This is a genomic window from Streptomyces soli (genome assembly GCF_003999195.1).
In the GTDB taxonomy this organism is placed as follows: Bacteria; Actinomycetota; Actinomycetes; order Streptomycetales; family Streptomycetaceae; genus Actinacidiphila; species Actinacidiphila soli.
In genome coordinates this window covers 1-113,464 of sequence record NZ_RJVR01000259.1, presented here as the reverse complement: position 1 = coordinate 113,464, position 113,464 = coordinate 1, and the positions used below count along the sequence as shown (strand labels likewise).

105 protein-coding genes, 3 pseudogenes and 1 riboswitch (1 of these 109 cut by a window edge) are annotated in these 113,464 nt (G+C 69.9%); of the genes and pseudogenes, 54 read left to right on the top strand and 54 right to left on the bottom strand.

The window, feature by feature from the left end; translation table 11 throughout:
• Positions 1 to 925: the 5' portion of a helix-turn-helix domain-containing protein gene (locus EFK10_RS27525; RefSeq protein WP_127358356.1), read on the bottom strand. The gene continues 77 nt to the left of window position 1, outside the view; only the first 925 of its 1,002 coding nucleotides appear in the window; the start codon lies at positions 923 to 925; its stop codon lies beyond the left edge, outside the window.
• Between the two features lie 162 nt (positions 926 to 1,087).
• On the opposite strand from EFK10_RS27525, the gene EFK10_RS27520 reads away from it, so the two are divergent.
• Positions 1,088 to 5,287, top strand: a complete 4,200-nt coding sequence (locus EFK10_RS27520) for a peptidase S8 (RefSeq protein ID WP_127358355.1) — start codon at positions 1,088 to 1,090, stop codon at positions 5,285 to 5,287.
• 103 nt (positions 5,288 to 5,390) lie between these two features.
• Positions 5,391 to 5,675 carry a hypothetical protein gene (locus tag EFK10_RS48865; protein ID WP_206305607.1) on the top strand — a complete coding sequence of 95 codons (285 nt, stop codon included), beginning with the start codon at positions 5,391 to 5,393 and terminating at the stop codon, positions 5,673 to 5,675.
• A gap of 55 nt (positions 5,676 to 5,730) precedes the next feature.
• On the opposite strand, the gene EFK10_RS27510 is transcribed toward EFK10_RS48865, so the two are convergent.
• The 7 genes from EFK10_RS27510 to EFK10_RS27480 all read right to left on the bottom strand — a co-directional run bounded on the left by EFK10_RS27510 (position 5,731) and on the right by EFK10_RS27480 (position 13,344).
• Complete coding sequence (locus EFK10_RS27510; protein ID WP_407647157.1) at positions 5,731 to 6,435, bottom strand: NPP1 family protein; 705 nt, start codon at positions 6,433 to 6,435, stop codon at positions 5,731 to 5,733.
• A 373-nt stretch (positions 6,436 to 6,808) separates the two neighbouring features.
• Positions 6,809 to 8,317, bottom strand: a complete 1,509-nt coding sequence (locus tag EFK10_RS27505) for a sensor histidine kinase (RefSeq protein ID WP_206305606.1) — start codon at positions 8,315 to 8,317, stop codon at positions 6,809 to 6,811.
• A gap of 5 nt (positions 8,318 to 8,322) precedes the next feature.
• Complete coding sequence (locus EFK10_RS27500; RefSeq protein ID WP_127358353.1) at positions 8,323 to 9,063, bottom strand: response regulator transcription factor; 741 nt, start codon at positions 9,061 to 9,063, stop codon at positions 8,323 to 8,325.
• 61 nt (positions 9,064 to 9,124) lie between these two features.
• Positions 9,125 to 9,817 (bottom strand): hypothetical protein, encoded by a 693-nt coding sequence (locus tag EFK10_RS27495; RefSeq protein WP_127358352.1) that lies wholly within the window; start codon positions 9,815 to 9,817, stop codon positions 9,125 to 9,127.
• A 58-nt stretch (positions 9,818 to 9,875) separates the two neighbouring features.
• On the bottom strand, positions 9,876 to 11,084 hold the full coding sequence (locus EFK10_RS27490; RefSeq protein ID WP_127358351.1) for an ABC transporter permease: 1,209 nt from the start codon (positions 11,082 to 11,084) through the stop codon (positions 9,876 to 9,878).
• Positions 11,081 to 12,085 (bottom strand): ABC transporter ATP-binding protein, encoded by a 1,005-nt coding sequence (locus EFK10_RS27485; protein WP_127358350.1) that lies wholly within the window; start codon positions 12,083 to 12,085, stop codon positions 11,081 to 11,083. Before EFK10_RS27485 ends, EFK10_RS27490 begins: the two co-directional genes overlap by 4 nt.
• Entirely contained in the window at positions 12,082 to 13,344 is a 1,263-nt protein-coding gene (locus tag EFK10_RS27480; RefSeq protein ID WP_164836164.1) for an efflux RND transporter periplasmic adaptor subunit, read from the bottom strand. Before EFK10_RS27480 ends, EFK10_RS27485 begins: the two co-directional genes overlap by 4 nt.
• A gap of 436 nt (positions 13,345 to 13,780) precedes the next feature.
• On the opposite strand from EFK10_RS27480, the gene EFK10_RS27475 reads away from it, so the two are divergent.
• Positions 13,781 to 14,155 carry a hypothetical protein gene (locus tag EFK10_RS27475; RefSeq protein ID WP_206305605.1) on the top strand — a complete coding sequence of 125 codons (375 nt, stop codon included), beginning with the start codon at positions 13,781 to 13,783 and terminating at the stop codon, positions 14,153 to 14,155.
• A gap of 416 nt (positions 14,156 to 14,571) precedes the next feature.
• On the opposite strand, the gene EFK10_RS27470 is transcribed toward EFK10_RS27475, so the two are convergent.
• The 6 genes from EFK10_RS27470 to EFK10_RS27445 all read right to left on the bottom strand — a co-directional run bounded on the left by EFK10_RS27470 (position 14,572) and on the right by EFK10_RS27445 (position 23,246).
• On the bottom strand, positions 14,572 to 15,486 hold the full coding sequence (locus tag EFK10_RS27470; protein ID WP_127358348.1) for a carbohydrate ABC transporter permease: 915 nt from the start codon (positions 15,484 to 15,486) through the stop codon (positions 14,572 to 14,574).
• Positions 15,483 to 16,418, bottom strand: coding sequence for a carbohydrate ABC transporter permease (locus EFK10_RS27465; RefSeq protein ID WP_127358347.1), 936 nt, complete (start codon positions 16,416 to 16,418; stop codon positions 15,483 to 15,485). Before EFK10_RS27465 ends, EFK10_RS27470 begins: the two co-directional genes overlap by 4 nt.
• The gene (locus EFK10_RS27460; RefSeq protein ID WP_127358346.1) at positions 16,415 to 17,806 is read right to left on the bottom strand and encodes an ABC transporter substrate-binding protein; all 1,392 of its coding nucleotides are present in this window, start codon (positions 17,804 to 17,806) and stop codon (positions 16,415 to 16,417) included. Before EFK10_RS27460 ends, EFK10_RS27465 begins: the two co-directional genes overlap by 4 nt.
• An 86-nt stretch (positions 17,807 to 17,892) precedes the next feature.
• Positions 17,893 to 18,993 (bottom strand): enolase C-terminal domain-like protein, encoded by a 1,101-nt coding sequence (locus EFK10_RS27455; RefSeq protein ID WP_127358345.1) that lies wholly within the window; start codon positions 18,991 to 18,993, stop codon positions 17,893 to 17,895.
• A gap of 64 nt (positions 18,994 to 19,057) precedes the next feature.
• Complete coding sequence (locus EFK10_RS27450) at positions 19,058 to 22,321, bottom strand: discoidin domain-containing protein (RefSeq protein ID WP_127358344.1); 3,264 nt, start codon at positions 22,319 to 22,321, stop codon at positions 19,058 to 19,060.
• A 148-nt stretch (positions 22,322 to 22,469) separates the two neighbouring features.
• A complete protein-coding gene (locus EFK10_RS27445; protein ID WP_240677491.1) occupies positions 22,470 to 23,246 on the bottom strand; it encodes a FadR/GntR family transcriptional regulator in 777 nt (258 codons plus the stop codon).
• A 357-nt stretch (positions 23,247 to 23,603) separates the two neighbouring features.
• On the opposite strand from EFK10_RS27445, the gene EFK10_RS27440 reads away from it, so the two are divergent.
• The 4 genes from EFK10_RS27440 (at position 23,604) to EFK10_RS27425 (ending at position 26,215) form a co-directional block, all read left to right on the top strand.
• Entirely contained in the window at positions 23,604 to 23,927 is a 324-nt protein-coding gene (locus EFK10_RS27440) for an L-rhamnose mutarotase (protein WP_127358342.1), read from the top strand.
• 63 nt (positions 23,928 to 23,990) lie between these two features.
• Positions 23,991 to 24,824, top strand: coding sequence for an amidohydrolase family protein (locus tag EFK10_RS27435; protein WP_127358341.1), 834 nt, complete (start codon positions 23,991 to 23,993; stop codon positions 24,822 to 24,824).
• Positions 24,821 to 25,795: an aldo/keto reductase gene (locus tag EFK10_RS27430; RefSeq protein ID WP_127358340.1), complete on the top strand. Its 975-nt coding sequence runs from the start codon at positions 24,821 to 24,823 to the stop codon at positions 25,793 to 25,795. The genes EFK10_RS27435 and EFK10_RS27430 overlap by 4 nt, the downstream gene beginning before the upstream one ends.
• Before the next feature lie 48 nt (positions 25,796 to 25,843).
• Positions 25,844 to 26,215 (top strand): cupin domain-containing protein, encoded by a 372-nt coding sequence (locus EFK10_RS27425; RefSeq protein ID WP_127358339.1) that lies wholly within the window; start codon positions 25,844 to 25,846, stop codon positions 26,213 to 26,215.
• Between the two features lie 9 nt (positions 26,216 to 26,224).
• Here EFK10_RS27425 and EFK10_RS27420 read toward each other — a convergent pair whose 3' ends face one another.
• Positions 26,225 to 26,503 (bottom strand): zinc-binding dehydrogenase, encoded by a 279-nt coding sequence (locus tag EFK10_RS27420; protein ID WP_127358338.1) that lies wholly within the window; start codon positions 26,501 to 26,503, stop codon positions 26,225 to 26,227.
• A complete protein-coding gene (locus tag EFK10_RS27415; protein WP_127358337.1) occupies positions 26,503 to 27,291 on the bottom strand; it encodes an NADP-dependent oxidoreductase in 789 nt (262 codons plus the stop codon). Before EFK10_RS27415 ends, EFK10_RS27420 begins: the two co-directional genes overlap by 1 nt.
• 75 nt (positions 27,292 to 27,366) lie before the next feature.
• Between EFK10_RS27415 and EFK10_RS27410 the strand changes: the two genes are divergently transcribed.
• The 7 genes from EFK10_RS27410 to EFK10_RS27380 all read left to right on the top strand — a co-directional run bounded on the left by EFK10_RS27410 (position 27,367) and on the right by EFK10_RS27380 (position 33,430).
• On the top strand, positions 27,367 to 28,080 hold the full coding sequence (locus EFK10_RS27410) for a TetR/AcrR family transcriptional regulator (protein ID WP_240677490.1): 714 nt from the start codon (positions 27,367 to 27,369) through the stop codon (positions 28,078 to 28,080).
• A 412-nt stretch (positions 28,081 to 28,492) separates the two neighbouring features.
• On the top strand, positions 28,493 to 28,615 hold the full coding sequence (ykgO, locus tag EFK10_RS27405; protein ID WP_127358371.1) for a type B 50S ribosomal protein L36: 123 nt from the start codon (positions 28,493 to 28,495) through the stop codon (positions 28,613 to 28,615).
• A 149-nt stretch (positions 28,616 to 28,764) separates the two neighbouring features.
• Positions 28,765 to 29,412, top strand: coding sequence for an HD domain-containing protein (locus tag EFK10_RS27400; protein WP_240677489.1), 648 nt, complete (start codon positions 28,765 to 28,767; stop codon positions 29,410 to 29,412).
• Positions 29,400 to 30,407, top strand: coding sequence for a GlxA family transcriptional regulator (locus EFK10_RS27395; protein WP_240677488.1), 1,008 nt, complete (start codon positions 29,400 to 29,402; stop codon positions 30,405 to 30,407). The genes EFK10_RS27400 and EFK10_RS27395 overlap by 13 nt, the downstream gene beginning before the upstream one ends.
• A 134-nt stretch (positions 30,408 to 30,541) precedes the next feature.
• Positions 30,542 to 31,639: a hydroxyneurosporene dehydrogenase gene (locus EFK10_RS27390; protein ID WP_127358335.1), complete on the top strand. Its 1,098-nt coding sequence runs from the start codon at positions 30,542 to 30,544 to the stop codon at positions 31,637 to 31,639.
• A 93-nt stretch (positions 31,640 to 31,732) separates the two neighbouring features.
• Positions 31,733 to 32,179, top strand: a complete 447-nt coding sequence (locus EFK10_RS27385; RefSeq protein WP_127358334.1) for a MarR family winged helix-turn-helix transcriptional regulator — start codon at positions 31,733 to 31,735, stop codon at positions 32,177 to 32,179.
• An 18-nt stretch (positions 32,180 to 32,197) separates the two neighbouring features.
• Positions 32,198 to 33,430 carry an epoxide hydrolase family protein gene (locus EFK10_RS27380; RefSeq protein ID WP_127358333.1) on the top strand — a complete coding sequence of 411 codons (1,233 nt, stop codon included), beginning with the start codon at positions 32,198 to 32,200 and terminating at the stop codon, positions 33,428 to 33,430.
• A gap of 398 nt (positions 33,431 to 33,828) precedes the next feature.
• Here the strand turns inward: EFK10_RS27380 and EFK10_RS27375 are convergent, their stop codons facing one another.
• The 4 genes from EFK10_RS27375 to EFK10_RS27360 form a co-directional block, all read right to left on the bottom strand.
• A complete protein-coding gene (locus EFK10_RS27375; RefSeq protein ID WP_127358332.1) occupies positions 33,829 to 34,539 on the bottom strand; it encodes a FadR/GntR family transcriptional regulator in 711 nt (236 codons plus the stop codon).
• 7 nt (positions 34,540 to 34,546) lie between these two features.
• Positions 34,547 to 35,590 (bottom strand): ABC transporter permease, encoded by a 1,044-nt coding sequence (locus EFK10_RS27370; protein ID WP_127358331.1) that lies wholly within the window; start codon positions 35,588 to 35,590, stop codon positions 34,547 to 34,549.
• 2 nt (positions 35,591 to 35,592) lie between these two features.
• The gene (locus tag EFK10_RS27365; RefSeq protein ID WP_127358330.1) at positions 35,593 to 37,206 is read right to left on the bottom strand and encodes a sugar ABC transporter ATP-binding protein; all 1,614 of its coding nucleotides are present in this window, start codon (positions 37,204 to 37,206) and stop codon (positions 35,593 to 35,595) included.
• Positions 37,207 to 37,294: 88 nt separating this feature from the next.
• Positions 37,295 to 38,341: a sugar ABC transporter substrate-binding protein gene (locus tag EFK10_RS27360; RefSeq protein WP_127358369.1), complete on the bottom strand. Its 1,047-nt coding sequence runs from the start codon at positions 38,339 to 38,341 to the stop codon at positions 37,295 to 37,297.
• Positions 38,342 to 39,104: 763 nt separating this feature from the next.
• Here EFK10_RS27360 and EFK10_RS27355 point away from each other — a divergent pair.
• Both EFK10_RS27355 and EFK10_RS27350 read left to right on the top strand, forming a co-directional pair.
• Complete coding sequence (locus EFK10_RS27355; RefSeq protein ID WP_127358329.1) at positions 39,105 to 40,427, top strand: enolase C-terminal domain-like protein; 1,323 nt, start codon at positions 39,105 to 39,107, stop codon at positions 40,425 to 40,427.
• A 14-nt stretch (positions 40,428 to 40,441) separates the two neighbouring features.
• Positions 40,442 to 41,203 carry an SDR family NAD(P)-dependent oxidoreductase gene (locus tag EFK10_RS27350; RefSeq protein WP_127358328.1) on the top strand — a complete coding sequence of 254 codons (762 nt, stop codon included), beginning with the start codon at positions 40,442 to 40,444 and terminating at the stop codon, positions 41,201 to 41,203.
• A gap of 240 nt (positions 41,204 to 41,443) precedes the next feature.
• Here the strand turns inward: EFK10_RS27350 and EFK10_RS27345 are convergent, their stop codons facing one another.
• Positions 41,444 to 42,160 (bottom strand): ferritin family protein, encoded by a 717-nt coding sequence (locus EFK10_RS27345; protein ID WP_127358327.1) that lies wholly within the window; start codon positions 42,158 to 42,160, stop codon positions 41,444 to 41,446.
• Between the two features lie 11 nt (positions 42,161 to 42,171).
• Between EFK10_RS27345 and EFK10_RS27340 the strand changes: the two genes are divergently transcribed.
• Positions 42,172 to 43,608: a multicopper oxidase family protein gene (locus EFK10_RS27340; RefSeq protein WP_127358368.1), complete on the top strand. Its 1,437-nt coding sequence runs from the start codon at positions 42,172 to 42,174 to the stop codon at positions 43,606 to 43,608.
• Between the two features lie 5 nt (positions 43,609 to 43,613).
• Here EFK10_RS27340 and EFK10_RS27335 read toward each other — a convergent pair whose 3' ends face one another.
• The 4 genes from EFK10_RS27335 to EFK10_RS27320 form a co-directional block, all read right to left on the bottom strand.
• Positions 43,614 to 44,213, bottom strand: coding sequence for a hypothetical protein (locus EFK10_RS27335; RefSeq protein ID WP_240677487.1), 600 nt, complete (start codon positions 44,211 to 44,213; stop codon positions 43,614 to 43,616).
• On the bottom strand, positions 44,210 to 45,922 hold the full coding sequence (locus EFK10_RS27330; RefSeq protein ID WP_127358325.1) for a PHP domain-containing protein: 1,713 nt from the start codon (positions 45,920 to 45,922) through the stop codon (positions 44,210 to 44,212). The genes EFK10_RS27335 and EFK10_RS27330 overlap by 4 nt, the downstream gene beginning before the upstream one ends.
• Positions 45,923 to 46,072: 150 nt before the next feature.
• Positions 46,073 to 46,873: a HAMP domain-containing sensor histidine kinase gene (locus EFK10_RS27325; RefSeq protein ID WP_164836163.1), complete on the bottom strand. Its 801-nt coding sequence runs from the start codon at positions 46,871 to 46,873 to the stop codon at positions 46,073 to 46,075.
• Between the two features lie 29 nt (positions 46,874 to 46,902).
• The gene (locus tag EFK10_RS27320; RefSeq protein WP_127358323.1) at positions 46,903 to 48,819 is read right to left on the bottom strand and encodes an MMPL family transporter; all 1,917 of its coding nucleotides are present in this window, start codon (positions 48,817 to 48,819) and stop codon (positions 46,903 to 46,905) included.
• 220 nt (positions 48,820 to 49,039) lie between these two features.
• Here EFK10_RS27320 and EFK10_RS27315 point away from each other — a divergent pair, with 220 nt between their 5' ends.
• The 6 genes from EFK10_RS27315 (at position 49,040) to EFK10_RS27290 (ending at position 54,417) form a co-directional block, all read left to right on the top strand.
• A complete protein-coding gene (locus tag EFK10_RS27315) occupies positions 49,040 to 50,491 on the top strand; it encodes an ABC transporter permease (protein ID WP_127358322.1) in 1,452 nt (483 codons plus the stop codon).
• Positions 50,484 to 51,575 carry an ABC transporter ATP-binding protein gene (locus EFK10_RS27310; RefSeq protein ID WP_127358321.1) on the top strand — a complete coding sequence of 364 codons (1,092 nt, stop codon included), beginning with the start codon at positions 50,484 to 50,486 and terminating at the stop codon, positions 51,573 to 51,575. Before EFK10_RS27315 ends, EFK10_RS27310 begins: the two co-directional genes overlap by 8 nt.
• Before the next feature lie 23 nt (positions 51,576 to 51,598).
• Entirely contained in the window at positions 51,599 to 52,315 is a 717-nt protein-coding gene (locus EFK10_RS27305) for a GntR family transcriptional regulator (RefSeq protein WP_206305603.1), read from the top strand.
• Between the two features lie 112 nt (positions 52,316 to 52,427).
• Positions 52,428 to 53,819 carry an acyclic terpene utilization AtuA family protein gene (locus EFK10_RS27300; protein ID WP_127358319.1) on the top strand — a complete coding sequence of 464 codons (1,392 nt, stop codon included), beginning with the start codon at positions 52,428 to 52,430 and terminating at the stop codon, positions 53,817 to 53,819.
• Positions 53,816 to 54,139: a DUF4387 domain-containing protein gene (locus EFK10_RS27295; RefSeq protein WP_127358318.1), complete on the top strand. Its 324-nt coding sequence runs from the start codon at positions 53,816 to 53,818 to the stop codon at positions 54,137 to 54,139. The genes EFK10_RS27300 and EFK10_RS27295 overlap by 4 nt, the downstream gene beginning before the upstream one ends.
• 17 nt (positions 54,140 to 54,156) lie before the next feature.
• Positions 54,157 to 54,417 carry a hypothetical protein gene (locus tag EFK10_RS27290; RefSeq protein WP_206305602.1) on the top strand — a complete coding sequence of 87 codons (261 nt, stop codon included), beginning with the start codon at positions 54,157 to 54,159 and terminating at the stop codon, positions 54,415 to 54,417.
• A gap of 278 nt (positions 54,418 to 54,695) precedes the next feature.
• Here EFK10_RS27290 and EFK10_RS27285 read toward each other — a convergent pair whose 3' ends face one another.
• From EFK10_RS27285 to EFK10_RS27275, 3 genes are all read right to left on the bottom strand, one after another.
• Positions 54,696 to 54,911: a hypothetical protein gene (locus EFK10_RS27285; protein WP_127358317.1), complete on the bottom strand. Its 216-nt coding sequence runs from the start codon at positions 54,909 to 54,911 to the stop codon at positions 54,696 to 54,698.
• A gap of 211 nt (positions 54,912 to 55,122) precedes the next feature.
• Positions 55,123 to 55,704 (bottom strand): sigma-70 family RNA polymerase sigma factor, encoded by a 582-nt coding sequence (locus tag EFK10_RS27280; RefSeq protein ID WP_127358316.1) that lies wholly within the window; start codon positions 55,702 to 55,704, stop codon positions 55,123 to 55,125.
• A 93-nt stretch (positions 55,705 to 55,797) separates the two neighbouring features.
• A complete protein-coding gene (locus tag EFK10_RS27275) occupies positions 55,798 to 56,406 on the bottom strand; it encodes a hypothetical protein (RefSeq protein WP_127358315.1) in 609 nt (202 codons plus the stop codon).
• A 234-nt stretch (positions 56,407 to 56,640) separates the two neighbouring features.
• On the opposite strand from EFK10_RS27275, the gene EFK10_RS27270 reads away from it, so the two are divergent.
• From EFK10_RS27270 to hypE, 17 genes are all read left to right on the top strand, one after another.
• Positions 56,641 to 57,381 carry a PepSY-associated TM helix domain-containing protein gene (locus tag EFK10_RS27270; protein ID WP_127358314.1) on the top strand — a complete coding sequence of 247 codons (741 nt, stop codon included), beginning with the start codon at positions 56,641 to 56,643 and terminating at the stop codon, positions 57,379 to 57,381.
• A 636-nt stretch (positions 57,382 to 58,017) separates the two neighbouring features.
• Positions 58,018 to 58,743 (top strand): YcnI family protein, encoded by a 726-nt coding sequence (locus tag EFK10_RS27260; RefSeq protein WP_127358313.1) that lies wholly within the window; start codon positions 58,018 to 58,020, stop codon positions 58,741 to 58,743.
• Between the two features lie 317 nt (positions 58,744 to 59,060).
• Positions 59,061 to 60,848: a hydrogenase maturation protein gene (locus tag EFK10_RS27255; protein ID WP_127358312.1), complete on the top strand. Its 1,788-nt coding sequence runs from the start codon at positions 59,061 to 59,063 to the stop codon at positions 60,846 to 60,848.
• A gap of 60 nt (positions 60,849 to 60,908) precedes the next feature.
• The gene (locus EFK10_RS27250; protein ID WP_127358311.1) at positions 60,909 to 61,997 is read left to right on the top strand and encodes an NADH-quinone oxidoreductase subunit B family protein; all 1,089 of its coding nucleotides are present in this window, start codon (positions 60,909 to 60,911) and stop codon (positions 61,995 to 61,997) included.
• 67 nt (positions 61,998 to 62,064) lie between these two features.
• Positions 62,065 to 63,849, top strand: coding sequence for a nickel-dependent hydrogenase large subunit (locus EFK10_RS27245; RefSeq protein WP_127358310.1), 1,785 nt, complete (start codon positions 62,065 to 62,067; stop codon positions 63,847 to 63,849).
• Positions 63,846 to 64,364, top strand: coding sequence for a hypothetical protein (locus EFK10_RS27240; protein WP_127358309.1), 519 nt, complete (start codon positions 63,846 to 63,848; stop codon positions 64,362 to 64,364). The genes EFK10_RS27245 and EFK10_RS27240 overlap by 4 nt, the downstream gene beginning before the upstream one ends.
• Positions 64,361 to 65,029: a DUF5947 family protein gene (locus EFK10_RS27235; RefSeq protein ID WP_127358308.1), complete on the top strand. Its 669-nt coding sequence runs from the start codon at positions 64,361 to 64,363 to the stop codon at positions 65,027 to 65,029. The genes EFK10_RS27240 and EFK10_RS27235 overlap by 4 nt, the downstream gene beginning before the upstream one ends.
• Complete coding sequence (locus tag EFK10_RS27230) at positions 65,026 to 65,730, top strand: DUF6084 family protein (RefSeq protein WP_240677486.1); 705 nt, start codon at positions 65,026 to 65,028, stop codon at positions 65,728 to 65,730. The genes EFK10_RS27235 and EFK10_RS27230 overlap by 4 nt, the downstream gene beginning before the upstream one ends.
• Positions 65,727 to 67,178 carry a hypothetical protein gene (locus EFK10_RS27225; RefSeq protein ID WP_127358307.1) on the top strand — a complete coding sequence of 484 codons (1,452 nt, stop codon included), beginning with the start codon at positions 65,727 to 65,729 and terminating at the stop codon, positions 67,176 to 67,178. Before EFK10_RS27230 ends, EFK10_RS27225 begins: the two co-directional genes overlap by 4 nt.
• The gene (locus EFK10_RS27220; protein WP_127358306.1) at positions 67,175 to 67,747 is read left to right on the top strand and encodes a hydrogenase maturation protease; all 573 of its coding nucleotides are present in this window, start codon (positions 67,175 to 67,177) and stop codon (positions 67,745 to 67,747) included. The genes EFK10_RS27225 and EFK10_RS27220 overlap by 4 nt, the downstream gene beginning before the upstream one ends.
• Before the next feature lie 17 nt (positions 67,748 to 67,764).
• A complete protein-coding gene (locus EFK10_RS53475) occupies positions 67,765 to 67,884 on the top strand; it encodes a DUF6893 family small protein (protein WP_407647155.1) in 120 nt (39 codons plus the stop codon).
• 398 nt (positions 67,885 to 68,282) lie between these two features.
• Complete coding sequence (hypA, locus tag EFK10_RS27215) at positions 68,283 to 68,675, top strand: hydrogenase maturation nickel metallochaperone HypA (protein ID WP_127358305.1); 393 nt, start codon at positions 68,283 to 68,285, stop codon at positions 68,673 to 68,675.
• A gap of 3 nt (positions 68,676 to 68,678) precedes the next feature.
• A complete protein-coding gene (gene hypB / locus EFK10_RS27210) occupies positions 68,679 to 69,428 on the top strand; it encodes a hydrogenase nickel incorporation protein HypB (RefSeq protein WP_127358304.1) in 750 nt (249 codons plus the stop codon).
• Entirely contained in the window at positions 69,425 to 71,764 is a 2,340-nt protein-coding gene (gene hypF / locus EFK10_RS27205; protein WP_127358303.1) for a carbamoyltransferase HypF, read from the top strand. Before hypB ends, hypF begins: the two co-directional genes overlap by 4 nt.
• Before the next feature lie 31 nt (positions 71,765 to 71,795).
• On the top strand, positions 71,796 to 72,116 hold the full coding sequence (locus EFK10_RS27200; RefSeq protein WP_127358302.1) for a HypC/HybG/HupF family hydrogenase formation chaperone: 321 nt from the start codon (positions 71,796 to 71,798) through the stop codon (positions 72,114 to 72,116).
• Positions 72,113 to 73,240, top strand: coding sequence for a hydrogenase formation protein HypD (gene hypD, locus EFK10_RS27195; protein WP_127358301.1), 1,128 nt, complete (start codon positions 72,113 to 72,115; stop codon positions 73,238 to 73,240). The genes EFK10_RS27200 and hypD overlap by 4 nt, the downstream gene beginning before the upstream one ends.
• Positions 73,233 to 74,306 (top strand): hydrogenase expression/formation protein HypE, encoded by a 1,074-nt coding sequence (gene hypE / locus EFK10_RS27190; RefSeq protein WP_127358300.1) that lies wholly within the window; start codon positions 73,233 to 73,235, stop codon positions 74,304 to 74,306. Before hypD ends, hypE begins: the two co-directional genes overlap by 8 nt.
• 104 nt (positions 74,307 to 74,410) lie before the next feature.
• Here the strand turns inward: hypE and EFK10_RS27185 are convergent, their stop codons facing one another.
• Positions 74,411 to 74,800, bottom strand: a complete 390-nt coding sequence (locus EFK10_RS27185; RefSeq protein WP_127358299.1) for a hypothetical protein — start codon at positions 74,798 to 74,800, stop codon at positions 74,411 to 74,413.
• Positions 74,801 to 74,925: 125 nt separating this feature from the next.
• Here EFK10_RS27185 and EFK10_RS27180 point away from each other — a divergent pair, with 125 nt between their 5' ends.
• Together EFK10_RS27180 and EFK10_RS27175 are read left to right on the top strand one after the other, a co-directional pair.
• Complete coding sequence (locus tag EFK10_RS27180; RefSeq protein ID WP_127358298.1) at positions 74,926 to 76,194, top strand: ATP-binding protein; 1,269 nt, start codon at positions 74,926 to 74,928, stop codon at positions 76,192 to 76,194.
• A gap of 34 nt (positions 76,195 to 76,228) precedes the next feature.
• Positions 76,229 to 76,900: a DinB family protein gene (locus tag EFK10_RS27175; RefSeq protein ID WP_127358297.1), complete on the top strand. Its 672-nt coding sequence runs from the start codon at positions 76,229 to 76,231 to the stop codon at positions 76,898 to 76,900.
• On the opposite strand, the gene EFK10_RS27170 is transcribed toward EFK10_RS27175, so the two are convergent.
• The 4 genes from EFK10_RS27170 to EFK10_RS27160 all read right to left on the bottom strand — a co-directional run bounded on the left by EFK10_RS27170 (position 76,880) and on the right by EFK10_RS27160 (position 78,858).
• Positions 76,880 to 77,611 carry a DedA family protein gene (locus EFK10_RS27170; protein ID WP_127358296.1) on the bottom strand — a complete coding sequence of 244 codons (732 nt, stop codon included), beginning with the start codon at positions 77,609 to 77,611 and terminating at the stop codon, positions 76,880 to 76,882. The genes EFK10_RS27175 and EFK10_RS27170 overlap by 21 nt on opposite strands.
• A 154-nt stretch (positions 77,612 to 77,765) precedes the next feature.
• A complete protein-coding gene (locus EFK10_RS27165) occupies positions 77,766 to 78,479 on the bottom strand; it encodes a TetR/AcrR family transcriptional regulator (protein ID WP_127358295.1) in 714 nt (237 codons plus the stop codon).
• A gap of 9 nt (positions 78,480 to 78,488) precedes the next feature.
• On the bottom strand, positions 78,489 to 78,638 hold the full coding sequence (locus EFK10_RS47805; protein WP_164836160.1) for a hypothetical protein: 150 nt from the start codon (positions 78,636 to 78,638) through the stop codon (positions 78,489 to 78,491).
• A 7-nt stretch (positions 78,639 to 78,645) separates the two neighbouring features.
• Positions 78,646 to 78,858 (bottom strand): ATP-binding protein, encoded by a 213-nt coding sequence (locus tag EFK10_RS27160; protein ID WP_127358294.1) that lies wholly within the window; start codon positions 78,856 to 78,858, stop codon positions 78,646 to 78,648.
• 44 nt (positions 78,859 to 78,902) lie between these two features.
• Here EFK10_RS27160 and EFK10_RS27155 point away from each other — a divergent pair, with 44 nt between their 5' ends.
• The 4 genes from EFK10_RS27155 to EFK10_RS27140 all read left to right on the top strand — a co-directional run bounded on the left by EFK10_RS27155 (position 78,903) and on the right by EFK10_RS27140 (position 82,396).
• Entirely contained in the window at positions 78,903 to 79,223 is a 321-nt protein-coding gene (locus tag EFK10_RS27155) for a hypothetical protein (RefSeq protein WP_127358293.1), read from the top strand.
• Between the two features lie 275 nt (positions 79,224 to 79,498).
• Complete coding sequence (locus EFK10_RS27150) at positions 79,499 to 80,860, top strand: bifunctional o-acetylhomoserine/o-acetylserine sulfhydrylase (RefSeq protein WP_127358292.1); 1,362 nt, start codon at positions 79,499 to 79,501, stop codon at positions 80,858 to 80,860.
• A complete protein-coding gene (metX, locus tag EFK10_RS27145) occupies positions 80,857 to 82,005 on the top strand; it encodes a homoserine O-acetyltransferase MetX (RefSeq protein WP_127358367.1) in 1,149 nt (382 codons plus the stop codon). The genes EFK10_RS27150 and metX overlap by 4 nt, the downstream gene beginning before the upstream one ends.
• A gap of 10 nt (positions 82,006 to 82,015) precedes the next feature.
• The gene (locus EFK10_RS27140) at positions 82,016 to 82,396 is read left to right on the top strand and encodes a hypothetical protein (RefSeq protein WP_127358291.1); all 381 of its coding nucleotides are present in this window, start codon (positions 82,016 to 82,018) and stop codon (positions 82,394 to 82,396) included.
• A 24-nt stretch (positions 82,397 to 82,420) separates the two neighbouring features.
• Here EFK10_RS27140 and EFK10_RS53470 read toward each other — a convergent pair.
• The 5 genes and pseudogenes from EFK10_RS53470 to EFK10_RS52280 form a co-directional block, all read right to left on the bottom strand.
• Positions 82,421 to 82,570, bottom strand: a pseudogene (locus EFK10_RS53470) (LLM class flavin-dependent oxidoreductase); the annotation flags it as partial.
• Between the two features lie 5 nt (positions 82,571 to 82,575).
• Positions 82,576 to 83,318, bottom strand: a pseudogene (locus EFK10_RS27130) (LLM class flavin-dependent oxidoreductase); the annotation flags it as partial.
• On the bottom strand, positions 83,315 to 84,697 hold the full coding sequence (locus EFK10_RS27125; protein ID WP_127358290.1) for an NtaA/DmoA family FMN-dependent monooxygenase: 1,383 nt from the start codon (positions 84,695 to 84,697) through the stop codon (positions 83,315 to 83,317). The gene EFK10_RS27125 and the pseudogene EFK10_RS27130, both read right to left, overlap by 4 nt.
• Positions 84,698 to 84,716: 19 nt before the next feature.
• Positions 84,717 to 85,979 carry an LLM class flavin-dependent oxidoreductase gene (locus EFK10_RS27120; protein WP_206305601.1) on the bottom strand — a complete coding sequence of 421 codons (1,263 nt, stop codon included), beginning with the start codon at positions 85,977 to 85,979 and terminating at the stop codon, positions 84,717 to 84,719.
• Between the two features lie 77 nt (positions 85,980 to 86,056).
• A complete protein-coding gene (locus EFK10_RS52280; RefSeq protein WP_265737561.1) occupies positions 86,057 to 86,182 on the bottom strand; it encodes a putative leader peptide in 126 nt (41 codons plus the stop codon).
• A 202-nt stretch (positions 86,183 to 86,384) separates the two neighbouring features.
• Positions 86,385 to 86,499: riboswitch (SAM riboswitch) on the top strand.
• Between the two features lie 237 nt (positions 86,500 to 86,736).
• On the opposite strand from EFK10_RS52280, the gene EFK10_RS27115 reads away from it, so the two are divergent.
• Together EFK10_RS27115 and EFK10_RS27110 are read left to right on the top strand one after the other, a co-directional pair.
• Positions 86,737 to 87,654 (top strand): glutathione S-transferase C-terminal domain-containing protein, encoded by a 918-nt coding sequence (locus EFK10_RS27115; RefSeq protein WP_127358288.1) that lies wholly within the window; start codon positions 86,737 to 86,739, stop codon positions 87,652 to 87,654.
• Positions 87,655 to 87,732: 78 nt separating this feature from the next.
• Positions 87,733 to 88,215 carry a GPP34 family phosphoprotein gene (locus tag EFK10_RS27110; protein WP_127358287.1) on the top strand — a complete coding sequence of 161 codons (483 nt, stop codon included), beginning with the start codon at positions 87,733 to 87,735 and terminating at the stop codon, positions 88,213 to 88,215.
• Here EFK10_RS27110 and EFK10_RS27105 read toward each other — a convergent pair.
• The 5 genes from EFK10_RS27105 to EFK10_RS27085 all read right to left on the bottom strand — a co-directional run bounded on the left by EFK10_RS27105 (position 88,204) and on the right by EFK10_RS27085 (position 92,830).
• On the bottom strand, positions 88,204 to 88,644 hold the full coding sequence (locus tag EFK10_RS27105) for a hypothetical protein (RefSeq protein ID WP_127358286.1): 441 nt from the start codon (positions 88,642 to 88,644) through the stop codon (positions 88,204 to 88,206). The genes EFK10_RS27110 and EFK10_RS27105 overlap by 12 nt on opposite strands.
• A 70-nt stretch (positions 88,645 to 88,714) precedes the next feature.
• Positions 88,715 to 90,955, bottom strand: coding sequence for an RICIN domain-containing protein (locus EFK10_RS27100; protein WP_240677485.1), 2,241 nt, complete (start codon positions 90,953 to 90,955; stop codon positions 88,715 to 88,717).
• A 445-nt stretch (positions 90,956 to 91,400) separates the two neighbouring features.
• Positions 91,401 to 91,997, bottom strand: a complete 597-nt coding sequence (locus EFK10_RS27095) for a substrate-binding domain-containing protein (RefSeq protein ID WP_240677494.1) — start codon at positions 91,995 to 91,997, stop codon at positions 91,401 to 91,403.
• A complete protein-coding gene (locus EFK10_RS27090) occupies positions 91,982 to 92,347 on the bottom strand; it encodes an LLM class flavin-dependent oxidoreductase (protein ID WP_127358285.1) in 366 nt (121 codons plus the stop codon). The genes EFK10_RS27095 and EFK10_RS27090 overlap by 16 nt, the downstream gene beginning before the upstream one ends.
• 27 nt (positions 92,348 to 92,374) lie before the next feature.
• A complete protein-coding gene (locus tag EFK10_RS27085) occupies positions 92,375 to 92,830 on the bottom strand; it encodes a MarR family winged helix-turn-helix transcriptional regulator (protein WP_127358284.1) in 456 nt (151 codons plus the stop codon).
• A 104-nt stretch (positions 92,831 to 92,934) separates the two neighbouring features.
• Here EFK10_RS27085 and EFK10_RS27080 point away from each other — a divergent pair, with 104 nt between their 5' ends.
• Positions 92,935 to 93,492: an NADPH-dependent FMN reductase gene (locus tag EFK10_RS27080; protein ID WP_127358283.1), complete on the top strand. Its 558-nt coding sequence runs from the start codon at positions 92,935 to 92,937 to the stop codon at positions 93,490 to 93,492.
• A 223-nt stretch (positions 93,493 to 93,715) separates the two neighbouring features.
• Here the strand turns inward: EFK10_RS27080 and EFK10_RS52275 are convergent, their stop codons facing one another.
• The 4 genes and pseudogenes from EFK10_RS52275 to oxc form a co-directional block, all read right to left on the bottom strand.
• Complete coding sequence (locus tag EFK10_RS52275) at positions 93,716 to 94,132, bottom strand: carbohydrate-binding domain-containing protein (protein WP_265737562.1); 417 nt, start codon at positions 94,130 to 94,132, stop codon at positions 93,716 to 93,718.
• Positions 94,118 to 94,825 (bottom strand): annotated as a pseudogene (locus tag EFK10_RS52270) (DUF5010 domain-containing protein); the annotation flags it as partial. The pseudogene EFK10_RS52270 and the gene EFK10_RS52275, both read right to left, overlap by 15 nt.
• Before the next feature lie 104 nt (positions 94,826 to 94,929).
• Positions 94,930 to 96,186, bottom strand: a complete 1,257-nt coding sequence (frc, locus tag EFK10_RS27070) for a formyl-CoA transferase (RefSeq protein WP_127358281.1) — start codon at positions 96,184 to 96,186, stop codon at positions 94,930 to 94,932.
• A 106-nt stretch (positions 96,187 to 96,292) separates the two neighbouring features.
• The gene (oxc, locus tag EFK10_RS27065) at positions 96,293 to 98,044 is read right to left on the bottom strand and encodes an oxalyl-CoA decarboxylase (RefSeq protein ID WP_127358280.1); all 1,752 of its coding nucleotides are present in this window, start codon (positions 98,042 to 98,044) and stop codon (positions 96,293 to 96,295) included.
• 271 nt (positions 98,045 to 98,315) lie between these two features.
• On the opposite strand from oxc, the gene EFK10_RS27060 reads away from it, so the two are divergent.
• Positions 98,316 to 99,905 (top strand): FadD7 family fatty acid--CoA ligase, encoded by a 1,590-nt coding sequence (locus tag EFK10_RS27060; RefSeq protein ID WP_127358279.1) that lies wholly within the window; start codon positions 98,316 to 98,318, stop codon positions 99,903 to 99,905.
• Between the two features lie 17 nt (positions 99,906 to 99,922).
• On the opposite strand, the gene EFK10_RS27055 is transcribed toward EFK10_RS27060, so the two are convergent.
• The 5 genes from EFK10_RS27055 to EFK10_RS27040 form a co-directional block, all read right to left on the bottom strand.
• Positions 99,923 to 100,855, bottom strand: a complete 933-nt coding sequence (locus EFK10_RS27055) for a LysR family transcriptional regulator (RefSeq protein WP_127358278.1) — start codon at positions 100,853 to 100,855, stop codon at positions 99,923 to 99,925.
• Positions 100,856 to 101,095: 240 nt separating this feature from the next.
• A complete protein-coding gene (locus tag EFK10_RS27050; protein ID WP_127358277.1) occupies positions 101,096 to 101,365 on the bottom strand; it encodes a hypothetical protein in 270 nt (89 codons plus the stop codon).
• A gap of 211 nt (positions 101,366 to 101,576) precedes the next feature.
• Positions 101,577 to 101,771 (bottom strand): phosphatase PAP2 family protein, encoded by a 195-nt coding sequence (locus tag EFK10_RS53465; protein WP_407647152.1) that lies wholly within the window; start codon positions 101,769 to 101,771, stop codon positions 101,577 to 101,579.
• A 43-nt stretch (positions 101,772 to 101,814) separates the two neighbouring features.
• Positions 101,815 to 102,108 (bottom strand): hypothetical protein, encoded by a 294-nt coding sequence (locus tag EFK10_RS53460; protein WP_407647151.1) that lies wholly within the window; start codon positions 102,106 to 102,108, stop codon positions 101,815 to 101,817.
• 182 nt (positions 102,109 to 102,290) lie between these two features.
• The gene (locus tag EFK10_RS27040) at positions 102,291 to 104,519 is read right to left on the bottom strand and encodes an MMPL family transporter (protein ID WP_127358276.1); all 2,229 of its coding nucleotides are present in this window, start codon (positions 104,517 to 104,519) and stop codon (positions 102,291 to 102,293) included.
• 95 nt (positions 104,520 to 104,614) lie between these two features.
• Here EFK10_RS27040 and EFK10_RS27035 point away from each other — a divergent pair, with 95 nt between their 5' ends.
• Both EFK10_RS27035 and pknB read left to right on the top strand, forming a co-directional pair.
• Entirely contained in the window at positions 104,615 to 105,208 is a 594-nt protein-coding gene (locus EFK10_RS27035; RefSeq protein WP_127358275.1) for a TetR/AcrR family transcriptional regulator, read from the top strand.
• A gap of 529 nt (positions 105,209 to 105,737) precedes the next feature.
• Positions 105,738 to 107,618 (top strand): Stk1 family PASTA domain-containing Ser/Thr kinase, encoded by a 1,881-nt coding sequence (gene pknB, locus EFK10_RS27030; RefSeq protein WP_240677493.1) that lies wholly within the window; start codon positions 105,738 to 105,740, stop codon positions 107,616 to 107,618.
• Between the two features lie 75 nt (positions 107,619 to 107,693).
• Here pknB and EFK10_RS27025 read toward each other — a convergent pair whose 3' ends face one another.
• Positions 107,694 to 108,329, bottom strand: a complete 636-nt coding sequence (locus tag EFK10_RS27025) for a TetR/AcrR family transcriptional regulator (protein ID WP_127358274.1) — start codon at positions 108,327 to 108,329, stop codon at positions 107,694 to 107,696.
• 268 nt (positions 108,330 to 108,597) lie between these two features.
• Between EFK10_RS27025 and EFK10_RS27020 the strand changes: the two genes are divergently transcribed.
• Positions 108,598 to 108,975 (top strand): LmeA family phospholipid-binding protein, encoded by a 378-nt coding sequence (locus EFK10_RS27020; RefSeq protein ID WP_127358273.1) that lies wholly within the window; start codon positions 108,598 to 108,600, stop codon positions 108,973 to 108,975.
• A 105-nt stretch (positions 108,976 to 109,080) separates the two neighbouring features.
• On the top strand, positions 109,081 to 109,671 hold the full coding sequence (locus tag EFK10_RS27015; RefSeq protein ID WP_164836161.1) for a TetR/AcrR family transcriptional regulator: 591 nt from the start codon (positions 109,081 to 109,083) through the stop codon (positions 109,669 to 109,671).
• Between the two features lie 182 nt (positions 109,672 to 109,853).
• Here the strand turns inward: EFK10_RS27015 and EFK10_RS27010 are convergent, their stop codons facing one another.
• Positions 109,854 to 113,156, bottom strand: a complete 3,303-nt coding sequence (locus EFK10_RS27010) for a GH92 family glycosyl hydrolase (protein WP_127358271.1) — start codon at positions 113,154 to 113,156, stop codon at positions 109,854 to 109,856.
• Positions 113,157 to 113,464: the final 308 nt, after the last annotated feature.

The window sequence follows — 113,464 nt, the reverse complement described above, 5'->3', positions numbered from 1 at the left end:
GGATTCGCCGCTGGGTGGTCCGCTCGCTCCAGCCCTGGGAGCGGGCGATGGCCGCGTCGGTGAGGCCGGAGGCGAGCAGCGCCAACAGGGAGCGGGTGTCCGGATCCGGCTGTCCGGAGCCGGGGCCGGGCCCCTGGGTCTGGTTGCCGGCCGGAGGCGCTCCGGCGTCCGGCAGGGCGACGCCGCGCTCCCATTCGGCCTCGAACAGGGACTCCAGGGCGACGAGCATGGGGGACTGGTGGATGAGGTAGGCCGCCGACTGGCCACCGGCGGCGAGGCTGAAGGGGATGATGGCCGCCCGGCTGTCGCTGATCACCAGTTTCAGGGGCAGTCCGGGGCGTACCCGGGCTCTTTCCCCCGCTCTGATGCTGGGCGCGATGTCGTTGTGCATCCTGCCCGGCCAGGCCACCGCTTCCCGGTCGTAGATCACCCGGTGGATCACGCCGTGCCGTTGCCGCTGGATCTGCTGGTCGAGGTTGCTTCCCGGGCGGTCGACGTACGGCGGCCGGTCGAACGCGCGCAGTTCGCGCCGGGCGTCGGCCGTCAACCGGCCCACCGCCGAGCTGATGTCCTCGCGGTCGGTGAGCAGTTCCACGGCCATCTCGGGGTGCGCGATCCGGGCCGCCTCCCGGTAGGTCTCCATCAACCGGTGCACCTGGGAACGCGCTTCGTCGAGGCGGTGCTGCTGCTCGTCGATCAGAGCGGTCACCGCGACGTCGGGGGCGGTGGCGGAGAAGCGGGGCGGCCGTCCGGCGGTCCGGGTCGCCAGGCCGTCCCTGACCAGTACCGACAGTAGCCGCCCGGCGCCGGCCGGGGACAGTCCGCAAGCCTCGGCCAACTCGGAGGCAGTGCACCGCGGATGGCCCACCAGGGCGGCGTAGACGTGCTGTATTTCCTCCGTGAGTCCCAGCACGTTAAGTTCCATGACCCCTCCGCCCTGCGGGTGGCGACTCTCCGCCACCCGGCGAACATCGGTCACCATGATTGCCTTGCGTCACTTCCGTCTCGGTTGACATCTTCCACCAGTAGGAAGGCGGCGCCTCGCCTGCCCCTGCTCGTGGCAGTGCGTACCGACAGGCAGCCTGCCGTGTCCGACCGGAAAGGCCTGCTCATGCTCCATGCGCATTCCCGATACAGACGCCACGGCGCCGCAGCCCTCGCGCTGGCGGCCCTTGCCGCTGCCGTGGTCTCCGGCACCGCGTCCGCGGCTCCGTCGGCCGCCCCCGCTTCCCCCGCCCCTGCCGGCTCCGGGCAACCGCCCACCGTCAAGACGCCGTTGGACGGCAGTGTGAAGGGCGCCGCCAAGCCGCCCGCCCAGCGCCAGGGGGTGGTGCCGGGCCAGGTGCTGGTCACCCTGGACCCGAACACGTCGGTCACCGGGCCCGCGCTTTCCGGAAAGGCCCAGCACCAACTGGCCGCCCGCGCCCCGCAGACCAGTGACAAGGCGCTGGACTCCAAGCTGCGCGCAGTGGGCGCCACCTCCCTGCACCCGCTGTTCCCCTCGCTGTCCACGGCCGCCACCGGCTCGCTGACCGAGGCGGCACGCGGCCAACTGGGCGCCGCCGCGCCCGACCTGTCACGTACCTACGTGGTCAAGGTGAAGCAGCAGGACTCCACGGCCGTCGCCGACACCCTCCAGGGCGCCTCCGGAGTCGCCTCCGCCGAGCCGGACCGCTACGTCAACACCATGAGCGCCGGAGCGCAGTCGCTGCCCGCCTCCGCCGTACGGTCCGCGGCCGCGCCCGCCGACGGGACGCCATCCGCCGGGACCAGCGCCGCCGACCTGCCCTCGAACTACGCCCTGTCCTCCTCCGCCCAGGCGTTCCTCAACGCCGGGGGAGTCGACGCGGTAGGCGCCTTCTCCACCCTTCAGAGCGGCTACGGCCAGCAGCCCGGCACCGGCGAGACCATCACCAACGTGTCCATCGGCGACCTCACCGACCAGTCGATGGCGGACGCCGGGGACGACTACGTCAAGGGCAACGGCCCGACCACGGTGCTGAAGGACGGCAAGCGTTACCTCGACCTGCCGTCGATGCCGCTGATCCCCACCTACGTGGCCGGCACCGACGGCACCCTCGACCCGTCCGGCTCCACCGAGAACCAGGACCCCTCGCTCGGCGAAGTGCTCCTCGACTTCGGTGTGATGTCCCCGCTCCCGCACGACCAGCAGCGCGACGGCGCCACCGGCAGCGGTTACACCGACCTGCTCGGCATAGCCCCGGGGGCCGACTACCGGCTGGTCGTCCCCCAGGAGCCGACGATCGAGCAGATTGCCGGCGCGCTGCTGGCCGCCGCCCACCAGTCGCCGCGCCCCGACGTCATCACCGCGAGCCTCGGCTTCGGCACCGACTCGGAAGGGTTCCCGGGCCGCTATCTGGAGGACGACCCCTTCGTCCGGTCCGTGATCGCCTCGATCGTCCAGAAGGACGGCATCGTGGTGTCGGTCTCCTCCAACGACGGCACCCGGCTCTACACCCCCGCCGCGGTCGGCCCCGACGGCGGCAGCACCCCCACCGACACGGCCGCGAACTCCGCCTCCGCCACCACCATCGACGACGACGCGCAGACCACCACCCCGTCCAAGGTGCCCGACAGTGGCGCCATCGCGGCGGGCGGCACCACCTTGGACGACACGCTCGCCGTACCGGCGAACGCCGGCAACTCGCAGGCCGGCACCGGCACCTTCGCGGAGACCCGGATCAGCGGCTTCGGCTCCTTCTCCTCCGGATTCGGCAGCCGGGTGGACCTGTCCGCCCCCAGCGACAACATCATCACCTTCGAGCACAAGGGAGGCGGCAGCGCGCAGGCCGTCACTCCGGTCTTCAACGGCGGCACGTCGGCGTCCGCGCCCGAGATAGCCGCGGCCGCCGCGGTCGTACTCCAGGCGGGCCGGCTCGCCGGGCACGACCTGAGCCCCAAGCAGGTCCGGGACCTGCTGGAGCAGACCGGCCGCGCGGTCCCGACGCCGCCGCAGATCGACCGGACGCTGCACGTCGGACCGCAGATCGACGTGACCGCCGCCACCGAGAAGGCGCTGGGCGGCAAGCTGAAGAGCGACGGCCCCTCGGTCGTACGGCTCTCCGTCGCCCACCGGGTCACCGTGGGCGGGCTCGGCGGCACCTTCCTGGAGACCACCGACCCCAACCGTATCGACCTCGGTGACATGGCCTCCGGCGGCAACGGCGAGGGCCTGGTCGGCCCGGTGACCTTCGCCGCCGACGTCACCGGACTGCCGCAGGGCGCGAAGCCCCGGTACACGCTCACCGTCGCCGCCGGGCACCCGGTCACCTTCTCCTCCGACACCCCGGCGATCCGGGTGACGCCCAGTCAACTGCTGTCCGCCGCAGGGCTTCCGGTGGCCTCCAGCACCGACCGCGACATCGACCTCACCTTCCAGGTGCTGATCGGCGGCACGGCACAGGCCACCGTGCACCGCACCCTGACCATCGGCCCGAGCGACGGCCGTTACGTCGAGTCCACCGCGCCGCTGGCCCCCGCCACCGCCGAGGCCGGGAAGTCGGTCACCGTCTCCTACGACCTCACCGGCGTCAGCACCGCCCGCGCCCCCGAGTTGGTCGTGTCCACCGTCGGCCACTGGAACCCGGTCCTCGGCCCGATCTTCTCCGCCGCCTGGCACCAGACCCTGACCGAGACCACCGGCACCGTCACCATCCCCGCGGACGCCTTCAAGGGCGGCGGAGGCCTCTACGGCATCGGCATCGCCCTGTCCGGCTTCGGCGGCAACCCCAGCCTCATCAAGTACGGCGAGTTCGCCCCGATTCGCATCGCCGGAGGCACCGCAGCCACCCGGCCGGACGCACCGACCATCGCCGGGTCCACCTCCGGGACCGCTTACGCGCACACCGCCGAGGTCACCCGCACCGCTCCCGACTTCCGTCTGCGCTACGACGTAGGGGATGTCCCCGGCGCGAAGTCCGCGATCGTCGAGTTCTCCGCCCCGGCCCCGACGCTCTTCGGCTCGCTGAACACCTTCAGCAACGCCAACGGCTCGGCGCTGGACAACGACGGAGTGGACACCCCCTCCACCGCGAGCAAGACCCTGTCCGCCACCTCCGGCACCGCCCGTCTCGACGCCCTGTCCCTGGGCCTGACCACCTCCGCGACCTACAGCGTGCGGGTGCTCGCCCTCGACAGCCACCAGCACGTCATCGGCCAGGCATCACCCGTCTCCAACCTGTCCGTCGACGACGGCCTCGCCCCCGACGGCAGTACGGTGCTGAGCTTCTCCGCGGCGGGCAAGGACTCCGTCGCCGCCCTGCGCACCACCGCCGGCGGCACCGAGGTACGGCACTACTCCACCGAGACCGGTGCCTACGGCGCCGTGCTGACCTCGGACTCCGGCAGTGGTTCGGACTACCAGGTGATCGGCGTCGTCCCGGACGCGCACCGGGTACTGCTCGGCCACGTGAGCCAGGCCGGCGGTGACGTCCAGTTGGAGACGTGGAACACCGCGACCGACACCCTGGTCGGCAGCTCGACACTGCGGGCCGCGGACTACTGGGTGGTCGCCGGACGGGTCGACGCCAAGCGCGACCGGGCCGCCGTACTGCTGCGCGCCAAGGTGGGCAACGCCGACTCGGTGCTCCCCGTCGATCTTGCCACCGGCACCACCGGCGACCCGATCCTCGCCGACAACAACGGCAAAACCCCGGCCGGGACCTACAGCCTGCTGGACATCGACCAGTCCACCGGCGAGGTGTTCCTGGGCAAGATCGCCACCTCGATCATCTGCCTCGGCGGTGTCGCCCCGGCCCAGGTGGACCTCGACACCAGGACCGTGACCACGGCCGGGTCGGTCTCCGCCTGCGAACACGGCCTCGCCTCGGACGGGGCGGGCACCCTCTACACCGTGTCCGCCACCGCGATCAGCACCAAGATCGCGCCGACCGCCGCTCTCACGCCGTACGACGAGGCCACCCAGACCACGGGTGACGGGTTCGCACTGCGCAAGGGCACGCCCGCATCGCTCGCCGTGGACGGCGTCCACCACGTCGCCCTGGTGTCGTTCGCGGCCCCGGAGGGCACCGTGTACTTCGGCTCCCAGCAGGGCGTCGTATCCGACAACAACGCGACCAGCCAGATAGAGCTCGTCGACCTCACCACAGGACAGGTCGTCCGCACCCTGAACGCCTTCATCGTCACAGGCCGGGGCGGCATCCTCCTGCACGGCGTGCAGGACCCGTCGATCCAGCTCGACCCGGCCACCCGCACGGCCTGGACGTACGGTCCTGGCGGCACGCAGATCCAGCAGTTCTCCTACTGATCTCCTGGGACGGGGAGCGGCCCGGGCCGCTCCCCGTCCCGCGTTTTGCCCAGGATTTGAATCGTGGAAGACGCTCGTCCCGCTGCTGACCGTCGTCGTCCTGATGTCGCTGACCTTCCGCACCTCGAACTTCACCGCCGGTGGGGGCTTCGCACCGTACGGAACACATGGAGTGTTCGCCGCGCTGCCGGCGGGTGTGGTCTTCGCGCTGCAGGGTTTCGAGCAGGCGATCACCCTGGGAAACTGGTGGGTCCTGCTGGTGGTCATCGCCTTCAGCCTCGCCGTGTACTACGTCGCCGTTCAGCTGGCACTCACCACCGACGAGGTGGAGGCGGCGGTCGGGGACGAGGAGAGCACCGAGTTCCCGGAGGCTTTCCCCGCGGCATGACGACGGCGGCCGACCCCGCTGCTTACGGGGTCGGCCGCCGACTTCGGCGCTTATGTCACGCGTTGGGGTTGAACGGGATTCCGGAAGGCATCGAGTTGGAGAGGGTGGAGTTGAAGGAGCCGTCCGTGATTTTGATCGTGGCATCGCCGAAATTGGCGCTCATGAGCTTGTCGCGATAACCGGCCGGGTAGCCCTCCCAGCCGACGAGGCGCGGGAAGAACCAGTTGCCGGTGGCGTTCTCCGCCGGTTCGTCGTTGGTGTTGGCGAAGCGGAAGTCGTGGGTCGAGGCGCCGTCCTTGTGGTAGACGATCTTCGGGTGGGTCCCGTCGAAGCGCACCCCCGAGGCGGCGGAAATCGCGTAGCTGGTGTGCTGCGACACCGACACGTACTGGACCTGGTTGTTGTTGATCCACACCACGACGTGCTCCCAGTCGTGGCGGTGCCCGATGGCCGCGGGCCCCAGCGTGGCCTGGTCCTTCTCGAAGTAGCTGGCGTACACGACCGCGCACCAGCCGTTGTTGCACTTCTCGCGCGAGTACGTGTTGGCGTTGCTGAGCTGGGCCATGTCGTGGCAGCGGCCGTTCACGTCCCCGCCCAGCGCCAGGCCGGGGTTGATGGTGCCGTCGGCGCCGATGGCAGCGGTGGTGTAGCAGCCGTCGCCGTCGTAGTCGTAGGCGGGGGAGAAGGTCTGCTCGAGCCCGTCGGCGTTCTGCGGCAGGAGCGTGAGGACGTCGGCGTTCGCACTGGTCGGGAGGGCCATGACCAGGACCACGGCACCGAGCGCACTCGCGAGCGCGGACCGGCGGAGCTTCCGCGAACGCTTCGGGCCGGACGCCGTTTCCCCGATGTTCTTCTTCGATGACAGCATGCTGCGCAAACCAACTCCTCAACAATAAACGTGGGGGGGCAAGGATCCGCGCCTGGATTCCTCGCGTCGAGATCCTTGGTCTTTTGCGATGGAATTCCATCCGTGTGATGCGGCATCAAATTAGCCTGGGGCAGCGGCGGATGCAAGGAAAATCTCACATTCAGGCATTCCCTCAAAACGGCATTCCGGATATTCCGTAAGATCTAGCAAAATGGAGAGCCGGGGGAATTGAACGTTGGCGCAAACTTACCTGAACGTACTGGCTTCATTCGGCCGATGGGATGCGTACGCGGAAGGTCGCGCCTTTTCCTGGGGTGCTGGTCACGTCGACGTGGCCGTTGTGTGCGGTCACAAGCGCGGTGACGATGGCGAGGCCGAGGCCGGCGCCGCCGCCCTCGCGGCGGGTGCGGGAGGCATCCACGCGGTAGAAGCGTTCGAAGACCCGGGTGGCCTGTTCGGGTTGGAGGCCCGGGCCCTGGTCGGCGACTTCGATGAGGCCGTGGCCGTTGTCGGAGCCGACGCCGATACGTATGGAGGTGCCGGGCGGGGTGTGGGCTACGGCGTTGCCGACCAGGTTGGCGACGACCTGGCGCAGGCGGGCCTCGTCGCCGAGGACGAGGGCGGGGGCCGACGGGCTGTCGCCGCCGGGTCCGGTGAGGGAGACCGGGCGGGTGGCGTCCAGGGCCGTGGTGTCGTGCAGGGCGTCGACGGCGAGAGTGCGCAGATCCATCGGGGCGAGCTGCAGGGGACGGCTTTCGTCGGCGCGGGCCAGGGTGAGCAGATCCTCGACCAGGCCGCCCATCCGTACCGCCTCGTTCTCGATGCGAGCCATCGTGCGCTTGACGTCGGCCTGGTTGGGCAGCCCACCCATCCGGTACAACTCCGCGAAGCCGCGGATGCCGGCGAGCGGAGTGCGCAGTTCGTGGCTGGCGTCGGCGATGAAGCGCCGCATGCGGGCCTCGGATTCGGCGCGGGCGGCAAAGGCGGACTCGATCCGTTCGAGCATGATGTTGAGCGCGGTGGACAGCCTTCCGGCTTCGGTACGTGTTGAGGCGTGCGGCATCCGGTGCGACAGCGGGCGCCCGGCGGCGATCTCGGTGGCGGTGGCCTCGATACGGTGCAGCGGCCGCAGTCCGGCCCGTACCGAGAACCACCCGGCCAGGCCCAGCAGCGCCGCCACGACCGCCCCGATCAGCTCGAACTCCGCGCTCAGGCTGGCGGTCGTGGAGGTCACGTCGTGGAGGGAGACCGCCACCACGACCCTGGCGGGGAGGTGCCGGGCGGTGGCCTCGGGGACGGCGAGGATCAGCACCCGCCACTCACTGTCGCCGTGGTCGCTGGGGACGTCAAAGGGGATGCCGGTGCGGGCGCGCACCTGGGCGGCATCCATGACCGGCCACTGCGGACGGGGGTCACTGGGGGAGACCGGGACGCTCAACTGCTGGGAGATCTTGCCGTCGGCGCCGACGAAGGAGACCACGTACTGGCTGGGCAGCCAGGGGCTGCCGATGCCCTTCTCCTGCGCGTCCGACGGAGACGGGCGACGACCGTCGGTCGCGATCCGGCGCGTCAACGGGCCGCCGAACCTTTTGAGCTGCTGGTCGACGCGCTGAACGAGATCGCCCCGGACCAGGCTGAGCACCACGGTGTCGCTCACGCCGAGGCCGACCGCGACCAGCACGACGGACATCAGGACGAGCCGGGAGCGCATGGACCGCAGGGAGAGTGTCGGCGGCCGCCAGGCACGCGTCCAACGGGCCAACCGGGAACGCATCGCCGTCATCCGTGCGGGCGGCGCAGCACGTACCCGACGCCGCGCACGGTGTGGATGAGTTTGGCGGCGCCGCGCTCACCGGAGTCGACCTTGCGGCGCAGATAGGAGATGTACGACTCGACGATACTGAGGTCGCCGCCGAAGTCGTACGCCCAGACATGGTCGACGATCTGCGGTTTGGACAGCACCCGGCCGGCGTTGACCATGAGGTATTCGAGCAGTTTGAACTCGGTGGGGGACAGCGGGACCTGGCGGCCGGAGCGCAGCACCTGATGGCCGACGGGATCGAGCTCGAGGTCGTCGACCATCAGGGTGCCGTTGTTGTCCGGACCGCCGGTGCGGCGCAGGACGGCCCGGATGCGGGCGATCAGCTCTTCAAGGCTGAAGGGTTTGGTGACGTAGTCGTCCCCTCCGGCGGTCAGGCCGCTGACCTTGTCGTCGATGCCGTCCTTGGCGGTAAGGAACAGGACGGGCAGATGCTCGCGGGTGCCGGCGCCTGTCCGACTGTAGGCGGCGAAGTCCTCACGCAGCCGCTTCACCACGGTGAAACCGTCCATGTCCGGCAGCATCACGTCCAAAACCACCAGGTCAGGGGGTTCTGCGGCGACCGCTGCCAGTGCCTCGGCACCGGTCGCCGCAGAGACCACCTCGAACCCGACGAAGCGCAGGGATGCCGCCAGCAGCTCCCTGATGTTGGGTTCGTCCTCGACAACCAGCAGGCTGGCCTCGGGCGCGTCTGTGTTCATCTGGCCTCTGGTGTGTTCGAAAGTGCTGATGAACGCTACCTCTCACCGCATATGTGCGGCATCAACCCCCGGAGCTGGCGCTTGGCTGCCCGCCTCTGCCGCCGAACCCTCCGGGGGTGCTGCCGCCCTCTGTCACCGTAGTCGCGGTGATGTCGCCGGAGGAGCTCTGGCTGCCGCGCACGGTGACGGTCTGGCCGGGCTTCAGGTCGGAGACCTTGCCGTTCTTGGCCACGCTGACCTGGGTGGACTTGCCGGTATTCACCTTGATGATGTTGCCCTGGGCGTCGGTGACGTAGATCGTGCTGCCGTCGACCACCTTGACGGTGCCGGCCGTCATTCCGCTTCCGGCGCCGGCGGCATTGCCGCCACCGGGCGCCTGTCCGCCTGCCCCGCCTGCCCCGGGGCCACCGGCGCCACCGAAGCGCGCGCCGCCCGCCGCGGCACCGCCGCCCGGCGCGGAGGAGCCGGACGACTGGCCCTTCTCCACCAGCACGCCGCCGGTGAAGGCCAGCACCGCGACGACCCCGCTGGTCAGCAGCAGAGTGGGCCACGGCAGCTTGCGACGGGGCGGGGCGTTCAGCTCGGCGCTGATGTCCCGCATGTCCGGAGGATCGGCGAGCACGTCCTCGGGCTGTTCCTCGGGCTGGTAAACGTTTTCGGATTGGTCACCAAAATCGGGCGCGTCCGGCAGCGCCGGGGTGGCGTCGGGTTCGCGGTCGGCAGCAGCCTTCACAAGATGGCGGTGTCGGGCCATGTCCGGGTACTCCTGTCCATACGGTGGATCGTCGTCGCGGGGCGCTGGTGGTGCCGGGTCACTCGTGTCGTAGCGCCTCGATAGGTCGCAGGCTCGCGGCCCGGTTCGCCGGGTAGCTGCCGAAGAACAGGCCGATGGCCACGGCGATTCCGAGAGCGCCGTAGACGGACGCGGGGATGATCACTGGTTTGATGCCGGCGATGCTGAACCGGGATCCGAGCAGCCCGATGGCGACCCCCAGGCCGCCACCGATCAGCGACAGCAGTGTGGACTCGGTCAGGAACTGCCCGAGGATGACGCCCTTGGGCGCGCCGATCGCCTTGCGGATACCGATCTCCCGGGTCCGCTCGGTCACGGTCACCAGCATGATGTTGGTGATGCCGATCCCGCCGACCAGCAGGGAGATGGCGGCCACCGCGCCGAGCAGGACGGTGAAGGTGGAGGTGGTGGCAGCCTGGGTGGTCAGCAGCGAGGTCTGGCTGCTGACCCGGAAGTCCAGCGCGTTCGCGTTGGTGATGCCGTGCTTCCCCATCAGGACGGTGGTGATCTCGCTCTGCGCCGGGGTGGTCGCGTCGGCTGACACGGCTTCCACGAGGATCTGGTTGAGGGAGCCGAAACCGCTGAACGCGTTCTGCACCGTGGGCAGAGGTGCGATCACCACGTCGTCCGGATCCTGGAATCCGCTGCCGCCCTTGGTGGCCAGTTCACCCACGATGGTGAACGGTGTGCCGCCGAGCACCATGGTCTTGCCGATCGGATCCGTGGTGCCGAACACGTCGGTGGCCGTGGTGGAGCCGATGACTGCGACCTTGCGGGAGTTGAGGACGTCGTCGTTACTGAAGTAGTCGCCCTTGACGACCTTGCTGTTCGACCCCTCGAAGTAGGCGGGGTAGGTGCCGACGACCTGGCTGACGGTGTGCGAGGTGCCGTTGTAGATCGCGGTCTGGGAAGTGGAGACCTCGGGGGAGACGGACTTGATGTCCGGTGCCTGCTTGGGGTCGGCCAGGGCTTTGGCATCGTCCAGGGTGAGCGGCTTGATCGTGATCGCGGTGCTTGAGGTGCCGTTGCTGCCGGAGGAGATCGTCAGCGCGTTGGTGCCCAGCTTCTCGATGGAGGCCTTCACCGCCTGCGAGGAGCCGTTGCCGACCGCCAGCAACAGAATGACCGCGGCCACGCCGATGAGGACACCGAGCATGGTCAGCGCGGAGCGCACCTTGTTGGCCGCCAGGCCCGCAATCGCGAACCGCAGGGTCTCGAAAGGATTCACCGCTGCTCACTCCCGAGCGTCGTATCCAGCAGGGCGGTCTGTGGCACGGCCGGCTGGGCGGCAGGCTGGGCGAACTGCTGAGTCGTGTACTGCTCAGTGATCTGCATCGCGTCCGCGTGCGCGTGGGCGAAGCCGTCCGGGTCCCGCAGGGCGGGCGGCAGGCCGTCCACCGGGGCCTGCCGTACGTCGTTGACGACCTTGCCGTCCACCAGCCGGATCACGCGCTTGGCGTGCCGGGCCACCTCGTCCTCGTGGGTGATCAGCACCACGGTGCGTCCCGTGGCGTTGAGCCGGTCGATGATGCCCAGCACCTCGTCGGTGCTGCGACTGTCGAGATTTCCGGTCGGCTCGTCGGCCAGCAGCATGGCCGGCGAGGTGACCAGGGCGCGGGCGACCGCTACACGTTGCTGCTGGCCGCCGGAGAGCTCGTTGGGCCGGTGATCGAGCCGGTCGGCGAGCCCCACCACGCTGAGCGCGGCCACCGCCCGGCGGCGGCGTTCCGCCGATTTCACCCCGGCGTAGGCCAGCGGCAGCTCGACCTGGGCGAGTGCGGTCGTACGCGGCACCAGGTTGAACGACTGGAAGATGAAACCGATCTTGCGGTTACGCACCAGTGACAACTGGCTCTCGTCCAGGCCGCCCACATCGATACCGTCCAGCAGATACCGGCCGGAGGTCGGCACGTCCAGACAGCCCACAATGTTCATCAGCGTGGACTTGCCGGACCCGGAACTGCCCATGATGGCGACCAGGTCGCCTTGCATCACGGTCAGGTCGACCCCGGCCCGGTCGCCGGTGACCGGGTCCACGGGGCCGGACAGTGCGTGCACAGCCCCTTCGCCCTCACCGTAACTCTTCACCAGCGACCGCACCTCGATGACCGGTGCCGGACCCCACGGGCCCGGCTCGGCCAGGCCCACCTCGACAGGTCCCTCTTCGAGAGGTCCCACCTCGGCCGGCCCGGTCTCCGTCGTACGCCGTCGGCGTAGCAGCGGGCTCATCCTCGGGCTCCGCCGCCGCCGCCGACGCCACCGGCACCGCCACGGCCGCCGGCACCGCCGCCGCCGGGGAAGCCGCCGCCGGGGAAGCCGTTGGTGCCCGTGGAAGCGACGCTCTTGATCTGCACCTGCTCGCCCTGGGTCAGGCCGCTGGTGATCTCGTCATTGGTGTCACCCTGAAGTCCCACGGTGACGTTGACGACCTGGGTGCTGCCGTCCTGCTTCACCACGGTGACGGTACGGTTGCTGCCCGTACCGCTGACAGCGGCGGCCGAGACGTACAACGCGTTGGACACCTCACCGGTGACCACTTGGATGCTGGCGCTCATCCCGGTCCGCAGGCCGCTGGTCGAACCGTCGACGGCAAGGGTGGCCGCGTACTGCACGGCGCTGCTGCTGCCCGACCCGCCCGACCCGCTGCTGCTGGTGCTGGTGGCCGGCAGCGAACTGACCGAGAGCACCTTGGCGTTGAGGGTCTTGTTCGATTGGGCGTTCAAGGTCACCGTGGCGGCCTGTCCCGCCTTCAGCTTCAGCGCGTCCGACTCGGAGAAGTCAGCCGTCACCTGCATCCCCTTGGGGTTGGTGATGACGATGAAGCCGCTCGGGGACGAGGAGGTGGACGTGGAGGAGGAAGTCGAGGACGACGAGCCGCTGGAGCCCGAGCCGCTCGTACCGGAGACGGTCTGGCCGACCGCGGCGGCCACCGACGCCACCGTGCCGCTGACCGGGGCCTTCAGCGTCGTACCGTCCACCGCTGCCTGTGCCGTGTCCACCCCGTCCTGGGCCTGCGCCACCTGGGCCTGCGCCTGGGCGACCGCGGACGCGTCGACCGACGCGCTGGGTGACGGATCGGTCTGGGTGGCGGCGGGCGTCTGGCCGGCTTCAGCCTTGGTCAGGCTGGCCTGGGCGGCGGTCAGGGACGCCTCCGCCTCGGTGAGGGTCTGGTCGGCCGTGGTCTTGTCGACCTTCGCCAGTACCTGACCCTTGGTGACCTTGTCACCAGGGCTGACCTCCACCTTCGTCAGGGTGCCGCCGGTGACGAAGTCGGCTGCGGCGTCATTGGGGGAGATCAGTGATCCCGAGCCGGAGACCGTTGCCAGGACGCTGCCCTTGGCGACCGTAACCGTACGTGAACCGGTGGGGGCCTTGGCGGTGCTGTCACTGTTGACGGCCGCGTAGGCACCCGTGGCGGCTGCCACGAGCACCACGCCGAGCACCGAGTTCATCAAGACGGCCTTGCGCCGTCGTGGAAGGACTCTCATGGCAGCGAGAGTGGCCGCCCGGCTTGTCCAACTCCTGGCAGCTTTCCTGGGGTTTCCTGGGGGCCGCCGCCCACCGTGGTCGGCCGTCACCCTGGATGAATGCCTCATAAGGGTGCGAAACGTTACATGTGATGCCGGCGTGATGGATCCGCGTTCCCAGCAAACTCCCGGGTTTCTTCCAGCCCTCTGCCAAGCGGCTGGGGTTGAGTATGGCGGTGGTGGTACGCCACCTGTCTACTACCCCCTGAGGAGACCGGTCATGTTCCGCAGTCGTCACCGTGCCGCATTTTCGGCCGCGATCATTGCCACAGGGGGGTTGACGCTCTTCGGCTGTTCGTCCTCTCCTTCCTCCAGTACGTCGACCAACGCCGCGCCGGCCGCCTCCGGTGGGTCGCAACAGGCGGACGCCTACCGACAGTGCCTCACGCAGAACGGGGTGAAACTCCCGAGCGGCCGCCCCAGTGGTCAGCCCGGTGGCCGCCCGAGCGGTCAGCCCGGTGGCGGTGGCGGTGGCTTCGGCGGGGGCCAGTCGGCCAATCCGGCGTTCCAGAAGGCGGCGCAGGCGTGTGCGAGCCTGCGTCCGCAGGGTGGCATGGGCGGCGGCGCGAACGCGTCGGCCATCGCCGCGTTCACCAGCTGCATGAAAGACCACGGAGTCGTGCTGCCCTCCGCGTCCCCCGGTTCCCAGGGTGGTGCGATGCGCGGGCTGAACACCGCCGACGCCAAAACCGCCAAGGCGTACACGACCTGCCGGGCTCTGCTCCCCCAGCGCTCCTCGGGCCAGCCCGCGCCGACCGCGAGCGCGTCGTGACAAATCTTCGGCGAATTCAATAAGAGAGGCCCGTTAGGGCCTGTCCGGCCGATCTCTGTGGGAGAAGGAGCCGGGTCTGGCGCCTGCGATCACAAGGCGCCGAGATGCCCTAGTAGCTCCGCTACTAGGGCATCTCGGCAACGCCACGAGCGCTGGTGCCTGGGGGCACTCTCCCCCAGACTCCGTCCGGGGGCACCCCCACCAGCCTTCGGCCGGTGGGGGTGCCCCCGGCGAAGCCAGGGGGAGGACCCCTACCCAGCCGCCAGGCTGGGGGAGGCACGTGACGCCGCGGATATCGACCGGACAAGGCCCTAGTAGTGCTTGGTCAGGTAGGCCTGACCAAGCACTACTAGGGCCTGTCGCAACAAGGAGGGGTTCGCCGGTAGCCGGCGAACCCCTCCTTGTTGCGTGGCCGCTCACTCCTTGGTCGCCCCGGCGAGCATGCCGGAGACGAGCGTGCGCTGCGAGAAGAGGAACAGCACCAGCACGGGAAGGATGGCGACGATGATCGCCAGCGCGAGTTCCGGGATGGTGATGTTGAGTCCCGCACCCGCCACGGGGTTGAACGACGGCGTGGAGGTGAGCAGCTGGTTCAGTCCCACCTGGACGGGGAACTGGTCGCTGTTGGGCAGCACCAGGTAGGGCAGGAAGAAGTTGTTCCAGTTGCCGACGAAGCTGAAGAACGCGACCAGTCCCACGACGGGCTTCGCCAGCGGCAGGGCGATACGGGTGAAGATCTGCCACTGCGAGGCGCCGTCGATGCGGGCGGCCTGGAGAATCTCCTTGGGCAGACTGGTGGCGAAGTAGATGTACACGAGGTACACGCCGAACGGGTAGAACGAGAACGGCAGGATGACCGACCACACCGTGCCGATCAGGTGGAACTGGTTGAGTTCCAGGAAGACCGGCAGGACCAGCGTGGCCGAGGGCATGATCATGGTGACCAGTGTGATCGCGAGCAGCGCCTTGCGTCCGCGGAACTTCGTCAGCGCCAGCCCGTAACCCGCCGGAACGCTGGTGAGCAGGGTGAGTATCAGGGAGCCGCCGGAGTAGACCGCGGAGTTGCGCAGCCATCCCAGCAGCGCGTCGTTCTGGAACGAGAAAAGGTGTTTCCAGGCTGCGGCGATCTGGCCGAAGGAGCCGAACGACAGCGGCGAGTCGTGGACCATCTGGTCGGCGGTCTTCGACGGCGCGAGCAGCAGCCAGACGACCGGCAGGATGAAGAAGACCAGCAGCACCGCGAGCAGTACGCAGATGATGAGGAGCGAGATGACCCGCGAGGGCGCGCCGCGCCGGGCCGTCGCGGATGAGGCGATTGCGGTGTTTGTCATTTCTCATCCAACGTGAACAGGTTCGAGCGGGTCACCAGCAGACCTGCGCAGATGAGGCCGAGGGCCAGCAGGAAGACCGAGATCGCGGCGGCGCCGTTGAAATCGCCCTGCTGGAAGGCGAAGACGTACGCCAACTGGTTGGGTGACCACGTCGGGCTGACTCGGCCCAGGCTTGCCGTCTGGAGCAGTTGCGGCTCGACGAACAGCTGGGTGCCGGCGGCGAAGGCGAGGATCGTCATATAGGCGATCCACTGCCTGATCATCGGGATCTGGATGTGCCAGGCGGTCTTCCAGGGCCCGGCCCCGTCCATCTTGGCCGCTTCGAGGACCTCGTCCGGGATGTTGTTCAGTGCCCCGTACATCACCACCATCCAGCCGCCGGCCCCGGTCCAGAAGGCGATCAGAACGAAGATCACCGGGAGGTTACCCGGCGCCAGCACCGCGGCGAAGCTGTGGAAGCCCAGTGAGTTCAGCAGCCAGGAGGCCGGGCTGACGTCCGGGTCGAGCATGAACAGCCACACCAGGACGCTGGCCACCCCGGCGAGCGCGCCGGGGATGTAGTAGAGGAAGCGGAAGAGCGCTGAGAGCCCCGGCCGCATACGGCTGCGCAGCACCACCGCCACCAGGACGGTGAGCACGACCAGGAGGACGAGCCACATCACCAGGTAGACCAGGATGTTGGTGAAAGCGGGGACGAACCGGTAGTCCTGGATGACCTTGACGAACTGGTTGAGGCCGGTGAACTGGCCCTGGTCGTTGGTCAGCGCCAGGTAGAACGAATAGCCCGTGGGGAAGACGCCGAAGGCGAGCAGCAGGATTGTGTATCCGGCGACGAAGAGATAGCCGGCCGCCCCGCCCCCCCCGCCCCGCCGCGGCGTAAGGCCGCGGCGGGAGGGGGAGACGGTTGTGTGCCGGGTGTCCAGCACTGTCATTTAGTGGTCACCGCGTATCCGTTGGCCTTGGCCTCGTCGGCGATGGCGCTCTGCCAGGCCGGCAGCGTCGCCGTCAGTGACTTGCCGGAGGTCAGTGCGGGCAGCACCACGCTGGACCAGGCGGTCGCGTCACTGAACTTGGTGTTCGACCAGCCGGTCCACACCTCGTTGGCGGCCTGCTGGAAGACGCCGCTGACATCGGTGGCGAAGTAGCTGCTGTTGGTCGGGTTGGCCAGCCACGCCTTGGCCGCCGGCACGTACGCCGGGTAGGTCGGCGCCTTCGACTGGTTGGCGGTCGACGTGGTCAGCCAGGTGGTCAGGTCGGTGGCCGCCTTGAGGTTGGCGCTGTGCGACGAGACCATCCAGACACCGCCGCCGACGTTGCCGGTGGCGGCGGTGCTCTCACCGGACCAGGTCAGCGGGGCGGCAGCGGTGATCTGCTTGGCAGGTGTCTTGAAGGCCGTGTTGAACAGGTACTGGCCGTACCAGGACGGGCCGTTGGCCATCAGGACCTTGCTGCCGCTGTTCTTGGCGAAGCCCTGGCTGAAGAATCCCTGGGTGCTGACGGCCTTGGCCGATATGAGGGAGTCGAGCAGCTTGGACATCCGCGTGCAGTTCGGGTCCTGCAGGTTGGTGCGGAGCGTGGTGGGATTGGTCAGCTGGAAGGCCGGGCACTGGCTGGACCAGAAGTACGACTCCTGCGAGTTGGTGTCGCCGACCGAGCCGACGAGGTAGCCGGGGTGCTCCTTGGCGACCTTCAAGCCGAGTGCCTGGTACTGCTCCCACGTGGTGGGGACCTGGTAGTGCCACTTTTCCATGAGGGACTTGTTGTACCAGAGCACCACCTGCGCGATGTCATTGCGCACGCAGTAGGTGTGGCCGTTGAACTGGCAGGGGGCGAGCGATCCCTTGGCGAAGTTGTCCAGGGTCGCCTGCGGGACCAGGTTCTGGTCCAGCGGGGCGGCGAACGGGATCGCGTTCGGCTTGGTCGGCTGCGACGCCCAGGTGACGTCGGTGGGCGAGCCGAAGACGACGTCCGGCCAGCCCTTGCCGGTGCGGTCGAAGAGCTGCACCTTCGTCTGGAGGTACGTCGATCCGTCGGCGCTGCCGTCGTAGGTGACGACGTTCAGCTTCGCGCCGGGGTTCGCCTTTTGGTACGCCTGCACCTGCGGCAGCCGGGTGGAGTCGGTCCAGACAGTGATCTGCGACGCGTTGTCCTGCTTGACCGGCTTGAAGGCGGTCCCGCCGCCCGAGCTGGTCGAGCTGGGGGACGAGGTGGCGCTGGCGCAGCCGGCGAGGGCGGTGACGGCGCAGAGGGAGAGGACCGCGGCGGCGTTCCGCGCCGTTCTGCGGCCGGTACCGCTCTTCAGGAATCCGGGAGACCTCATGGTTGGGCCTTTCTTTTTCTTACGTGCGGGTGTGGCGGGGTTAGGTGCCGATGGTGTTGCGGGAAGCGGCGGGCCGGCGGTTGCCGTCAGCCGTTGGCTCCCTCGACGAACCGCTGGAGTTCCTTGCCGTACTCGAAATTGAGGGGCAGGGCGATTCCCGGTTCGGTGGGGGCGTGCACGAGGCCCTGGTCGTCCACGTGCCGCTCGCGGCGGACCGTGGTCGCGGTCACCAGGGACTCGTAGTAGGTGGTGTTGGAGATCGCCATGCAGAGGTGGTGGTTGGGGATGTCGGAGCCGTGCACCTCGGCGCGGAGCCGGTAGGCGTCGGCGAGGTGGGCGGTACGCATGGCTCCGGTGATTCCACCGCGCAGGTTGGTGCTTACCCGTACGCCGAAGGTCGCGGCGCCCGCCTTGATGAAGTCGGCGGAGTTCATATGGGCGCCGTCCGAGGTCTCGGCGACCAGGAGGGGGATGGGCACGGATTCTGCGAGCTTCTGGTAGGCGCTGATGCTGAACTCGCGCATCGGCTCCTCGTACCAGAGGTAGTCCGCCTCGGCCAGCGCCCGGCCCAGGTAGATGGCGTCCGGCAGGTCGAAGCCCGCCGAGCCGTCGTACATCAGTGGCACGTCGGGGCCGACGTGCTTGCGCAGGGCGAGGCAGAGTGCTGCGTCCTTGCGGGCGTCGCCCCAGGCGTGGAGCTTGATGCCTTGGTAGCCGAGGGCGAGGCACTGGTCCGCGACGTCGAGGAACTCCTCGGTCGTCGCGAAGGTCGAGGTGGAGGCGTAGGCCGGTATGGCCCTGCGGAATCCGCCGAGGACCTGCCAGACGGGCTGACCATTCACCCGTCCGGCGAGGTCCCACAGGGCGGTGTCGATGAGACCGAACGTAGGGAGCGGGAGCTCCTGGATGCGGTCGAGTTCCCATATCCGGTGCCAGAGCCATTCGCGCTGGAACGGGTCCTGTCCGATCAGCTCTTCGCGGAAGACCCGTTCCACCAGGTCCTCGAGCATGGCCGCCGCTCCCGGCCGGGCGAACAGCGCCACGCCTTCGGCACCCTCGTCGGTGCCGATCCGCAGGACCGCGCCGTGGCCCGCCGGAGCGCTGCCGCCCAGCCCGTCCCGCCAGCTGAACGGAGGATCGGCTGCCGGAACATCGATCCGGTGGACTTCCACATGAGTGATCTTCATGCTGACTTTCTGTTTCTGTTGATCGGACAGGCCGTTCGGCCGTGCGGGTGTCCGGGCGTGCGGGTCAGAAGTCGCCGTACGCCTGGAGTTCGTAGATGCTGCCGCCGTTGTAGTTCGACCCGGTGATGGTGAGCCGCACGAAGCGGGCGGACACCGGCGAGGGGGCGATGGAGTAGCTCGCCGACGAGGTGGTGTCGGTGGCGGTGTGGTCGTCGAGGGTGGACCAGTTCACACCGTCGCTGGAGTACTCCAGGAGGTACTTGTAGCCGCTCGACTTCTCGAAGGTGGTGACCACGCTGGAGAGCGAGGAGACCTTGCCCAGGTCCACCTGGATCCAGGACGGGTCCGGCAGGCCGAGGCCCTGGGCCCAGCGGGTGGACAGATCGCCGTCCACCGCGAGACCGGGGGTGTTGGGGTCGGAGTAGGAGGAGACGGTGACCGGCTTGTTCAGTGCGAGGTCGTTGTCGGCGGGGACGGTGTAGGTCGCGGCCGGGCTCGGGTCGGACTTGTTGAGCGCCGCGTCCAGGGCCACGACCGTGAAGCTGTACGCGGTCTGCGCCTTCAGGCCGGTGACCCGCGTGGTGGTCTTGTCGGTGTTGGCGATCCGCGTGCCGTCCTGGTAGACGTCGTAGCTGGTGACGCCGACGTTGTCGGTGGCGGCCGGCCAGCTGACGTCGGCCACGCCGGGCAGCAGCGGGGTGACGGTCGGCTTGCCGGGGGCGGCGGGGGCCTGGGTGTCGGTGTTCGGGGCCGCGGGCGTGCCGTAGGCCTCGAGTTCGTAGATGCTGCCGCCGTTGTAGTTCGAGCCGGTGATGGTGAGCCGCAGGTAGCGGCCGGTGACCGGCTTGGCGGCCGAGGAGTAGTTGGTGGCTTCGGTGGTGGCCGAGCCGGTGTGGTCGTCCAGCGTCGTCCAGTAGTTCGCGTCCCGCGAGATCTCGAGCCGGTACTTGTAACCACCTGCCTTCTCGAAGGTGGTGATGGCTCCGGTCACGTCGTACTGCGCGCCGAGATCGACCTGGATCCAGGACGGGTCGGGCAGGCCGAGGCCCTGGGCCCAGCGGGTGGACAGATCGCCGTCGACCGCGAGCCCGGGGGTGTTGGGGTCGGAGTAGGAGGAGACGGTGACCGGCTTGTTCAGGGCGAGGTCGCCGCCGGACGGCATGGTCACCGAGACCGCCGGGCCGGGCGCGGACTCGTTGCCGGCCGCGTCGCGTGCGGTCACCGTGAAGCTGTACGTCGAGCCTGCCTTCAGGCCGGGGATACGTACCTTCGGGCCGGTGGAGGCGCTGACCAGCTTGCCGTCCTGGTAGACCGTGTATCCGGTGACGCCGGTGTCGTCGGTGGCCGCCGGCCAGCTGAGGTCGGCGACGGTCGGGAAGTTTGCGGCCGCGTCGGGCTTGCCGGGTGCGGTGGGCGCCGTCTTGTCGCTGCTCACCGGGTCGGGGTCGAGGTGCTGGTACTGCGGCTGGAGGCCGGCGTTGTCGACGATCGAGGCGGGCAGCTGGTTGCAGCCGTCCACGGTGGTGTTGTTGGTGATCGTGTCGCCGGTGCTGTTGAACTGTGTGGAGAACTTGGGCTGGGAGGTGAAGTTGTAGTCGACCGTGTTGTCCATGCCGTGGTTCATCAGGAGCCACTGGTAGGACACGTCGCAGAAGGCGTTGTCGGTGAGGTGCCAGTACCGGCTGCCCTCGTCCTGGTAGATGGCGCCATAGGCCCGGTCGGGGATGGTCTTGATGTAGTTGCCGGACACGACGCCGCCGGGGTTGGTGCTCAGCGTGTAGATGGCTCCGCCGTCGGCCTGGAGCTTCATGATGTCGCTGATCTCGTTGTCGCTGACCACGTTGTTCTGGCTGGTGGTCGGCGTGTCGTAGACCGGTACGCCCGAGTTGCCGGGGTAGTTGGTGTCGCCGCCCTTGTCGGTGAGACCCCAGCCCCAGCCGACGGAGATGCCGCTGTAGGGGAGGTCGTAGACCTTGTTGTGGGTGATGACGGTGTGGTCCGTGTAACCGGCCATGATGCCCAGTGAGCCGGTGTACTGGTCAGCCACGTTGGTGACAACGTTGTTGCTGACGGTGTTGTCCTTGGTGATCGACCGGGGATCGCTGGGGTGGTGGTCGATGACGTCGGTGCCGCCGACCTGGATGCCGGTCGCGGCTATCTCCTTGAAGACGTTGCCGGTGATCTGGGTGCCCTGGGTGCCGGTGTTGAGGTTCAGCCCGACCGCGCCGAGGTGGGTGAAGGTGTTGTCCAGGAAGGACACCGCGTGGCCGTAACTCACGTTGACCGCGCCGGGCGTCTTGACCCAGTTCAGCCGGGTGGAGTCGAAGTCCGGGTTGTTGGAGCCGACGATGCGGAAGCCCGCCTGGCCCTCGATCAGGCCGTCGGAGGAGCTGGGCGCGAGCCAGGTCGAGTAGGAGAAGGTGATGCCCTGGAACGAGACGTTGCTCACCGGGGCGGAGATGGTGCCGTTGAGGTCGACCAGGTCCTGAACGCGCGGCACGGTCACCGTGGCGGTCGCGAGGTCCTGGCCGGCCTTGGGCATGTAGTAGAGGTCGCCGGCGCTCTTGTCGAGGTACCACTCGCCGGGGGTGTCCAGCAGCTCGCGGGCGTTCTCCAGCCAGGTCGGGTTCTGGATCTCCTGGCCCTGGTGCAGGTTGGCGTTGTGGAAGCACGGCTGCTGCACCGTCATGGTGGTGCCGACGATGGACTGGACCGGGCAACGCATCAGCATCCAGCCCCAGCGGCTGACGACCTCCATGTCCGACTGGTTCTTGTAGTTGTCCAGGCTGGTGTCGGTGATCGTGTAGCCGGTCGAGGTCTTGGTGAACCCGGAGGGGTCCTTCGCACCGCGGGCGCGCGTCTCCAGCTCGCCGTTGACGTACAGCTGGCGGGTGTCGATGTTCCCGACGTGCGCCTTGTAGACGTTGTGCGCGGAATCGGCCAGGGTCCATCCGGTGACGGACGTGCCCCCGCTGAAGACCGGGTGGGCGCCGGGCGCGGCCTGGTAGACGATGCGGTGGCCGTTGGTGCCGGAGTCCGCGCTGGTCAGTGTGAGGGTGTCGGTGAGCGTGTACGTACCGCTCAGCAGCTCGACATGGATGTCCCGCTGCATGTTGCGGTTAATGGTGCGGACAAAGTCCCTGGCCTTCGTCAGCGTCTTGAACGGGTGCGAGGCGGTGCCTGCCCCGGTGTCCTTGCCCTGGGTGGGTGAGACGTAGACGTTCACGGCCGGCGGCGCCGAGGAGGCGGAATTTGCCGAGGCCACACCGATGGGTGCCATCGCCGTTGCGGCGAGGGCCAATACGGCTATGAGGGCGGATCTCCGCATACGGGGGCGGAGTAGGGAAGGAAATTTCGACACTGAAATCCCAATCGACTGCCGGTGAAGGCGGGTTGAGGCAGCCCGCAGCGGGCTGAGTACTCCGGAGGCGTCTGCTGGCGCGGACGGCCCCGGAGCAGGCAGGGGTGTCCGCCGGTTAGAAAGCGGACGTTTCCGACGCCGGCTGCTGCGACGCGGTCGCGGACTTCGACGCTCGCTCGGAGGTCGCTGCCTGCGCGTCGGGGCGCCGGGCCAGGTTGAACAACCGGTCTCGGATCTTGCGCTCGAACTGGTTCTGTGTGGTCCCGATGTGAGCGGTCATCAGTTCTGCGGCGGTATCCGCCTCGCCTGCGGCGATGGCGTCGACGATGCCGAGGTGCTGGTTGCCCGCGACCTCCAACGAGCCGGGCATGTCCCCATGGAAGAGCAGCACGTCCGACTGCAGCATTAACCGCCGGATGTTGGCGACGCTCGACCGTAGGAATACGTTGTGGGCGGCGACGCTGACGGAGTCGTGGAACAGCGCGTCCGCCCGGGCGAACGCCTCGACGTCGCCCGCCTTTCCGGCCGCAAGGGAGGTCTCGGCGCTCTCCCGCATCGCCCGGACCTCGATCGGGGTGGCGAGGGTCGCGGCACGCCGCGCCGTCTCGGACTCGATCAGGCGGCGGTAGTCCAGGAGCATCAGGAGGTGTTCCATGCTGGTGGGCTGGAAATGCGCGAGTTGGTCGTCGGCCAGCGCGCCGGGCGACGCGGAGACGAAGATGCCCGCGCCCTTGCGGACGCTGAGCCGGCCGATCGCCGCCAGGACCTTGACCGCTTCACGGGTGACGTTACGGGTCGCCCCGAGGATTTCCGCGAGTCCCTGCTCGGTCGGTAGCCGGTCGCCGGGGAGCAGGTTCTGCTCGGCGATGTAGTTCAGCAGCCGCTCCGCCACCAGTTCGTAACCCGGGCGGTATCTATCTGACGCGTCGTCCGATCCTCCGGATTCAGCGTTGGTTGTGCCTGACACCGGGCAACCTCCTCGCTGCTCAGATGAATCAGATCTATTTGCGCGGCCACTATGACACCGGCGCATCCGGTAGGGAAGAGTCCAGACGAAATTTGCCGGTCGAGCGCGTAATCCTGTGGAAACAAATGGACAAAATGGCCCATCTCATGGCCAGGCATTGCACAGGGATCCCCCGATACATATGGTCCATCCAGCCGGATTGAACAGATGCTTCTGAAGCGGGCGATCCAGGCGGCGCACGGCTCGCCCCAGGACTACGCCCAGGCGTGAAGGGTTGAGGGGATGAAGCGATTCGCGGCGGTGATCCGGCTGCGTCCGGAGAAGGAGGCCGAGTACCGCGCCCTGCACGCCGAGGCCTGGCCCGGGGTGCTCGCCGCGCTGAAGCGGGCCAACATCGGCAACTACTCGATCTATCTGCGTGACGGCCTGCTCTTCAGCTACCTGGAGTACACCGGCGACGACTACGCCGCCGACACCGCGTCGATCGCCGCCGACGCGATCACCCGGGAGTGGTGGGCGCGGACGGACCCCTGCCAGCAGCCGGTGGACAGCGCCGCCGAAGGCGAGTGGTGGGCGCCCGCCGAAGAGGTCTTCCACCTCGACTGAGGCCCCTGGCCCGGCCGCACCGCCTCTCCGATCCCTCCACCACCCCGACCGAAAGGCGGAGCCGTGCGCATCGACGCCCATCACCATGTCTGGGACCTCGCCGCGCGGGAGCAGCCGTGGACCACGGACATCCCGCTGCTGCGCAGGACCTTCACCGTCGACGAGTTGCGGCCTGCCCTGCGTACGCACCGCATCGACGCCACCGTCGTGGTCCAGACCCTGCCGGTCGAGCCGGAGACGCCGGAACTGCTCCGGCTGGCGGCGGCCGACCCCCAGGTGGCCGCCGTCGTCGGCTGGGTCGAGCTGACCGCCCCGGATGTCGGCGACCGGCTCGCCCGGCTGCGCGAACTGCCCGGCGGCGAAGCGCTCGTCGGCGTCCGCCACGGCGTGCAGGACGAGGCCGACCCGGACTGGCTGCTGCGCCCGGACGTCCGGCGGGGCATCGCGGCGGTCGGTGCGACGGGACTCGTATACGAACTGCTGCTCCGCCCCGACCAGTTGGCCTCCGCCGTGCGGACCGTCGCGGACCTGCCCGACGTACGGTTCGTCCTCGACCACGCGGGCAACCCCGAGATCCGGCCCGACGCGCTCGCGCCGTGGGCGGCCCGGCTGACCACGCTCGCCGCGTGCCCGAACGCCGCGGTGAAACTCTCCGGCCTGGTGACCAGGACCGAGCCGTGGCGCGCGGCGGCGCTGCAACCGTATGCCGACACCTTGCTGGAGACGCTGGGTCCCGACCGCCTGATGTTCGGGTCGGACTGGCCGGTCTGCCTGCTCGCGGCGGGCTACGACGAGGTGATCGGCGTCGCCGAGGAGCTCACCGCGGCGCTGAGCCCGCCGGAGCGGGCCGCGGTATTCGGCGCCACCGCGGCCGACTGGTACGGGATCACCGCATGATCGCCCGTCGGCTCGGCCGCACCTCGGTTCAGGTGAGCGCCCTCGGCTTCGGCGCGGCGCCGATCGGCAACCTCTACAGCCCGCTCGGCGACGACGAGGCCCGTGCCACGATCGACGCCGCCTGGGACGGCGGTGTGCGGTACTTCGACACCGCGCCGCACTACGGCCTCGGCCTGTCCGAGCGACGGCTGGGCGCGGCGCTCGCCGGCCGACCGCGCACGGAGTTCACTGTGTCGACCAAGGTGGGCCGGCTGCTGGAGCCCAATCCCGCGCCCACCGGATCGGACCTGGCCGCCGGGGGCTTCGCCGTCCCCGACACGCTGGTCCGGCGGCCGGACTACTCCGGTGACGGCGTCCGGCGCTGCCTGGAGGCCAGCCTGGCGCGGCTCGGCCTGGACCGTGTCGACATCGTCTACGTCCATGACCCGGACGACCACCTGGATGCCGCGATCGGCGAGGCGCTCCCGGCCCTGGCGGAACTGCGCGACCAAGGCGTCATCGGCGCGATCGGGGCGGGCATGAACTCCGTCGCACCGCTGCTGCGGATCGTGACCGAGACGGACGTGGACGCCGTCATGGTGGCCGGGCGCTGGACCCTGGTCGACCGCAGCGCCGGACCGCTGCTCGACGCCTGCGCCGAGCGGAGCGTGTCGGTGGTCGCCGCCGCGCCCTTCAACTCAGGCCTGCTGGCCCAGCCCTGGCCCCCCGACGACGCCTACTTCGACTACGGCCCGGCGCCCGCGCCGATCCTCCGGCGCGCCCGGGCCCTCGCCGAGGCCTGCGAGCAGCAGGGAGTCACCCTCCCGCACGCCGCGATGCGGTTCCCGCTGCGCCACCCGGCTGTGGCCTCAGTCGTCGCCGGCGTCCGTTCCCCCGCCCAGGCGGAATCCGCCGCGGCCTGGGCCACGACAGACCTGCCCGAGGACGCCTGGAGGGCGATCGAGGCGATCACCGAGGAGCTGGCGGGGTGACGGTCGGCCCTGCTGCAATAGGCCGCAGATCACGGAAGGAAGTGCGGAATGGAAGCCGACGCGCAGCCTGAGCTGAAGGACGAACACGAGTTCTTCGACGCGGACGAAGTGCCCTGGGTGGACGCCCAGGGATCGCCCGGGGTGTCGGAACGCCTCCTCAGCTCCGCTCCCTCCGGCGACGGGGCGGAACTCACCCGGCTGGCCCGCTGGGCGCCCGGGCTCGACACGTCGGCCGCCGGGGTGATCCGGCACGCGTACTACGAGGAAGTCTTCCTGCTCGAAGGCGAGTTGGAGGATCTCACGCTGGGCAGGACGTTCACCGTCGGCCACTACGCGTCCCGGCCGCCCGGCATGCCGCACGGCCCTTACCGTACGAGCACCGGGTGCGTGATGCTCGAGATTCGCTACCGGCCCCGGTGACAGCGCCGTTCATCCGATCTCGACAACGACCTTCCCCTTCGAACGCCCGCGCTCGACGTACTCATGAGCGCCGGCCATGTCGGACAGCGGATAGGTCTGGTCAATCACGGCCTTCACCTCTCCCTCTCCGGCCAGACCGGCGAGCAGTTCGAGTGCCGACCGGTCGGGCTTGAACAGGGTCCATCCGTAGTTCCGGCGGCGGAACTTCTGCTCCAGCCGGCGGCTCTGCAGGGTCAGGGCGGCCTCGGCGCCACCTCGCACCAGGCCCTTCTCGTCGACCAGGCTCATCAGGGGGTGCACAGAGTTGCGTAACCGGAGCCGGGACCGTCGCGCAGAATTGAGAGCATCTTCTTCTCCTCGCCCTGGTCGGCGAGGCAGACCGCGAAGTCGAAGTCGCTGAGGTGCTCGGCGAAGTCCTGCGTTCGGTAGTTGACGACCTCGTCGGCGCCCAGGTCGCGGCACAGTTCCACGCCGGCCGGTCCGGCGGTCGTGGCGACGTGTGCGCCCAACGCTTTGCACACCTGGATCGTCACAACGCCGGTGCCCCCGCTGCCGCCCTGCAGGAAGACACGCTTGCCCGCGGCGGTCGTGGCCTGCAGCCCCGCGTCCCGCAGCGCTGCCCAGGCGGACAGGAACGCGTACGGCAGTGCGGCGGCCTGGGCGTAGGAGAGGGCGGCGGGCTTGTGGACGACGTCATCCGCCTTGACCACGCAGTATTCGGCGTAAGTGCCCTCCTTCGAAGGCCGTTTGGCGCCGAAGACGGCATCCCCCGGCAGCAGTCGATCGCTGACTCCGGGGCCGACCGCGACGATGTCGCCGGACACGTCATTGCCCAGGAGCAGAGGCAGGTCCGCCATGCCGCGCAGCTCCATCAGCTTCTTGCCGTAACCACCGCGTCGGCGGCAGTCGATCGGGTTGACCGAGGTGGCCCGCTGCCGGACGAGGACCTCTCCCTCACCCGGGGAGGGAGTCGGCGCGTTGTGGACGACCTCGAAGACGTCCCGGGCTTCGCCGAACCGGTTGACCTGCGCGGCTCGCATGGACGTGGGAATCATGAGCGCGGTGCTGGAAGACATAACGGCTACGCTAGCACCGAAAAGACTGTTTTGGATACGACGACTCCGTATTAATGGCCCGAGGAGACAATCACCGTGACCCCAGAGCCGTCAGCCGTCCCCGGCAGCCCCGCGTGGTGGGCGAGTCAGGCGCCCGCTCCCGCCTACCGCCGAGGTCGGCCGCCGGTCGACGTCGGACGCATCGTCGACATGGCTCTGAAGCTCGTCGACGAGGTCGGCGTACAGGCGCTGACTCTCCGCATGCTGGCCGATGCCCTGGATTCGGGTACGGCGACCCTGTACCGGCACTTCGCCGGCAAGGACGAACTGCTCGCCCACGTTGCGGACCGCGTCCTCGGCGAGGTGCCGGTGCCCACCGAAGTCCCGGACGGGCTGTCCTGGCGGGAAGCCGTCGAACGGGGAGCGGACGCCTTCTACCGCACCGTGCGCCGGCATCCCAACGTGCTGCCCCTTCTCGTGGCCCAGGTGCCCGTCGGCCCGCACGGCCTGGTCAACCGGGAACGCACCCTGAGCCTTCTGCTCGGTTACGGATTCCCGGTCGAGCTGGCCGCGCGAGCCCTTACCGCGATCGGTCACTACGTCATCGGTTTCGCCATCCAGCAGCACGGGCCGGGCGCGCCCCGCCCTGAGGACGAGGTCCTGCTGCGGGATTACTACCGTTCGCTCGACCCGGCGACCTACCCGGCCACGACGGCTGCCGCCGACGACCTCACCGGTGTGCCGCTCGAAGAGGAGTTCCGGTTCGGGCTGGGTCTCGTACTCGACGGTCTGGAGAAGGCCAGACCTTGATCACCCGGTGGTGGTCAAACGCGAAGAAGGCTCCGGGATCCTGCGCCCGCAGATCGCCCATGCGAAAGCCTGGGGGTGCCTCGGCACCGGCGCGGGCGGCGCTGCCGGCGCCGGGCACGCCACCCGCGACCCGGCCTTCTTCGCGGCCCTGGCCGCCATCTCGGAGGGCCGCATCGCGTCTTCCCATGGCGGTGTGCTGATCCGCGACGCGGCGGGGAACCTGAGGCCGTCGCCGTCGCCGTCGCCGTCGCCGGAGTCGAGAGCGTCAGCCTGGTCGCCGACGCGGGCTGACCGCCGGTCGGTGCCGCCGGGGCGACGGGCCGCCGAGCCGTCGCCGAAGGGGAATCAAACAGATCACGGGTGGGTTGTCATGACCGTGGCGCTCGCGCGCCGCGGAGAGAAAGGCACCACCATGAAGGTCCGACAGTCACTGCGTTCTTTGAAGGCCAAGCCGGGAGCCCAGGTCGTGCGCCGTCGCGGCAGGGTGTTCGTCATCAACAAGAAGGACCCGCGGTTCAAGGCCCGCCAGGGCTGAAAACCGGCGCAGCCGGCCGTGTCCGTATGTGTGGGCAACCCGGCCTTTGAGCCGTGGCGAGGCGCTTCCCACAGGCAGAAGCTGGTCTCAGTGGCCGGAGAGCCCGGCCGCATTTCCGACCGGAAGCGTGGGTGAATGTGATGACCACCGTGACCACCTACTCAGACCAGGTAGCCGGCGTCAGCGCGCCCGACACGAAGCTCGCCCAGGAGGCGACCCAGCTGGTCCGGGACACGGCGAGCGAGCTCGTTTACCACCACTCCCGCCGTGTGTACTGGTTCGGCGCCCTGCAGGGCCGGAACCGCGGTCTGAGCTTCGACCCCGAGCTGCTCTATGTCGGCGCCATGTTCCACGACCTGGGGCTGGGCGAACGCTTCCGGTCCAGTGGCCGCCGATTCGAGGTCGACAGCGCGGACGAGGCGCGGCGCTTCCTGCAGGCCCACCAGGTCCCGGAGGACAGCATCCGCAGGGTGTGGACCGCCATCGCGCTGCACACCACGCCGGGTATACCCGAGCACATGGAGCCCGAGGTGGCGCTGGTGACCGCCGGGGTCGAGTACGACGTACTCGGCATCGGATACCACGACGTCTCGGACGCCGACCGCGCGGAGATCGTGGCTCTGCATCCTCGCCCGGACTTCAAGCACCGGATCCTCGGCGCCTTCACCGACGGGATCCGCCCGAAGCCGGAAACGACGTTCGGCAACGTCAAGGCGGACGTACTGCAGCACTACGTGCCGGGCTTCGTACGAGGGGACTTCGTCCGCACCATCCTCGACTCGCCGTGGCCGGAGTGACCTCCGGCACCGGCCCGGCGCACGTAGTAGCGGTCGTGGCCTTCGACGGAGCCCAGTTGCTCGATGTGACCGGGCCCGTCGAAGTGTTCACAACCGCCAATTCCCACGGCGCCCGCTATGACGTCCACCTCGTGTCGCCCACGGGCGAGGACATCCGCACCTCCTCCGGGGTACGCCTCGGGGTGGAGGGCGGATGGCAGGAACTGCCGCCGCGGCTGGGGACCTTGCTCGTACCGGGGAGGAAGGACTGGCGACGGGCGGTGGGCGACCGTGGCCTCGTGGCCGAGGTCGCGGAGCTCGCGCAGCGCTCGAAGCGGATCGCGTCGGTGTGCGCGGGAGCCTTCCTCCTGGCGGAGACCGGAGTCCTCAACGGCCGCCGGGCGGTGACCCACTGGCAGCTCGCGAGGGACATGGCCACCGCCTATCCCCAGGTCACGGTGGAAGCGGACCCCATCTTCGTGCGGGACGGCAAGGTCATCTCCTCCGCCGGTGTCACAGCGGGAATCGATCTCTCACTGGCCCTGGTCGAGGAGGACTACGGAGCGGACATCGCGCGCGGCGTCGCCCGGGAGCTCGTGGTCTTCATGGCCCGCCCCGGAGGACAGTCCCAGTTCAGCGCCCGCCTCAGTCCCCCTGAGGCCGCGCACCCAGCGGTCCGGCACATCATGGACGCGGTCGGAGCCGACCCCGGCACCTTGCAGAGCCTGGAGAATCTGGCGCACGAGGCCGGCGTCAGCGCGCGCCATCTCACCAGGCTGTTCCGTACGGAGACCGGCATGACCGTGTGGCAGTACCTCGAGTCCGTCCGGCTCGAAGCCGCACAGGCGCTCCTCGAAGCAGGCAGCGAAGCGGTCGACACCGTTGCGGAGAAGTCGGGATTCGGATCGGCGGAATCCATGCGCCGCGCCTTCCAGCACCGCATGGGGATCTCGCCCACCGCATACCGGGCCCGTTTCCGGACGACAGCTTCCGCGTCAGCGCTGGTGCACATCTGACGCCCCTGGGGCAGCTGGTCAGTCGGTCGTAATTGCCCGAAGGGGGCAAATGCCGCACACTGTCGAGGGGCTGAAAATAGGCATCTGGCTAATTGATGCCGCCCTCCGCCGCCCTCGAGAGGAGCGTGGCTCCCATGTCCCGCACCCGCGCAGCAACCCCTGTCCCCGCTCGCATGGGCAGCACCCCCGAGGCGTACGCACGGTTCGGCATCGAACCCCGCGTGATCAAGCCGTCGGAGGACGGCATGCGCACCGACGGCTGCAAGGGCACGTACGAGTGGTGGTACTTCGACGCGCACCTGGACGACGACGCGATGCTTGTCGTGGCCTTCATGACCAAGGAGTTCACCGACCTCAACAAGCCGCTGAGCCCGGTGATCCGCATCGACCTGACCCTGCCCGACGGCACCCAGCTCAACAAGCTCGTCGAGCTGCCCGCCGATTCCTTCTCCGCCTTCACCGAGACCTGCGATGTTCGTATCGGCGACAGCGTGTTCGCGGGCGACCTGCACGCATACACCATCCGCGCCCGTGTCGAGGAGGTCGAGGTCGAGGTCAGGCTGACCGGGCAGGTGCCCGCCTGGCGTCCCGAGACCGGCCACTGGCTCTTCGGCGAGGACGGCGAGAGCTACTTCGCGTGGCTGCCGGCCGTACCGCAGGGCGTGGTCGAGGCGACCTACAGTGTTGGCGGTGACAGTCACACGGTCACGGGCGTCGGTTACCACGACCACAACTGGGGTAACGCCTCGGTGCTCGACCTCATGCACCACGGGTACTGGGCGCGTGGCGCGGCCGGCCCCTACTCGGTGATCGCCTCGTACATCACCGCGCAGGAGCGCTACGGATACGCGGCTCTGCCGGTGTTCATGCTGGCCCGCGACGGGCAGCTGATCGCCGACGACGCCGGCAAGGTCACCTTCGAGGCGCTGGGCCGCTACACCGACGCCAAAACCGGCAAGCCGGTGGACAACATCACCCGCTACACGTACACCGACGGCGAAGAGCGGTACGTCATCACCTACACCCGCCACGCCGACCTCGCCGCCAACAGGTTCGTCGACGACCTCAAGGGCCCCAAGAAGGTCGCCGCCAAGCTCATCGGCTTTGACGGCGCCTACCTGCGGTTCGCCGGTGAGCTGCGCATCGAGCGCTACGAGGATGACGAGCTGGCGGAGAGCTACACCGACAACGCGCTGTGCGAGCTCATGTACTTCGGCAAGGCCCGCCCCTGACCGCGGAGGCACGTGGCGCACGCGACGAACGCGGCGCACGCGGCGCGGGGAATTGCATAAGCAGTTTAAATAAGTCCGTGATACATTCGGTCTATGGCAGGACACCGCGCCCTGGACTTCGACGCCGACGAACTCGCCTCGGCCATAGAGGAGTTCACCCGCAACAACATCCGGCTCCCGGCCAGGGACAAGTACAGCTTCACCACGCTGTCTGTCCTGCACACCCTGACCCGCAAAGGCCCCATGCGGCTGACCGCGCTGACCGCGACCGAGCAGATCACCCAGCCGGCTGTCACCCAGCTCGTCACGCGCCTGGAAGGCGAGGGGCTGGTGGAACGCCATCCCGCCCCCGAGGACCGCCGCGCCGTCCTGGTCCGGGTGACCGACGCCGGCGCGCGGATCATCAACGGCCGCCGCCAGGAACGAGTCCGCCGCTTCACCGAACTGGCCGACCAACTCACCCCCGAGGAACGGCACTCCATCGCCGCCGCCCTGCCCGCGCTCACGCGCATGGCCGCGCTCATGGACGGCCAGGTCTGACACCCGAAGGAATCCACCGTGGCTGACACACCGCGCTTCCCGCTGGACCCCACGCCCGTCCATGTGCCCGACGCCGTACTGGACGACCTCAGGACGCGACTGGAGCTCACCCGCTGGCCCGACGACGCCGGAAACAGCGACTGGTACTACGGCGTCGGCCGCTCCTACCTCCAGGAGCTGACCGACCACTGGCTCCACCACTACGACTGGCGCAAGGCCGAAGCCGCCATCAACGCCTACGAGCACTACCAGGTGCCGGTGAACGGCGTACCGGTCCACTTCATGCGCAAGCCCGGAGTCGGCCCCGACCCGATCCCGCTCATCCTCACCCACGGCTGGCCCTGGACCTTCTGGCACTGGTCCAAGGTGATCGACCCCCTCGCCGACCCCGCAGCCTTCGGCGGCGACCCCGCCGACGCCTTCGACGTCATCGTCCCCTCCCTGCCCGGCTTCGGCTTCTCCACCCCGCTGCCCGACCACCCGGACATGAACTTCTGGAAGGTCGCCGACCTCTGGCACACCCTGATGACCAGCACTCTCGGCCATCAGAAGTACGCCGCCGCCGGCTGCGACGTCGGCGCCCTGGTCACCGGTCAACTCGGCCACAAGTACGCGGACGAGATCCACGGCATCCACATCGGCTCCGGCCTGAAGCTCACCTTCTTCAACGGCGACCGTGCCTGGGACCTCAGCGGAGGGCAGCCCATCCCCGACGGGCTGCCCGACGACATCCGCGCCGGCATCATCGCCTTCGACCGCCGCTTCGCCGTCCACCTGGCCGCCCACGTTCTCGGCTCCAGCACGCTCGCCTATGGCCTGAGTGACTCTCCCGTCGGCCTGCTCGCCTGGATCCTGGAACGCTGGGTCAACTGGAGCGACAACCACGGCGACATCGAGACCGTGTTCACCAAGGACGACCTCCTCACCCACGCCACGATCTTCTGGGCCAACAACGCCATCGGCACCTCGATGCGCTACTACGCCAACGCCAACCGCTACCCCTGGACCCCCGCCCACCCCCGCACCCCTGCCGTCGAAGCCCCCACCGGCATCACCTTCGTCGGCTACGAGAACCCGCCCGGCGTCAACACCGCACAACAGCGCGTCGACAACTGGCTCGCGAGCGACCGCGCCGACTGGTACAACCACGTCAACCTCACCGCCCACGACGAAGGCGGCCACTTCATCCCCTGGGAAGTCCCCGACGCCTGGATCGACGACCTGCGCCGGACGTTCCGTAGCCGCCGCTGAGGCCCCCGGCGCAAGGAAGGTCCCCAGCCCGCTGCGCGGGCGCGCCTGGCTGATCGCCAGTGCCGACACCACCACCGCGCTGGGCACCGCACCCGCGTACAAGATCGAGCCCGGCGCCTACACCTGACCGCTCTGGCAGGACGCACCACGTGGTGCGCCCCGAGGACTGGCCGAAGATGTCCGGGACCCGGGCGTCGATGGCCGCAGCCCTGGAAAAACGTAGGGACATGAAAACTCCTGTGTGCTCGCTGTTCACGGGCGGCGGGTGCCCGGACATCAGAACGGCACCGCGAGGACCGGGACGGGCGCGCGAATGAATACACAGCGAAACGCGTCGGCTGCTCTTCACCAAGGACAAAGTACGAGGAGGCGTGCTTTACCGCTTACCCGCGGTTGTGTCACGCATCACGACGCTCGCCACTGCCGGCCGTTGCGTCGGCCGGATTGGCCTCCAGCCAGCGTTCGACGGCAGCCACGTGCACGGCGGCGGTGGAGGCGGCCAGATGAGGGTCGCGGGCTTCGAGGGCGCGCAGGATGTCCTCGTGTTCCTGGTGGACGCTGTCCAGGGACCGCCGGATGCGGTTGCCGCGCACGATGCGTACTCGCTGAGTACGGGTGGAGAGCACCCGGAGCAGCGTGGACAGCACGGGGTTGCCCACAGCTTCGATGATCCGCAGGTGGAACTCGATGTCCAGGGCGACGAATTCCTCCACGGTGGCGGCGCACCGGGAGCGGTCGAGTATGTCGCGCAGTGCCAGCAGGTCGTCCGGCACCAGCAGTGCGGCCGCCCATTCGGTCGCCGGGGGCTCCAGCAGTCGTCGTACCTGCAGCAGTTGCAGGGCAGTACGCCCCCGGGAGACGTCAGCGGCGAAGGCCAGGGTTTCCAGCAGGATCTCGGGCTCGAGGCTGGATACGTAGGTGCCGTCACCCTGACGGACGACGAGGATGCGCATGGCGGTGAGCGCCCGGACCGCCTCGCGCAGGGAGTTGCGCGACAGCCCCAGCTGGACGGCGAGATCCTCCTCCCTGGGGAGGCGGGAGCCGGGCGCCAGATCACCGGCCAGAATCATGGTCTTGATACTGGCTATCGCCTCATCGGTCACGGCCAAGGCGGTGTCACTCCTGCTTCTCGCCGGAGGCGAAGCGGGAGATGATCAGGGCGACGATGATGATGGCGCCGTTGAGGAACTGGTTCCACAGCGGGGGGACACCGGCCAGGGTCATGACGTTGCTCACCAGCTGCAGGGTCAGGACGCCGGTCAGGGCGCCGAAGAGGGTTCCCCGGCCGCCGTTGAGGCTGACCCCGCCGATGACGGTCGCGGCGAAGACCTGGAAGATCCAGCCGCTGCCCTGGTCCGCGGAGATGGAGCCGTAGTGGCCCGCGTACAGGACGCCGGCGAACGCGGCGAGCAGACCGCCGACGATGAGGACGACCCAGGTGATCCGGTCCGCCCGGATGCCCGCCGTGCGCGCCGCCTCGGGGTTGCCGCCGATCGCGTACAGCGCTCGGCCGTGCCGCAGCCAGGCCAGGGCGGAGCCGCCGATGCAGAAGAGCACGGCGCAGATCCAGATGGCGGCGGGGGCGCCCAGCCATGAGGTGTGGCCGAGATAGGTGAAGGAGGCGGGCAGCTCGACGATCGACTGGCCCTTGGAGATGGCAACCTGCAGACCGCGCAGCATGGTGAGTCCGCCGAGCGTGACGATGAACCCGTTGAGCTGGAGTTTGAGGATCAGGAAGCCGTTGAAAGCGCCGATCAGCGCCCCGATCACCAGGCATGCCGGGATGGCCATCCAGGCCGGGAACAGTCCGAGGCCGGTGAAGCGGCCGCCGCTGGTGGGCAGGACCAGCCAGACGGCGATAACGGGAGCCACGCCGATGGTGGACTCCAGGGAGAGGTCCATCCGGCCGACGATGAGGATCAGGGCCTCGGCGAGGACCAGCAGGCTCAGTTCGGTGGACTGCTGGGCCACGCCGAGGAGGTTGGTGGAGGTGAGGAAGGCCGGGGAGACGATGAAACCGATCAGGACGAGTACGGCGATGACCGGGATCAGGGACAGTTCACGGAAGCGGCCGAGCTCGACACGGAGGCGCGGGCCTGCCGCCGCGGTGGTGCCGGCCGCGGGCGCCGCGGTTTCGGTGACATCTGTGGGGGCGGGCATGACTACCTTCCGTGCGCTTCGGAGTCTGTGGTATCGGCGGTACTGAGGGTGCCGGCGGGGTCGGATTCGGCGGGCGTGCCGCCGATGCCCTCCATGGCCGCGACCAGCTGCTCGTCGCGCCAGCCCGGGGTGAACTGCGCCACGATCCGGCCGTGGAACATCGCCACGACGCGGTCGCACACCTTCAGGTCGTCCAGTTCGTCGGAGATGATCAGGGCGGCTCGGCCGTCGTCGGCGGCCCTGCGGATCCGGCCGAGCAGGAACTCTTTGGACTTCACGTCGACGCCGTTGGTCGGCCGCACGGTCACCAGCACCTGGGGGTCGGTCGCCAGGGCGCGGGCGATGACGACCTTTTGCTGGTTGCCGCCGGACAGCGCGGAGACCGGGGTGCCCGGGCTCGGGGTCTTGATGTCCAGGTCCTTGATCATGCGCTCGGCGAACACCCTGGTCCGGGACGGCAGTACGGTGCCGAACGGCCCGAGCTGGTCGGTCACGGTGAGGGTGGCGTTCTCCGCCACGCTGCGGTTGCCGACCAGGCCCTGGACGTGGCGGTCCTCGGGGACAAGGCCCACCCCGGCCGCCAGAGCCGCGGGCACGCTGCCGGTACGGACCTCCCGGCCGGCCACCGTGATCCGCCCGGCGTCGGGGCGGTGCAGCCCAGCGACGGTCTCGCCCAGCCGGACGTTGCCGCTGGCCGTGGCCCCGGCCAGGCCCACCACTTCGCCGGCGCGGACCGACAGCGACAGGTCCTGGTAGGCGCCGGAGAGCGTCAGACCGTCGATGGCCAGCAGCTCCCGCGCCGTGCCGTCGGCGGCCGGTGTCCCGGCCGGCGTGGCGGAGACCGTGGTGGCGCTCTCACCGGTCATGGCCTCCACCAGCGCTTCGTGGTCGAGGTCGGCCACGGGGGCGGTGAGGACATGGCGGGCGTCGCGGTAGACGGTGACGGTACCGCAGAGGTCGTAGACCTCCTGCAGGTGGTGGGAGATGAACAGGAAGGCGACGCCCTGCCGTTGCAGGTCGCGGAGCTTGCCGAAGAGGCGGACGATGCCGTTCGCGTCGAGCTTGGCGGTCGGCTCGTCGAGGATGATGAAGCGCGCGCCGAAAGAGAGGGCGCGCGCGATCTCGACGAACTGCCGCTGCTCCACGGTGAGATCCCGGGCGCGGGCGGTCGGATCGATGTCCACGCCGTACTCGCCGAGCAGCTCTCCGGCCCGCTGCCGCAGCTCCTTCCAGCGGATCGGCCGCAGGGCGCCGGTGCTCTGACGGCCCAGGAAGAGGTTCTCGGCGACGGTCAGTTCGGTAATGATTGTGGACCGCTGGTAGACACAGGCGACGCGCGACCGCCAGGCGTCGGTGTCCCCGAAGCCCGGCGCCGGCTCCCCGGAGAAGGTCAGGAGACCGGTGTCCGGCTGCTGGAGACCGGTGAGGACGGACACGAGCGTCGACTTGCCGGCGCCGTTGCGGCCGACGAGGGCATGCGCCTCACCGGGGTTGATGGTGATCCGGGCGTCGCGCAGCGCGACAGTGGCGCCGAAGCGTTTGCTGATGCCGGTCGCCTCGGCTACGGGAACCGGTCGCCCGGTGCCGGCCGGCGGGGCGGTCGCGGTGTCCGCCATGGTGGATACCGTCCTTTGGATCCTTTGGCTGCGGATGGAGGGGGCCGAGGGGGAGGGAGCGGTGACCGCCCCCTCCCCGCGGCGGCGGTCAGCCGATGTTGTTGCCCCACAGCGACTTGTCGTCCACGTTGTCCTTGGTCACCAGCGGTGCCGGGAGCTGGTCCTCCAGCCCGTTGGGGAGCTTGATGATGGTGGAGTCGTGGTCGGTCGCCCCCGGCTTGAACGTCTTGCCCGCGGCTGCGGCCTCGGCGTAGTACAGCGCGTACTTGGCGTAGAGGTCGGCCGGCTGGGAGATGGTCGCGTCGATCTCGCCCTTGCGGATCGCGTCGAACTCCTGCGGAATGCCGTCGTTGGACACGATGGTGATGTGACCCTTGGTGCCGGTCGGCTTGAGCAGGCCCTTCTGCTTGAGCAGCGCGAGGGTCGGCTGCAGGAAGACGCCGCCGGCCTGCATGTAGATGCCGTTCAGGTCGGGGTGCTGGGCGAGCAGGCTCTGCAGCTTCGCCGAGGCGACATCGCCCTTCCAGTCGGTCGGGAGCTCGAAGAACTGGATGTTCGGGTACTTCGTCTTCATGCACGAGGCGAACGCCTCGGACCGGTCGCGGCCGTTGACGGAGTCCAGTGCACCCTGGAATTCGGCGACCTTGCCCTTGCCGCCCAGCTGCTTGCCGAGGTACTCGCAGGCCTTGGTGCCGTAGGCCTTGTTGTCGGCGCGCACCACCATGTAGACGTTGCCCTTGTCCGGCCTGGTGTCGACGCTGACCACGGGGATCTTCTTGGATTCCAGCGTGTCCAGGGTCGAGGCGATGGCGCCGGTGTCCTGGGGGGCCATGACAATGGCCTTCGCCCCGGTGTTCTCGAAGACCTGGACGTTGGCGACCAGCTTGGTGACGTCGTTCTGCGAGTTGCTCAGCGGCAGGGTGTTCGTGCCGTCCGACTTGATGTCCTTGTTCAGGTACTGCGCGTACGAGTTCCAGAAGTCGGAGTCCGAGCGCGGCAGGTCGATGCCGATGGCGGGCTTGCTGCCGCCCGATCCCGATGCGGCGTTGCTGCCCCGGTTGCAGGCGGTGGCGAAGGCGACCAGCGCGAGCGCGGTGGCTGCGACGGCGGTGGAGCGGCGGCGGGCGATCTGCATGGCGGTGTTCTCTCCTGGTCCGGAAGCAACTGCGGCGGAGGCTTGATTCAGGCCCTGCCCGAGGACCGCGTCGGGTCCTGCGGCCGGGCAACCGTGAACGTCCTTGTTGTCGGTTGTGGGTCTCACGTCACGTAGGGCGAGGAGGAGACAACCGGCGAGGTTGCTCAGAGCGCATCGATAATTCATCCGAGGTCTGTTGGACGTCGAGGACGTTACGACCGCATTGCCTTGGTTGACAAGCCCTCTGTCCTCACTGGTCCGTACCGGGTGGGGCAGCGGAGGTGGCCCAGTGGGCCACCCTGCTCGCCGGGGCGTCCTCGCATGGCCGTTGAGCTGGGGGAACGGCCCTTTCCTGATTGCCGCTCCGGATGGCTGTCCCAGATCACAATTCCGCGACGCGGCGGGTTTCGGTGCTGTGCGCCGGGTGGGCGGTATGTCAATTCATTGAAGAAATGGGCCATTTGCCTTCCGGATGGCATGACTTGATGCCGCGCCGCCGCCGGACGACACCGTTCGGAGACCCCGGACATCGGGTGGCAACGGTGAGGGGAGCGGGTTCGGTGGCTCTGCGGAGCCCCGGCGGGGTCAGACCTCCGAGGAATGCATTGCCATCGGCGGTATCGCGCCTTAAGGTCTCGGTGGCGAAGACCTCCGATGTCTCTCGGGCGTCGTGAGGCTCGCCGTTCCGCACCCGTCCACGACAGGGGGACTGCCCCGTGCGCCAGACCTTCGTCCAAGCCTGAAAGGCCTCCCCTTGTCCGTCATGCCCGCAAACCCCGCCCGTATCACCGCGGTCGACACGTACGACATCCGATTCCCCACCTCACGGGAACTGGACGGCTCGGACGCGATGAACCCGGACCCCGACTACTCCGCCGCCTACCTGGTGCTGCGCACCGATGCCGGTGACGGGCTCGAAGGCCACGGCTTTGTCTTCACCATCGGACGTGGCAACGACGTGCAGGTCGCGGCGATCGAAGCGCTGCGGCCGCATCTCCTGGGCCGGGTGGTCGACAGTCTGTGCGCCGACCCCGGCTCGCTCAACCGCGACCTGATCGGGGACAGCCAGCTGCGCTGGCTGGGCCCGGAGAAGGGCGTGATGCACATGGCGATCGGGGCCGTCGTCAACGCGGTGTGGGATCTGGCCGCCAAGCGCGAGGGCAAGCCGCTGTGGCAGCTGTTGGCCCACGCCGAACCGGAGTGGCTGGTCTCCCAGGTCGACTTCCGCTACATCGCGGACGCGCTCACACCGGACCAGGCCCTCGAACTGCTCCGCCAGGGCAGGCAGGGCGCGGCCGAGCGAGAGGCCGTGCTGCTGGAAGGCGGCATTCCCGGCTACACCACCTCACCCGGCTGGCTCGGCTACTCCGACGAGAAGCTCACCCGGCTGGCGCAGCAGGCCGTCGCCGACGGCTTCACCCAGATCAAGCTCAAGGTCGGCGCCGACCTGGAGGACGACATCCGGCGGCTGCGCGCCGCCCGCGCCGCCGTTGGCCCCGGCATCCGGGTGGCGATCGACGCCAACCAGCGGTGGAACGTCGACGAAGCGGTCGAATGGACCCAGGCGCTCGCTGAGTTCGAGCCCTACTGGATCGAGGAACCGACCTCGCCCGACGACATCCTCGGGCACGCGGCCATCCGCAAGGCTGTCGCACCGGTGAAGGTCGCGACCGGCGAACATGTACAGAACCGCATCGTCTTCAAGCAGCTGCTGCAGGCCGGCGCGATCGACGTCCTGCAGATCGACGCGGCCCGCGTCGGCGGTGTCAACGAGAACCTCGCCATCCTGTTGCTCGCCGCCCACTTCGGGGTGCCCGTCTGCCCGCATGCGGGCGGCGTCGGGCTGTGCGAGCTGGTCCAGCATCTGTCGATGTTCGACTTCGTGGCCCTGTCCGGCACCACGCAGGACCGCGTCATCGAGTACGTCGATCATCTGCATGAGCACTTCGTCACGCCCGTGGTGATCTCCCGGGGCCACTACGCCGCACCCACGGCGCCCGGTTTCTCCGCGCAGATGCTCCCGGAGTCGATCGCCGAATACAGCTACCCCGACGGCACGTTCTGGGTCGCCGACCGCACAACATAGGAGGTACGCACGGCATGAGCAGCGACATGAAGGGCCTCGGCGCCCTGGTGACCGGTGGCGCGTCGGGCATCGGCCTGGCCACCGCCCAACTCCTCGCGGACCGCGGCGCCCGCGTCGCCGTCCTGGACCTGGCCCCCGACGGACTCCCCGCCGCCCTGGTGCCGTACAAGGCCGACGTCTGCGACGACGCGTCCGTACGGGCCGCCGTCGAGTCGGCGGCAGAGGAACTGGGCGGCATCGACATCCTGGTCAACAACGCCGGGATGGGAGCCATCGGCACGGTGGAGGACAACCCCGACGAGCTGTGGCACCGCGTCCTCGACGTCAATGTGCTGGGCATCGTACGGACCACCCGCGCGGCCCTGCCCCACCTGAGGCGGTCGGCGCACGCCGCGATCGTCAACACCTGCTCCATCGCCGCCACCGCCGGCCTGCCGCAGCGCGCCCTCTACAGCGCCACCAAGGGCGCCGTCCTGTCGCTGACTCTGGCCATGGCCGCCGACCACGTTCGCGAGGGCATCCGGGTCAACTGCGTCAACCCCGGCACCGCCGACACCCCGTGGGTGACCCGGCTGCTGGACGCCGCCGACGACCCCGAGGCCGAACGCGCCGCCCTCGACGCACGCCAGCCCATGGGCCGCCTGGTCACCGCCGACGAAGTGGCCGCCGCCATTGCCTACCTCGCGAGCCCCGCCGCCGCCTCGGTCACCGGCATCTCGCTCGCCGTCGACGGCGGCATGCAGGGACTCCGGCTCCGGCCACCGGCCGCCTCCTGAGCGCCGGGTTGGGCTTGGCCCTTTAGAGGCCGCGCGAATAGGTGGGGCGGCGTCGCGTGCCGATGGGCGGCGCCTGGCGGCGTTGTCGTCGGTCGACGACGTCCCCCAGCCTGGCGGCTGGGTGGGGGTCCTCCCCCAGCCTGGCGGCTGGGAGGTGCCCCCACCGGACGGAGTCTGGGGGAGAGTGCCCCCACCGCCTTGCCAGACCCGGCCCTCGACACGCTCCTTCCTCCACCCCACCTAATTGCGCGGCCTCTTATGCGCGGGTCCTCGGGCGGGTCCGGGCGGCGAAGCCCATGACCAGGGCGGTGTTCGACACGAGGCCGTCGCTGACCCCGAACACTCCGGCCCGCAGGGCGCCAGAGCGGTCGCCATGGTGCCAGCCCTCGCGGTGCGAGATCTGCTTACGCAGATCGGGCTTGCCGCCCGGAGCAGCTTGGCCAGGGTGCGGGCGTGCCGGCGCTCGTCCGCGGCCATACCCGGCGCGGCGTCGGGGGCGCGGTCGTAGACCCCGGCGTCGGCGCGCTCGGCGCGCTCGATCATCGGCAGGACCGTCTGCGTCGACAGCCGCCTCGCGGCTGCGCTCAGGAGTATGGTGCGCAGGCTGGGCCGCCGGGGCGGCGGTACCTCGGCCCCGGAGCGCAGCTTCGCCTCCCAGTGGGCCGCGTGCCTGTGCTCGATGCCGGCGAGCTCCTCGAAGATCTCGCGCCGCTCACCCGAGTCGGCCTCGGCGAGCCGCGCGTACAGTGCCTCGGCGTTTCGCTCGCTCGCGAGCAGGTCCCGCCGGTGGCGCCGCCGGTCGGCTTCGGATTCATGAGCAGCCGCGTTCATCTCGACGGATTTGACCCAGCGTGTCAGGGTGATCGCCTCGCGCGAACGGCCCACCCAGGTCGCGCACGGGGTCGCCCGGGTGCTTGCTGGTGTGAGGTGCGCCCGAGTCGAGTCCACGTTCCCCATGTGGAGGCATGATGCTGTCCCGATCAAAGCTGCTCTGCCTCACCACCGGGCTGATCCTTGCCATCGTCGCCCTGATGAGCGGCTGCACGAGCGGACGGTCGGCGTCGCAGTCGTCTTCCGCTCTGCAGGCACCGTCGGTTGCGAGAAGTTCCCTGCTGCAGGAGCCGGCGCAGATGGTGAGCCACAACGGGTTCCTGCATGTGGATCTGCTCGTGGAAAGGCGGAAGGTGGAGGTGGGCGGCCGCAAGCGGTGGGCCCTCACTTACAACGGCAGTTACATGCCACCCACGCTGCGGATCCGGCCGGGGGACAAGCTGGATCTGACGATGAAGAACACGCTGGATGAGGGCACCAATCTGCATGTCCACGGACTTCATGTGTCGCCGAGAGGCCACTCCGACAACGTCTTCATCCACATCCATCCCGGCAGAACGTGGCACTACTCCTACCGGTTCCCGGACAGCCTGCGGCCCGGCACCTATTGGTACCACTCACACGCGCACCCGATGTCCGCGCCGCAGGTCGCCGGGGGCATGTCGGGCGTCCTCATCGTCGACGGGCTGCGGCCCTACCTCCCGGCGAACTTGCGCCACATCACCGAGCACGTCATCGGGCTCAAGGACTTCCAGGTCCAGGGCGACGCGGTCAAGACCCAGCACCTGCACATCGGCGCGCCGACCAATCGCACGGTCAACGGCCAGCTGAACCCGAACATCCTCATCCGGCCGGGTGAGACCCAGCTGTGGCGGCTGGCCAACATCAGCGCCAACATCTACTACAAGGTCCACCTGCAAGGACAGCGGTTCCACGTGATTGCCCACGACGGCACCCCCGTTGACCGGATCTGGACGGCCGACTCCCTCCTCCTCGCGGCCGGCGCCCGCTTCGACGTGCTCGTACAAGGCGGTCCGGCCGGCCGTACCCAGCTGCAGACGCTCGCGTACAACACCGGGCCGGGCGGTAACAAATTCCCGAAGGCGACCCTGGCCACCCTGGTCTCCGAAGGTCCTGCCCAGCGCCCGGCCACGCTGCCCACCTCGACCTTCGCGCCGACAACGGACCTGAGCCACGCGAGGATCGCCGTGCGGCGCACCATCGTGTTCTCCGAGAACAAGAAGGGCACCAAGTTCTACATCAACGGCAAGCAGTTCGACCCGAACCGGGTCGACATCCGGGCCAAGCTGAACACGGTCGAGGAGTGGACCGTACGCAACGTCAGCGACGAGGAGCACTCGTTCCACGTGCACGTCAACAAGTTCCAGTTGATGAGCATCAACGGCCATCCTCACCATGGCCACGGCTTGCAGGACACCGCGAGCATTCCCGTCCATGGGCGCTTCGTGATCCGGACGCGCTTCAGCAACTACACCGGCAAGACCGTCCTGCACTGCCACATCCTCAACCACGAGGATGACGGCATGATGGCAGTGCTGGAGATCGTCAAGTGACGGTTCTAACCATGGTTGCTGCAGCACGAAGTGGGGTTGGGGACCTCGAAGGGGGCGAGAAGGCCGCCGGCTGCCGGGACCAGGGTCAGGGTCAGCTCGCCGCCGCGCCATTCGGGCCGTACGTGGTCGCGGGTCGCGATGCGGGCCGCGGCGTCCGGCCCGGGCGGGCTGCCGAGCACCGCGATGCGCGTGATGGCGCTGCGCGCGAGGACTTCCCCGACCGTGACCGTGCCGGTGAGGTGCTCCACACCGGGGTAGACCACGGCGCGGCCGGCGGTCCGGTCGGTGTGCTCGGTGGTGGCCAGGGCCGCGCCGTGGGCGAGGTGCGACGGGCCGTGTTGGAGGCTGCCGAGGGCCGCGCCGGTCGGCGGCTGGTCCGGGGCCGTGAGCAGGGCGGTGAGGCGTTCCCACGTCGGGTCGGCCGCCTCGGGGTCGGCGAGGGCGAGGGAGATGGCCGTGTGTGGGCGGCCGGTGCGGATCAGATTCGTACAGCCGACCGTGCCCGCCGGGAGGCCGAGCCTGTCCACCAGATGGTGGAGCAGGTGATCGGCCTCCCGGAGGCTCACGGACCCGGCATCGATGCCCAGGACCGTGTGTTGGGTCACGCCGGGAGCACCCATATCGGGTTGCTGTAGAACCACAGGTCCTTCCAGGGGTCGGCGTCGCCGACCACGTCGATGGCCGGGCCGGCCGGGTCCACGGAGGCGCCGTTGATGCCGACGGCGGAACGGTTGCCGTCGGTGCCGCGCAGCCGTACGTACACCGGCTTGTCCACGTGGCCAAGGGAGTAGGTCAGCCGCACCGAACCGGTGGACTTGCCGACCTCGAAGGACTTCACGACCTTGGTGCTCGGGGTGGCGAGGGTGTCCTTGTCGGAGACGGCGCCGGTGACGTCGCCCTGGACGACGTCCACGCGGGCCAGGGTCGGCACGAACTGGGCCCAGTTGGGGCCGTTGGCCAGGTCGATGTCGATGACCAGGTCGACCGCGCTGCCTCGGCGGACGTGGAGCACCCCGCCGAGGGTGACCGTGCTGCGGCCTGACGTGAGGCGGGCGTTGAGGCCGCTGATGAGGCCGCCGTGGTCGACCCAGACCCGGCCGGCCCGGATGCCGTCCATGACCGCCTTGTAGGCGAAGGAAGAGGCCCCGACGTGGGTGCGGCTGTACTGACCGGGCCAGAAGTCGGTGTCGGTGAGGTTGAGGCCGCCGCCGTAGACCGGGTCGGTGTGGCGGTTGTTGGTGTTGAAGTCGGAGTTCGGGCCGCGGACGGCGGTGTCGGCGTAGACGTTGTGGGAGTCGGAGTTGGCGGTGATCCACCAGGGCTTGCCCTCGGCGAGCAGGCTGTCCCACAGGCCGCCGACCGTGGCGGTCATCCAGTCGAAGCCGCCCCAGGTGCGGTAGCTCTCCAGCGGGTAGCCGGCGTAGGAGTTGGCGCTGGGGCTGTTGTCGTAGATGCCGCGGCCGGAGCCGGGGCCCTGCGGGGCGGGAATGCCGCCTGCCTGGTGGCCGGGGGCGCCCTCCATGCCGACCGCGATGGTGGGCTGGGCGTCGCGCCAGCCACGGATCTCGTGCGGGGAGTCGATACCCTTACGCGCCGGGTGGTTGGCCAGGAACAGTGCGTCCTCGACCTTACGGCGCCGGACGGCGTCGGCGAGGAAGTTCAGCCCGGAGATGGCCAGCGCCTCGTTGGCGGGCGTGCTGTCGCTGGCGTTCTGGAGCGCGCCGTCGAAGGAGTTCTCGAACTCCTTCAGGACCGCGACCTCGTTCTTGCCCGGGTGGACGAAGACGGTGCCGTGCTCGGCGGCCGGGATGTTCCACTCCAGACCCTGGAAGACCAGCGTGTCGGAGACCTTGTCGCGGGCCGCGACGATCTCCGGGTTCACCAGGTCCACACCGATCTTGGCGTGCTGCACGCTGGAGTGGTCGGTAATGACCATCCAGTCCAGGCCGTGTGCGTTGGCCTGCCGTACGTGGTCGATGACCCGGTACTTCGCGTCCGAGCTGTACTGGGTGTGGATGTGATGGTCGCCGGCCAGCCACAAGTAGCCGCCGGACCGCGCATTGCCGCGCTCCGCCTGGCTGTCCGCGGCCGCCTGGCCCGCCCCGGCCAGCACACTGCCGGCCGCCAGGCCGGCGCCCAGCAGACCCGTACGTCTCAGCATGGAACGCCGCGACAGCTGAGGTGGCGTCAGCTCCGCGTCCGGTACGGACAGGTCGAGCGCCGGGGGCAGGGATCCGGCGTCACCACCTTGCGTGTGGTCGTGGTGCCCATGCCCATGCCCGTGATCGTGACTGTGGTGATGGCCCTGGCTCACTGTCAACTCCTCGCCTAAAGCAGGTAAAGACTCCCTCTGGGGCAGGGCAGATCTTGTAAAGCCGGAATGAACAGCAGGCGCGGGAAACATGGAGACCGGCGGTACAGCCGATGTGAACTGAGGGCGCGATCAAGCCAATCACTCAGTAGGTCAATGCACGATGGGCAGCCTGACGACAAAGCGCGCTCCGGGCCCGCCGGGGGTGTCCGCGAGGGTAATCGAGCCGCCGTGGGCGGTGGTGATGTCGCGGGCGATGGAGAGGCCGAGGCCGGTGCCGGTGGCGTCGCCGTGGTGTCGTGTGCGGGCGCTCTGGAGGCGCACGAACCGGTCGAAGACCCGCTCATGGTCGGCAGTTGGGATGCCGGGGCCGTCGTCGGCGACCTCGATGAGTGCGGTGTGCGGGCCGTCCGTGGTCACCGTGACGCTGACCTTGGTGCGGGCGTGGCGGACGGCGTTGTCCAGGAGGTTGCGCACGAGCCGGTTGAGCTGGCCGGGATCACCGGCCATGTGGACTGCGGCGTCCAGTTGAACTTCGACCGGGACGTCGCTCGGCACGGCGGCGACGACCTCGCGAGCGAGGGCGGCGAGATCGAGGTGTTCACGACGGTTGAGGAGCGCGCTGTCGTCGTAGCGGGCCAGCAGGAGGAGCGCGTCGACGAGGTGCTGAAGCCGGGAGGTTTCGGTGACGGCCCGCTCGGCGAGTTCGGGCCAGGGGGCGCGGTCCGGATGGGCCAGGCCGACTTCGAGGGACGTACGGATACTGGTGAGCGGGGTGCGCAGTTCGTGAGAGGCGTCGGCGACGAAGCGGCGCTGGCGGGCGGCGGAGCTTTCCAGTCGACCGAGCATGCTGTTAAGGGTGCGGGCCAGGCGTCCGATCTCGTCCTGGCCGACGGGTTCGGGGATACGGCGGTGCAGATCGCTGCCGGTGATCTCAGCGGCCTCGGCCCTCATACGGTCGACCGGGCGCAGCGTGCGCCCGATCAGGAACCAGGAGATGGCGACGGCGTAGCCGCACTGGTGACCAGGCGCCCGGTGCGGCTGACCCCTTCGACGACCGCGGCGGGTGTGTCGCCGTCGCGGTCGTACGCCTCGCGGACCCGGGCCAGGATGAACACCTCGTAGTCCATCGAGACGCCGAACAGGAACCCGAACATCAGCATGGGCACGAACATGGTGATCGACCCGGTCGCCGGGATACCCCACAGCGCGTTGGAGCCGTAGCCGAGCTGCCAGACCAGCACCAGGATTCCGTACGCGGCGCCGACGGACAGCACGTTCAGCGCGACGGCCTTCGCGGGCAGCAGCAGCGACCGCATGCTGCGGGCCATCAGTACGAAGGTCACGAGGGCGACCACGGCCAGCAGCACCGGGAACCAGGTGGACAGGATGTGGGCGACATCGGTGGCCTGCACCTGGTCACCGCCGAGCAGGGCGTTGTGCGGGGCGGCGGCGCGCAGTCCCGACAAGGCCGCGCCGGGGTGGGAGGTGCCGATCTCGCCGTTGGGCAGCGCCATGATCACGGAGTTGTGCGCGTGCTGCCACGCGGGTGTGCCGGAGACCAGCACTCCGTGGACGTCGGGCACGGACCGAAGCGTGGCGGCGGTGGCGGCCGGATCGGTGCCGGCCGGCAGTTCGACCGGGATAGAGGTGAGCACGCCGGTGGGGAAACCGTCGTGCTGGAGCGCCGTCAGCCCGTGCGTGGCCGGGCCGCTCGCGGACAGCGCGGTGCTCGGCGGGGAGGCGATGTTGAGGGTGAGCCCGAAGCCGCCGAGGACCGCCAGGATCGCACCGCCGAGCGCCGCCGCCCTCTTGGGCCGGGCCACGATCGCGTGCGCGATGCGGGTCCACATGCGGTCCGCGCCATGCTTCTTGCGTCGCCGCAGCCCGATCCGGTCGAGTCGCGGACCGACGCTCGACAGCAGTACGGGAACGATGGTGAGCGCCACCAGCGCCGCGATGGACGGGATGAACAGACCGGACAGCCCCACACCCTGGACGAACGACACCGGGACCACGATCAGCGCGAACAGGCCGAGGGAGGCGATGCCGGCGCTGACAACCACCGAGTGCCCCGCCAGCCGGGTGGCGTGCGCCACCGCCTCGCGGTTGTCCGCGCCACGCTCGCGTTCCTCGCGCCAACGGTTGACCATCAGCAGGGCGTAGTCGATCGACAGACCGAGGCCGAGCAGGGCGACGATGAACTGGACGGCGGGATTGATGGCGATGTTCGTGGCGTAGGTCAGCCCCCAGATCGCCAGCTGCATCGTCAGCACGGACACGATCGCCGACAGCAGGGGCAGCAGGGCGAGCGCCGAGCCGAAGACCCACGCTAGGACGATGAGGGCCAGCCCAACGCCCACCAGGATCTCGGACATCACGCTTGCTCCGCCCGCGGAGGATCCGGAGCTGAGCTGCTCGAGGCCGGTCTGATGCACCTGGGTGCCGGGGACGGCCTTGGTGACCGCCAAGCCCATCGCGTCCATGATCTGCGGCGGGACCGACGTGCCCGGCTGCGGCGGGTAGACCAGCACCAGGGTGGAGCGGCTACCGGTGCCGACCAGGGCGTGGTCGCCGGTGTTGGCGTACGACAGGTCACGCACCCCGGGGACGGAGGCGACGACCTTGTCTGCGGCCGCCAGACCCGTCTTCACGCCGGGGGTGCTGACCGTGGTGCCGGAGGGCAGGTCGACCACCAGGACGCTCGGACTGGCGGCCGCACCACCGTATTCCTTCTGGAGGGCGGCGTTGGCGTGGTAGCTCGCGCTGCTGATGGTGGTGCCGCTCTTGAGCCGGCCCGATACATGCGGTGCCATGAGCACCCCGACAACGGTGACGGCGATCCAGGCCAGGGTCACCCACACACGGTGCCGCATCACGAATGCGGCGAAGCGTTCCACATCAGCCTCCTTGGGGCGGGCCGGTCCCGAGGCAGGACCGGCCGACGCTGACCGACCGTAGGAAGCGACACCTTTTGATTCGCTTAAGCGGCCGGCTCGCCCGTGCGCCGCGTTTCAGGGAGATTGGGAACGGATGACGGGCAGGTTATCGACGCCTTGACACCCCGGAAGCCTCGGTGCTCTGATCTGCCATAGCAAATAGCACACCCTCTGCCGTTCGATGGCGCGAGCCCGCTGTTTGCACCGATGCGACCTGCCGGGCAGGCGGTGGCTCGGCCCGGCGCTGCTCGCGCCACTGCTGATCCCGCCGCTCGGCCTGATCGTCGGCTGGGAGTCCCTGTACGGGCCGGTCGGCTATCTGACCCAGCTGTGGTCCACCAACCTGCACCTGCCCGCCTGGAACCTCGAATCGCTGCCCGGCATCTCCGTTCTGGGCGCCGTCGTCACCCTCCCCGTCGCCTATCTGACCTGCTCGGCCGTCCTGGAAGGCGGTGACGGCACCCTGGAGGACGCCGTACGGGCCAGCGGCGGCGGCAACCGGCAGGTGCTGAAGTCCGTCACCCTGCCCACCCTGCGGTCCGCCATGCTGGACAGCTCCCTGCTGATCTTCGCCCTGTGCATGGAGGTCCTGGGCCTGCCGCTGTTCCTCGGCCGCCCGGCCGGCATCGACTTCATCGCCAGCTACCTCTACGGCGTCTGGACCGGCAGCGCCACCCCCGACCCGCCCATCGTCTCGGCCGGCGCGATCCTGCTGCTCCTCCTCGTCTCCGGGATCCTGGTCGTACGGAGCCTGCTGATGCGCCACCAGGCCCGTTACGCCTCCTCCGCGCGGGCGACGCCGCCCGCCCGGCCGATCCGGCTGGGCCGCTGGAGGCTTCCGCTGGCGATCGGGGCGGGCGGATTCGTGGTCGTCACCAGCGTCATTCCGCTGCTCGGCCTCGGTCTGATGTCCTCGGTCACCGACCTCACCACCCTCGTACCGCCCTGGCAGCTGTGGAACGGGGCCAACTGGTCGCAGATCTGGCGCGACCCCACGCTGCACCGCGCGTTCACCAACAGCCTGCTCATCGCCGCCATCGGCAGCGTCGCCACCGTCGCCCTGGTCTCGCTCGCCACGGTCCTCGCGCACCGCTCCGGCTTCCGGCTGCGCCGCACCCTGCCCGCGCTGCTGGTCTATCCGAGAGCCACCCCGGGCATCGTCTTCGGCGTCGGCTTCTTCTGGCTGTTCCTGATCGTCAACTGGCCAGGCGCACTGCTCCGTAACAGCCTGTCGGGCGAACTGCTCGCGCTCTGCGTACGGAACCTGACCCTGGCGTACGTCGTCCTGGCCCCGGCGCTCGCCCGGCTCAACCCCGAACTCGACAAGGCGGCCACCGCGTCGGGCGCCGGCTGGTGGACCACCACCCGCACCGTCACCCTCCCGCTGCTGCGCCCGGCGCTGCGCAGCGCGATGGTGCTGATGTTCGTCACCCTCGTCAGCGACTACGACCCCGTGGTGTTCCTGGCCAAGCCCGATACGGAGCTGCTCGGCACCACCATGCTCCAGACCTGGGCCAAGGGCCTGCCGGGACCCGTCGCCGCCCTCGCACTCGTCCAGGTCCTGCTCGTGGCCGTCGCCCTCACGGTCGGCTTCGGCTGGACCCTGCTGAAGAAAGCCCGACGACATGCCTGAACTCTCCGTCCGCCATCTCACCCAGACCCTCGGCTCGACCCGGATCCTGGACGATGTCGACTTCACCGTCGCCGACGGCACCTTCACCACGCTGCTCGGGCCCAGCGGCTGCGGCAAGACCACATCGCTGATGGCCATCGCGGGCTTCCACACCCCCGACGGCGGCACGATCCACCACGGCGATCGCGTGCTCTTCGACGCCGCCGCCGGCCACGACCTGCCCGCGGAGCGCCGCGCGCTGGGGGTGGTGTTCCAGTCCTACGCGCTCTTCCCCCATATGACGGTGGGCCAGAACGTGGCCTACCCGCTCAGGCTGCGCCGCGCCGGCAAGCAGGAGATCCAGCACCGCGTCCGTACGGTCCTGGAACTCGTCGAACTCGCCGACCGCGCCGACGCCCACCCCCACCAGCTCTCCGGCGGCCAGCAGCAGCGCGTCGCCCTCGCCCGGGCACTGTCCCACGCGCCGACCGCGCTGCTGCTGGACGAGCCGTTCTCCAACCTCGACGCCAAGCTGCGCGAACGCGCCCGCGACTGGCTCACCGACCTACAACGCGACCTCGGCATCACCACCGTCTTCGTCACCCACGACCAGACCGAGGCCCTGGCCATGAGCGACCAGATCCTGGTCATGCACCAGGGGCGGATCGTCCGCGCGGGCACCCCGTCCGACGTCTACCACCATCCCGGCACGCGCTTCGTCGCCGAGTTCCTGGGCCGCTGCAACTTCCTCACCGGGACCGCGCGCAAGGCCGCGGGCGGCGGCTGGCAGCTCGACGTGCCCGGCCTGCCGGGTACGGTGCCCTTCCGCGCCGATGCTCCGCCCGGCGACGAGACGGTCACCCTTGCCGTACGGCCGGAAGCGCTGGTCATCGCGGGGCCCGAGGCCGGGAACGGGGCGGAGTCCGCGGGCGAGCCGGCGGGCCGGCCCGCCAAGATCACGCACGAGACCTTCCTCGGTGACCGCTACCTCTACTCCCTGGCCGTCGGCCAGGTGGCGCTGACGGCTCTCACCCCGCACCGGCTCGGCGAGGGAGACGTGCACGTCACTGTGACCGAGGACGCCGCCAGCGTGATCGTCGATTGACAATGTGCTGTAGCAGACATCAAATGGACGTCATGACGCTGCCCGCCCTGACCTCTCACTCCCTTGCTGACCAGGCGTACCGGGCCCTGCGCGCGGCGATCATCGGCGGCGACCTGCGCTGGGGCGCGAAGATCACCGAACGCGGGCTGGCCGCGAGCCTGGGCGTCAGCCCGACGCCGGTGCGTGAGGCCCTGCGCCGACTGGAGCAGGAGCAGTTGGTGGAACGTACGGGACCGCGCTCGCTGCGGGTGGCGACCGTCTCACCCAAGGCCCGTACCGAAAGCGGCATCATCGAGGCCGCACTCGAAGGCGTCGCCGCCCGCTTCGCCGCGGAGAAGGCCACCGAACGCCAACTTGCCGAGCTGGAGCGCCTGCTGGACACCGCCGACGAGGCGGCATTCCTCCTGCGTGCGGACCGTGACGCCGGCCGGACCCTGAACCCCGTCCAGGTCGAGCGCATCTTCGACGCCGTTCGCACCTTCCACGCCGGGGTCGAGGCGGCGGCCGACAACGCCCAGCTCGCCCGGGCCCTGGAGCAGGTGCGGGCGTTCAGCCGCAACGAGCGCCTGAGCATCGCCTCCGCGCAGCTCGCGGTGTCGTCGCCGGGCCAGCTCCGGCGGTACGGGCAGCACCGCGAGATCCTGGCCGCGGTGCGGGACGGCGACCCGGAGCGCGCGGAACAGCTGGCCCGCACCCATGCGGCCTCCGCTGCCGCGGACCTGGCGGGCTGGGACGCCTGAGGACGTCTGAGGACGCCTGAGCCGACGGCGGTCGCCGACAGTCGGCCGGACAGCAGACTGCCTTGTCGTCCCATTTGCTATAGCATATAGAAAGAAGAGGGAAGTAAAGCCGATGACAGCACCTACACCACCCCCGGAGATAAGGATCCTGGCGCCGACCGGCGCTCTCGGCGCGGGCTTCCGTGCAGAGTCACTGGAGCGCGGGGTGGCCCTGCGCCCGCACGTCATCGCCTGCGACGCCGGCTCGACGGACAGCGGCCCCGCGTACCTCGGCAGCGGGCAACCCAAGCTTTCACGCGAGGCTGTCGCCCGCGATCTGCGGCTGCTGCTGAAGGCCCGCGACCGGCTCGGCGTACCGTTGATCATCGGCTCCTGCGGCACCAGCGGTCGCGACGCCGGGGTAGACCTGGTGGCCGGCATCGCCCGCGAGATCGCGGTGCAGGAGGCCCTGTCCTTCAAGCTCGCCCTCATCTACGCCGACCAGGACCCCGGCCACCTCGCACAGCGGTATGCGGAAGGGCGCATCCGCCCGCTGGACGGCGCGCCGCCGCTCGACCTGCACACCCTGACGTCCGGTCATGTCGTCGCGATGATGGGCGTCGAGCCGATCCAACAGGCGCTGAGCGAGGGCGCCGAGGTGGTGTTGGCCGGCCGCGCCAGCGACACCGCCCTGTACGCCGCAGTCCCGCACGCCCTGGGCGCCGACCCGGGTCTGGTCTGGCACGCGGCCAAGACCGTCGAGTGCGGTGCGGCCTGCGCGGTCCCGCCCGCCGCCGACGGCCTGTTCGTCCATCTGCGCGACGACCACTTCGACGTGGAGCCCCTGGATCCCGAACTCCGCCTGACCCCGCACTCGGTGGCCGCGCACACCCTGTACGAGAACGCCGACCCGTTCCTGATCACCGAGCCCTCCGGCACCCTCGACACCACGGACGCCACCTACGCCGCGCTCGACGACCGCCGGGTCCGCGTCTCCGGCGCCGTCTACCGGCCGGGCACGGACTACACGAACAAGCTGGAGGGCTCACAGCTGATCGGCTACCAGACCATCGCCGTCGGAGGTATCCGCGACCGCGTGGTCATCGAGCAACTGCCCCAATTGCTGCCCAAGGCGCAGGACTACTTCCGGGCCAAGATCCGCGACGTGTTCGACGGCCGCGTCGACCCCGACGACGTAAAGGTCGACTACCGCCTCTACGGCCGCGACGCCGTCCTCGGACCACTCGACCCCGCGCGCGACGAGCCCGTGCACGAGTTGGGCGTCCTGATCACCGTCACCGCGCCCACCCAGGAGATCGCGCACGCGGTGGCGACCTTCGTCGCCCACGCCAGCTCCCACCTGCCCGTCCCCGAGTACGCGGGCCTGGCCAGCACGATCGCCTACCCCTTCTCGCCGCCCGAGACCGACCGCGGCCCGGCCTACCGCTTCACCCTCCACCACGTGCTGGTCCCCGACACCCCGCACGAACCCTTCCGTACCGTCCATGAGGAGGTCGCGCCGTGACCCGGCTGCTGGACCTGTGCTCCCTGATCCGTTCCAAGAACGCCGGACCGTTCTGGCTCACCTTCGACTTCGTCGCCAAGGACCAGGCCACATACGAGCGCCTCCGTGACTCCGGCGTACTCACCGCGCCGCTCTTCGCCAGGCTCTACGGCACCGACCCGGCGCACGTCCTGATCGTCCACCACGACCGCGCCCAGGCGGTCAAGGTCTCCTTCCCCCGCCCCGTCCGCCAGGGCGACCTCGAAGACCCGGACTCCTACGGCGGCCAGCAGCACGCCCCGCTCATCGACCTCGCCGTCCCCGCGCCCCGCGTCAGGTAGCCACCTGGGCTGACCCGTTGGCGTGCTCACCGTCCAGGGCCGACGACCTGGCCGAGCCCCTCGTCCTGGAGGACGGCCTCCTCTGCGCCGTCACCATGACCTGCACGGTCTGCGCGGAGGACTTCGAGCGTCCCGACATCGCGGGCTGCCCGTTCCACCAGGGTGCGATCTGCTCGCTGTGCTGCAGCCTGGAGAAGGACTGCCACGACTCGTGCAAGAGCGGCCACGGCGCGGGGCCGGTCGACCTGGTCATCCCCGCCATGCGATCGGCGGACTGATTCTTCGGCCGGCACCCACACGGCGGCCCGCACCGGATTCGTGCGGGCCGCCGGGTGGGTGAGCGCTGGGGCCTGTCCGGCGGATGATGGCCGGGGCCACGACGCTCCCCCAGCCTGGCGGCTGGGTGGGGGTCCTCCCCTAGCCTGGCGGTTGGGTGGGGGTCCCCCCGGCCGAAGGCTGGGGGAGTGCCCCCACCGGCCGAAGGCTGGGGGAGTGCCCCCACCGGCCGAAGGCTGGGGAGCCGCGGCCTGTCCGACCCTGATCCGCCGGCCAGGCCCTAGGCGGTGGCTACGCCGTCGAGCTTGCCGGCCTTGGCCTCCTCGACCAGGGAGGAGAACTGGTCGGCGCTCATCTGGACGCGCTGCCCGAAGTCGTCGGTGAGCACGACCCGGCGCTCGGCCGGGGCGCCGGGGTCGACGAACAGCTCGGGGCAGCCGCAGTTGCAGTTTCCGCAGAACGTGGCCACCGGCTCCAGGCCATTGATCTCGGACATGGTCATCGACCTCCCGCTCGGTTCCGGCGGTCGGAGGGATGACCGACCGCCCGGACTGCCCGGCAATTACCCGTACGGTCCGGGCGGGAAGCGCGCCCGCAGCCCGGCGCGGGGGCGCAAGGGTGGCCGGGTGTGCGCTCGTGCCCTCCCCGTGCTTCGGCCACCTGTGGTTCCCGGGCCGCCCCGGGAACCACAGGCCGGGCCGTCCCGACTAACTGAGGCGGGCGGCCGCCGCCAGCAGCGCCGTCAGGTCCTCGCGGGCCCGGGCCACGCGGGAACGTACGGTCCCGATCGGGCAGCCGACCACGTCGGCGGCCTCGGCGTAGGGCAGGTCCAGCAGCTGGGTGAGGACGAACGCCTCGCGACGCGCGGCGTCCAGGACGTTCAGCAGATCGAGCAGTGCCACGCCCTCCTCAAAGCCGGGCAAGCCGCGCAACTGGGTACGCTCCGCCGCCGCCTGCCAGTCGCAGTTGGCGGCGATGCGGGGCCTGGCGGCCGCCGAACGGTAGCGGTCCACGACCACCCGGCGGGCGATCGACAGCAGCCAGGTGCGGGCGCAGGAGCGGCCGGCGAAGCGCGGCAGGCCGGTGAGCGCCCGCAGAAAGGTCTCCTGGGTGAGGTCGTCGGCGCCGGGTACGTCAGCGCTGAGGTGGGCGACGAAGCGCCAGACATCGCGGTGGGTGGCGCGTACGAAGCGCTCGATCGCGTCACGGTCGCCCGTGCCGGCGGCGAGCGCCCATCGGGTGACCTGTTCGTCGTCGCGGGTGCGATCCCGTACAAGGGCAGGGGTCATCGACAGGGTCCTTCGGATACGTGGGTTGTGCGGCCCTGAGAGCGGGCACGCCGGGACTCCGCCCGTCATCCACGGATCAGCGGGACCGGGCGGTCAGCAGCAGAGCGGCGGGACCGGCGGACCCCTGCGGGACACGGCGTGCCGCAGCAGCACCCGGTGCGGCGGCAGCAGCGGGCCGGCGGCCACCCGGCGTCGTACGGCCGCCGGCCGCGTACCGGCGATTCCATGCGCCCGCCGGGCCCGCCGCAACGGCGCGAAGACGAAGGCCGCCAGCGCCCGGCCGACCCGGAAGACGGCCGCTTCGCCCCGCCACAACCACAGGCCGCAGACCAGCGCGGCCAGCGTGTGCGCGAGCGTCATGCCCACCGACCAGCCCGGTCCAGCGGCTTGATGCATGTGCGCCATGGCCGTACCTGACATACCGTCAGCGGCGGCGGGGGCGTGTTCAAACGCCTGCGCACCCGCGAACAGACCGTGCAGCGCCAGCTGGGCCACCACGGTCGACCCGGTCACCGCCAGCGCGCCACGTTCCCGGCGACTGGCCAGCCACCACGCACCGGCGGTCGTGGCGGCGAAGGCGTACGCCACCGCCCACCCCGGCACAGCCTCGGACATCAGGGCGTGCCCCAGGGCCGTCGTCGCCACACACACCGCCGCGAAGATCGCGGCGCGCGCAAGGCGGAAGGCAGGCCCGGTGGTCATGGCCGTCATCGTGCCACCAGCCCTCCGCACGGGCGAGAAGGGGGCCGATCCGCACCCGTCGGGCCGCGATCCCGCGATGGGACGCGATCAGACAGGGCCCAGCCGCGCCCCGGACGTACTGTGACCCGCATCACGGCGGACCGCCGGAACTTCCCCTCCCGCCGGCCCGACTCCTGGAATGCCACGGGCCCGCCCGTTGCGTACGTCCCCGGCCCAGCGTCAGGAGAAACGCCGATGGCCCTCGAACCACCCCCGGTCGCGCCGCAGATCACGGCCTCAGCGGCCTCCGCCCGGAGGTCCGGATGGGCCTCGTTGCGCCCGCTGGTGTTGCGGCTGCACTTCTACGCAGGCGTGCTGGTCGCCCCCTTCCTGCTGGTCGCTGCCACGACCGGGCTGCTGTACGCCGGGTCGTTCCAGGCCGAGAGGATCTTGTACGCCGACGAGTTGCGCGTCCCGGTCGGCGAGGCTGTGCTGCCGATATCGCAGCAGGTCGCCGCCGCCCGCAAGGTCCACCCCGAGGGGACGGTCAGCGCGGTCCGGCCCTCCCCGGAGGCGGGCGCGACGACCCGCGTGCTGCTGTCCGGTGTGCCGGGCGTGGACAAGGACCACACCCTGGCGGTCTTCGTGGACCCGTACACCGCTGCGGTGCGCGGGGCGCTTGAGCAGTACGGCAGCACCGGCGCCCTGCCGCTGCGCACGTGGATCGACGAGCTGCACGCCAATCTCCACCTCGGCGAGAACGGCCGCCTGTACTGGCAGCGCGGCCGCAGCTCCGCCTTCGGCCGCCCGATCCCGCGCGGCGCCTGGAGCCAGGTCCCACCCCACGTCCTCGTCCCGCTGGCCGCCGCGATCGCCGTCCTGGGCTGGTTCGTGCCCCTGCTCGGCCTCCCGCTCGCCGCCTTTCTGACCGTCGACATCGCCCTCGGGGAGATCGCCTACCGGCGCGGCAAGCGCACGTACCCTTCCGCGAGTTGACCATGAACGCAGCACGGGAGGGACCCGTATCCGATGCCATGAACGCCTCCCCGGCGGTACGAGCCCTGCGCGCGGCGGTCTTCGCAGCCCTGTGCGTACTGCTGGCCGCCGGCCACGGGCTGGCCGTGGGCGTGGTGCCGCCGCTGCGGGCATGCGGCACCGCCTTCCTCGCCGTGTTCCTGATCGCTTGCGTGCTCGGCGGCCGTGAGCGGTCGCTGCCCGTCATCACCGCGGCGATGCTCGCCACCCAAGCAGGGCTGCACCTGGCCTTCGACGCCGCCCCCTCCCGGCCCACGATGACGCCGATGGCGGGCATGCGCATGCCTCATGCCACCGCGCATGCGGCCGGCCACCACGCCCTGGTGGCACACCTCGCCGCCGCCCTCATCGCCTCCTGGTGGCTGCGGTGCGGCGAGGCCGCCCTGTGGTCCCTCCTGCGCAGGGTCGTCCGCTGCCGGGCGCCGAGGCACACGCTGCACGTCCCTCCGTACGCGGACCTTCCGTACGAGACGACCGCCGCACCGAGGCCCCTGCGGCAGCTGCTCCTGCGCCACGCCGTGTCCCGCCGTGGACCACCGACCGGAACCCCTACCCGTCCGTCTCCCAACGCTTCTTCACCAGTACGGAGTTCTGCCCATGTCCCCGAGACTCACCACAGCCCGCCGCGCCCTGCGTCGAACCGCCCTGGTCACGACCCTCGCCGCGACCGGGGTACTGGCCGCCGCGGGTGCGGCCTTCGCCCATGTGACCGTCCACCCCGGCAGCTACGAGAAGGGCGCCACGGACGGCACCCTCACCTTCCGGGTCCCCAACGAGGAGGACACCGCCGGCACCACCAAGGTCCAGGTCTTCCTGCCGACCGATCACCCGATCCTCTCGGTGCTCGTCACCCCCGAGGCGGGCTGGTCCGCCGACGTGACGACCACCAAGCTCAAGACCCCCATCAAGACCGACGACGGCACCATCACCGAAGCGGTCTCCGAGATCACCTGGACCAAGGGCACGATCCAGCCTGGCCAGTACCAGGACTTCAACGTCGCCTTCGGCCAACTCCCGGAAGACGTTGACCAGTTGACCTTCAAGACCCTGCAGACCTACTCCGACGGCAAGGTCGTCCGCTGGATCGAGGAATCCCAGCCCGGCCAGGCCGAGCCGGAAAACCCCGCCCCGGTCCTGGAACTCACCAAGGCCGCAGCACCGGCAGCCTCGTCGTCCGCCTCGAAGACCACCGCCGCGGCGACAACGACGGCGACCAGCGACGCCACCGCCCGCGGCCTGGGCATCGCCGGGCTCATCGTCGGTGTCCTGGGTCTGCTCGTGGCCGGGTTCGCCATCAGCCGCAGTCGGTCCGCCCGCCCGTAGCGGGCCCGCGGGCCGGAGGCCGGGGTCGGAGGAGGCTCTGTGCGTGGCGGGGGGAGGGTCCGCCACGCACAGAGCGGCACAGCGGGCGACGGCCTACCCGGTGATGAGGGTGAACTTCTCGTAGGAGCCAATGGCTGTCCGGTTGGCGACGCACGCCGAAGGAACGCGACGTGGTCCCACCGCCGACTGGGCGCCGAAGTGCTCGCTTTCGAGTGATGTGACGGCCCGGCACCGGCAGGGTCCGGTCCGGGTGGCCGACGATCGCAGGCGGCCGGACGGATCCCGGCTGTGAGCTGCCGGTCCGTGGGAAGGACGCCATGCAGATCCTGCTTGTCGCGAGCGCGTTCAACAGCCTGACGCAGCGGGTCCACGCCGAACTTCGCGACCGCGGCCACACCGTGTCCGTCGAGCTCGCCCCGCACGGGGAGTCCCTGCGGGCCGCGGTTCGCCGGTACGAGCCGGAGCTGATCGTCGCCCCCATGCTGAAGACGGCCGTCCCCCGGGAGGTGTGGACGGCCCACACCTGCCTCATCGTCCACCCCGGGCCGCTCGGCGACCGTGGGCCGTCCTCCCTCGACTGGGCGATCCACGAGAATGCGAGTGAGTGGGGCGTCACCGTCCTTCAGGCCGACGCGGAGATGGACGCCGGGAACGTGTGGGCGACCGTCGCCTGCCCGGTGCCACCGGTGGGCAAGAGCGATCTGTACCGGAACGAGGTCTCCGACGCCGCGATGGCGGCGGTGCTGCTGGCCGTCGACCGCTTCGCCTCCGGCACGTTCACCCCCCGGGCCCAGGACAGTGGCGCCGACGCGGCCGACGTACAGGTCCGGCCGTACGTCGACCAGCGGCTGCGGCGGATCCACTGGGACTCGGACTCCGCCGAGACGGTGCTGCGCAAGCTGCGCGCGGCCGACTCGCAGCCCGGCGTGCTGGACGAACTGCTGGGGGCCGACTGGTATCTGCACGGTGGCCACCCCGAGGACAGCCTGCGCGGCCGTCCCGGGGAGCTGGTGGCCACCCGCGCGGGCGCGGTCTGCCGGGCCACCACCGACGGGGCGGTGTGGATTCCGGAGCTGCGGCCCCGCCGCCGGACGGGCGGCCCCGCCACCTTCAAACTGCCCGCCACCACGGCGCTCGGCGACCGTCTGCCTGCTCTTCCCGAGAGCCCGGCGCCACCGCACTTGGACGGGCGTCTCCGTACCTGGAGCGACATCCGCTACCGGGAGGAGGGCCAGGCCGGCTTCCTCTCCTTCGCCTTCCCCGGCGGCGCGATGAGCACGGCCCAGTGTCGGCGCCTCCTGGACGCCTACCGGACGGCGTGCTCCCGGCCCACCTCGCTGCTGGTGCTGGGCGGCACCCGGGACTTCTTCTCCAACGGCATCCATCTCAACGTCATCGAGGAGGCCGCCGACCCCGGCGAGGAGTCCTGGGCCAACATCAATGCCATGGATGACCTGGTGGAGGCCGTCCTGACGACCACCGACCGCCTCGTGGTCTCCGCCCTGGGCGGTAACGCCGCCGCGGGCGGGGTGATGCTGGCCCTGGCGGCGGACGAGGTGTGGTGCAGGGCCGGCGCGGTGCTGAACCCGCACTACCGCCTGATGGGGCTGTTCGGCTCGGAGTACTGGACCTACACCCTCCCGCGCAGGGTGGGCACCGACACGGCCGACCGGCTCATGGACGACGCCCTGCCGGTGAGCGCGGTGACCGCACAGCGGCTGGGTCTCGTGGACCGGCTGGTCGCGTGCGGGCCGCAGGACTTCGCCGCCGAGGTCGCCGCGACGGCCGTACGGCTGGCCTCGATGCCCGCGACGCAGGCGCGGATCGCCGCCAAGAAGGCCGACCGGGAGCGCGACGAGACGGTCCGGCCCCTGGCCTCGTACCGGCAGGAGGAGCTGGTCCGGATGCACCGCGTCTTCTTCGACCCGGACGCGCCGTACCACGCCCTGCGCCGCGCGTTCGTCCGCAAGGAACCGTCGGCGGGCACCCCACCACACCTGGCCTCGGGGCTGCCGGGGAGGCACGGGGAGGTTGCGCGCCGTCCGGGCGACAGCGTCACCGGAATGGCGTCTCGTAAGGCCGCACCGGGACCGGATGGCTGTTAGCAAGAGAGCAGTACCCCGAAATGCAGGCTTCGTTGTTTACCTCCCAGAGGAGGCATCCACGTGGATGCAGCATCGCCGACCACGGTCGACACAGTGGGCGCGTCCAGCGCGGCCGACAAGGAAGAGTCACCGATCCACATCCTCTGGATCAACGCGGGTCTGAGCTGCGACGGCGACTCGGTGGCGCTGACCGCCGCGATGCAGCCCAGCATCGAGGAGATCGTCCTCGGCGTGCTGCCCGGACTGCCCAAGATCGCGGTCCACTGGCCGTTGATCGACTTCGAGTCCGGTCCGGTGGGCGGCGCGGACACCTTCATCGAGTGGTTCTTCAAGGGCGAGCGCGGCGAGATCGACCCCTTCGTCCTGGTGATCGAGGGGTCCGTCCCCAACGAGTCGATCAAGCGCGAAGGGTACTGGTGCGGCTTCGGCGACAACCCGCAGACCGGCCAGCCCATCACCACCAGTGAGTGGATCGACCGGCTGGCGCCCAAGGCCCTGGCCGTCGTCGCCATCGGCACGTGTGCCACCTACGGCGGCATCCACGCGATGGCCGGCAACCCGACCGGTGCCATGGGTGTGCCCGACTACCTGGGATGGGACTGGAAGTCCAAGGCCGGCATCCCGATCGTCTGTGTGCCCGGCTGCCCGATCCAGCCGGACAACTTCTCGGAGACCCTGACCTATCTGCTCTACCAGGCAGCCGGGGCCGCTCCGATGATCCCGCTGGACGACAAGCTGCGTCCGACCTGGCTGTTCGGCGCCACCGTGCACGAGGGCTGCGACCGAGCCGGCTACTACGAGCAGGGCCAGTTCGCGCTCTCGTACGACTCGCCCAAGTGCCTGGTGAAGCTCGGCTGCTGGGGCCCCGTCGTGAAGTGCAACGTGCCCAAGCGCGGCTGGATGAACGGCATCGGCGGCTGTCCCAACGTCGGCGGCATCTGCATCGCCTGCACCATGCCGGGCTTCCCCGACAAGTTCATGCCGTTCATGGACGAACCTCCCGGCGGCAAGGTCTCCAGCACCGCCAGCGGCGCGTACGGGGCCGTGATCCGCAAGCTGCGGTCGATCACCGCCAAGACCGTGGACAAGGAGCCCAAGTGGCGCCACACCGGGGACCGGCTGACCACCGGCTACCGGCCGCCCTGGTGACCTGCCCCGCACACACCCCAGCACCGCGACCATCCGACGTTCCGCCTGAGGAAGGGCACCACAGACAATGGCACCGAAGACGAAGGCGGCCGGCGACGGCAGCGGCCTGGTGGAGATGGCCTGGGATCCGATCACCCGGATCGTGGGCAGCCTCGGCATCCACACGAAGATCGACTTCAAGCAGAAGAGGGTCGCCGAGTGCTACAGCACCTCGTCGGTCTTCCGCGGCTACAGCGTCTTCATGCGCGGCAAGGACCCCCGCGACGCGCACTTCATCACCAGCCGCATCTGCGGCATCTGCGGTGACAACCACGCCACCTGCTCGGTGTACACGCAGAACATGGCCTACGGCGTGAAGCCGCCGCACCTCGCCGAGTGGATCATCAATCTCGGTGAGTCGGCGGAGTACATGTTCGACCACAACATCTTCCAGGAGAACCTGGTCGGGGTCGACTACTGCGAGAAGATGGTCCGCGAGACCAACCCGGGCGTCCTGGAGCTGGCCGAGCGCACCGAGGCGCCGCACGCCGGCGAGCACGGCTACCGCACGATCGCCGACATCATGCGGTCCCTCAACCCCATCGAGGGCGAGTTCTACCGCGAGGCCCTCCAGGTCAGCCGCTACACCCGCGAGATGTTCTGTCTCATGGAGGGCCGCCATGTGCACCCCTCCACCCTCTACCCGGGTGGTGTCGGCACCATCGCCTCCGTCCAGCTCTTCACGGACTACCTCAGCCGCCTCATGCGCTACGTGGAGTTCATGAAGCGGGTCGTGCCCCTGCACGACGACCTGTTCGACTTCTTCTACGAGGCCTTGCCCGGGTACGAGGAGGTCGGCCGCCGCAGGGTGATGCTCGGCTGCTGGGGAGCGCTCAACGACCCCGAGTACTGCGACTTCACCTACGCCAACATGACCGACTGGGGCCGGCGGATGTTCGTCACCCCCGGCATCATCGTTGACGGCAAGCTGGTCACCAACGACCTCACCGAGATCAACCTCGGCATCCGGATCCTGCTGGGCAGTTCCTACTACGAGGACTGGCAGGGCCAGGAGCAGTTCGTCACCCGTGACCCGCTCGGCAACCCGGTCGACCCCCGGCACCCGTGGAACCAGCACACCATCCCCGCCCCGCAGAAGCGCGACTTCAACGGCAACTACAGCTGGGTGATGTCCCCGCGCTGGTTCGACGGCAAGGACTACCTGGCGCTGGACACCGGCGGCGGCCCCATCGCCCGCCTGTGGTCCACGGCGCTGTCCGGTCTTGTCGACACCGGATACGTCAAGGCCACCGGTCACAGCGTCGTCATCAACCTGCCGCGCACCATGACCAAGCCCGAGACCAGGTTCGAGTGGAAGATCCCGAAGTGGAGCAACGCGCTGGAGCGCAACCGCGCCCGCACGTACTTCCAGGCCTACACCGCCGCCATCGCGCTGCACTTCGCGGAGAAGGGCCTGGAGGAGGTCCGCGCCGGACGCACCCAGACCTGGGAGAAGTTCGAGGTGCCGGACGAGAGCATCGGCGTCGGCTTCACCGAGGCCGTACGCGGCGTCCTCTCGCACCACATGGTGATCCGGGACGGCAAGATCGCCAACTACCACCCCTACCCGCCGACCCCGTGGAACGCCAGCACCCGGGACACCTTCGGCACCCCCGGCCCGTACGAGGACGCGGTGCAGAACACGCCGATCTTCGAGGAGAACCCGCCGGAGAACTTCAAGGGCATCGACATCATGCGGGCCGTGCGCAGTTTCGACCCCTGCCTGCCGTGCGGCGTCCACATGTACGTGGGCGAGGGCAAGACCGTACAGAAAATGCACATGCCCACCGGCCTGAGCGGTCTGGCCGGATGAGCGCGGTACACGCGGAGCAGGCCGGGCGGCGCGTCGAAGAGGTACTCGATCGACTCGCCGCCACCGGGGACCGCGAGGTCGCCGCGGCGGCCGAGGAACTGGTGCGCGTCCTGATGGACTTCTACGGCGGCGGCCTGGCCCGGATCGTCGAGCTGCTCGACGCCGGCCCGCTGGCCCAGCTCCTCGGCGACGAGCTGGTCTCCAGCCTGCTGGTCCTGCACGGGCTGCACCCCGAGGACCGCGACACCCGGATCGCGCGGGCTCTGGGGACCGTAAGCCAACACGCCGTTGAGGTCGCGGAGTTCGACGAGGTAACCGGCACCCTGCGGTTGCGGTCCGCCGCAGCCGGAGGGTGCGGCTGCGGCAGCACCGGCGGGGCTGTCCAGCAGGAGGTCCAGGACGCCCTGGCCTGCTTCGCGCCGGAGGTGACCGCGGTGGAGCTGGAAACGGTGGCGGCAGAGCGGGAGCCGGTGCTGCTCCAGATCGGCCGGCCGTCGCCGGTGGAGGCACCGTGAGCGCATCGCAGGCGTGGCCTCAGCGCCCCGCCCCGGCCCCCGGTCCCCGGGGCCTGCGCCGGTTCGCGGCGCCGCGTCCGCCCCGGCAGGAGCGGTGCGAACTGTGCGGTGTGCTGGTGGCCGAGGACAGCCACCGGCATCTCGTCGACACCGAGAAGCGCTCACTGGCCTGCGCGTGCACGCCGTGCGGCATGCTCTTCGAAGTGCCGGGCGCCGCGCACGGCCGCTTCCGGACCGTTCCCGACCGCTACCTGGCCGACCCCGACCACCGTCTCGACGACGGCGCGTGGGAGCTCCTGCAGATCCCGGTCGGCGTCGCCTTCTTCTTCCGCAACGCCGCGCTGGACCGCCTGGTCGCGCTCTACCCCAGCCCGGCCGGCGCAACGGAAAGCGAACTCGACGACTCGACCTGGCAGGCCGTGCTCGGCGACAGCCCCCTGGCCGCACTGCTCGAACCCGACGTGGAGGCCCTGCTGTTGCGCCGCTCGAACGGACGCGTCGAGTGCTATCTCGTCCCCATCGACATCTGCTACGAGCTGGTCGGCCGGATGCGACTGCTCTGGCAGGGATTCGACGGCGGGGCGGAGGCCCGGGCCGACCTGGACGCGTTCTTCGAACACGTCAGGCGACGCGCCCGGACGCCGGGGGAGGGGAACCGGCCGTGACGGAGTTCTCCTTCACCTGCACCGGCGTACGCGCCGACCCGTACGCCGCCGGACCCACCCTGGTCTTCCGGCTGCGCATCACCGCGTCCGGGCACTCCCCGGTCCACGCCCTCATGCTGCGCTGCCAGATCCGTATCGAGCCCGCCCGGCGCGCCTACGAACCCGCGGAGGCCGACGGGCTGGCGGACCTCTTCGGTGAGCGCTCGCGCTGGGGCAGCACGCTCCAGCCGGTGCAGTTCGCCCTGGTCCCGCTGATGGTCCCCAGCTTCACGGGGGAGACCGAGATCGACCTCGTCGTGCCCTGCACCTACGACATGGACGTCGCCGCGACCCGGTACGCCGACGCCCTGGTCGCTGGTGACGTGCCGCTGCTGATGCTCTTCTCCGGCACCGCGTTCACCGGCGCCGCCGGTTTCCGCGTCGAACCGGTGCCCTGGGACCGGGAGGCGACCTGCCGGATGCCGGTGGCGGTGTGGCAGGAGATGGTCGAGCAGCACTTCCCCGGTTGCGGCTGGCTCCGGCTGCCCCGCGAGACGATGGACGCGCTGCTCGCCTTCCGCTCGGGGCGGGCACTGCCGTCCTGGGAGGCGACCGTACAGGCGCTGCTGGACGCCGCTGACGTCCCGGATTCCCCGCCGCCGGCCCGCGCCGCCCTGTCGCGCGTCGCCGCGTCGCGCGTCAGCGAGAGGACGGCGCCGTGACGACCTCCGAGCTCGCCCCGGAGCTGGAAGCCCGCTTCGCCGTCGCCCGGCAGGTCGCCGACGCCGTCCTCTTCGAGGGCTACGTGCTGTACCCGTACCGGGCCTCGGCGGCCAAGAACCGGATGCGCTGGCAGTTCGGCGTGCTCGTACCGCCCGCCTGGGGCGCCGAGCACGACGAGCACGAGTTCCAGCACACCGAATGCCTGATGGAACCCAAGGCGGGCGCGACGGTGGCGGCCGAGCTGCGGTTCCTGCACGCCCAGCGCCGTACGGTGCAACAGGCGCGGGAGGACGGGACCTTCGAGACCGTTGACGAACTGCATCTGCCCGACCGCGTCATCGTGCCCTGGGACGAGGGCGCCGAGGAACGGGTCACCGTGCTCACCACCGTCACCGAGCTGGCCGGCGACGGAATCGCCGTCCCCTTTACCCGTGCGGCGCGCGAGGAGACCGAGCCGGTCCTCGACGCGGACGGCCGGCAGGTGGGCCGGCTCGTCCGGCGTCGCGAGGAGATCAACGGTGTCGTGCGGCTGTCGGCCGGTGAGATCAGCGGCCCTTACCGCACGATGCGGCTGACCGCCGTCGTGGAGAACACCAGCACCTGGGCGCCGGACAGCCCCGGCGCCGACCGCGACGCCGCCCTGGCCCACTCGCTGGTCGCCAGCCACCTCATGCTGGGGCTCGGCGCCGGCTCGTTCCTGTCGATGACCGACCCGCCCGAGTGGGCCAAGGGCGCGGTCGCGTCCTGCCGGAATCTGCACACCTGGCCGGTGCTGGCCGGCGAACCCGGCCGCGCGGACCTGGTGCTGTCCTCCCCGATCATCCTGGAGGACCACCCCGCCATCGCCCCGGAGAGCCCGGGGGCGCTGTACGACTCCACCGAGATCGACGAGATCCTCGCGCTGCGCACGGCGGCCCTCACCGACCAGGAGAAGCGCGAGGCCCGGGGCACCGACGATCGGGCGGCCGCCGTGATCGACCTGGCCGACTCGATGCCCCCCGAGGTCCTGGAGCGCCTGCACGGCGCCGTACGGGCCCTGCGGGAGGTCACCGAACCGGGTGTCACGGCGTCCCGTACCGGCCCTGAGGACATCACGGAGCTGTCGGACGGACCGGGCGTGGTCCGACCCGACACCCCGTGGTGGGACCCGGCGGCCGACGCCTCCGTCGACCCGCTCCGGGACCGGATCCTGGTGGACGGTCAGTCCGTGGGCGCGGGCAGCCGCGTGCTGCTGCGGCCCGGCCTGCGGCGCACCGACGCCCAGGACCTCTTCCTCCACGGCCGCAGCGCGCAGGTCGAGGCGGTCCTGCACGACGTGGACGGGGGAGTGCACCTCGCGGTGACCGTGGAGGGCGACCCGGGCGCCGACATCCTGCGCGAGCAGGGTCGCTTCCTGTACTTCCAGCCCGACGAGGTCGCCCCCCTGACTTCCCTGGAGGACGCGTGAGCCTTCCAACGGAGCCAACGGAGCCCACGGAGACCCCCCGGATCCTGGTCGCCGGGGTCGGCAACATCTTCCTCGGCGACGACGGATTCGGCGTGGAGACGGCACGGCGGCTGGCCACACAGTCGCTGCCCGACCACGTCGAGGTGGTGGACATCGGCGTCCGGGGCGTACACCTCGCCTACCAGCTCCTCGACGGATACGACAAGCTCATCCTGATCGACGCCACCGCACGCGGCGGCGAGCCCGGGACGCTGTATCTGATCGAGGCGGGTTCGTCCGGCGGCACCGGGGGCCCGGAGTCGCCGGGGGCCGTGCTCGACGGTCACCGCATGACCCCCGACGCGGTCCTGGCCCTGCTGGACACCCTGTGCGCCGGCACCGGCGCGAGCCCGCCCCGGCGCACGGTGGTGGTGGGCTGCGAGCCCGCCGACGTCGAGGAGGGCATCGGCCTGAGCACCCCCGTTTCCCGCGCGGTGCCCGACGCCGTACGGCTGGTCCTGCGCATCCTGCGGGACGAGGAGCAGCAAGCGCCCGCGCCGCGGGCCGTGGCCGGACCGGCCACGAACTAGGGAGAGGAACGCCCACCATGAAGAAGAGGAAAGTCATCACCGGCAGTGCGGCCGCTGCCGCACTCACCGCTCTCGGCGCCCTCGCCGCGGCGTCCGTGCCCGACATCAAGCGATACCTGCGCATGCGCAGGATGTAACGCCTCCGCGCTGCACCGAACGACGTACCCGGCCACGCCGTGTCGGCGCGCCAGACGTCCGGCCACCGGACCCCGCCGTGTAATGGAGCCCGGCGGACTAGGGGCCTGTCCGGCCGATCTCTGTGGCGTCGCGTGCCTCCCCCAGCCTGGCGGCTGGGTGGGGGTCCTCCCCCTGGCTTCGCCGGGGGCACCCCCACCGGCCGAAGGCTGGTGGGGGTGCCCCCGGACGGAGTCTGGGGGAGAGTGCCCCCAGGCACCGGCGCTCGCGGCGTTGCCGAAATGCCCTAGTAGCTCCGCTACGAGGGCAGTCCGGCGCCTTGCGATCACAGTCGCCAGACCCCGCTCCTTCTCCCACGGAGATCGGCCGGACAGGCCCTAACCGCACCGGACGGAGACCGATGCACGAGATGTCCATCGCCATGGCTGTCGTCGGCCAGGTGGAGGAGGCGGCACGGACGGCCGGCGCCACGGCGGTCAGCAGCGTCCGGCTCCAGGTGGGCGAACTGGCCGGGGTGGTCCCCGACGCGCTGTCCTTCTGCTTCGAACTGGCCTGCACCGGGACCGTCCTGGAAGGCGCCGAACTCGTCGCCGAACCCGTGCCGGCCCGCGCCCGCTGTGAGCCCTGCGCGGACGAGTGGGCGGTCGGCATGCCGCCGCAGCTGAGCTGCCCGGTGTGCGGTGAGCCGACCGCCGAACTGCTCTCGGGCCGCGAGCTGCAGATCGTCAGCGTGCGCTGGGAGGACGGCCGGCCGCACGAACGCACCCGCGAACCGATCTCCGAGGAGCGCTGAACCATGTGCCGAGTGGTCGATCTGCAGCAGGCGGTACTCGCCAAGAACGACGCGTCCGCGCAGAGCCTGCGCGCGGAGCTGGCAGCCCGTGGCACCACCGTCGTCAACCTGCTCTCCAGCCCCGGAAGCGGGAAGACCGCCCTGCTGGAGCGCGAACTGGTCCTGGCGCGGGAGCGGGGAGTGCCCGTCGCCGCGCTCACCGCCGACCTCGCCACCGAGAACGACGCCCTGCGTCTGGCCCGTTCCGGCGTTCCGGTCAAGCAGGTGCTCACCGACGGGCTGTGCCATCTGGAGGCGGGGATGCTGGGCGGGCACCTAGACGGGTGGCTGCCCGAGGGGACCCGGCTGCTGTTCGTGGAGAACGTCGGCAACCTCGTCTGCCCGGCCTCGTACGACCTCGGGGAGTCGTTGAGGGTGGTGCTCGCCTCGGTGACCGAGGGCGAGGACAAGCCGCTGAAGTACCCCACCGCCTTCGGACTTGCGCACCTGGTGGTGGTCACCAAGACCGATATCGCCGCCGCTGTCGACTTCGACGAGGCGGCCTTCCGCGCCAATGTCCAGCAGGTCAACCCCGGCGTGGAGGTCGTTCTGACCTCCGCCCGCGGTGGCGTGGGACTTGGCGCCCTGCTCGACCGGGCGCTGGCGGCCGGGGAAGGCGCCGCAGTCCACACACCGGTCATGGCCGCCCCACCTGCGCATACGCATACGGACCACACGCACACCCACGCCGCCGTGGCGCAGACCCGGCCGTGACCACCCCGCAGCCCGGCGCCGCCCTGGTCGAGACGACGCTGCGCCGACGCGTCACCGTCCGGGGCGTCGTGCAGGGCGTCGGCTTCCGGCCCTTCCTGTACACCCTCGCCACCGGTCTCGGCCTGGCCGGGCATGTCACCAACACCGGCGAGGGAGTGGTCGCGGAGGTCGAGGGCGCGCCGGCTGCCGTGGGCCTGTTCTGCGACGGGATCGTGGCGGGCGCGCCACCACTGGCGGTGGTGGAGTCCGTCGACCACCGGGAGCTCGCTCCCCAGGGCGGCGCCGGGTTCGCCATCGTCGCCTCGCACAGCAACGGGCCGGCCCGCACGCTGGTCTCCCCGGACGTGGCCACCTGCGCCGCCTGCCTGGGCGAACTGGCCGACCCCGCTGACCGGCGCCACCGCCACCCCTTCATCACCTGTACGCACTGCGGGCCCCGGTTCACCATCGTCACCGGCCTGCCGTACGACCGCGCCCACACGACGATGGCCGGCTTCCCCATGTGCGGCGCCTGCGCCCGCGAGTACACCGACCCGTCCGACCGCCGCTTCCACGCCCAGCCGGTCGCCTGCCACGACTGCGGACCGCGCCTGCGGCTGCTGCCCACGGCCGGACCGGACCCGGCCGACCCGGTCGCCGAGGCCCGCCGGATGCTGGCGGACGGCGCGATCCTCGCCATCAAGGGCCTCGGCGGCTACCACCTCGCCTGCGACGCCACCAACTCCCGGGCCGTGGAGCTGCTGCGCCGCCGCAAGGCCCGTGGCGACAAGCCGTTCGCCCTGATGGTCCGCGACATCGCCGAGGTCGAGCAACTGGCGCATGTCGGGCCCGAGGAACGGGAGTTGCTCACCGGTGCCGTACGGCCCATCGTGCTGCTGCGCCGCCGCGGCGGCGCCAACCGGTTGGACGCAGTCGCCCCGGGCAGCCCCGACCTGGGCGTGATGCTTCCGTACACCCCCGTGCACCACCTCCTGCTCGGCCTGCCGGGTGACCCCGCCGGACCGCGCCTGCTCGTCATGACCAGCGGAAACCTGGCCGGTGAGCCGATCGTCACCGACGACGCGGAGGCCTTGGACCGGCTGGCCCACCTGGCCGACGCCTGGCTCACGCATGACCGTCCGATCCATGTGCCGTGCGACGACTCCGTGGTGCGGGTCTGCGACGGCGAGCCGCTGCTCGTACGCCGGGCCCGTGGCTACGCCCCGCTGCCGATCACGCTGCCCTTGCCGGTGCGGCCGGCGCTCGCGGCCGGGGGCGACCTGAAGAACGCCTTCTGTCTCGCCGAGGGGCGCCGGGCCTGGCTGTCCGCCCACATCGGCGACATGGACGACCTCGCCACCCAACAGGCCTTCGAACGCGCCGAACAGCAACTGGAAACCATCACCGGAGTGCGCCCCGGGCTCCTGTCCGCCGACCAGCACCCCGGCTACCGCTCCGCCCAATGGGCCCTGCGTAACGCCGAAGGACGGCCGGTGGTCCGCGTACAGCACCATCACGCGCACATCGGCGCCGCGATGGCAGAACACGGCCTCGACGGCGGCCGCCAGGTCATCGGCGTCGCCTTCGACGGCACCGGATACGGCGACGACGGGGCGGTGTGGGGCGGAGAGTTCCTGCTGGCGGACTACGACGGCTACCGGCGGTTCGCCCACCTCGCATACGTACCGCTGGCGGGCGGGGACGCCGCCGTACGCCGTCCGTATCGGATGGCGCTGGCCCATCTGCGCGCGGCGGGCATCGACTGGTCGCCGGACCTGCCCTGCGTGGCGGCCTGCCCGCCCGACGAGAGCCGGCTGCTGGACCGTCAGCTGGAGCGGAATCTGAACTGCGTCCCGACGTCCAGCATGGGCCGGCTGTTCGACGCCGTGTCGTCCCTGGCGGGCGTGTGCCACCGGGCGGGTTACGAGGCGCAGGCCGCCGTCGAACTCGAAGCCGCGGCACTGGCCGCCGCCGGGGATGCCGGGCCGGGCTACGACTTCGCGCTGCGGTCCCCGGCAACAGGCGACCCGGGCGTGCTCACCGCCGACCCGGCACCCGTACTGGCGGCGGCCGTCGACGACCTGCGCGCGGGCACCCCGCCGGCCGTCATCGCGGCACGCTTCCACGCGGCGGTCGCCGGACTCGTCGGCAGGACCTGTGCCCTGGCCCGCGAGCGGCACGGCCTGGACACCGTCGCGCTGACCGGCGGGGTGTTCGCCAACACGCTGCTGTCCTCCGCCTGCGCGAGGGCGCTGCGGGAGAACGGCTTCACCGTCCTGCGCCATCACCGGGTGCCCCCGAACGACGGGGGACTGGCACTCGGCCAGGTCCTCGTGGCGGCGCGCGCCACCGACTGACAACGCACCACCCACAGCGAGGAGAACCCCCATGTGCCTGGCGGTACCCGGCAGAGTTCTGGAGATCGAGGAACGGGACGGCACCCGCATGGCCACCGTCGACTTCGGCGGCGTGGTCAAGGAGGTGTGCCTGGAGTACCTGCCGGACCTGCAGGTCGGCGAGTACGCCATCGTCCACGTGGGATTCGCCCTGCAACGACTGGACGAGGAGTCGGCCAAACAGACCCTGGAGCTGTTCTCCCAACTCGGGGTGCTCCAGGAGGAGTTCGGCGACCCGTGGGAACTGGCCGCCGAGGCGAGCGGATCGCCCTGGCCCGGCGGCAGCGACGCACCGCAGGAGGCACAGAAGTGAAGTACATCGACGAGTTCCAGGACCCCGAGCTGGCCCGCCGGCTGTTGGAGGAGATCCACGCCACCGTGACCAGGCCGTGGGCGCTGATGGAGGTCTGCGGGGGCCAGACACACACGATCATCCGGCACGGCATCGACCAACTCCTCCCGGATCAGGTGGAGTTGATCCACGGTCCCGGCTGCCCGGTGTGCGTCACCCCGCTGGAGGTCATCGACAAGGCGCTGCAGATCGCCTCCCGTCCCGACGTCATCTTCTGCTCGTTCGGCGACATGCTCCGCGTCCCGGGCACCGGCCGTGACCTCTTCCGGGTCCGCAGCGAGGGCGGCGACGTACGGGTCGTCTACTCACCGCTCGACGCCTTGCGCATCGCCCAGCAGAACCCGGACCGCGAGGTGGTGTTCTTCGGCATCGGCTTCGAGACCACCGCGCCGCCCAACGCCATGACGGTGTATCAGGCACGCAAGCTCGGCATCAAGAACTTCAGCCTGCTGGTCTCCCACGTACGGGTGCCTCCGGCGATCGAGGCGATCATGCAGTCGCCGGACTGCCGGGTGCAGGCGTTCCTCGCCGCCGGGCATGTGTGCAGCGTCATGGGCATCGGGGAGTACCCGGAGCTGGCCGAAAGGTACCGGGTCCCGATCGTGGTGACCGGATTCGAGCCGCTGGACATCCTCGAAGGCGTACGCCGGACCGTCCAGCAGCTGGAGCGCGGCGAGCACACCGTCGACAACGCCTATCCGCGTGCTGTGCAACCGGGGGGCAATCCGGAGGCCCTGGCCATGCTGGACGACGTCTTCGAGGTGACCGACCGGGCCTGGCGTGGCATCGGCGTCATTCCGCAGAGCGGCTGGCGGCTGTCCCCCCGGTACCGGGACTACGACGCCGAGCACCGCTTCTCGGTGACCGGCATCGACACCCGTGAGCCCGCCGAGTGCCGCAGCGGCGAGGTCCTGCAGGGCCTGCTGAAGCCCCATGAGTGCGAGGCCTTCGGCACCACCTGCACCCCGCGCAACCCGCTCGGGGCCACCATGGTCTCCAGCGAGGGCGCGTGCGCCGCCTACTACCTCTACCGGCGGCTGGACATCCCGAACGCAAGCCCGCTGGAGGCGAGCCCCGTTGTCTGAGACCACCACGACCGGCGCACCGGATCTCACGGCGTGGATCTGCCCGGCTCCGCTGCGCGACCACCCCCGCGTCGTGATGGGCCACGGCGGTGGCGGAGCGCTGTCCGCCGAGCTGGTCCAGCACGTCTTCGCGCCCGCCTTCGGTGGACCGGCGCTGTCGCAGCTCGGCGACTCCGCGCAGGTCTCGCTGGGCGGCGCGCGGCTCGCCTTCTCCACCGACTCCTTCGTGGTGCGGCCGCTGTTCTTCCCCGGCGGCAGCATCGGCGACCTCGCGGTCAACGGCACCGTCAACGACCTGGCCATGAGCGGCGCCCGGGCCGCGTACCTGTCCTGCGGCTTCATCCTGGAGGAGGGCGTCGAGGTCTCCGTCGTCGCGCAGGTGGCCGAGGCACTCGGCGCGGCAGCGCGCTCCGCGGGTGTCGAGGTCGTGACCGGGGACACCAAGGTCGTCGAGGCCGGTCACGGGGACGGCGTCTTCATCAACACCGCGGGGATCGGGCTCATCCCGGCGGATGTGGACCTGCGGCCGCAGCGGGTCGTCCCCGGGGACGTCGTCATCGTCAGCGGCGCGATCGGCGTCCACGGTGTGGCGATCATGAGCGTCCGCGAGGGGCTGGAGTTCGGCGTGGAGATCCAGAGTGACTGCGCCGCGCTGGGCGGGCTGGTGGAGGCCATGCTCGCGGTCACTCCTGACCTGCACGTACTGCGCGATCCCACCCGCGGTGGGCTGGCCGCCGCCCTCAACGAGATCGCGGCCGCCTCCGGCACCGGCGTGGTCATCCAGGAACGCATCGTCCCCGTCCCGCCGACCGTGAGCAACGCCTGCGCGATCCTGGGGCTCGACCCGATGTACGTCGCCAATGAGGGCAAGCTGGTCGCCTTCGTCCCGCGCGAGCACGCCGACGCGGTTCTGGACGCGATGCGCGCCCACCCCCTGGGGGCCGAGGCCGCGGTCATCGGTGAGGCGGTGGAGACGCACCCCGGCATGGTGGTCGCCCGCACCGGCCTGGGCGGCACGCGGGTGGTCGACATGCCGATCGGGGAGCAGCTGCCCCGGATCTGCTGACCGGGCGTTGCCGGGCGGCGCCGGCCTGCAGGGCGGCGGCTTTCAGTGCCGGGGCCCGGCAGGCCGGCGCGTACCCGTTTACCCGGTGACGCGCTTACCCGCGGCTATCCGGGGCGGCGCCTGCCCTTCGGCTGCTGCGGGTCCACGCCGGTGAACGCCTCGGCGTCCTTGGTGCCGCTGGGGCGCTGCGACCGGCCCCTGCGGCCCGTTTCGCGCATGCCCTCCTCCGGCTCCTTGGCGTACTCCTCGCCCCGGCGGCTGTCGCTCTTCGCGACCTCGCCGGGGACTTCTTTGTTCTCCTCCTTGGACATTTTCCTGCCCGAGCCCCTCCCAGGGGCGTGCTCGTCGGGGTGGAAGGAGCGACGGGCACCGGGGTTGTCCTGCTGCGCACCGGTCGCGTCGACGTCCGGCGCCCAGCCGTGCTGCTTGGTCCCCTTATGGCGGCTCGGGCCCTCGCCGTGCGAGGGCTGGGACGGCTTCGGCTTCTCGGCCATGAGCTGGTCCTTCCTTCGGATACTCGAAGCCTGCCACCGAGAAGCAAATCAGTCATATCGGGCATAACCGGCCGAGTGATGGACATGATGGGCGACGCGGGGGAAAGTCGACAGGAGGCTGCGACATGGCCGGCTGGCATGTACGGGACTACATCCCGGACGATCTCGAAGCGGTCGTTCGGCTCGACTCCGAGAGCGGCACCAGCGACCGGGCCCCCGTGTTCCGACTGTCCGACGTCGTCGCCGCCCTGCAGGCGCTCCAGCCCACCGTCGTCGCCGTGGCCGACGGCCACCTTGTGGGCGCGGCTGTGGGCCGTCTGGAGGGCGACCGGGCTTGGGTGCTGCGGATCAGCCTGCACCCGGCCTGGCGCAACCTGGGCATGGGCACCGCGCTGCTGGCGGCGCTGGAGCACCGCTTGCAGGGGGCCGGGGCCAGACTCCTGGCGGCGGTGCTTCCGGACGACGAGACCGGCACCACGGCGCTGCGCAACTCCGGGTTCCTTCCGCGCGAGGGGATGACCTATTTCGAGAAGCCGCAGTCGGTGACCGCGCAGGACGTGGTTCTGCTGTCCTCGCTGGGTGCGGTGATGCCGATGGCCGGGCTGTGGGGGCGGCTGGCGGGCATGGCCAAGGAGAAGCAACTGATCGAACGCCGGCTGGTCCTCCCGCTGGCCCACCCCGAGCTCGCGGCCCAGCATGGTGTCGAGCCGCCCCGGGCGGTCGTCCTGTTCGGGCCGCCCGGAACCGGCAAGAGCACCTTCGCCAAGGCCGTCGCCGGCAGGCTGGGATGGCCGTTCGTGGAGTTCTTCCCGTCCCGCCTCGCCCTGGAGGGCGGAATCGCATCCGGGCTGAGCCGGCGTTTCGACGAGGTCGCCCACCTCGACCACGTCCTCGTCTTCATCGACGAGGTCGAGGAGGTCGCCGCCGCCCGCAACGACGCCGACCTCGCCTCGGTCGGCGTCGTCAACGAACTGCTCACGTCCATCGTCAAGTTCCGGGACCGCGACAACCGGCTGCTGATCTGCGCCACCAACAATGTGGCGGCCCTCGATCCCGCGTTCCTGCGGCACGGCCGCTTCGACTACGTGCTGCCGGTCGGCCCGCCCGACGAGACGGCGCGGTGCGCACTGTGGTCCAGCTACCTCGCCTCGGCTGCGACCGACGCCGACATCCCGGCCCTCGCCGACGCCAGCGAGGGCTTCACCCCCGCCGACATCGCGCAGGCCGCCCGTACCGTCGCCCAGACCGTCTTCGAGCGCACCCTCGACAGCGGCGAACGGGCTCACCCCACCACCGCGGACTACCTGCGCACCATCAGCCGGACCCGCCCCACCGTGACCGGTGAAATGGCCGCGCAATTCGCCGACCACACCAGCCGATTCGGCCGCACCTGAACTGCCGCCTCGGAGGTATTGATACGGTCCCGCCATGGCTGGAGCACACGGAGCATCGCGGGATACCGTCACCGCGGCCGACGTCGAGTACGCCGTCCGCCTGGCGGTCACCGCCCTGCGCGGGGCGGAGGCGCCGGACTGGAGCGCCAAGGCCGGTTCGCTGGAGTGGGACTGCTGGGAGACGGTCGAGCACCTTGCCGACGACCTGTTCTCCTACGCCGCCCAACTGGGCCCGGAGAAGCCGCCGTTGGACACGCACGTCCCGTTCGCCTGGAGCCGCAAGAAGCCGGGCGGCCCGGCGAACGCCGTCTTCGCGGACCGCGACGCCGGCACGGACGGCCTGTTGCAGGTACTGGAAGCCAGCGGCGCCCTGCTGACGGCCATCGTGCGTACCAAGCCGCCGACGGTGAGGTCGCACCACGTCTTCGGCGCGGCCGACCCCGAAGGCTTCGCCGCCATGGGCATCGTCGAGACCCTGGTGCATACGCACGACATTGCCGAGGGCCTCGGTATCGACTGGGCTCCCGACGCCGACCTGTGCGACCGGGTGCTGGCCAGGCTCTTCCCCGACGCCCCCGCCGACACCGACCGCTGGTGCACCCTCCTGTGGGCCACCGGCCGCGCGGAACTCCCCGGCCGACCACGCCTCACCAAATGGCGCTGGCACGGCACGCCCCCCGGCGACCTACCGCGCGCCGGGCAGTGATTCGTCACGGTCGCCCGGTCGGGCGGGGGAGGGCACCGAGGAGGCCACCACGGAACTCCCGGGGATGCGGCCGCGGTTGCGGTTGCGGCGGAAGCGGTGACCGGTGAAGACCACAGCCGCTACCGCCGCCACGCCTACGACCGCGGTGATCGCCACGTTGTTCAGAAGGCCTCCGGCGGCGGCGCCGAGGAAGTACCCCACCAGGACGCTGCCCGTGCCCCAGATGAGGGCGGCGGCGACGGTGGAGGGGAGGAACCGCCGGTAGGGCATGCCGGCCGCGCCCGCCGCGAAGGGGAGGAAGGACCGTACGAAGCCGACGAAGCGGCCGGTGAAGACGGCGGTGCCGCCGTGGCGCAGCAGGAAGTCGTGTGCCCGTTGCCTGCCGGTGCGCAGCACGGAGAGGTCTCGCAGGCGTCGGGCCAGGCGCCACCGCGCCGTCCGCCGCCGCATCCGCTCGGCGGTCCGGCTGTGGACGGACCAGCGGCCGACCCAGTAGCCGACCGAGTCACCCACGATGCTGCCGGTGATGACCACCGTGCCCAGGCCGATCACGTCGAGGTGACCGGCGCCGGCTATGGCGGCGGCGATAAGGACCAGGGTTTCACCGGGGAGGACGAGGCCGATGAAGACGCTGGTCTCAGCCATGGTGAGGACGAACACCAGGACGTAGGCCCATACGCCGATAGACTCGACGAATCCGGCGGGTATCACCGGGCCCGCCCGGCCGGTCCGGGCGGCGCGTCATTGCCTGCGGCGGGAGCGTCTTCGCCGTCCATGCCGCCTCCTGTCGCAGCGGAGCCTCCCCGGCGGCGCCGTGGAACGTCCGGGCCCAGTATCGCGGGCCTATATGGATTGTACCCTCCATTTAGCCTTCGGGGCAGGCCAATTCGATCTGCGTGGACTGTGCCCGGTGGGCCATCATGATCCGGTTCATCTGCACGGGGGTCGGCGCCGCCGGCAAGGGCCCGGAGTGGTCGCCTCGAGCGTGGAAGGCCTGCAACTGATAGGCGACCAGCCGTCGCCAGGCGTGCGGCGCCACATCCCTGGTGACCCGCAGGATGCCCGCGTTGGCCATCAGGAGGAGGGGGACGTCCTCCGGGGTGAAATCCTCGCGGAGGACGCCCTCCTCCTGGGCTCGCTGTACGAGGGTGTGGAGGGCGGCCTTGGCCCGGTCCCGCAGGGCCAGGGCTTCCGTCGAGATCGGCAGGGGCATGGTGATCACGCTGGTGAAGCCGCGGTTCTCGGCCTGCATGGCGCACATCCGCTCGACGCAGCCGCTGAATCCGGCCCAGGTGTCGGGAGCCCGGAGCGCTTCCTCCACCGTGTTGGCGTAGTCCTCCATCTTGGCCTCGTAGGTGGCCGCGATCAGCTCCTCGCGGGTCGGGAACCGGCGGTAAAGCGTCGCGATTCCCACCCCCGCACGCTCGGCGATGTCCTCCAGCGGGGCGTCCAGACCCTGCTCCGCGAACACGTCGCCGGCCGCCGAGACCAGGCGGCTGCGGTTGCGCTCGGCGTCGGCCCGCAGGGTGCGGCAGGGGGTCGCTCCGGTGTGGCCGGACTCCTGGGTCTGAGGGCTCATACTCCGATATTACGCGTTCGGAGGCCGACTTCCGGTTTCTGGGCCGACCGTACCGACCGGCTCGTAGAGCTGAAGGGCCGCCTGGATCAGCGCGTGCGCCCGGCGGATGAGGAAGCCGGCGAGCGGCAGCTCGATGAACACCGCCAACGCGGCGGACATCCATATGTCAAAGGTGCCGAAGGCGAGTGACACGTCGAACCAGGTGTCGGAGGCCGACCTCCGGTCCGCGGGGGTCAGCCGTGGTCGCCGGCTGGGCGAGCAGCATCCGGAAGGTGGCGCCCTGTCCCGGAGCCGACAGCAGCTCCACCTGGCCGCAGTGCGCAGTGACCAGGGACCGGACGATGGCCAGCCCGAGGCCCGCGCCCCCTGAGCCCGGCACCCCTGACCTGACAGGCCGGCCACTGCGCGGCTAATCTCGAACGCATGTACGAGTTGCCGCCGGATCTGGAACGCCTCCGAGTGATCCGCACGTATCTTCACCTGCAGCTTGCCGCCGTCGACGCCAAGATCGAGCAAGCCGAGAGGCCCGTCGCCCGGCCAGGAGCAGACCGGCCCCCGCAGGCGTGGCGACTCCAGCACATCCCCAACCCCGACGGCGGCGCCGGCCGAGGCGTCGTGCATCGCGATCGTTGCCGCATCAAAGGCGGCGGCTGGATCGACCGGAAGGAACTGGAGCTGGCGCTCACCCTGCCCGAGGTCACCGCGTGCGGCGATTGCCACCCCGAACGCGGGCTCGAGCCGTGACCACCGTGCCGGTTGCCCTGGTGTGTGGCGCGCGGTTGTGGTTACCTGGCGGCATGACCGTGCTTGTGACCCGCCGCCACGTGGACTACGTGCGTGTCACCAGCACGGGTCGTCCCGCCGTGAGCTGACACCCCGCTACGGCCTCTGATCGTCTTGCGATCAGTTCGTTTTTTTCCTCAGCACCGCGCTGTCCGCTGCCCTTTCCGGGCCCCGGACCGCTGCCCCTGTGCCTCCTTGCCTTACCCCTGCACTCGCCACCCGTACAAGGGAGAACCATGAGCCAGCCCATCGACTCCGTCACCGCGGGACATACCCCCGACGAGGAACCGGCCGGGCCCGACACGTCGGCCTGGTCGTTCGAGACCAAGCAGATCCATGCCGGTGCCGCGCCGGACCCGACGACCGGAGCGCGGGCGGTGCCGATCTACCAGACGACGTCGTTCGTCTTCCGCGACACCCAGCACGCCGCCGACCTGTTCTCGCTCGCCGAGCCGGGGAACATCTACACCCGGATCCACAACCCCACCCAGGACGTCTTCGAGCAGCGCATTGCCGCGCTGGAGGGCGGGGTGGCGGCAGTGGCGCTGTCCTCGGGGCAGGCCGCGGAGACGCTGGCAATCCTGACGCTGGCGTCCGCCGGGGACCACATCGTCTCCAGCACCTCCCTGTACGGAGGTACGTACAACCTGTTCCGGCACACCCTGCCCAAGTTCGGCATCCAGGTGTCCTTCGTCGACGACCCGGACGACTTCGACGCCTGGCGGGCTGCGATCCAGCCCAACACCAAGGCGCTGTTCGCCGAGACGCTGGGCAATCCGCGCGGCAATGTGCTGGACGTGCGGGCGGTCGCCGACGTCGCGCACGACGCGGGCATCCCGTTGATCGTGGACAACACGGTGCCGACCCCGTACCTGCTGCGGCCGATCGAGCACGGCGCCGACATCGTGGTCCACTCGGCGACGAAGTTCATCGGCGGCCACGGCACCACCATCGGCGGCGTCGTGGTCGACGGCGGCACCTTCGACTTCGGCGCCAACGCCGAGCGCTTCCCCGACTTCAACGAGCCCGACCCCAGCTACCACGGCCTGCGCTACTGGCCGGTCCTCGGCCCGAGCGCGTTCGCCATCAAGCTGCGGGTGCAGTTGCTGCGCGACATCGGCCCGGCCATCGCGCCGCACTCCGCCTTCCTGCTGCTGCAGGGCGTGGAGACGCTGTCGCTGCGCATCGAGAGGCACTCCGCCAACGCCCAGGCACTGGCCGAATGGCTGGAGCAGCGCGACGAGGTCGCCGCTGTCCACTACCCGGGACTGCCGTCCAACCGGTGGTACGAGGCCGGGCAGCGCTACCTGCCGCGTGGCGCCGGCGCGGTGCTGGCCTTCGAACTGCGCGACGGCGTCGAGGCGGGCAAGCGCTTCGTGGACGCCGTCGAACTGTTCAGCCACCTCGCCAACATCGGCGACGTACGGAGCCTCATCATCCACCCGGCGTCCACCACCCACAGTCAGCTGGACGAGGAGCAGCTGGCGGCCACCGGCACCTCGCCGGGGCTGGTGCGGCTGTCGGTCGGCATCGAGAACCTCGCCGACCTCAAGGCGGACCTGGAGGCAGGCTTCCGCGCGGCCAAGGCCGCGTCCTGAACACCGTACCGGCCACTGCGGTCCCCCTCCCGCCGGCCTCCGGGGCCTGGCGGGAGGGGGACCCGCCCGGCCGCCGCCAGTGGCACGTACGGGAGAAGCCGCTGGCCCTGGAGGCGGGTGGCGAACTCCGGACAGTGCGGCTGGCGTACGAGACCTGGGGCCGCCTCGCGCCCGACGGCTCCAACGCCGTCCTTGTGCTGCACGCGCTCACCGGGGACAGCCATGTCGTCGGCCCGGCCGGTCCGGGCCATCCGACCGCCGGGTGGTGGGACGGGCTGATCGGACCGGGCCGGGCGCTCGACACCGACCGGTGGTTCGTCGTCGCGCCGAATGTGCTGGGCGGCTGCCAGGGCAGCACCGGCCCCTCCTCCCTCGGGCCGGACGGACGGCGCTGGGGCGGGAGCTTTCCGTATCTGACGCAGCGTGACCAGGTCGCGGCCGAGGCCGACTTGGCGGACGCCCTGGGGATCGACCGCTGGGCGCTGGTCATCGGCGGCTCGATGGGCGGCATGCGTGCCCTGGAGTGGGCCGTGTCCCACCCGGAACGTACGCAGGCGCTGCTGCTCCTCGCCTGCCCCGCCGCGGCGAGCGCCGAGCAGATCGCCTGGGCCACCATCCAGCTCCACGCCATCCGCTCCGACCCGCACTGGCGCGGCGGCGACTACCACGACGCCGCCCCGGGCCACGGACCGCACGCCGGGCTGGGCCTCGCCCGACGCCTGGCCCACGTCACCTACCGCAGCGAAGCCGAACTCCAGGCCCGGTTCGGCCGCACCCCGCAAGGCGCCGAGAACCCCTGGCACAACGGCCGCTACCAGGTGGAGTCCTACCTCGACCACCACGCCGCCAAGCTCGTACGCCGCTTCGACGCCGGCTCCTACACCGTACTGACCGAGGCCATGAACAGCCACGACATCGGCCGGGCCCGAGGCGGCACAGCCGCCGCCCTGCGCCGCGTGACCGCCCGTACCCTGGTGGCCGGAGTCGACTCCGACCGCCTCTACCCGCTCTCGCAACAGGCCGAGCTGGCGGCCGGCATCCCCGGCGCCGACCGGCTGCGGGTGATCGAATCCCCTTACGGCCACGACGGCTTCCTCATCGAAACCGACCAGGTCGCCGCACTCGTACGCGAACTCACGGGCTAGGAGGCCGCACGTGATCACCGGATGTCTCGTTGGCGACAGCTTGCGCGCTGGCTCGGTGTTCGAGCCGCGGCATCTGCGGATCCGCAGGATCACGCGGCTCAACCTATCAGCCGGTGCCGTATCCGGTCAGCCGCAGATCTGGACGGTCATCGACTTCGAGGCCGAGGACCACGACGGCCACGACGTCGACGGCCTCGCGGAAGAGCTCGCGGCCTGCCTGTCGGCGGAGGGCGGCTGGTACGCGGACTTCGCCACCGACGACGAGCGCGTGGTCGTCTTCGCCGGCAAGGTCTTCCGTTTCCCGCGCGGGGACGAGGCAGGCCGCGCCGAGGCTGTGGCTTACGGCCGGTCGGTCGGAGTGCCCGATCACCAACTCGACTGGCGGGACTGAGCTGAGCCGCAGCGCGACACCGGCTCAGCGGCGGTGCCACTCCTCGGCCAGGAGTTGGTAGGAGCGGACGCGGTCGGTGTGGCTGTGGGTGATGGTGGTGATGATCAACTCGTCGGCGCCGGTGGCTTCCTGGAGCTGTTCGAGCTGGTCGGCGACGCGCTTCGGTGAGCCGACGAGGCCATGGCCTCCTGCGAGGTGGAGGCGGCGTAGTAACCGGCGGTTCCCGCGCCGACGACGGCGGCGGCCGGGTCGTGGCCGTAGTGCTCCCACTGCTGTCGGTAGTAGCGGATGAGTTCGGCGTACGGCTCGATCGTGTTGGTGACGTTGGCCGAGAAGAGCGGATCGCCGTAGCGGGCGGCCAGGTCGACGGACTCGCGGCTCGTCGCGCTGCCGTGCCAGACCCGGATGGGCTGCTGGAGGGGCCTGGGCCAGACCTCGGCCGCGGTCAGCTCCGGGCGGAAGCGCGGGGAGGCGGTCACCTTGTCCTGCCGCCAGAGCCGGCGGAACAGCTCATAGCTCTCGGCGTTGCGGTCCCACTGGTCCTCCGGGGTGACGTGGAACAGCTCGCGCTGGGCGGTGCCGTTGCCCTTGCCGATGATCAGGTCCAGACGGCCGTCCGGCAGGTGGTCGAGGGTCGCGTAGTCCTCGTACGCACGCACCGGATCGAGCAGGCTGAGGGTGGTGACGGCGGTGAACAGCCGGATCCGGGAGGTGAGCGCGGCGATGTGACTGAGGACGACCGGCGGCGAGGAGGAGATGAACGGCCGCTCGTGGCGTTCGCCGACGCCGAAGCCGTCGAAGCCGAGCTCCTCGACAGCAGGGCGTTGTCGATCACCTCGCGGAAGCGGTCGTTGGTCGGCTTGAGTACGCCGGTCACCGGGTCCGGGGCGTGCACGATGAGGGTGATGGCCAGGAACTTCATGACGCCGCCCGCCGGGTGACCGGCTCCTCGCCGGCGTCGGGGTGGGCCAGTCCGAGGTGGTCGCGCAGCGTGGTGCCGGTGTAGTCCTCGCGGAACACGCCGCGCTCCTGGAGCAGCGGGACGACGGTGTCGGCGAAGGCGTCCAGGCCGGTGGGGGTGATGTGCGGGACCAGGATGAAACCGTCGGCGGCGTCCCCCTGGACGAAGGAGTCGATGGTCTCGGCGACGGTGGCGGGGGAGCCGACGAACGACTGCCGGCCGGTGGTCTCGATGACCAGCTCGCGGATCGACAGGCCTTCCGCCGCCGCGCGCTCGCGCCATTCCCGGGCGACGGCCACCGGGTCCCGGTGCATCCGGACGCTGGCCCGGCCCCGGGCGATGGTGTGCTCGCCGGGGTCCGGGTCGATGCCGGGGAGGGGCCCGTCCGGGTCGTAGCCGGACAGGTCGCGGTTCCAGACCTGCTCCAGGAAGTTGATCGCGGTCTGGCCGCTGACCTGCTGGCGTCGGATCTCGTGGGCCAGCTCCTGCGCCTCGGCGTCGGTGTCGCCGAGGACGAAGGTCGCGGCGGGCAGGATCAGCAGCTGGTCGTGGCTGCGGCCGTAACGGGCCAGCCGGCCCTTGACATCGGCGTAGAAGTCCCGTCCGGTGTCCAGGGTGCTGTGCCGGCTGAAGATGGCGTCCGCGCCGGCCGCGGCGAACTCGCGTCCTTCGTCGGAGTCGCCGGCCTGGAAGATCACCGGACGTCCCTGTGGGCTGCGGGGGACGTTGAACTGCCCGGCGATGTCGAAGTGCTGTCCCTGGTGGACGAAGGCGCCGGCTGCCGCGTCCTTGAGGAAGATGCCGGACGCCTGGTCGGCGACGATCTCGTCACCATGCCAGGAGTCGAACAGCTCGGTGGCGGTCGCCAGGAACTCCTTGGCCCGGGAGTAGCGCTCGTTCTGCGGGAGGAAGCCGCCCCGGCGGAAGTTTTCGCCGGTGAAGGCGTCCCATGAGGTGACGACGTTCCAGGCGGCGCGCCCGTCGGACAGGTGGTCGAGGCTGGCGAATTGCCGGGCCACCTCGTAGGGCTCGTTGAAGGTGGAGTTGATGGTGCCGGTCAGGCCGAGGCGCTCGGTCACGGCGGCGAGGGCGGACAGGACGGTGAAGGTGTCGGGCCATCCGACCACGTCCAGGTCGTATATTTTCCCGCCCTGTTCGCGCAGCCGCAGTCCTTCGGCGAGGAACAGGAAGTCGAACTTGGCGCGTTCGGCGGTTCGCGCGAAGTGCGCGAATGAGCTGAACTCGATGTGGCTGCCGGCCTTCGGGTCGCTCCATACGGTGGTGTTGTTGACGCCGGGGAAGTGGGCCGCGAGATGGATCTGCTTGAGAGGCTTGCTCATGGTCGTACGGTCCCTCCGGTCAGGCGGTCGCGGTCGCGGTCGCGGTGGCGGTGGCGTAGCGGTTGGCGGGGTGGTCGAGTCCGAGCAGCCCGCGCAGGGTGTCGGCCTCGTAGGTGTGCCGGAAGGCGTCGCGGCGCTGGAGTTCGGGCACCAGGCCGCGGGTGATCGCCTGGAGGTCCTGGCCGATGACGCCGGGGCGCAGCCGGAAGCCGGACAGCCCGGCCTGCCGCCACTCGACCAGCCGGTCGGCGAGTTGTGCGGGTGTGCCGGTGAAGATCTCCGCGTCGCTGGTGTAGACGTAACCGGCGAGGTCGTCCAGGCGGGCCTTGCGGGCCGCCGCCGCCGCTGGGTCGTCGTCGAGGAAGACCACCAGATCACCGAAGACGTGCAGGGGCTCGTCGGCCCGCCCCGCCTCGGCCTGGGCGGTGCGGATCTCGGTGACGATGTCCCGGGCCTGGTCGGCGTCGTGCGGGGTGACGTATCCGATGTCGGTCGAGCGGCCCACCAGCTCGTATGGAAGGGGACCGTGCGCCAGCGCGCTCACGATCGGCTGTCCCTGGGGCGGCCGGGGTGTGATCGAGGGGCCTTTGACGCTGAAGTTCCGGCCCTCGAAGTCGATGTAGTGCAGCTTGTCGCGGTCGACGAAGCGCCCGGTGGCCACGTCCCGGATCTCCGCGTCGTCCTCCCAGCTGTCCCACAGGCGGCGCACCACCTCGACGTAGTCGGCGGCCTCGCCGAAGAGCTCGGCGATCAGCTCCCGTACGACCGGGTCGCTGGGCCTCTCGACGCCCTTGATGTTGACCGCCGGGAACGTACGGCGGCCGAAGTGCGCGGCCTCGTGATTCCGCCCGGACACCTGCACCCGCAGGCCCGCACGACCGGTGCTGACGTAGTCCAGGGTGGCGATGGCCTTGGAGATGTGGAAGGGCTCGGTGTGGGTGGCGACGACGGTCGGCACCAGCCCGATGTGCCGGGTCAGCGGCGCGACGCGGGCGGCGATGAGCACCGCGTCCAGCCGGCCGCGCACCTGGTCGGTGCGCCCGTCCGGCTCTGTGACCTGCGAGGACTGGAGCGCGAGCGCGTCCTCGAAGGTCACGAAGTCGAGCAGGCCGCGTTCGGCCTCGGTGACGACGTCGGCCCAGTAACCGGCGGTGAGCAGATCCCGGGGCCGGGCCTCCGGCTCACGCCATGCGGCGGGGTGCCAGCCGGCGCCGTCAAGGGCGACGGCGAGATGAAGGGGCGAAGGGGATGAAGGCGAGAGGGATGAAGGGAATGCAGACACGGGGAAAGGTGCCTTCCTGATCGACCGTACGTGATCGCGGAGCCTCAGCCGGAGGGCTCAGCGGCGTGGGAAACAGGTCAGGAACAACAGAGCGCGCCGGCCACCCGCAGCAGGTCGATGTGAGGCCGGGAGTACAGACGGACACAGCCGCGCGGTGCCAGGTCGACGACGACGTACCGGGAGGACACGGGCTGCATCGCCATCACCTCCACCCTTCCGGCCTCGCGGCCCCCACGGCCGCGTCGTGCCAGAAACACCACCGCCACGCCACTTATTCCGCCCCCTGCGCAGCCTCGCGGACGGGCACGACCGACCTGTGAGACCGGCGCGATGCCTTCTTGACGGCCTTGCGGAGCGCAACCACACTGTTGTGGACGGTCACGATAGTCAGCGCCCACCGGCAGGGTTCCTGCCCGCGTGGGTCATCGGCCCCGGCCCGCTGACAGGCAACCCTTCCACCGCGACGGGGTGCCCCGGGTGACGACCCGGTCCCGCCGGCGCGGCGGGGCAAGAGCGGTCTCGTGTCTCGCGAGCCCCGATGACGGACCGGTGGACATGCTCCGTACTGGCAGTGAGAGGGAAGGCGCCCATCTGACCAGGCGCCTGCACATCGACTTGCTTCGGGTCTGCAGCGCCGCAGGCCCTGCCATCTGATCGGGCCTGGCCTGGTCCGAAAGCGCAGTCGACCTTTCCTCCCGCCTTCCGCCACCGGCGCCGAACAGGCCACCGGGGCGTCACCCCTGCCATGGAGAGAGCCATGACCGAGACAGTCACGCTCAGTTCAGGTTCGGCCACCCTTCCCGATCTCCAGCCCGGCCCGTCCCACCCCGAGGCCACGCCGTCCATCCGCGCACACCACTTTCGCAGCCGCATCGGCGTCGACCCCGCAGGCGGCTTCTACCCGGCCCCACACCGCTTTCAGGTGTATCTCACCCCGGGCTGTCCGAACTCGCTGCGTGTCTCGATCACCCTCGACCTACTGGGACTCAGGGACTGGGTCACCACCACCCACCTCGCCCACCCGGCCGACGCCCCCGATGCCCTCGCCTCACTGCGGGGGGCCTACGAGGCCACCCGGCACCACTACAACGGTCCGCTGACCGTGCCCGCGCTGTGCGACCGCTGGAGCGGACGCGTCGTCAGCAACCACGCCCGTGACATCCTCCGTGACCTCGCCGGCTACTTCGGCGACCAGTGCAAGCCCGACCGCCCCCACCTGCGGCCGGCGGCCCTTGCCGCCGACATCGACACCATGCGTGAACTCCTCGACGAGGACATCACCCAGGCCGCGCAGCGAGCGGGCGCGGCCCCGGCGTCGCAGCGCCACGGGGAGGCACTGGACACCCTGCTCGCGGCGCTGGACCTCCTCGACCGCCAACTGGCCTGCCGGCCCTACGCGCTGGGCGACGAAGTCAGCGCCGCTGACGTGGATCTCTGGGTGACCCTCGTGCACCTCGACGTCGTCCACCGGGTCCACCTGGACGCCGACGCCGTCCACGCCGTCTCCCGACACGACCGGCTCTGGGACTACGTACGACGCCTCCACCGCCACCCTGCCTTCCGCGACAACTTCCGGGCGGACCAAATGGTCCAGCTCCACCGCCGCACCTGCCGGGGCCCGGAATCCTCGGGCGCCGTGGTCACGCTGCCTGGGGTCCTCCGGACCGGCAGCTGAACCGCCCCCGCCCTCACGCAACCACGGGCGGTACGAAATGCGTCGACATGGACAGGACGGCGTCAGGAGGGGCCAGCGGTGGACGACAGAAACGGTCTGACGCTGCCCGAGGAGCTGCTGCTGCTCTGTGCGGTCCCGCAGACGGGCCTGCTGAAGCGCCCGCAGAACTTCAACCGGGTGCTCGCCGGGGCCGTCCTGACCGAGCTGCTGCTCGGCGGGGCGATCACCGTCGACGGAAGGCGGATCGCCGGGGTACGGCCGCTGACGACCCCGGGGGGTCCGGTCGCCGACCGGGTGGTGGCCGACCTCGCTCGTGCGGGCAAGCGGGGCCGGGCCCTCAGGCTGGAACGGTGGGTCCGCAAGGTCTCGCACCGCATCGACGGCCCCTACCTGGAGGCTCTTCAGGCGCGCGGGCTGCTGCTGGCCCGGCGCCGCCGTGCCCTGGGGATCTTCCCGTACACCGTCTGGCAGGTCGTACAGCCTGGCCGGGTCAAGGACGCGACCGCCCGGCTGGACCGACAACGACTGTCCGCGCTCTTCGGCGCGGACCTACAGGGGTGACGCGGCGCTTCGGCCGCGACGGTTGATGAAGGCGGTCAGCCGCTGGTAGGCCCGCAGCAGGTCGCGGCGGGCGAAGTCCTCACGTACGTCGATGAGAGCGCCGTGGGAGGCGGCCGCGTCGACCGTGAAACGGTCGTGCCAGCCACCTCCCGAGGCGATGATCACAGGTTCGTGCACACCGTCGAACTGGTCGGCTGTCAGGTCGACACGCAGTCCGTTCTTCTCGATCCAGGCGTGGGAGGAGCCGCCGTCCCAAGCGCTGACGTACGTCCACACGCCCTGGTCGTTGTCGTGCAGATACTGGCCGAGCAGGACGGAGGTGTCCCCGCAGGAACCGAAGGGGAACCGCTCAAGGGAGAGCAGGTCCACGTCCGGGCATTCGATGATCGCATGCCGCAATTCCAGTGCCAGTGCGCGGAGTTCAGACACCGGCACACTCTATGGGCGTACGGACCGCCGGGACAGAGATGTGTGCGGAGCCCACGGGGACACCCTCCTGCTACGGGTAGTTGGTGAGGTTGGCGACGTTGGTGCTGGAGTTGGAAGGTCCTCCGGTGCTGTTGATGATGTGGCTGATGGTGCCCACACCGCCCAGCGAGACGGTCACCATGTCATGGAACTTGACCCCGGAGACGTTGGGCACCTCGAAGGCGTGATCGGCGACCACGCTCGAGTTGGAGCTGAAGTAGCAGTAGCTGCCCAGACCCCACGCCTCATGGGTGGTGACGGAGGCGCCGACCTTGTACGCGGGGTAGCCCTTGGCGGAGCCGTTCATCCAGGAGGCCTGGTCCGGCGGGTCGTAGGGCATCTCGTTCTGGAAGAAGTACGTTCTGCCGCCGTTGCCGTTCCAGATCACCTGTGTCTTCTGGAAGTGCTCGACGAACAGGCCGTACGCGGTCACGTTGTTGCCGTTGACCACCACGCCGTTGTCCGCGGTGTTGGTGGTCCAGCCGACGGTGCCGCCGTTGCCGTGGTCGGCCCGCCAGACCCAGGTGTGGTCGATGATCGCGTTGTTGGTGTTGATCACCAGCGACTGGGTCGCCTTACCGACGGTCGCGCCGCCGATCCGGAAGAAGACGTCGGACAGCTGCGGCGGGTCGGCCGCGTGGCTGGCGGACGAGCCGGCCGGGCCGAGCTGCATCAGCGTCTGGGAGTTGGTGGTGCCCGCGTCGATCAGCAGGCCGGCCAGCTCGATGCCGTCGACGTCAGCGGTGCTGACGGCGGTGATCCCACCGTCCGGCACGAGGGTGGCCAGGCCCATGCCCAGCACCACCGTGTCGGCGCGCGTGATGTTCAGCGTCTGGTTGAGGTGGTAGACGCCGGGGGTGACCAGCAGGTTCTTACCCGCCGCGAGGGCCGCGTTCATGTCGGCCGCGGTGGCGCCGGGCTTCACGATGTAGAACTGGTCGATCGACAGGGACTTACCTGCCGGGGTCTTCCCGCTCCACGTGGTGCCGGAGGCATTGGTCTGCAACCCGGGCACGAACACCTGGTAGTTGCCCGCGCTGTCGACGTACAGGAAGGGCTTCTCGCGGATCGTCGGCGAGGTGGCGACGTTGGTGTACGTCGGGAAGGACTGGGCGGGCGCGCCCTGGTCGCCGACGAAGACCATGTTCCAGTTGGAGCCGGACCAGCTGCCCATCGTGGAGTTCCGGGTGAGGAACTGCTGCTGGGAGCCGGACTGTATCTGGCCGTCGACCTTGGTGTCGGCGATGAAGCCGCCGCTGGACCAACCGCCGTCGTCCAGCGCGAGGTTGCCGCGTACGTGCATGCGCCGGTACGGGGCGGCCTGGGAGACGGCCCAGCGGTCAAGGCCGTTGGTGGGGTTGACCGACATGTTCTCGGCGTCGCGCCAGAAGTTCTGGGTGGCGTTGCCCTGGAACCAGTCGGCCTCCGCGTGCACGGAACCGTTGATGGTCACGTCGTCCGGCGACAGGCCGAGGCCGGCGACCTGGGTGTAGAAGCCGACGTTGGCGTTGGCGCTGTAGGTGCCGGGCTTGAACAGCAGGGCCTGGCGGGCGGAACCGAACTGGTTGGTCTGCTGCTGGGAGAAGACCGAGTCGAGCTTCGACTGGATGCTGGACGCCGACATCGACGGGTCGAACACCGTCACGTTGGGACCGAAGTCCGGGGTGCCCGGCGGGTTCGTCGTGCCGCCACCGGCGCCGCCCAGGGTGAAGGACTGTGCGGCGGTGCCGTTGCAGGTGTACTGCCCCAGCTGCACGCTGTCCGCGGTGGAGGCGCTGGGGACGTCCAGACACTTCCCGCTGTTGCGGTTCACGAAGTGGTAGGCGCCGTCGGCCTCGACGACCGGCAGCCACTGCTGGTTGTTGCCGCCCCCGTACGTCCACAGCTGAATGGTCGCGGAGTCGGCGGTGGAGACACCGGTGACGTCCCAGGCCTTCGTGGCGTCGTTGTTGTTGTTCACGCGGTAGTAGCCGCCGCTGGTGGCTACCAGCTGCCAGTTCTGGGCGGTGCTGCCGTTGCAGGTGTACTGCTGGACGGCGGTGCCGTCGGCGGTGGCGGCCGAGCGGGCGTCGACGCACTTGCCGCTGCCCTTGTTGACCACGGTGGTGTAGCCGGTCGGCAGCGCGGCGGCTGCCGCGGTGGCCGTGGGCGCGTGGGCCAGGGTCAGGGTCAGGCCGCCGAGCAGACCGAGCGTGGTCAGCACGGGCACGGTTCGTCTGCGCGACCATGGTAGGCGGAACCGGCTGCTGCCGGCGGTGGGGGGACGGTGCATCTTCGGGCTCCTTTTAGGGGGGGTTGGGAGCGTTCTGCAGGGTCGGGTGCCGCATTGTCGGCGCGGCCGCCGCAGGGTGTGGGGGCGCATGCATGGCCGGTCAGCTCCTGAGGTGTGTCACTTCAGGAAGTGAACGGCGTCACGGCTTAATTCACGCCGTGATTTAACGTGTGAAATAAGGGCCGCGTCAAGACTGCGCGCACCTGTGAATTCGCCACGGCAGTAAGTGTTATGACGCCGCGAGACCGGCGCACGGTGCGTGACCTGGCCTGAGACACCAGTTCGGTGCTTCGGGGGCATCCGCACTCGGAGGGCCCGCTCGATCGGCGGGTCCCGGATCGTGGCCCCGGGCCGGGCTGGTGCGTTCGGGGCGCGTTCGGGATCCATCAGACCCCCGAGGCCGTGCGCTGTCTGGCGGATGGCCAGGCACGCGGCAAGCTGGTCATCACTGTGCGAGGTTGAGCCTGCTGAGGATGTGGGGTGGGGTGACGAGGGTCTCGTCGGCGATGGCCTCGACGAAGGCGGCGGTGATCGGGTCGGGGCGGACCCGTGTGTAGACCGAGAGCTCACGGCGTACTGGTGGGTCGGGGCGCAGCACGGCGCCCTCGAACCAGGGCGGGATGTTGTTGCCGGGGACGAGCGCGAGACCGAGGCCGGTGAGTGCGAGGTTGATGGCGGCGGGGCCCTGTTCGGTGCGTACCGACACGCGTGGTTCGAACCCGGCGGCTTCGCAGGCGTGGTCCAGGATCTCGGACAGACCGCTCTGCGGGGTGAAGTGGACCCACTCGTGTTCTGCGAGGTCGGCCATGCGTATTCGTGAGGACTCGGTGGGCAGGTCGGCGTCGCTCGAAGCCACGATCACGAACTCCTCGATGCCGATCTCGCGGGTGGGACCGTCCCAGTTGGGGGGCGTGGGTCCGACCGCGAGGTCGGCGTTGCCCGCCTCCATGGCCGCGATGAGGTCGTCGGTGTGGCGGAACTCGACGAGCTGGACGCGTAGTTCGGGGTAATTCCCGCGCCAGGCGCTCAGGGCGCGGGGCAGGATGCCGGTGCTGATGGAGAAGAGCGTGCCGACGTGCAGCTCCCCGGAGTGGCGTAGCGCTGGAAGACGCGGACGTGGTCGTCGGAGCTGATCACCGTCACCGCCGAACCGAGGCGGATGTGCGAGGTGCGCGCCGCGATGGCCGCGAGCACGACGTCGGCGGCCGAGAGAGGCAACGTGTCGGCGTGGTGCTCGCCGATGGCGAAGTGGTCCAGGCCGACCCGGTCGGCAAGGACGCCTTCCTCGACCAGGTGGCGAATGGTCTGGCCGTGCGAGAGCGGCCGGCCTTCGGCGTCGTTCGTGACGTCGCCGAACGTGTCCAGCCCGAGCGTGACGGTGTCTGTGGCCATGTCGTACTCCTTGAATCGCCCGGTGCCTCAGGTCGCGAAGCGCCGCAGTGCGTGGATGAGCTGGGTCAGGTCGGTGCCTTCGAGGTGGTCGAAGACGTGGCGACGGGCGCTGGCCAGGTGGGCGGGCCACGCCTTTTCCAGCCTGGCGAGGCCGGCGTCGGTGAGGACGGCGTTCCACCCACGGGCGTCCTCGTCGCACCTGACCCGTTCGACCAGTCCCTGCTTCTCCAGGCGGGTGACGACGCGGGTGATTCCGCTCAGCGAGAGGTTGCAGGTGGCGGCGAGCTCGCTCATGCGCATCAGCCGGTTCGGTGCCTCGGACAGATACATCAGGGTCGTGTACTCGGAGAGCGGCAGGTGCTCCTCGCGCATCATGTCGGCGTCGATCACGCGGGGGAGCACGATCATCACCCGGCCGAGCTCGCGCAGTAGCGCTTCCTCGTTCGCGTTCAGGGGTTGCAGCGGTTGTTCGGGGGTGGACATGCATCCGAGATTACTTGCTTGACGAATCAAGTGCTACGTGGATTACTTGACGGAGCAAGCATTCTTTAGCGGATCGATCAACAGAAAGTCATAGAGGGAAACCCATGACCAAGATCGGGATCATCCTCGGCAGCACCCGCCCCGGACGCAACGGGGAGGCCGTCGCCCGCTGGGTGTACGAGGTCGCCGCGCAGCGCACCGACGCGGAGTTCGAACTTGTCGACCTGCTCGACTACAAGCTGCCCCACCTCGACGAGGCGTACCCGCCGTCGATGGGCCAGTACACGCAACCGCACACCCTGCGCTGGGCCAACAAGATCGCCTCCTTCGACGGCTTCGTGATGGTGACGCCGGAGTACAACCACTCCACCTCCGGCGCGCTGAAGAACGCCATCGACTTCCTCTACGCCGAGTGGAACAACAAGGCCGTCGGCTTCGTCAGCTACGGCTCGGCCGGCGGCACCCGCGCCGTGGAGCACCTGCGCCTGATAGCCGGCGAACTCCAGCTGGCCGACGTGCGCGCCCAGGTCGCGCTGTCCCTGTTCACCGACTTCGAGAACTTCAGCGTCTTCAAGCCCAGCGAGTTCCAGCGCGAGGCGCTCACCACCACGCTCGACCAGGTCGTGGCCTGGAGCCAGGCACTGGCCCCGCTGCGCGCCTGACCGACCCCTGCCTGAGCTGCGCGTGCCACCGAGTCGTGCGGGACGGTCGGGTGGTGTACGTCCCGGCCGGGGCAGCGACGGCCGAGCGGACCGCCCCGAAGACGCGTGACGTCACGGGCCGGGCCGGTGAGCTCCAGCTGACCCTGACCGGTGGGTGACGTACCGAACACGGCGGCGGCAGCGCAGACGCGCTGCCGCCGCAAGAGGTGATCCGGCCGGCGGGCTAGGTCACGTTCTGGGCCTGCCACCAGTTGATGTTCTGGCCGCCGTTCACCTGCTGGAGCTGCACGGTGTGGTAGGTGCCCGAGTTGAACTGGAAGGTGCCCGCGTCGATGGTCTGCCAGGTCTGCCAGCCGCCGGTGTTCGGGACGGTGATGGTCGGGCCGGCCACTCCGTCAATGACGAAGCGCAGCTTGGCGCCCGAGTTGGGCGTGGCGACGCGGATTTTCAGGTCCTCGGTGCCTTGCATCGGGACCTCGTCCCACTGCTCCCACTCGCCGGAGGCGACGTTGCCGACGTTCCAGCCGCCGTTCGTGTCGGTGGTCGTCTGGACGTCGAGGTCGTCGTCCCGGTAGATCTTCCACTGGTTGCCGGTGGTCGTGTCATGGACGGCGTCCGCCGTTTCGGCCTGCACGGTCATGTCGGTCGGGAACGGAGTGGTCGAGTACCGGCGCAGGATGTTGATGTCCTGGCTCGGATAGTCGCGCGCCGTCGTGCTGTACGGGGCGTTCTCCGTACGCCACAAGGCCGCTCCCTCCTGCCAGTCGGTGAAGCCCTCCAGCAGGGTGATGTTGTCCCCGGCGTTGACGGTGGCTTCCAGGTCGCTCACCAGTGTCTTGCCGTGGTTGGGGTCGATGATCATGTTGCTGGTGCCCGAGACGAAGTGGAAACCGGGCACGGTGACGCCGTTGGTGGTGCCGTTGAGCGTCTGGTTGGTATACGCCGGACTCGGCACCCCGAACCAGCTGTCGGCCCCGTTCGCGACGCTGGAGACGGACGAGTCGTTCTTGACCCAGCTGTTGTCGACGACGAAGTAGGGGTTCTCCGAGAAGGTCGACTGCGCCTGCGAGCGGACGTAACCGAGCATCTTGGCGGAGTTGCCGTTGCCCTGGTTGGTGAAGGCGAAGGCGTTGTCGGACCAGAGGTAGACGAGGGGCTGCCCGTTCACCTTGTAGAGGAGGCTGTCCGGTACGGCCTGAAAGTAGGCTTTGAGGTCGTTGTCCCAGAGGTACTGGTAGCCGCCCTCGCCGGAGCCGTTGGTGTCTCCCATGTCGAACAGTGGTGTGTAGCCGCCGGACTTGTGCTTGATCTGGTTCTTCTTGTCCGTCATGGACGCCGGTGTGTCGTGCTATGAGCGACCGTCAGCCTGACGGACCATCACACATGCGGGTGCCCCGCGCGCAAGGTTCGCACGCGGGGCACCTGGGTCGGTGCAGGTCAGGCGACGATCTGGCCGTCGTGCAGCTTGGCGATGGCGTCCGCGTCGTAGCCGAGGCCGGCGAGGACCTCGTCGGTGTGCTCGCCGAGCAGCGGCGCACCGACGATCTCGGGCGTGAAGGCGGAGAACTTGATCGGGCTGCCCACCGTCAGGTAGGTGCCGCGCTCCTTCTGCTCGACCTCGACGATCGTGCCGCTCTTGCGCATGTCGGGGTCCTCGGCGAGCTCCTTCATGCTGAGCACGGGTGCGCAGGGCACCTCGAACGTGCGCAGGATGTCGACCGCCTCGTACTTGGTCTTGTCGGCCAGCCACTTCTCGATCTCGCCGAAGATGTCGAAGATGTGCGACTGACGGGCCAGAGCGGTGGTGTACTCCGGGTCTTCGGTCCACTCGGGCTTGCCGATGGCCTCGCAGGTGCGCGCCCAGTTCTGCTCCTGGATCGTGAAGTAGATGTAGGCGTTGGGGTCGGTCTCCCAGCCCTTGCACTTCAGGATCCAGCCCGGCTGGCCGCCGCCGCCGGCGTTGCCGCCACGGGGCACCGCGTCGCCGAACTCGCCGTTCGGGTACTGCGGGTACTCCTCCAGGTAGCCGATCTTCTCCAGGCGCTGCTGGTCACGGAGCTTGACCCGGGTCAGGTTGAGCACGGCGTCCTGCATGGACACCGACACCTTCTGGCCGAGTCCGGTCGTGTTGCGCTGGATGATCGCGGTCAGCAGGCCGATCAGCAGGTGCATACCGCTGTTGCTGTCGCCGAGGGCCGAACCGCTGATGGTGGGCGGGCCGTCCCAGAAACCGGTGGTGGACGCGGCGCCACCGGCGGCCTGCGCGACGTTCTCGTAGACCTTGAGGTCGGACCACGACGAGGCGTCGTTGAAGCCCTTGACCGAACCGAAGATCAGGCGCGGGTTGAGCTCGTGGATGTAGTCCCACCCGAGACCCATGCGGTCCATGGCGCCCGGCGCGAAGTTCTCGACCAGGATGTCCGCCTCGCGGATCATCTTCTCCATGACCTCCTTGCCCTCGGGAGCCTTGGTGTTGATGGCCAGGGAGCGCTTGTTGCTGTTCAGCATGGTGAAGTACAGGGCGTCGACGTCCGGGATGTCGCGCAGCTGCTTGCGGGTCACGTCGCCGCCGTTGATGCGCTCGACCTTGATGACGTCGGCGCCGAACCAGGCGAGCATCTGGGTACACGCGGGACCGGCCTGGACCCCGGTGAAGTCGATCACCTTGATTCCGGCGAGCGGCTTTTCACTCATGGTGGCTTCCTTTTCGTGAATGATCTCGTGCGGGGGTGGGAGTGCGGGGGTGGGAGTGCGGGGGTGTTCGGGGTGCTCTTCGGGGTGCTCTTCGGGGTGCAGGCGCTTACTTCTTCGCCGGCGTGATGTTGCCGCCGGTGATGCCCTTCGGGTTGAGGTGCGCGATGTGGCCGCTCTCGGTGCCGGCCGAGGGGTCGATCACACAGTCGATGAGGGCCGGGCCGCCCGAGGCCAGCGCTTCGGTGAGGGCGGCGGTGACCTCGGCGGGAGTGGTGGCGTGGTAGCCCTTGCCGCCGAACGCCTCGATCATCTTGTCGTGGCGGGCCTCGAGCATCAGGGTGGTCGGCGACGGGTCGTTCTCCAGGGGGTTGACATCGTCGCCCCTGTAGACACCGCCGTTGTTCATGATGACCGTGATGACGGGCAGCTTGTAGCGGCAGATCGTCTCCAGCTCCATGCCGCTGAACCCGAAGGCGCTGTCGCCCTCCACGGCCACGACCGGGCAGCCGGTCTCGACGGCGGCGGCGATCGCATAGCCCATGCCGATGCCCATGACGCCCCACGTACCGCTGTCCAGGCGGTGGCGCGGCACGTGCATGTCGATCACGTTGCGGGCGATGTCCAGCGCGTTGGCACCCTCGTTGACGATGTACGTCTCCGGGTGCTCGTGCACGACATCACGTACGGCCTTCAGGGCACCCATGAACTGCATCGGGTGCGGGTCGGCCTTGAGGCGCTCCGCCATCTTGGCGACGTTCTGGGCCGAGCGCGAGGCCAGCTCTGCCTTCCAGGCCGCGGGGGCCGCGATCTGGCCGGGCTTGGTCCGCTCGGCGAGCGCGTCGAGCACCGACTCGATGTCACCGACGAGCGGGGCGGCGATCGGCTGGTTGCTGTCGATCTCCTTGGGCTCGATGTCCACCTGGATGAACTTCGCGTCCGGGTTCCACTGCGGTGCCTCGCCGTGGTTCAGCAGCCAGTTCAGGCGGGCGCCGACGAGCATCACGACGTCGGCCTTCTTCAGCGCCAGCGAACGGGCGGTGGCCGCGGACTGCGGGTGGTCGTCGGGCAGCAGGCCCTTCGCCATCGACATCGGTACGTACGGAAGGCCGGTGGACTCGATGAACTCGCGGACCTTGCCGTCCGCCTGCGCATATGCGGCGCCCTTGCCGAGCACCACCAGCGGCCGCTCAGCACCCGCCAGCAGCTCGATCGCGCGGTCCACCGCCTCGGGCGCGGGCAGCTGGCGCGGCGCAGGGTCGACGAGACGGCTAAGCGTCTTGGCGCCCGCCTCCGCGTCCATGATGGAACCCAGCACCGCCGCCGGGATGTCGAGGTAGACCCCGCCGGGACGGCCGGATATCGCGGTACGCAGCGCGCGGGCGATACCGCGGCCGATGTCCTCCACCCGGCTCACGCGGTACGCGGCCTTGACGAACGGCTGCGCGGCGGCGAGCTGGTCCATCTCCTCGTAGTCGCCCTGCTTGAGGTCGACGAGATGCCGCTCGCTGGAGCCGGAGATCTGCACCATCGGGAAACAGTTCGTGGTGGCATTCGCCAGCGCGACCAGTCCGTTGAGGAAGCCCGGTGCGGACACCGTCAGGGCCACGCCCGGCTTCTTCGTCAGGTACCCGGCGATGGCCGCCGCGTGTCCGGCGTTGCTCTCGTGACGGAAGCCGATGTAGCGGATGCCCTGTGCCTGTGCCAGGCGGGCCAGATCGGTGATCGGAATGCCGACCACCCCGTAGATGATGTCGACGTCGTTCAGCTTGAGAGCATCGACGACCAGGTGGTACCCGTCGGTGAGCTCGGCCGGAGCGTCGGCGGTGGCCGCTGTCTCCGTTGCAGCAGGGGCGGTCATAGTCCGAGGTCCTCCTTGGGCAGGCAGTCATGCCATGTGCGGCTACTGATCCCACCTTCGGCAGCACGCGCCCTCACGTCCAAGACCTATCGGCGACCAGCCGATAAACAACATTTATCGACGGCCCTCCGACCCTCGCCACGCTGCACCGATGCCCCTTGATAGACGGTCGCTATCGGCCGTTCGCCAGTGCGTATTGGACGCGCACTTGCCATCCCCGCAGGCTCGCAGGTGACAGCTTCATCAGCCCCGGCGCGAGGAGGTGGTGGTCATGGCGGTCCCGACCGCAGCATCCGTACGGAACACGAACCGGTACCGGCCCCCGGCGATCACCGGCCTCGCCGATCTCCTCGACCGGCAGGTGCGCGAACGTCCCCACGCCCGGGCGCTCGTGGTCACCGGGGACCGGCTGGATCTGTCCTACCGCGCCCTCGCCGCCCTGGCCGAGGACGTGGCGGCCCGACTCCGCGGTACGGGGCTGCGCCGCGGGGACGCGGTCGGCCTGGTGTGCGCCAACACCTGCGAGTTCGTCGTCGCGCTCCTGGGCGCGGCACGGGCCGGGCTGGTGATCGCTCCGATAGACCCCGCACTGCCCGAGTCACAGATGTCCGCCCGGCTCGAGGCGCTCGGAGCGCAGGCGGTCCTAGCCGGTCCACCCCCGGCCGGCGCCGCGCCGGCGCAGGACCACGTCCCGCCATGGACCCTGCGCGTGGACATCTCCCGTGCCGGAACGGCGACAGCCACGCTCGAAACCGGCGCGCGCGTGGTGCGACACGTGCGGGGCGCAGCGCACGAACTCTCGAGCCACGACGCCCTCGTGCTGTTCACCGCGGGCACCACCGCCCAGGCCAAGATGGTCCCGCTGACGCACGCCAACGTGGCCGAATCGGTGCGGGGCATCTGCGACATCTACGAGCTGGGACCCGGCGACGCGACGGTCGCGGTGATGCCGTTCTTCCACGGCCACGGCTTGTTCGCGGCGCTTCTGGCCACCCTGGCCAGCGGGGGATGCGTGCTGCTGCCCGAGCGGGGACGGTTCTCGGCACACACCTTCTGGGACGACGTACGGGCCGTGTCCGCCACGTGGTTCACCGCCGTCCCGACCATCCACGAGATACTCCTCGACCGGTCGGCACGCGAGTACCCGGGCCCGGAGATCGCGCCCCTGAAGTTCGTGCGCAGCTGCAGTGCCCCCCTCAACACGGCGACCCAGCGGGCGCTGGAACGTACGCTCGGCGCGCCACTTCTGTCCGCGTACGGCATGACCGAGACCACGCACCAGGCGACCAGCGAGCCGCTGCCGAAGGACGGGCTGCTCAAGCAGGGGTCCGTCGGCCGGTCGACCGGAGTGGACCTTCGCGTCGTCGACCGCGACGGGCACCCGTGCCCGCCCGGCACCGAGGGCGAAGTGTGGGTGCACGGCCCCACCATCACCCGGGGCTACCTCGCCAACCCGGCCGAGACGGCGAAGAGCTTCGCCGACGGGTGGTTCCGTACCGGCGACCTGGGCTCACTGGACGAGGACGGGTACCTGTTCCTCACCGGCCGGATCAAGAACCTCATCAACCGCGGCGGCGAGAAGATCTCCCCCGAGCACGTCGAGGACATCATCGCCGGGTGTCCGGGGGTCGCCGAGGTGGCCGTCTTCGCCATCCCCGACGCGACCTACGGGCAGCGGGTCGGCGCCGTCGTGGTCGTACGCGACAGCGACAGCACCGGGTCGGAGCAGATCCTGCAGTACTGCCGCAACCGGCTGTCCGCCTTCGAGGTACCCGACCGGCTCGACGTCGTCGCCGCCCTGCCCCACACGGCCAAGGGCGGGCTCGACCGCAAGGCGGTGGACGCCCAGTACGCCCGCTGACGCCGCCGGGGCCGCTCTCACCTGACGCGGTGCTCGGTCGGCATCGGCTGGTCGAAGAAGTCGTCCAGCGACAAGCCCGTCGCCGCGTTCACGAACGCCCGCGCGGCGACCGAACCCGGAGTCGCCGCGTGGATCGCCACCGAGACCTGGGCCCCGGCGTCCGGATCGACCAGCCGCAGGGCCCTGGTCCTGCCGATCACCGGCATCGCCCGCAGCCACGTGTGCGGCACGATGCTCGCCCACTCGCCGACGCCCACGTGCGCGTACAGGGAAGCGATCGAGTCCGTCTCCACCTGCGGAGTCACCACGACGCCCTTGTCCGCGAACACGCTGTCGATGAGCTGGCGAATCCTCATGTCGGGGGTCAGCAACGCGAGCGGCAACTGGGCCGCCTCCGCCCACGTCATGGTGGAGGTCTGGGACATCAGCTGCTCGCCCGACGCCAGCAACATGTACCGCTCCTCATAGAGCGGCACCACCTGCAGGCCTTCCTGGTCGCCGGGGTCGAAGTGAGCGATCGCCACGTCCAGCTCGAAATCGCGCAGCTGGCGGTGCAGCTCCTTCGTCGACAACCGGGACCGGACCTGCACCTTGGCCAGCGGGTGCGCCGCGCAGAACGCGGCCACCGGAAGGGCCAGCGTCGTCGACGCCGTGGGGTCCGTCCCCAGCCGCAGCGTCCCGGTCACGCCCGACTGGACGGCGGCCACCTCGGCCTTGAACGCGTCCTGCTCCGCCAGGATCCGCTTGGCCCACACGACGAGCCGTTCGCCCTGCGGGGTGAGGCCCTCGTAATTGTGCCCCCGGTTGATCAGGGTGACGTTCAGCTCCCGCTCGAGCTTGGCGATCGCCGCCGAGAGCGCGGGCTGCGACACGTAACAGGACTCGGCTGCCCGCGCGAAGTGCTTCTCCCTGGCCACCGCTACGAAGTACTCCAGCTGACGGAACAGCATCAGCGACTCCTCCCTGCCTGGGCGCCGCGCCGACATGGACCGTTGGGGTTCCGTCCTTCCCGCGACACCGTGGCCATCCTACTGATCAACCATTCAATGACCGGTCCTGGACCTGGTAGCTCCGTTCGGAGTCAGTGCGCCGCGATGGCGGCCCGCGCCGCGGGGATGACCTCGGTGGCGAACCGCGTCAGCTGCTCGGCGCTCTCGTCCTCCGGCACGAAGTTGACGGTGCCGAACCGCTCATCGTGGACGAATTCCGCGATGACGCGCGCCCAGGCCGGCGGCGACGGAGGCACGGGAGGCGGCCGGGATCGCGGTGAGGGCGGCGATCGCGGCGGCTGTGGCGGCGGCCAGGAGCAGCGTGGTCCGTACGTCCAGGGCGGCCGAGGAGGTGGTCGATGACGTGGTCAGCAGCAGCCCGGTGAGCCCGAGGACGGTCAGGACCGCTCCCCGCCATTCGTCACGCGCGACGCGGCGGCCGTGGGCGGCGGCCCACATCGGTACTGCCACGACCAGGGACAGGGCGCCCAGTGGCTGGAGCAGGGTGAGCGGCCCGTACGGCAGGGCCGCGACGTGCAGCCCGGCGCCGACGCCGTGAGGGCCAGGGCGGTGGGCCAGGAGGCGCGTGCCTCGTGGCCGGCGATACGTTCCTGAGCCACTGCGGCAGCGGCGTAGCAGGCGGCCGAGAGCAGGGACAGGGCGATGGCGAGGGCGAGCGCGTTCATGCCGGTCTCCCCGGGCGGCCGGACGGACGGGGGATCAGGAGGAGGGCGACGGCGAGCAGGACGGCGGCGGCGATGCCGTCGAGCCAGTAGTGGTTGGCGGTCGCGACGACGACGAGCAGAGTGAGCGCCGGGTGGATCAGCCACAGCCAGCGCCACCGGCGTACGTAGTGGGCCGGCCGGCGCCAGTACATCCAGAGCAGGAACAGGATGGTGGCCGGGAACTGGACCGTGGCGTTAGAAGGTGTTGGTGGCCCGGACGAGCGGCTCGCTGTACAGCAGCAGCCGCTGCACGGTGGCCTCGTCGGGCAGGTGGAGATCGCGCTCCAGGGTCCAGACGTCCGCGGCGTTGCCATAGGCGGCGGAGACATGGCCCTCGGCCACCAGCCGCCCCAGCCGATAGGCCAGGTACAGCGCGGCGACCAGCAGCAACTCCCGTACCGGGCGCGGCCGGGCGGGCTCGGTGGCCGGTGCTTCGGCGGGTGTGGACAGCGCGGGGATCGCTGTCTGTGACGCCTCATCGATGGCCATCGTCCGTCCCCCCTCGCCCACGCGGTCCTTGCTCCTAGTGTACGAAACGATCTCGTACACATGGCTTCGAGAGGCACTCTACGCCTGCCGCAAGTGGATGTCTCCGGGCAGTCTCCGAACGCGAACGGGGGCGTCGGCGGCACAGCCCGCCGACGCCCCCGTCAATGGGGTCCTACCTGGCCTTACCGGCGTGCCTCCTCCGCCGACGCCGACGCCGACACCGACGGAGTGCGGGCGGGCAGCGAGGCGCCCTCGATGTCGACGTTGGGCAGGATGCGGTCGACCCAGCGCGGCAGGCTCCAGGCGTGGCGTCCGAGCAGGGCCATGACCGCCGGGACGAGGGTCATGCGGACGACGAAGGCGTCGAAGAGCACACCGAAGGTGAGCGAGAAGGCGATCGACTTGATGACGGGGTCGCCGGTGAAGATGAAGCCGCCGAAGACGACCGCCATGATCAGAGCGGCCGCGGAGACCACGCGCCCGCTCTTGGCGACGCCGTGGGTGACGGCCTCCGCGGCGTTCCTGGTGTGCTCGAAGTGCTCGCGCATACGGCTGACGAGGAAGACCTCGTAGTCCATCGCCAGCCCGAACAGCACCCCGATCAGCAGGACCGGCAGGAAGGCCACGACCGGTGCGGCGGCGGCGACCTGGAAGACCCCGTCCAGATGCCCGTACTGGAACACCCAGACCACGAAGCCGAGGCTGGCCGCGGTGGACAGCAGGAAGCCGAGCACGGCCTTGAGCGGGACGAGCAGTGACCGGAAGGCGAGGGCCAGCAGCAGCATGGCCAGGATCACGATGATGGCCACGAACAGCGGCAGCGCGTCCGCCAGTTTGGCCGAGATGTCGATGGCGGCGGCAGTGGCGCCCGTGACATACATGACGCCGCCTGCCCGGGCGACGGCCTGCTTGTCGTGGTCGCGCACCCGGTGCACCAGGTCGGTGGTGGCCTGCGCGTCCGGTCCGCTCCTGGGCACGACGCTGAGGATGGCCATCGTCCCGGCCTCGTTGGTCACCGGGGGGGCCACGGCGGCGATGTCGGAGTCCTTGCGCAGGGTGGTGGCCAAGTCGTCCAGCAGTGCGGTGCGCTTGGCGGCCGGGACGTGGGTGGTGTCGACGGCGACGGTGATGGTGGCGTTGAAGCCGGGCCCGAAGCCGCGGCTGAGCAGGTCGTAGCTGCGGTGCTGGGTGCCGGCCACCGGCTGGGCCTCGTTGCTGGGCAGGCCGAGCCGCAGGTGGCGGGCGGGCAGCGCGATGGCACCGAGGCCGACGACGCAGATCAGCACGACGGCGAGCGGCGCGCGGGTGATCGTACGGGCCCACGCCAGGCCCCACTTGCCCTGCGACTCGTGACCGCGGCTCAGCCGCAGGAAGCGGAAGCGGCGGCCGCCCGCCGCGCGGGGCTGCAGCCGCTCACCGGCGAAGCCCAGCACCGCCGGGACGAGGGTGATCGCGATGAGGACGGCGAGCAGCACGGTGAACGCGGCGGCCAGGCCCATGATCGTAAGGAAGGGGATGCCGGTGGCCGACAGCGCGGACAGCGCGATGATGACGGTGACGCCCGCGAAGACCACCGCGCTGCCGGCGGTCGCGGTGGCCCGGCCGATCGAGTCCTGGACGTCGTGGTCGTCGCCCTGGTCTGCCAACTGCTCGCGGTGCCGGGAGACCAGGAACAGGGCGTAGTCGATGCCGACGGCCAGGCCGATCATCAGGGCCAGAGTGGTCGCGGTGTTGGTCATCTGGACGTACCGGGACACGAACTGGACGCCCAGTACGCCGATCGCCACTCCGACGAGGGCGGTGAGCAGCGGCATCCCGGCCGCCAGCAGGGAGCCGAGGGCGATCGCCAGGATGACGAAGGCGGTGACCACCCCGATGATCTCGGCGGGCCCGCCGATCTCGACCGCCGGCTTCATGGCGGTGCCGCCGTACTCGACCTGGATTCCGGCGGCGCGGGCCGGGGCCATGGCCTGCTTCAGGTCGTCCTTGGCGGACTGGGGCACATCGTCCGGGATCTGCTTGAACAGCACGTCTGCATAGCCGATCCGGTGGTCCGCCGACAGCGCGCCGGTCCTCGCCGGGTCGGTCACGGCGATCACCCCGGGCACCGAGGCGGCCTTCTTCAGGCTCGACGCGATGGCGGCCTGCTCCGTGGATCCGGCCAGCGTCGTGCCCGACGGCGCAGCGAACACCACTCGGGCGGTGCCGCCGGCCGCTGCCGGGAACTGCTTCTTCAGCAGGTCCGTCGCCTGCTGCGACTCGATCCCCGGCACGCTGAACTCCGTGGAGAGCTTGCCGTGCAGCGTGATCCCGAGCCCGCCGACCACCGCGAGCAGCAGCAGCCAGGCTGCCAGTACCCGGCCCCGGCGGTGTGCCGCCCACCGGCCCAGCGCGTACAACCGTCCTGCCACAGCGATCCTCCGTCAGCCAGCCGTTCAATAAGGTTTGCAGCCTAAGCTACTTTTGCAGTTGGCTGCAAAATCACATCTGGCTGTAACCTGCGGTTATGGTCGAGGAAGGTCTACGAGAACGCAGCAAGACCCGGCGCAGAGCGGCGATCACCCGTGCCGCCTTCGAACTGTTCGCCGAGCGGGGCTACGACGCCACGACCGTCGCCGACATAGCCGAGCGGGCCGAAGTCGCCCCGCGCACCGTCGCCATGTACTTCCGCACCAAGCAGGACATCGCCCTGTCCCGGTTCAGTGAAGGCGCGGACCAGCTGACCGACGCTCTGCGCGACCGCCGGCCAGGGGAGACCGCGCTGGACATCCTGGGCCGGTGGGTGCGCGCCGAGAACGCCAAGCCCGACGACGGCAACGACGAGATCGAGCGGTGCATGTTCGACGCCAACCCCGAACTGAGCGCCTTGCGCAACGCGCGCCTGGCCGCCGCGGTCCGCGAAGCGACCAAGGCTGTCGCCGAGGACCTCGGAGTCGCCCCCGACGCCCTCGGTCCGCGCATCGCCGCCGCCGCGGCCGCGGCCGTCATCATGGAGCTCGCCGACGGCCCTCACGGCTTCGGTAGGGAAGAGGACATCGTCACCGCCCTCGACTTCATCGAGGCGGGCCTCAAGTCCCTCGGACTCACAGCCGGGAACTGACGTGGCGGTCGGCGGGCCTGCTGGCTGGGCAAACCGCAGCCCTCGCTCCCACAGGTCCACGTGCGACGATCGGCGCCGACATGGACCCTGTTTACTTCTTTGCTCATCCGTGTGCAAGCATTGCGACGACACGTCCGCCCGACAGAGGGACCGCAGTGACGAAGTCCGCCATCCTCGAACCACAAAGACGTCCGGCCTGCGACAGTCGCGCCCGTATCCTGGCGGTGGTCCGGCGGGGGCTGGGAGTGAATCCCGATACCTCGCCCGACGAGAACGAGCGCGCCGCGGGCGTCGCACCCGAGCGTGCAGACCGCGGGGTCCATGACCTTCCGACCTCTTGCGGTGATGCCAGGTGAACCCCGTCGGATCAGAAGGCACGCCGTACGCGGGCGTGCCCTCCCAGGGCTCGTCCTACCCCGACGCGTCCTACCCGGACGCGTCGTATGCGGACAATTCCTACGCGGACGGGTCGTACGCGGACCCGTCCTACACGTACGAGGCCCCGGCCCAGGCCTGGCCGTCGTACGTCCTGAGCGGCCGCTACCAGTTGAGCCAGCTCCTGGGCCGCGGCGGCATGGCGGATGTCTACTTCGCCCACGACACCAGGCTCGGCCGGACCGTCGCCGTGAAGGCGCTCCGCGCCGACCTCGCCCACGACCCGGCCTCCCAGGGCCGGTTCCGTCGTGAGGCCCAGTCCGCGGCCTCCCTGAACCACCCCTCCATCGGCGCCGTCTACGACACGGGTGAGGACTGGATAGACGGCGTCTCCCTCCCGTACATCGTCATGGAGTACGTGGACGGCTCCACCCTGGCTGACCTGCTCAAGTCCGGCCGCAAGCTGCTGCCCGCGGCCGCTCTGGAGATGACCGTCGGCATCCTGCAGGCGCTGGAGTACTCGCACCGCAGCGGCATCGTCCACCGCGACATCAAGCCCGCGAACGTCATGCTGACCCGCGAGGGCCAGGTCAAGGTCATGGACTTCGGCATCGCCCGCGCGATGGACGACCCCGGCATGGCCATGACCCAGACCGGCATGGTCGTGGGCACCGCCCAGTATCTGTCGCCCGAGCAGGCCCTCGGCCGGCCGGTCGACGCGCGCTCCGACCTGTACTCGACGGGCTGCCTGCTGTACGAACTGCTCGCCGTGCGGCCGCCGTTCACCGGCGAATCCCCGGTCGCGGTCGCCTACCAGCACGTACAGGAGGAGCCGCTCCCGCCCAGCGTGTACGACCCCGGGCTCGCCCCCGAGATCGACGCCATCGTGCTGCGGGCGCTCGCCAAGGACCCCGCATACCGCTACCAGTCGGCCGACGAGATGCGGGCCGACATCGAGGCCTACCTCGACGGCAGGGCCGTCGCTGCGAGCGTCACCGGAGTCGCCACCGCCAACCTCGCCGCGGTCGAGGACCCGGGGGCGGGCGGCCACGGCGAACTCCCGGAGGAGCAGGGGCAGCCGAAGAGCAAGAAGTCGGTGGTGATCCTGGGCGTCGCGGCCGCCGTGGTGCTCGCAGGTGCCGTCCTCGTGGGCTGGGTACTGTTCGGCGGCAGCGGGACGGACACCAGCAAGGTTGCCGTGCCGAACCTCGTCGGCCAGACGCTGGACGACGCCAAGAAGCAGGCGGACAACGTCGGCCTCACGGTCACCGTCACCAACAGCGAGCCCTGTGCGGACCAGCCCAAGGACCGCGTATGCAGCCAGACCCCGGAGACCGGTGACGTCGCGAAGGGCGCGACACTCTCGGTCGTCATGTCCACCGGAGCCCCGAAGGTCGCGGTCCCCGACGTCACCAACCAGAACGAGAGCGACGCCACGACCGCCCTGGAGGACAAGGGCTTCGTGGTGGAGACCAAGCAGGTCGTGTCCGACAAGGATCCCGGAACCGTCCTCGGCCAGGACCCGAAGGCCGGCACCAAGGCCGAGAAGGGCTCCACGGTCACGCTCAAGGTGGCGAAGGCCTCCGACAAGGTCACCGTCCCCGACCTCACAGGCCTGACCCCCAGCGAGGCCAAGACGCTACTCGAATCCAACAACCTCGTCCTCGGCTCCACGACCGACGTGGACTCGAGCGCCAAGGAAGGCACCGTCGTCGGCCAGAGCATCCTGGCCAACAAGCAGGTCAAGACCGGTACCACCATCGATGTGGACGTCGCCAAGGCGGCCACGACGGTCCAGGTGCCGTCGAACCTCATCGGCATGACCCTCGCCGACGCCCGCACAGCGCTGAACAATGTCGGCCTCAAGGTCGCCGTGGCCTCCGGCTCCTCCGCCGACTCCAACGCACTGGTGGCGGACAGCAACCCCACCCCCGGCAGCGATGCCGACAGTGGCAGCACGGTGACCATCACCACCTCACCGCCTGCCGGCGGCTCGTCGAGCGCCTCGCCATCGGCGACGGCCTCAGCGGGATAAACCCGGCCGAGCCCAGACCCGTGGCGGGTCTGGGCTCGGCGGGCTGGCCGGCCAGGTCCCCCTACGATTCGCGCATCACTGCTGCGGGTTTGATTCGGACTGGACCCGTCGCACCGTGTCGGCGGCCCCCGCCGGTTCGACGCCGGCTGCGATCAAGGTGGCCACGGCCGCCTCGGCGGCTGTGCCGTCCCACGCGCCTTGGGCCGTGATCTCCAGCAGGGAAAGCCCCAGGGCTTCCAGTGCGGTCGCCAACACCTCGGCCGGGAGGTGGCTGGAAAACACTCCTGCCTTCTGGCCGCGGCTGAGTGTCGCTGTGACGATCTCGCGCGGGGGTACGAGCGCCTCGGTGATCTTCAGATCCCCCAAATCCCGCCGGGCAAGAGCCAGCAGCATGCGGTAGCGGTCACCCACCGGCCACCCGGCCAGCACATGGCGAGCCAGCCGTTCCTCGGGGGTGTCGTAGGGCACCAGGGTCGAGCGCAGGGTGTCCAGGAGCGTTTCGGTCCCCTCGTCGGTGAGGGCTTCCAGCAGCGCCGCCCGCCCGGGGAAGTGGCCGTAAAGGGTGCGTCGTACGACTCCGGCGGCCCGCGCGATGTCATCCATGGCGACATCCGGGTTCTCGCTCAGCTGCTGGCGCGCGACAGCGAGGATGCGAGCCCTGTTCGACCGTGAGTTGCTGCGAAGCGGTACTGGGCCCTTGGTATTGGCCATGGCTGGACCTTCCGAACATGGGGCTGCATGAGCAAATTTGCACAGTTATGAGCAAGAACCTACCCGCCCGGGCGGTCAGGGGCAACCGGTCCGCGGCTCAGCGGCGGGTGTTCTCGTGAGGGCCGACGGTTGTTATTGCACAGCGATGAGCAAGAAGCTGATCTGCTCGTCGTTGAGCAAATACTGCCCCGCCATCAGCTCTGAGGACCCCCCACGCGTCTTACCGCGTCGACCCCGTCGATAAAATGAGTAGCCCCTGTCCGAGGCGATGGTGGGCGCTGCTTGTGCTCTGCCTGAGCCTGCTGGATCGCCACCCGGCATCGACTATTCGGCCCTCAAGTACACCGAGTCGCGAACCGCTGATGCGTTCCAAGAGGCAACGGGTACGGCACAGGCTCCGGCCGTCCATGTCCGGGGATTCCCGGTGCTGACCCAGTTGGCCGGCGGCACCCTGAAGCGTGTGGACATCTCCGCCCGCCAAATCCCCGCCGGGTCGCAGAGCCCGGTGCCGATCTCGGATCTGGCACGGAGATCGGCCGGACAGGCCCTAGGCGGCGACCCGTCGCGCCGAGGACCTGGATCCGCTGACGGCGGACTTCACCACCTGCGCTCTCGCCGCCGGCACGGTGGTCGAGTCGGAATCTGAAATGTCGGGCCAAGGAGCACTGGATACAATCCAGGCATGTCTACTGCTCCTCGCCCGGCCACCCGCCCGCGTGGGCGTCCTCGGAAGGGTGCCCAGCCCGCTCCCATGAGTGAGGTACTGCCCGCGGCAGTAGAGGCGTTTTCCGTTCACGGTTATGACGGGGTTTCGCTGCGCAATGTCAACGATCAGTTGGGCGTGAGCCGGAATCTTCTGTATCAGCGCTTCGGTTCGAAGGCGAATCTGTGGCGCGCTGCGGTCGACTGGGGCTTCGGCGCCTTGGTGGCGCACCTGGAGGCCATCGACGATGAAGCGGCCGATCCGATGGAGCGGTTGCGGACGCTTATTCGCGGTTTTATTGAGTATTCCGCTACCAGGCCTTATCTGGCCCGTCTTGCGACCCTTGAAGGTGCCGCTCCAACGGACCGGCTGGATTATCTATACGACAACTACATCAGCCCTCTTCGGTCTCGTTTCCTGTCGATTCTCGAGCAATTGCAGGAACAGGGCAGAATCAAGCCGATTCCGTCGGAGATTCTCTTCTTCCTGATCACTTCGGGAGGGACGGCGCAATATGGTCAGGCTGGACTCGCGGCCCGTATGTCGGTCGAAGTGGACGCGGGAAACCCGGCCAAGGTGCGCGTGTACGCGGACCATGTCGCCGAGACGTTGATCAGCGGTATCTCCACGGGTCCGTGAGGTCCCGCCCTCCTGCTACCGCAGAGCGTCGTAAACGGCCTTGACGTAGGTGCCGCTCCGAGCGGAGCCGATGATGCCCGGCGCCATCCTGGCCAACGCCTACACCGCCGCGGACCCCGGGGGCCTGGCACGAGGGCGCGGTCAGCGGCCCGACCGGGCTGCTGACCGCGCCCTCCGCGTGCCTAGGCCGTCGCGAGCGCGAACACGTGCAGCGTGCCGCCGGCCACGGCGGTGGGAAGGATCACGCTCTTCAGTTGCTTCCCGGCTGCCAGCGTGATGGGAGCGCTGGCGAAGACGTCCGTGGCGATCTGTTGGCTGCCGCCGCCGGAGATGTCGCGGTAAGCGGTACGCAGAGCGATGGTGTTGCCGTACGAAGGTTGGCGGTTGCCGCCGCCGAGGGTCCAGTCGCTGAAGCCGATCTGTGCCTCCTGGGTCGTGCCGTCGGCGTAGGCGAGGGTCATGGTGCCGTCGGCGGCGCCGTTGCTGGCGCTGCCCAGCAGGCTGAGCCGGGTGGCGTTCGCCGAGCCCGCCGGGGCGTCGAGGACCTGGTCGCCGCCGCTGACGGCGATGTTGTCCGGGTCGCCGGGCTTGACCTTGGGCCAGGTGAAGCCGAAGCCGCCGGATGTGACGGTGGCACCGGGGGTGGCTCCGGCGGAGGCGAGGGCCTTCGCCGAGTAGCTGTAGCCGCCGCCGTCGAAGTTGGCGGCGGGGTTGGTGTCGTCGGCGGAGATGCCCTTGTTGTTGAGGTTCCAGAACAGGCTGCCCGACGTGGCGACCGTCACCGCGAGGGCTGCCTTGGGGAGGGCGGTGCCGTCGGAGTCCGTCAGTTTCAGGGGGATGGTGTAAAAGCCCGGTTCGGTCCCGGCCGCCGCCGAGATCGACAGGGCGCCGGTGCCCGTGCCGTCCGCCGGTACGGTGAGGTCGCCCTCGGTGGCGGACAGGGTGATGCCGTCCGGGGGTGAGGCCGTCCAGTGCACGGTGGTGCCGGTGTCCTTGAGGGTGCGGACGGTGACGGTCGCCTGCTCGGCGTCCTTGCCGGGCTGGACCTTGACCCTGCCCGGGTCGGTGCTGGTGAAGTACGGCTGCTCGCCGTCGCGGAAGGACGGTGGCGCGTCGGCCGCCGCGCTCGCCCAGGTGGTGTTCGGGGTGGTGCCGAGGGTGAAGTCCAGGGTGCCGCCGTCGGCGACGAAGGACTCGGGCAGCCAGGCCTTTCCGCTGTCCGCGCCGTTCACCTTGAGCGACTGTACGTAGTAGGTGTCCGCCGAGGCGTTCGGAGCGTTGATGGTGATGGTCTGGCCGCTCGCCCGGTGCAGGGTGATCTTAGGGAACAGCGGGCTGGCCAGCACGAGTTCGGCGCGACCCGGCACTTGCGGGTACATGCCGAGCGCCGCCCAGACGTACCAGGACGACATCGCGCCCAGGTCGTCATTGCCGACCTCGCCGTCCGGCTTCTCGGAGTAGAGGGAGTTGGCCGCCCGGCGCACCACGTCCTGGGTGCGGTAGGGCGCGCCGGCGTAGGCGTACTCCCAAGGGGTTTCCAGGGAGGGCTCGTTGCCGAGGAAGGCATACGGCTTGTGCGGGCCGGCGTTCAGTTCGGTGAAGAACGTGTCCAGCCGGTCGACGGCCTTGGCGTTGCCGCCCATGGCGTCGAACAGTCCGGCGAGGTCGTACGGCACCATCCAGTGGTACTGGGCGCCGTTGCCCTCGACGTACAGGCTGGAGTCAGCGGGGTCGAAGGGGGAGACGAACGATCCGTCCGGATCGCGGGGCTGGATCCAGGAGTTGGACGGATTGAAGACGCTCTCCCAGTTCTGTGCCCGCTTCATGAAGGCGGCCTGCGTCGTGTCGTCGCCCAGCTTGCCGGCCAGGGCGGCGATGCCGAAGTCGGCGCTGGTGTACTCCAGCGTGGTGGAGACGTCGTCGGGCAGATAGCCGAGTTTCTGGTAGTCGGCGAGGCCGGGCCGTTCGACGTAGCGGGCGGTGGTCGGCTGGATGGTCGTGGCGCCCTTGACCATTGACGTCAACGCCGCCTTGGCGTCGAAGCCGGTGGCCCCGAAGGCGTACATGCTGGCCAGAATCGAGTGGTAGGGGTCGCCGTTCATGACGCCCTCGAAGTCGTTGTTCACCGACCAGCGGTCCCACACATCGCCCGCCTGATGGGCCTGGTTGTACATCGACTGGGCGATGTCACCGGCTTCGGCAGGCGCCAGTAGGGCCAGCAGTTGCGCTTCGGAGCGGTAGATGTCCCAGCCGGAGAAGTTGGCGTATTGCGCGTGTCCCTTCGCCGCCTGGCGGACGCGCCCGTCGAAGCCCGCGTACTGGCCGTCCGTGTCGCTGAAGACGTTCGGCTGGAGCAGCGAGTGGTACAGCGCGGTGTAGAAGGTGGTGCGCTGGGCGGTGGTGCCGCCGTCGACCTGGATCTGGTTCAACCGCTGGTTCCAGGCTGCGCGCGCCTTGTCGACAACGTTGTCGAACGATGAACTACCCTGCTCCGCCTTGGCGTTCGCAGCGGCGCCCGCGATGCTCACGTAACTGAGCCCGACCTTCACCCCGACAGTGGCCTGCTTCGCGGTGTCGAAGGTGACGTACGCCCCCGAACCCGGCCCCGAGACGCTGACCGAGGGGTGTGCCGCCTGCGCCTGCTTGGACTGCGTCCGGGTGCCGACCTTGGCGCGGGCGGTGCCGCGAACGCTCTGGTCGCCCGGGCTGACGATGTCGTTGTGCCAGGTACCGACGGAGGCGAAGGGCTGGTCGAAGGTGGCCGAGAAGTACACGCGGTAGAGATTGCCGCCGCCGCAGAAGTGGCCGCTGGCCACGTAGCCGGTGATGGTGCGGTCGCCGGTGATGGTCGCCTGCGCGTCCGAGGCGCCGCCGATGGAGCCGGAGACGTTCAGCAGCAGGGAGGCGGTGCTGCCGGCCGGGTAGGTGAAGCGCCCGGCGCCGGAACGCTGGGTGGCCGTCAGTTCGACCTTGTTGCCGGAGGCCAGCTTGACGCCGTAATAGCCGGCGGTGGCCGTTTCGTCGTTGTGGGAGAAGCTGTCCAGATAGTGCGTCGGGTCCGTGGCCGGCGAGGTGGTCACGGATCCGGAGTACGGCATGAACGGTAGGTCCTCGGCCCCGTCGCAGCCGGCACCGGACAGATGGGTCAGGCTGAAGCCCCTGATCTTGTCGTCGTCGTAGAAGTAGCCGCCGGGCTGGTTCTTGTCGGTGTCCGGGCTCCACTGCACCATCCCGAACGGCACGTCGGCGCCCGGAAAGGTGTTGCCCGACCCGCCGCCGGTCCCGAAGTCCGGCCCACCGGGCTTCGTGCCGACGAGCGGGTTCACGTACGGGACGAGATCACGCGGGGCTTCGGCGGCGGCCTTGGCCGACGCCTGGGCGGGGGAGCCCGCGCCGAGGCTGCCGGCAGCCACGAGAGCCGTGAGGACGACGGACAGGAACGGCCGGGCCCGTCTGCCGGGAGAGCTGGATCGGAGTGCCGCCATGCGGTGTCTCCTTGCTGTGTGGTGAGCGTGGGGGAGACCGGGGCGGCGCTGATCCACACCGCACCGGCGCCCGCGAGTGTGAACGGCTGTGGCAGGCGGCGTCAACGGTGACACCGGTAATGGAGCGACAAATGGGACTTCCGTGGTCCGATTCAGGCCACGCCGCGCCGTCCGGCGGGCCGCACCGGCGCTGCTTGGGAAGCGGCTTTACGAGGCGATCGCCTCAGAGCCTGTCGGGTGACCTTCGATCGGAGAGCGGACGCGGTCTGGTGCGTGCGATTCCAAGGCGCCGGGATGTCCTCGTAGCG

Coding starts and splice junctions, on each gene's coding strand:
- EFK10_RS48865 (WP_206305607.1), top strand. CDS start 5,391: ATGTCGCTGACCTTCCGCACCTCGAACTTCACCGCCGGTGGGGGCTTC.
- EFK10_RS27510 (WP_407647157.1), bottom strand. CDS start 6,435: ATGGCCCTCCCGACCAGTGCGAACGCCGACGTCCTCACGCTCCTGCCG.
- EFK10_RS27505 (WP_206305606.1), bottom strand. CDS start 8,317: ATGCGTTCCCGGTTGGCCCGTTGGACGCGTGCCTGGCGGCCGCCGACA.
- EFK10_RS27500 (WP_127358353.1), bottom strand. CDS start 9,063: ATGAACACAGACGCGCCCGAGGCCAGCCTGCTGGTTGTCGAGGACGAA.
- EFK10_RS27495 (WP_127358352.1), bottom strand. CDS start 9,817: ATGGCCCGACACCGCCATCTTGTGAAGGCTGCTGCCGACCGCGAACCC.
- EFK10_RS27485 (WP_127358350.1), bottom strand. CDS start 12,085: ATGAGCCCGCTGCTACGCCGACGGCGTACGACGGAGACCGGGCCGGCC.
- EFK10_RS27480 (WP_164836164.1), bottom strand. CDS start 13,344: ATGAGAGTCCTTCCACGACGGCGCAAGGCCGTCTTGATGAACTCGGTG.
- EFK10_RS27470 (WP_127358348.1), bottom strand. CDS start 15,486: ATGACAAACACCGCAATCGCCTCATCCGCGACGGCCCGGCGCGGCGCG.
- EFK10_RS27465 (WP_127358347.1), bottom strand. CDS start 16,418: ATGACAGTGCTGGACACCCGGCACACAACCGTCTCCCCCTCCCGCCGC.
- EFK10_RS27460 (WP_127358346.1), bottom strand. CDS start 17,806: ATGAGGTCTCCCGGATTCCTGAAGAGCGGTACCGGCCGCAGAACGGCG.
- EFK10_RS27455 (WP_127358345.1), bottom strand. CDS start 18,993: ATGAAGATCACTCATGTGGAAGTCCACCGGATCGATGTTCCGGCAGCC.
- EFK10_RS27450 (WP_127358344.1), bottom strand. CDS start 22,321: ATGCGGAGATCCGCCCTCATAGCCGTATTGGCCCTCGCCGCAACGGCG.
- EFK10_RS27440 (WP_127358342.1), top strand. CDS start 23,604: ATGAAGCGATTCGCGGCGGTGATCCGGCTGCGTCCGGAGAAGGAGGCC.
- EFK10_RS27430 (WP_127358340.1), top strand. CDS start 24,821: ATGATCGCCCGTCGGCTCGGCCGCACCTCGGTTCAGGTGAGCGCCCTC.
- EFK10_RS27425 (WP_127358339.1), top strand. CDS start 25,844: ATGGAAGCCGACGCGCAGCCTGAGCTGAAGGACGAACACGAGTTCTTC.
- EFK10_RS27420 (WP_127358338.1), bottom strand. CDS start 26,503: ATGAGCCTGGTCGACGAGAAGGGCCTGGTGCGAGGTGGCGCCGAGGCC.
- EFK10_RS27415 (WP_127358337.1), bottom strand. CDS start 27,291: ATGTCTTCCAGCACCGCGCTCATGATTCCCACGTCCATGCGAGCCGCG.
- ykgO (WP_127358371.1), top strand. CDS start 28,493: ATGAAGGTCCGACAGTCACTGCGTTCTTTGAAGGCCAAGCCGGGAGCC.
- EFK10_RS27390 (WP_127358335.1), top strand. CDS start 30,542: ATGTCCCGCACCCGCGCAGCAACCCCTGTCCCCGCTCGCATGGGCAGC.
- EFK10_RS27385 (WP_127358334.1), top strand. CDS start 31,733: ATGGCAGGACACCGCGCCCTGGACTTCGACGCCGACGAACTCGCCTCG.
- EFK10_RS27370 (WP_127358331.1), bottom strand. CDS start 35,590: ATGCCCGCCCCCACAGATGTCACCGAAACCGCGGCGCCCGCGGCCGGC.
- EFK10_RS27365 (WP_127358330.1), bottom strand. CDS start 37,206: ATGGCGGACACCGCGACCGCCCCGCCGGCCGGCACCGGGCGACCGGTT.
- EFK10_RS27360 (WP_127358369.1), bottom strand. CDS start 38,341: ATGCAGATCGCCCGCCGCCGCTCCACCGCCGTCGCAGCCACCGCGCTC.
- EFK10_RS27355 (WP_127358329.1), top strand. CDS start 39,105: ATGCCCGCAAACCCCGCCCGTATCACCGCGGTCGACACGTACGACATC.
- EFK10_RS27350 (WP_127358328.1), top strand. CDS start 40,442: ATGAGCAGCGACATGAAGGGCCTCGGCGCCCTGGTGACCGGTGGCGCG.
- EFK10_RS27345 (WP_127358327.1), bottom strand. CDS start 42,160: ATGGGGAACGTGGACTCGACTCGGGCGCACCTCACACCAGCAAGCACC.
- EFK10_RS27340 (WP_127358368.1), top strand. CDS start 42,172: ATGCTGTCCCGATCAAAGCTGCTCTGCCTCACCACCGGGCTGATCCTT.
- EFK10_RS27325 (WP_164836163.1), bottom strand. CDS start 46,873: ATGAGGGCCGAGGCCGCTGAGATCACCGGCAGCGATCTGCACCGCCGT.
- EFK10_RS27315 (WP_127358322.1), top strand. CDS start 49,040: ATGGCGCGAGCCCGCTGTTTGCACCGATGCGACCTGCCGGGCAGGCGG.
- EFK10_RS27310 (WP_127358321.1), top strand. CDS start 50,484: ATGCCTGAACTCTCCGTCCGCCATCTCACCCAGACCCTCGGCTCGACC.
- EFK10_RS27305 (WP_206305603.1), top strand. CDS start 51,599: ATGGACGTCATGACGCTGCCCGCCCTGACCTCTCACTCCCTTGCTGAC.
- EFK10_RS27300 (WP_127358319.1), top strand. CDS start 52,428: ATGACAGCACCTACACCACCCCCGGAGATAAGGATCCTGGCGCCGACC.
- EFK10_RS27285 (WP_127358317.1), bottom strand. CDS start 54,911: ATGTCCGAGATCAATGGCCTGGAGCCGGTGGCCACGTTCTGCGGAAAC.
- EFK10_RS27280 (WP_127358316.1), bottom strand. CDS start 55,704: ATGACCCCTGCCCTTGTACGGGATCGCACCCGCGACGACGAACAGGTC.
- EFK10_RS27275 (WP_127358315.1), bottom strand. CDS start 56,406: ATGACCACCGGGCCTGCCTTCCGCCTTGCGCGCGCCGCGATCTTCGCG.
- EFK10_RS27270 (WP_127358314.1), top strand. CDS start 56,641: ATGGCCCTCGAACCACCCCCGGTCGCGCCGCAGATCACGGCCTCAGCG.
- EFK10_RS27260 (WP_127358313.1), top strand. CDS start 58,018: ATGTCCCCGAGACTCACCACAGCCCGCCGCGCCCTGCGTCGAACCGCC.
- EFK10_RS27255 (WP_127358312.1), top strand. CDS start 59,061: ATGCAGATCCTGCTTGTCGCGAGCGCGTTCAACAGCCTGACGCAGCGG.
- EFK10_RS27245 (WP_127358310.1), top strand. CDS start 62,065: ATGGCACCGAAGACGAAGGCGGCCGGCGACGGCAGCGGCCTGGTGGAG.
- EFK10_RS27240 (WP_127358309.1), top strand. CDS start 63,846: ATGAGCGCGGTACACGCGGAGCAGGCCGGGCGGCGCGTCGAAGAGGTA.
- EFK10_RS53475 (WP_407647155.1), top strand. CDS start 67,765: ATGAAGAAGAGGAAAGTCATCACCGGCAGTGCGGCCGCTGCCGCACTC.
- hypA (WP_127358305.1), top strand. CDS start 68,283: ATGCACGAGATGTCCATCGCCATGGCTGTCGTCGGCCAGGTGGAGGAG.
- hypB (WP_127358304.1), top strand. CDS start 68,679: ATGTGCCGAGTGGTCGATCTGCAGCAGGCGGTACTCGCCAAGAACGAC.
- EFK10_RS27200 (WP_127358302.1), top strand. CDS start 71,796: ATGTGCCTGGCGGTACCCGGCAGAGTTCTGGAGATCGAGGAACGGGAC.
- EFK10_RS27185 (WP_127358299.1), bottom strand. CDS start 74,800: ATGGCCGAGAAGCCGAAGCCGTCCCAGCCCTCGCACGGCGAGGGCCCG.
- EFK10_RS27180 (WP_127358298.1), top strand. CDS start 74,926: ATGGCCGGCTGGCATGTACGGGACTACATCCCGGACGATCTCGAAGCG.
- EFK10_RS27175 (WP_127358297.1), top strand. CDS start 76,229: ATGGCTGGAGCACACGGAGCATCGCGGGATACCGTCACCGCGGCCGAC.
- EFK10_RS27165 (WP_127358295.1), bottom strand. CDS start 78,479: ATGAGCCCTCAGACCCAGGAGTCCGGCCACACCGGAGCGACCCCCTGC.
- EFK10_RS47805 (WP_164836160.1), bottom strand. CDS start 78,638: ATGTCCGCCGCGTTGGCGGTGTTCATCGAGCTGCCGCTCGCCGGCTTC.
- EFK10_RS27155 (WP_127358293.1), top strand. CDS start 78,903: ATGTACGAGTTGCCGCCGGATCTGGAACGCCTCCGAGTGATCCGCACG.
- EFK10_RS27150 (WP_127358292.1), top strand. CDS start 79,499: ATGAGCCAGCCCATCGACTCCGTCACCGCGGGACATACCCCCGACGAG.
- EFK10_RS27125 (WP_127358290.1), bottom strand. CDS start 84,697: ATGAGCAAGCCTCTCAAGCAGATCCATCTCGCGGCCCACTTCCCCGGC.
- EFK10_RS52280 (WP_265737561.1), bottom strand. CDS start 86,182: ATGGCGATGCAGCCCGTGTCCTCCCGGTACGTCGTCGTCGACCTGGCA.
- EFK10_RS27115 (WP_127358288.1), top strand. CDS start 86,737: ATGACCGAGACAGTCACGCTCAGTTCAGGTTCGGCCACCCTTCCCGAT.
- EFK10_RS27100 (WP_240677485.1), bottom strand. CDS start 90,955: ATGCACCGTCCCCCCACCGCCGGCAGCAGCCGGTTCCGCCTACCATGG.
- EFK10_RS27090 (WP_127358285.1), bottom strand. CDS start 92,347: ATGGCCACAGACACCGTCACGCTCGGGCTGGACACGTTCGGCGACGTC.
- EFK10_RS27085 (WP_127358284.1), bottom strand. CDS start 92,830: ATGTCCACCCCCGAACAACCGCTGCAACCCCTGAACGCGAACGAGGAA.
- EFK10_RS27080 (WP_127358283.1), top strand. CDS start 92,935: ATGACCAAGATCGGGATCATCCTCGGCAGCACCCGCCCCGGACGCAAC.
- EFK10_RS52275 (WP_265737562.1), bottom strand. CDS start 94,132: ATGACCGTGCAGGCCGAAACGGCGGACGCCGTCCATGACACGACCACC.
- frc (WP_127358281.1), bottom strand. CDS start 96,186: ATGAGTGAAAAGCCGCTCGCCGGAATCAAGGTGATCGACTTCACCGGG.
- oxc (WP_127358280.1), bottom strand. CDS start 98,044: ATGACCGCCCCTGCTGCAACGGAGACAGCGGCCACCGCCGACGCTCCG.
- EFK10_RS27060 (WP_127358279.1), top strand. CDS start 98,316: ATGGCGGTCCCGACCGCAGCATCCGTACGGAACACGAACCGGTACCGG.
- EFK10_RS27055 (WP_127358278.1), bottom strand. CDS start 100,855: ATGCTGTTCCGTCAGCTGGAGTACTTCGTAGCGGTGGCCAGGGAGAAG.
- EFK10_RS53465 (WP_407647152.1), bottom strand. CDS start 101,771: ATGTACTGGCGCCGGCCGGCCCACTACGTACGCCGGTGGCGCTGGCTG.
- EFK10_RS53460 (WP_407647151.1), bottom strand. CDS start 102,108: ATGGCCATCGATGAGGCGTCACAGACAGCGATCCCCGCGCTGTCCACA.
- EFK10_RS27035 (WP_127358275.1), top strand. CDS start 104,615: ATGGTCGAGGAAGGTCTACGAGAACGCAGCAAGACCCGGCGCAGAGCG.
- EFK10_RS27025 (WP_127358274.1), bottom strand. CDS start 108,329: ATGGCCAATACCAAGGGCCCAGTACCGCTTCGCAGCAACTCACGGTCG.
- EFK10_RS27020 (WP_127358273.1), top strand. CDS start 108,598: ATGGTGGGCGCTGCTTGTGCTCTGCCTGAGCCTGCTGGATCGCCACCC.
- EFK10_RS27015 (WP_164836161.1), top strand. CDS start 109,081: ATGAGTGAGGTACTGCCCGCGGCAGTAGAGGCGTTTTCCGTTCACGGT.
- EFK10_RS27010 (WP_127358271.1), bottom strand. CDS start 113,156: ATGGCGGCACTCCGATCCAGCTCTCCCGGCAGACGGGCCCGGCCGTTC.